This is a genomic window from Flavobacterium agri, from assembly GCF_013401995.1.
GTDB lineage: Bacteria > Bacteroidota > Bacteroidia > Flavobacteriales > Flavobacteriaceae > Flavobacterium > Flavobacterium agri.
Genome location: NZ_JACBJI010000007.1, coordinates 114,540 through 229,882 on the forward strand (window position 1 = coordinate 114,540; position 115,343 = coordinate 229,882).

The window sequence follows — 115,343 nt, forward strand, 5'->3', positions numbered from 1 at the left end:
GTGAGCCGCATCAGGATACGATCGACAAAGTGGCCGAGCCCGCGATGAAAACCGAATCGGTAGAAGGAACCGTATCCGAAATCAACTTCGGAAAAGACGGCTATACGGCCAAGATCGAAACCGCTTCAAAAGAAAACTATTTCGTAACGGTAAGTCATTCGAACCTAAAAGACCATTCCCAATACAAGGAAGTCAAGAAAGGCGACAAAATTCACGTCGTAGGTGATTATTGGAAAAACAATGAAGGCGAGAACCAGATAACGGTTCGCGAACTGCACTAAATCACAAACGGCATAAAATAAAGAAGCGCCCCGAAAGGCGCTTTTTTATATGTGGAATATTCCTCCGACGACAAACGTCCTTTCGAGGAAATTGAAATGCTGCGAAGCGCGGTCCGAGCCGTTGTACGTGGTGCGGATGTCCGGCATATCGATATAACCGGCCTTCACTTCAGACTGGATGAAGAAATACTTGAGGAAAGTCAGGTTCAATCCGGCCTTCACGTCGGCACCCCAACCCGAAATATGGAAATTGTCGTGGCGTTGCATGCCCATAAGCGTCGTGTTGGTCTTCGGATACAAAAATCCGCCGCCAAAGCCGACCAGCGTGTTCAACTGGATCCAATCGGTGTTTACGTGGAAATATTTGGTGATGTCGTCCACACGCGTCAATTCGGCACTGATGAAGTTCAAACCGTCGGTGTGCTCGAATTTGAGGAAGTCCTCGGTCATGTACATAGGATCGTTGTGATACGTACCGTTGAAAGGTTCGTGCCCGTCGATATGGCCGGTCATGTTCACGAGCTGGTTTTGCGTCATCACATATTTCATGTGGTCGACACCGATCGAAGCGTTCCATTTGTCATGGAAGTAATATCCGATCCTGAAATTCGTCTGCGGGATCGTCATACGCGTCGGGTTGATGTAATCGACATGTACGCCTTTCGGCTTATCGTGTGCTTTCACGTCGTAAATCGTGAAGTCGTAGTCTTTTCCGTGAAAACGGATGTCCGATTCCGAGAAACTGTCGCGGTTTCCGCCCCAAAAAATAAAGAACTTGCCTTTGTTGTGGGCCGTGTAGTATTCGGTGGCAGGTGCAGTTGCAGTAGCGGATGTGTTTGAAATCGAGCTATCTGTCGTTTGTGCAAAGTCATATTCTGGGCACAGCAATATCGCCAGCATCAGAAAAAAAAGTTTTCTCAAGGTTACTGTTTGTTTGGTAAATAAATCAGAAAGCGTTTATCGTTTTGCGGATGGCGACCAGTTTCCTCATCAGGTCTTCGAAATAATCCAAATGCAGCATGTTCGCGCCATCGCTTTTGGCATTAGCGGGATCGAAATGCGTTTCGATGAAAATCCCGTCGACTCCAACCGCAATTCCGGCTTTTGCGACCGTTTCGATCATGTCTGGACGTCCGCCTGTCACACCCGCCGTTTGGTTCGGTTGCTGCAACGAGTGCGTCACATCGAGAACCGTCGTCGCGAATTGTTTCATCGTAGGAATGCCGCGGTAATCGACGATCATGTCTTGATAGCCGAACATGGTTCCTCTGTCGGTGACCATCACGTTTTCGTTGTGGCAGTCAAGCACTTTTTGGACCGCGTGCTTCATGCTTTCCGGGCTCATGAACTGGCCTTTTTTGAGATTGACGGTCTTTCCGGTATTGGCGGCCGCAACGACAAGGTCGGTTTGGCGTACCAAAAACGCAGGGATTTGCAACACGTCTACATATTGGGCAGCCATGGCCGCATCTTCGTTCGTGTGGATGTCGGTTATCGTCGGGACGTTGAACGTTTCAGAGACTTTTCTAAGGATTTTTAAGGCTTTCTCGTCGCCGATTCCAGAGAAACTGTCGATTCTAGAGCGATTGGCTTTTTTGAACGAGCCTTTGAAAACGTAAGGGATTTGAAGCCTGTCGGTAATTCCTACAAGGGTTTCGGCAATTCGCATCGCCATTTCTTCTCCCTCGATCGCACATGGGCCAGCCAAAACGAAGAAGTTATCACTGTCCAAATGCTTGATATTGGGTATGTTCTGTAGATTCATCAGGATTTTTAAAAGTTGCACAAAGATACGTACAAAAAAGGCGCTGTGATTTTAGCGCCTTGTTATTTTTAACATTACTGTAACGAATGATAGTTATTTCTTCAATCCGAGGCCCATCGGCACTTTGATCTCGCCTTTAGCGTAGCTATTGATGTAAAGCCGCACGCGTTTTCCCTGTCCGACCCAAGTCAATTCGTAAATGTCGATGAAACCCGCGCCCATATCGGAATGCGTCGAAGTAAAAGGACAACAGCTGTCCACTTTCTTGAAGAACAGTTTTTCCCCGTTCGGACCCGATAAAGCGCGCAAATAACGCTCGGCGTTTATGGTCTCGTTTTTCGAGGTTTTGTAAAAGACGTTGATCGGATAATCGGGATCGTAACCGTATTTCGGATCGGTGCTGAATTCGGTCACTTCGAACGCATCGCCTTTCAATTTAGGAGCCGGCGCGCTGTCGTTGATGTTCATGATGGTGTCTTTGGTACTCACGCAATTGGTGAAAAGCAACAGCAACATCGGGATAAAGATCAGTTTTCTCATGTTATTTGGTTTTGGTCCTGAAAAGCATCGACAAAGCGGCCGATGCCACGACACCCGACGACAACACAAGTTGTATGCCGTTATAGATGCTCGACGACAAATTCATCAATTCTTCGGCTTCGGCTTTGGTGCGTTTGCCGTTTGCCGTCATTTGCGCGATCGTATTTTCGAAAAGTTCGGGAGCGATCACGCGATGGATTGCGTTCTTTTGGATCGGTACCAGAACCGCGATGATGGCCGTTAGCATCATGCCTGCGAAAAATCCCTGACGCCACGTCATTTGGCCGTTGAAATACGTTTTTTTCTTTTCGCGATAAAACAAAACGTAGCACAAAAGGCCAATAGGAGCGAAGCACAAAGTCGATAAGACGTAATAGCTGAAATCGGGTTTTTCGTACAGTCCCATCTCTTTTTCGACAATGGCCGAAGCGATGATCGCAAGCGTGATGAGTACTGCCCATTTGATTTCTATGGCGAATTTCTTCATTCCGAAAATTTTCGCCAAAGGTAGGATTTATTTTAAATGACCGATACCGCCCGAATGTTTACCTTTGCGCCAAATCGTTTTTATGGAAGCAATTTTTGAGACCTGGCCGTGGTATGTAAGCGGCTTTTTGATCGGAATGGTAATGTTGTGCCTGATTTGGTTCGGCAAGACGTTCGGAATGTCGTCCAACCTTCGATCGATCTGTTCGATTGTCGGAGCAGGGAAGTACGTTCCGTTTTTCGCATTCGACTGGAAATCGCAAAAGTGGAACCTGGTCGTGATTTTGGGTGCGATGATAGGCGGATTCGTAGCCGTGCATTATATGTCGTCACCGAATAATGTCGACATCAACCCGACGACGATCGAACAGCTTTCCACAATGGGAATCGACGCGCCTCAAGGCAAATTGATGCCCGACGCTATTTTCAGTGCCGAGGCCATGCAATCGCCTAAAATGGTTTTCACACTCGTGATCGGCGGCGTTCTTATCGGTTTCGGAAGCCGATATGCCGGCGGCTGTACATCGGGTCACGCGATCACCGGATTGAGCAACCTGCAATTGCCGTCGCTCAAAGCCGTCATCGGATTTTTCGTCGGCGGATTGATCATGGCGCATTTCATCCTTCCGCTGATTTTTTAGGGCTTTAACCAAAATCTTGAAAGCGACTAATCCAGATAATATGGGTTTTAAGCCTGTCGTTCCAAAAAAAACAAATATTTGATTTAACCACAGCAGCCAAGCCTATAGCTTACAGCCTAAAGCCAAAAAATGAAAGCACTAAAATATCTCCTTGTCGGATTCGTTTTCGGAATCGTCTTAACCAAATCCGAAGCGGTTTCCTGGTACCGCATTTACGAAATGTTCCAATTCCAGTCGTTCCACATGTACGGCATCATCGGGGTTGCGGTTGCCACGGGATTGGTCGGCATCCAAATCATCAAACGCAAAAAACTCAAAGACATAAAAGGCGAAATCATCAACGTTCCCGACAAAGAACCCGGTTCGGCGCGCTATTGGATCGGTGGATTGATTTTCGGTCTCGGATGGGCGCTCGCAGGTTCTTGCCCGGGTCCGATTTTCATTTTGATCGGAGCGGGTTTCTGGCCGTTGATTTTCGTATTGGCAGGCGCTTTGATCGGCACTTTCATTTATGGAGTGATCAAGGATAAATTACCCCACTGAAACATGCTTCGCTAAAGATTGCTAGGCAGTCATTTGATATAATAGAAAAACCGCTTCCCGTAAAAGAAGCGGTTTTTTTAGTCTTGCTATCTAGAGCCCGCAGGCGTATCTTTGGCGTAGCGTCTATTGATAAACCTTGACATAGTCGACCACATACTGCTGAGGGAAAATCTTGTCATCTACCTCAGGTCCGCCAAAATCTCCACCGACAGCGCAATTGATGATAAAGAAAAACGGTTGGTCGAACGGCCAATTGCCTTCGGTTTTGTTCTCTGGCGAATAGGTATAAACGGGTTTGTCGTCTACAAAAAAGATGATGCGGTCCTTGTTCCAGTCGCACGCGAACAAGTGATAGCCGTTCTCGATGTCGGGAAATTCGGTTTTTTTAGAGCTTGCATGCGCACCATGCGTATCTTGGGTATGGACGGTTGTGTACGCCATGTGCGGTTCGCGCCCGATGTATTCCATAATGTCGATTTCGCCACCTTTAGGCCAGCCCTTTTCGGAAATGTTCGACCCGAGCATCCAGAATGCCGGCCAAATCCCGTGTCCGACCGGAAGTTTGACGCGCGCTTCCATATATCCGTACTGGAATTCCTTTTTTCCTTTGGTCGTGATGCGCGTAGACGAATAATGGTCACCGTCCTTTTTCACGGTAATCGTAAGTTTTCCGTCGGCAATTGTATGGCTGGTCTTGTCGTACGTTTGGCGTTCGTGGTTGCCCCAACCGCCGGCTCCGGTTTCATAATTCCAGGCTTTTTCGTTTAGCGTTTTTCCGTCGAAATTCTCTTCCCAAACCAGTTTCTTGTTGGTTTTTTGGGCCATCAAGGCCGATGAAGCGAGCAATAATGCGATAATTTTTTTCATGTCCTGATGCCTTTATTGGTAAACTCTGATATAATCGATTTCTAAAGTGGATTGGGTGAAGTTAGGGTCGATCGCACCTCCAAAATTCCCGCCAATGGCTTGGTTCAGGATCAGGAAAAAATCGTGGTTGAAAGGTATGTCGGACGTATTGAACACCGAATGGAACTGTACGCCGTCTACAAAAAACTTGATGCTTTGCGACGTCCATTCGCAAGAGTAAATGTGAAATTCGGTAGAAGCCGTCGGTACCGTCGTGTGGTTCGTGTTTGCATTTCCTCCGGAATGCCCGGGATAATGCAAACTACCGTGAACCGTATTCTGTTGGTTGCCCACATGTTCCATGATGTCGATTTCGCCGCAACCCGGCCATCCCGCCGATGCATAATTCTCGCCCAACATCCAAATGGCAGGCCATGTTCCGGCTCCCGATGGCAATTTGGCACGCGCCTCGATTTTGCCGTATGTGAACTCGAACTTGTTTTCCGATTTCATTCTCGCCGAAGAATATTGGAATCCGTTCGTGTCTTCTTTTTTCGCGGTGATTTTGAGCACGCCGTTTTCTACCACGGCATTCTCAAGATCGGTCGTGTAATATTGGGCTTCGTTGTTTCCCCAGCCGTTGTTGTTGCCGGTTTCGAGCGTCCATTTTGAATTGTCGGGCGCGCCCGGAGTATCAAATTCTTCAAACCATACCAAAGTCGGCTGGTAATTTACGGTAACGCCAGTGCTCGTAGTAATCGAAGTGTTGCCCTGGCCGAAAGCTTTTACGGTAATTGCGTACGTATTCGTACCGAACAGCTTGAATTGGCGGCTTGTCGTCCCGTCTGTGGCCGTTTGGTTCTCGCCTCCCGGAAACGTAAAACTGTAACTGGTCGCGTTTTGGGCCGTCGCGGTTAAATTGACCATGCCCGAACCGTCTCCGTTCGGATGCGCGCTGTCCTGCCCCACGATTTCATACGTGACGGTCAGGTTTGTAGGAGCGACTGCGGCAGGTCCGTCGTCGCCGTTACCCGATCCGCTATCGCTGGAACAGGCCGACATTCCCAAAATCGCAGCTATCAGGAATGCCGAAGTGTTTAAAAATTGTCTCATTTTAAGGTTTGATTTTTAGATGTTGTCCAAAAATAAGAAAAGGTTTCCGACAATAACTGGCAAAATCCGCGTTAATAAATAGTGGCTAACTTTTCGTACGTTTAAGCAAAAGCCCGATATTTTTCTAATATTTTTGGATCAAACCTAAAATTGACACATATGAACAAGACGAAATTGACAGTTGTTTCATTGGCCATCGCGCTTGGATTTCTTGCCAATTCGTGTGGAAGCGATGACGGCCCGGGAGCTTCAATCGTAGGCAAATGGGATTATTTCAAGACGATAACCCAAGTGGAAGGGCAAAATCCGATTTCACAGAATTACCAAGGGAACGAGCCTGGATGTGACAAGGACTACCAAGAATTCCTTGCGGACGGCAGCTATCGCGACGTTGTGCTTTTCCAGAATCAGGACGACGTTTGTACCGAATCTGTCGATGACGGGAATTATGCGAAAGAAGGCGACGTATTGACCGTTCAGGAAAACGGCGAAAACCCACAAACCTACACGATCACCAAGTTGACTGACGGAGAATTGCGTTATTCCTCAACCACGCAAAACGGCGGACTTGACTTTACCGTGACGTTGGTGTTCCGCAAAAAATAAATACAAGCTCAAAAAAACAAAACCCTTAGTATTCGCTAAGGGTTTTTTCGTTTAGAATATTTCGGCGCTTAAGCCCGCTTCCAAAAGTTGGGTGCATTGCGGCTTGAGTTCATCGTATGGACCGGTTTTTACGGTACATTTCCCGTTGTAATGGACGATCAGCGAGCATTGTTCCGCTTGTTCGGCCGTATGGTTGCATACGCGTATCAAAGTGTCGATGACGTGGTCGAAGGTGTTCACGTCGTCGTTGTACATCACGATCTCATTCTGGTTGTAAATCGCCTCCTCAAGGACGACTTCTTCCAATATCTTTTCTTTCGTACTCATTTCAGTAGGTTTAGGACTTGGTCTAACGCGAAAACTAATTTACATATTTTAGTGAGACCCAATTATTTCGCGAGAATTTTTTAACGTAGGTAAGGCCTTTGGACGTACAGCTTTCATCGATTGCCGCAATGTCTTCTTCGTAAAATCCACTCAATAAAAGAATGCCGTCCTTGTTCAGGCATTCCACATATTGCTGCATGTCGTTGAGCAAAATATTACGGTTGATGTTGGCGATGATCAGATCGTATGATTTCCCTTCGATCAGCGCCGCGTCTCCTTCGTAAACAGAAATGTGTTTGCAGCCGTTCCTTTCGGCGTTTTCGATGGAATTCAGGTAACACCAATTGTCGATGTCGATCGCATCGATCGGTTGTGCGCCTTTCATTTCGGCAAGAATAGCCAAAATCGCCGTTCCGCAACCCATATCGAGCGTTTTGAGGTTTTTGACCTCGGTTTCGAGCAAATGTTGGATCATCATGTGCGTAGTTTCGTGGTGGCCCGTCCCGAAACTCATTTTGGGTTCGATGACGATGTCGAATTCGGCCGATGTCTTCGCGTGGAAAGGTGCGCGAACGTGGCATCTACCATCAACATCGATCGGCTCGAAATGCTTTTCCCATTCTTCGTTCCAGTTCACCTGGTCGATTTCCTCGATCGTATAATCGACTTTGAATTCTTCCGATTTGAGAATGAACAGATCGTCGAGAATATCTTCGGTCCAATGTTCTTTCTTGATGTAAGCGGTTACGCCGTTTTCGGTTTCTATGAACGATTCGAAGGGTTTTTCGCCAAGTTCGGCCACGAGGATTTCGGATCCCGGTTCTTTCGGCTCTACCGAAAAATGGTATCCGAGATAAATATTTGACATGCGGAAATTTTTTGCAAAGATAGCCATTAATACAACAAAATAAGGAAGAAGGCCTTCGGGTATTTGGAACCGCTACAGGTCTTAAATGTCTATTCGGCTAACATTAAATTTCGGCAATGGTAACATTAGCATAATATTAAGATTTGCAATTAACATTAGTTTTGCCTCGAATTTACCTTCAAATAACAATTGCGTAACATGAAGAAAATTACCTGCTTGTTCCTGATTTTCGTCGGATTGTCGGTTTCGGCCCAAATCAAGGTCGGACGTACCGACAACGACAACGACCTCAAACTTTCGACGCTTCCGTATTACAACTTCGGAAAAGGCGTCGGGCTTACGTCTCCCGACAGTATTTTCCAACTCAATATCCGTTTCAGGATCCAGAATCGCGTCACGTATTACGACAACGAAGACCAGGATCCGGCATACGATGGTCAAATCAGACGTTTGCGTTTGCGTTTTGACGGATACGTGGGGAATCCGAAATTCCTGTATGCGATCCAATTGTCGTTCGCGCCAGGTGATACGGGCGAAATCCGCGAAGGCGAAAACCTCAATATCATTCGCGATGCGGTAGTGTATTATCGTCCGAATGCGAGCTGGAACATCAGTTTCGGGCAAACCAAACTTCCGGGTAACCGCCAGCGCGTGAATTCTTCGGGAGGCTTGCAGCTCACCGACCGTTCGATCAACAACGCGAGGTTCACGATCGACCGCGATTTCGGGTTCCAGGTACATCACCTTAACGAATACAAAGAAAAATTCTCGTACAATTTCAAAGGCGCGATTTCTACAGGCGAAGGCCGAAACGTGACCGGAAATGCCGACGACGGCGTTGCGCTTACCGGAAAAGCCGAAATTTTCCCGCTTGGCGCTTTCACCAAAGACGGTAGTTACTTCGAAGGCGATCTGATGCGCGAGAAAAAACCGAAGCTTATGTTTTCGGGAGCTTACCAACAAAACAACCAGGCCAGACGTACAGGCGGACAATTGGGAGAAGATCTTTTCGAACAACGCACGATGAAAACGCTTTTGCTCGACGCCATGTTCAAATATAACGGATGGGCGGCTATGGCAGCGTATATGCAGCGCGTCACGCCAAAAGATCCGATCACGGTGAATCCCGAAGACGCGACCGATATCCAATATGTGTACACCGGACACGGTTTCGATTACCAGTTGAGTTATCTTTTCCCGTCGAATTACGAGCTTATCGGACGTTTCTCGACACTCAAGCCGAACGACGAGATTTTTTCGTTAACGCCTAAACAAAAGGAGTTTTCATTCGGTCTGACCAAGTACATTTGGGAGCATACGTTCAAGTTGCAAGGCGAACTTACGTACGATATTCTGGATTATATCGACGGGACGCAGCGCAACAACTGGTACGTTCGCTTTCAGGTCGAAATGGGAATCTGATTATTATTTATTGTCATTATTCATTTTTTATTCCCAACGGGACGAATAAATAATTAAGAATAAATTACTCGGGGAATTCGAGTTTAAACACAAAAATCTTCATATAACGCTCATCGTTCGCTTCATACGAATAGGTGAGCGTTTTCTTTTCCACGTTAAGCACGATGCGGCTTTTGAGGATTTTGGAGCGCAACGACCACGTACTTTCGCCGTTTTCAGACTTGGTGTATCCGGTGATGTTGCCGTGGAAAAGCCGCGTCTTTCCGTCATCGGTCATACAAATCACGGCATAGCCGCTGTTCTTGTTGACCTGTTCGCGGATGTCGATCAACGAATGTTCTTCTTCGTTGTCCTTGAGTTCATACGATTGGGTTTTCTCATTCCACATAAAGAATTGTCGGGAACTCGAGGTGTAGCGCAATTGGGTGTCGGTTTGCGCGAAGGCAAAATTGCACAAGAATGCCAAAGCAAGCGCAAGTAAATGTTTCATTTTCAGATTTTAGGGACGGCAACCTAAACGCCAATACCTTACCAAAAGTATAAAAGAAAAAGTTAAATTACTGATCCTTACAAGATGACAGTTCGTGTTCCAGCGCATGGATACGCGTCTTAAAGCTCGAAAACTGGTGGATTACGGGCTTGGCTTTCTTGAAACTTTTTTCGGCCGCATCGCAATTCCCTTGTTTGATTTGCGCTTTTGTCATGTTGTAGTAGGCCATGTAATATGTCTTTTCGTCTGTGGTTTGCGCCAAAGTATACTTGGAAATGATGATGCACTTGTCGTATTCCCCATTGAGGTAGTAACTGCGGCCCAAGTGTACGCCCGCGTTGAGATGGATGGAATCCGAAACGATATGCGAACGGTTGTAATATCCGACGGCATCGTTGAAATTCCCCGAAGCATACGCTAAATTCCCCAAACAAGTGAGGACCATCGCATTTTCGGGCTCAATTTTCAACGATTCGTGGAAAAGTTTTTTGGCACGGATGAAATCGCCTTTTTCACTAAGGCTTTTTGCTTTCTCGAACAGCTTTTTCGCCTTTTCACTGTTGAATTTGGTGCGTTGGTGGTAATGGTAAAGGCCGTGGCGTTTTTCCTCGCTCGAGAGCAAGTGTTGCGTGTCATCGGTTTCGGCCTTGTTGCCTATACAACAATAACTTGAAACACTTAAAACGATCAAACTAAAAAACGCGACGGCCTTTCTCATGTCATATTGCGGATGCTATGGCTGCGAAATCGTCGGCTTTCAGGGAAGCACCCCCGATAAGACCTCCGTCAACGTCTGGTTTTGAAAAGATTTCTTTTGCGTTTTCAGGCTTGACGCTGCCTCCGTAAAGGATAGAAACATCATCGGCCACGTTATTTCCGAATTGGTTTCGAACGACATCGCGTATGAACTGGTGCATTTCCTGCGCTTGTTCGGGAGTTGCCGTTTCGCCCGTTCCTATAGCCCAAACCGGTTCGTACGCCAATACGATACGCTCCCAGTCTTTGGCTTGCACATGGAACAATCCGTCGCGCAATTGGTTTTCGACGATGTTGAAGTGTTTGCCGTCTTTGCGGTCTTTCAATTCTTCTCCGAAACAAAAAATCACGGTCATGTCGTGTTTCAGTGCCGTCGTGGTCTTATCTGCAATGAGACTGTCGGTTTCCCCGAAATAGCTGCGTCGTTCCGAATGCCCGAGTATTACCGTTTCCACGCCTACGCTTTTGAGCATGTCTGCCGAGATTTCGCCTGTAAACGCACCGGCTTCGGCCTGATGCATGTTTTGCGCTGCGACAGAGATGTTCGTGAATTCCAGATGTTGTACGGCCGAGGCCAGGTTCACGAAAGTAGGGGCGACGATGAATTGGGCTTCTACGTCTGTCGGCAATTTATCGATCAATGCGTTGAGCAGGTCTTCGGTCTCTTCGGCATTCTTGTGCATTTTCCAGTTGCCGGCAACAATTTTTTGTCTCATTATGATTTCAGTTGATTAAGGGTTTCCTCCATTTTGTCGAAGTCGGTCTCGATGGCGCGATACGTGACGATTTTTCCTTTTTCATCTATGATGATGTATCTCGGGATCCAATCCAGGTCTATCGCTTGCCCGAACTTGCCTTTCATGCCGTCGGTAGCCCAGTAATGATCGCCTTGAAGTTGGTGTTTTTGGATACCCGCTTCCCATTTATCTTTAGCCTTGTCCATAGAGATGAACACGTAATCGGCTTCGGGATGGTTGGCTTGCAACGCCTTGAGTTTCGGCATAGCTTTGACACAATCACCACACCACGATGCCCAAACCTCGATGATCAGGGTTTTGCCTTTGTGTTTGGCCAATATATCGTTAAGCGTGCTTGTCTGGTCGTTCAAAGTGGCGAGCGGTTCAGACAGGCTTTGTTTGGAGAATTCAGATTTTTGGGCATTAGAGTAGATCACGATCCCTGCCAATGCCAAAACTAGAAACAGCTTTTTCATTTTTCTTGATTTTCGTGTAAAACACGCAAAGGTAACGTCGCTAAAATACAAAGTTTCCCAAAGAAACGGTAATATTTTTGGGTACGGAAACCGTTATTTTTCGTGAAAGTTACGCTTGGATTATTTTTTCGTTTCCGAATAGGAAGCGCGCCTCGATTTTTTTTCATCATCGAGGAAAACCACGCGTGATCCCGCTTTTTTGCGGCGTTCCTTCTTTTTGAGGCGGTACAGATAGCGCACGATCAGCCCGATTCCGATAATCGAACAGGCCATAAGCAGATTGCCTGCAATGATATAGAAGGTGTTGCCTAGAATCGGGTCTTCCATAGGGGAAATCCAATTGAGTAATATCTGGCCAAGGACAAAAATCCCGATGCAGATGGCGATTCCGCGATAAGATTTGGCTCGTTCTTCCTTAAACATATGAGGGCTGTATTTGTTTGGTATTTACGAAGTTAGTCAAGAATCAGCTTTCCGGCGTCTTTCCAGTGCAATTTTTGGGCAATCGTGCCCTTATGCAGTACGATAAGGCTCGGATTGGCGCGTTCTATCGTCTTCAAAGTCGTCGCATCGCAAAAATAATAATCGAATGTATGACCGTATTTTTTCTTCGCGTTGGCGATTTCATCCTCTAAACCAGCCGTCATCATGATCACTTTATAGCCTTTGGATTTGGCTTGCTGGGCGATTTTTTCGAGTTCGGCCATACCTTCATCGCTTGATTTTTTGAGGTCGTATGCCACGAACATCAATAGTTTCGGCTCCAAAAGCAATTCGTCCTTGTAGTCGGAACCGTCTTTTTCCATAGTGAAATCGTGGATCGGCGGCACATAACCTTGCGAAATCACATTGTCGATACGCTCCACGAATTTGGCGTTCGCCGGAAGGTTCATCAAATCTTTTTCGCCGAATTGCTTTTTCACGCCATTTACTTCGTACACGAAAATCATCTCGATTTTGGCCCTTTCGGCGCCTTCCGGAAATTCCATGCCTTTCTGGATGTTATTGCCCACTTTATAAGCGCGGAAGTCCTTGAGCGGCAAATGGTTCAAAACCCAATACGCCATGAATCCGCAAAGGACGACGCTCAGATAAACCAGCCCGTTGGTCAAGCCTTTCGGCAAAAAAGGACGGATGAGTTTTTGGTTGATGAAAAGGATCAGCACGAAAAACAACAGCACCACGTCTTTTGTGAACGATTGCCAAGGCGTGAGTTTCAAAGCATCGCCGAAACAGCCGCAGTCGGTCACTTTGTTGAAATAAGCCGAATAGAAGGTAAGAAACGTGAAGAACACGATCATCAGCAAAAGGCTCCAGACGGTAAATTTTGGTTTGTATCCAAGCAACAGCATGATACCCAGAACCACTTCGAAAATCACGAGGAAAACGGCAAGGGCCAACGCAAGCGGAGTGAGAAAAGGCAAATTGAGAACGGGTTCGCTGAAGTATTCTTCGAGTTTGTATCCGAAACCTACGGGATCGTTGAGTTTGATAAGTCCTGAAATGATGAACAGAAGTCCAACGAAAATTCTTGAAAATTGAGTGATGAAGTTTTTCATTTGTATGGTTTGCCGTGCATTACGGACTTAAAATTCGATAAATCCGCGAATCCGCGGCAAAAAAAAAATTAACTGTTCATGTGGATCAACGCGAAAACCGCATAATTGATCATATCTTGGTAATTCGCATCGATCCCTTCCGAAACCAGCGTCTTTCCTTTGTTGTCTTCGATCTGCTTCACACGAAGGATTTTCTGCAAAATCAAATCGGTGAGCGAACTGATGCGCATATCGCGCCAGGCTTCGCCGTAATCGTGGTTTTTCGCCTCCATAAGCGCTTTCGTCCCGGCGATTTTGGCATCGTAAAGCTCGGTCGCCTTTGCCGTATCGAGGTCGGGTTGGTCGGCCACGCCAAGGTCGAGCTGGATAAGCGCCATAACAGAATAGTTGATGATCCCGATGAATTCCGACGCTTCGCCTTCATCGACCTTACGGACCGAATTTTCCTGTAAGCTCCTTATTCTTTGGGCTTTGATGAAAATCTGGTCGGTCAGCGAAGGCAGTCTGAGAATGCGCCAGGCACTGCCGTAATCGGTCATCTTGTTGATGAAAAGCGAGCGGCAAGAAGCGATCACTTGGTCGTATTCCTGAGACGTATTGGGCATTAGCTGTATATTTGTGTGCATTGTTCCAAAAATAGAAAAATATTTGTATCGAGGACGGAAATAGGGCCAATCCCGTTCGTAAATTCCGCACAAAAACATAACTCAATGACAATCAACTGCAAAGGAGATCTTATCGATTTGTCGCATCCCAAAGTGATGGGAATCCTCAACGTCACACCCGATTCGTTTTTCGACGGCGGAAAGTACAAAAGCGATGCAGAGATTCTCGAAAAGGCAAACCGAATGCTTTCGGAAGGCGCGACCTTCATCGATTTAGGCGGATATTCCTCACGCCCCGGTGCCGAATTCGTTTCGGAAGAAGACGAAATAAAACGACTTGTGCCGACGATCGAAACCTTGCTCAAGGAATTTCCAGATGTGCTGCTGTCGATCGATACGTTCCGGAGCAATGTCGCCAAAGCCTGTGTCGAAAATGGTGCGGCGATCATTAACGACATTTCGGCAGGCCTTCTCGATCCGGAAATGCTCAAAACCGTGGCCGAATTGCAAGTGCCGTACATCATGATGCACATGCGCGGCGAGCCCAAAACCATGCAGCAGTTCACCGAATACGACGACCTTGTAAAAGACATTCTTTTTTATTTTTCGGTGCGTATTTCCGAGGCGCGCCGGTTGGGTATAAACGATATCGTGATCGATCCCGGTTTCGGGTTTTCCAAAACGCTTGCACAGAATTACGAACTGCTGCACGGACTCGAACATTTCCGTATCGCCGAATTGCCTATATTGGTCGGAATTTCAAGAAAGTCGATGATTTACAAACTGCTGGAATCCAAAGCCGAAGAAGCGCTCAACGGAACTACCGTCTTAAATACGATCGCGTTGTCTAAAGGAGCGAATATCTTGCGTGTGCACGACGTGAAAGAAGCTATGGAGTGCATACGTCTTGTGGGCCAACTATCATGAGGAAACTGTTTCTGCTCGCATTTGCGTTTTTTTCGACACTGGCTTTCGCTCAAGACAGGACGAAGCTTTTGGAACGACTTTCCAAACAAAAAGACGATACCGCCAAAGTAAATATGTACGGCAAATTGGCTAATGCATATGAAAGCATCGATTACGGGCGTGCCATGCAGAACGCCGACCGAATGTTGCGCCTGGGCCAAAAACTCAATTACGTTAAAGGCATCCAATCGGCTTACGGATCGAAAGCGCGCATTTTCCTGCTTATGGAAAAACCCGATTCCGCTTTGTATTTCTTCCGAAAACAATTAAATAATCCATTTTTCAAAGATAAGGACAAGGTTACGAAAGCCTACAGCAACATCGCGTTGGCGTGGCAGCAAAAGCAGCAATTCGATTCGGCTTTCGCGTATTTCGACAAAGCGATCGAGATGTCGAAATTATCAAGATCGAAAAATTACCTGTGCGTGATCCTCAACAATATGGGGCTTACGGTGCACGCGATGGGAAATCCCGAAAAAAGCCTCGATTATTTCCAACAGGCATACGATTGTATGATCGAAAACCGCGATACCGAACATTTGCCCAACGTGGTCAACAATCTCGCGAGCCTTTACGCGGCTTCCAAAAAAACGAATTCCGATGCGATGTTCCTCAGGCTGCTCAAGGATTCGCATTCGATTGCCGATGAAAATGTCAAGGCTACGGTTTTCCTGAATCTCGCACATTTCTATTCAAGCGAAGGAAACTTGGATAAATCCGAAGTTTTCTTTCATCGTGCCGATTCCGTCTTCAAACGCATGAAAGCACCCGAAAATCCCGAAATCCTTCACGGATTGGGTAAAGTGGCGTTGGCTCGTGGCAAATTTATCCAGGCCATTTCCGATTTCGAGCGCATCAAAAAGCGCTTTCCGGATTATATCCAAACCGAAATGCTGCTTCACGATCTTGCACAAGCTTATCACGAATCGCATCAGCCTGAGAAAGCTCGTGCGATTTACGAGGAATTGCTCGCCATGAAAGAGCAGAAGCGCAGTTTGGAAGTGCAGCAAGCGATCACCAAAGCGCAGGAAAACATCAATTTTATTTCGAAAGAATCCGAAATCCAGCAATTGAAACTAGAAAAAGACGTGTTGTCGGCCAATCAGTTGCGCAACCTTGCAATCGGTATCGCTTTGTTTGTCTTGATCAGTTTCGGTTCGTGGTTCTACATCCGGAAAGAACGTGCCAAACGCCAGATAAACGAATTGCTGCTCGACCAGAAAAACCGCAAGATTGCCGAATTTGCCGAGAAATTGGAGTATCGGAACAAGCTCATAGCCGATATCGAAGCCAAATTCGAGACGTTCAAAGAAGAGCAGAACGTACAGGATCTCAAATCGGACATCATCGACAACCTCGATCTGACCGGAGACGGTGAAACCTTCAGCCATTATTTCGAAGACCAGCACAAAGGGTTTTACGCCGCTCTCAAGAAAATAGCGCCCGATTTGACCAATAACGACCTTCGGCTTTGCTCGCTAACCAAATTGCGGCTTTCGCTCAAAGAGACGGCGAACGTGCTCAATTTGTCGGTCGATGCGGTGAAATCGGGCCGTTACCGCATCCGTAAAAAGCTCAGTCTTTCGCTCGAAGACAACTTATCGGATTTCCTGAATACGTTGTAATGCGCTGTTATTTAGTTCTTTTTTGTGTCGTGACACCTTTTCAACACCTGTAAAATTGGGTTTGGAAAAATCGGAGTCGCTTACTTTGTGTAAAACGGAACTATGAAAAACACTTTACTTTTTTTGGTCGGGCTTTTTGCCTTTCAAGGATTTTCCCAAAACCAATGGAACCGTCTCACGGGTTTCGACACCACGAATGCGGTCGTATGGATGGACGCTTCTAACGATGCGGCTTACGCCATAACGGCCGACCGCTGGATTTACAAACTCGACAACGGCTCAAACGAGTGGCTGCCGTTTACAGATGTGCCTGTGTTTTACGGCGTCGGCAGTATAAAAGCATCCAAGGTGAGCAACCGCGTTTTTTGCCTCACCCAATCGAGCGGTATCGCGTTTACCGACAATATGGGAGCGAGCTGGCAAAGCAACAACCTTACGAGCGGCGGCGGAAATTCGGGTTTCGGCGCGCTGATCCTGGCTTACGGATTGAACGGCACGACAGTCCTTGTTTCTACGATCGGACCGGTTTCGGGCGAAATACAGAACAATTTGTGGCTTTCTACGAACAACGGGAATACGTTCTCTACTTTGCCGACGCTTAATTTTTATCCGACGGGATTCCATTTTTTCGGAGCCAACCACGTGTTGTCCAACACGGCCAACGGTATTTTCAGGACCAGCAACCTGAATTCATGGACGCAGATCGCATTCGCGGGGCTTGAAGTCACCGATCTTGAGGTCGATGGCAGTGTCGTTTTCGCTTCGGTAAAAGAACTCAACGGTCAAGGCCAAGTGTACAAAAGCCTCGACGGCGGTCAAAACTGGACGCTGCTTTCGGGATTGCCCGCAAACAACGGCGTTTCAAAACTCGCTTACGACGCGCAAAACGGACGTCTTTTCGCGACGACGACTGCAGGCGTTTTCACGTATTCGAATTCGTGGACTCAGGTAAGCGCGAATACCAAATCGCACGAGATTATCGTGACGGGCGACCAATCGGCTTTGTTTTCTGGCATTCGCGTCAATGGCGTGCATAAGATTTCGGCCAGTACGCTTTCGGTGAACCAGGTAAACAACGGGCTTTCTTTGCTTCCCGATTTGATGTGCGTTTCTTCGGACGGTCAATTGTACAGCGCTTCGGTCACGACTTCTTTCCTGTCGAAACTGAAACTCGACGATTTGAGTTGGAGCTCGCAGACGCTTTTTGAGGAACTCGAAAGTACGCGCGTGATTTCGATGGCGCGCACCAACGACGGCCAATGTCTCGTCGGCGGCATGCATTTTATCGCAAAGACCGCTAATCAAGGCGATTTGGATGTGATCGCTTCGGATGCGACGGCGCCTCTTGCTCCGGTTTACGACATTTTGTTCCCGCAAAAGATGTTTGCCGGAAACGACGGCTCTATTTCGATGATCCAACACAGCATCCAGACCGATGTCGATCATTCGCCCGATTTCGGCCAAACCTGGAACGATTTGTACCAACCGACCGGAAATCCGGGATTGATGAGCATAGAAACCGTGCGTTCGGGCATGAACGTCGATTACATCCTCGGGAAATCGAACATGACGGCTCAAAATGTGGTGCTCGCCTCGAACAATTCGGGAGCTTCATGGACGACGTTGTCCAATCCGTCGGGTCTCGTAAGCGCCATTTTTATCGATAAGACCGATGTGCTGTATGCCGTTTCGGGCAATTCCATTTATAGGTTGAACGGCCAGAACTGGGTTTCGGTCGGCATCAATTTGGGCACGGAACCGAATCGGGTAGTGGAAGTGGCTTTCGATTCGGCCAACCGCATGTACGTTTTGGTGCGCGCCACGATGACGGGGTTTGCGCAGGAAGGTTTGTATGTGGCTAACGTCAGCCAATCGGGATTTCAGCATTTTCCGTTTAGTGTGGATGGAGGACAAACGGTCCGCCTCAAAAATATCGGATTCGACCACAACGACATCCCGATGGCCACTTCGGTTCTTGCAAATCGCGATTTCGATGTGGAAGGCATTTATTACTTTTCGGATGCGCCGTATTTGGGCACGCCATCGGTCGTTTCTTCGGAATTTGTGTTGTATCCGAACCCGGCTTCGGGCAACGTGAATCTTTCCGTCGGGGAAAAAACGATTGACGATGTCGAGCTTTTCACGTCAAACGGAAGCCGACTTTCGCCAAAATTAAACGGTACGACATTGGACGTTTCGGCGCTTTCGAACGGACTTTACCTGATAAGGATTGAATCCGAAGGGAAATTCCAAACCTCGAAACTACTTGTAAAACATTGATTATTGATGATGGTACGGTTCGCCTTTTAAGATCGTGAACCCGCGATACAACTGTTCGATAAAGAACAAACGCACCATTTGATGCGAGAACGTCATGGCCGACAGCGAGATCTTGCCGTTGGCCTTGGCGTAAACCGCATCCGAAAAGCCGTACGGGCCGCCGATTACGAACACCAAGGTCTTGACGCCCGAATTCATTTTCTTTTGCAGCTCCTGGGAAAAACCGACGCTTGAAAAGCTTTTGCCGTTTTCGTCGAGCAGTATCAATTGGTCTGAAGTGGTGATTTTAGACAGGATCAATTCGCCTTCCTTTTCCTTTTGCTGGCTTTCGGATAGATTCTTGGCATTCTTGATGTCCTGGATGATCTCGAGGTCGAACTTGATATAGAACGACAAGCGTTTAGTGTATTCGTCTATGAGTTTCTGGAGTTCCTTGTTGTCGGTCTTGCCGATGGCGAGCAGCTTGATGTTCATGCCGCGAAATTACGAAATCAGATTTTTGCACATACACACGCTCATTTCGCTGTTTTCGTATGGCGGATAGTTAGGCGTGATTTCGTAACCCTTTTTCGGATAAAGCCCTAAAGCTTCGGTTTGTTTCGTTCCGGTTTCAAGGATGGCTTCGTGAAATCCGAGTTCGCGCGCCCAGTTTTCCAATTCGTCGAGTACGCAAGAAGCGATACCGTTTCCCCTGAAATCCGGATGCACGAACATGCGTTTGATTTCGATTTTGACTTCGGAATACGGTTTGATCGCACCTGTCGCGACGGGAATCTCATCTAAATAAGCCACAATCGCATTCCTGACATTGTCGGTTTTGTTGTGGGAAGCGAAAAAATCGTTCTGGTTTCCGTTGTTGATCGCCAATGCGGAATCGAGTAGTGAAATCAGCTTCTGGAAATCTGGATTTTCGGGTGTGGTGCGTACGATTTTAAGGTTCATTTAGCTTTGTTTTTCTGCGAAGTTAGCCAAAACTTGTGTGTCTTTTCGTTACTTTAGCACCACAAAATGCAACCATGATTTCCGACTCCCAATTCCAACAAGAATTACAGATCATCATCAAGAACGCGCTTCGTGAAGACATTGGCGATGGCGACCATTCCTCGCTTGCGTGCATTCCGAAAGACGCCATGGGCAAAGCGAAACTGCTCGTAAAAGACAACGGCATCATCGCGGGAGTCGCGTTCGCCAAGATGATTTTTAACGAAGTCGATCCCGAAATGCAGATCGAAACGTTGATAGAAGACGGATCGCCGGTCAAACATGGCGATATCGTATTCCGCGTTTCGGGTCGGTCGCAATCGATCTTAAAAGCAGAAAGGTTCGTGCTCAATTCCATGCAGCGCATGTCGGCCATCGCCACAAAGACGAAGCAATACGTCGATCTGCTTGAAGGCACGAATACCAAAATCCTCGACACGAGAAAAACGACTCCGGGAATCCGCGCGATCGAAAAATGGGCAGTCAAGATAGGAGGAGGCGAAAACCATCGTTTCGCGTTGTACGACATGGTAATGCTAAAAGACAATCATATCGATTTTGCAGGCGGAATCGGGCTTGCCATCGAAAAAACGAAAAAATATCTTACAGAGAACAATCTCGACCTCAAGATCATCGTTGAAGCACGTGATTTGGATGAAGTCGCCCAAATTCTCGAAGCCGGTGGCGTGTACCGAATCCTGCTCGACAATTTCGATTACGACACCACGCGTGAGGCGGTGAAGATGATAGGCGACAAATCGCTTACCGAATCATCGGGCAACATCAATGAAAAAACGATACGCCATTATGCCGAATGTGGCGTCGATTATATTTCGTCGGGCGCTTTGACGCATTCGGTTTACAATATGGATTTGAGTTTGAAGGCGGAATAATTGAGATAATGGATGATAGATGGATAGATAATAGACGCTCAAGTCATCAAATGAAATAACTGCAAAAAATAAAGTTTAGAAAAAAAGATTTAGGATGGAATGATAGGATCAGAACGTATTGTAGGCATTCATTTTTTAGGAGCCGACTTTTACGCTACGGTCTATTATCTATCCGTCTATTATCTACCGTCTTAAAATATGTCCCAGGAAATAGAAGCCAAAATCGAGAAAATCCCCGTCCTGCGCAACATAGCAAGACTCACCAAACGCGTGGAACTGCGTTGGCTGCAAGGGCTTACGCTTTACGATCTGATCGAGATTTACTTTGTCGGGATTGCCGAAGGAGCGCTTACGTATCGCGCTGCGGCCATTTCGTTCAGCTTTTTCATGGCGCTGTTTCCGTTTTCGCTGTTTATCCTGAATTGCATCCCATATATCCCGATCGATAATTTCCAGCAGGATTTCATGCAGTTCGTGGCCCAAAACGTGCCGCCGAATACGTTCGATGCCGTTTCCAAAATCCTCAACGATATCCTGAACAATTCGCATTCGGGACTGCTTTCCACCGGGGTCATCCTTTCTATTTTTCTTGCCGCGAACGGTTTGAACTCCATTCTCGGCGGATTCGAGACGTCCAACCACGTAATCGTAAAACGCGGTTTCATCAGGCAATACGCCGTCGCTTTGGGCATGTCGATCATTATGGTCATTACGTTGCTTTTTACCGTGGCGACGATCGTGACGCTCGAGGTCTTCCTGCAAAAGATAAAGCTGTCCGATATTTTCAGCGATACGATTCCGATTCTCGTCGTGACGCGTTACATCTTCCTTTTGATGATGATCCTGTTCACGGTTTCGATCCTTTTCAAATTCGGGACCAAGCGCACGGGTAAACGCGCGTTCATTTCTATAGGCTCTATTTTCACGACGATTCTCGTGATCATCGCCTCGTATTTCTTTGGAATCTGGGTAGTTAAATTCTCGCGTTACAACGAATTGTACGGATCTATCGGAACATTATTGGTGCTAATGTTTTATATTTGGATTAACTGCATCGTGCTTCTTTTAGGTTTCGAGCTCAATGCGGCCGTGAATCGCGCCAAGCGGAAACACTTGTTCGATTCCTGAATTTTTGAAGCTATTCCGGCCAAAAACGTCCAATCATGAAGAAACTCGCCTCAATCCTCGTGTTATTTGCCGTCATGTCTTTTTCGGTGCCCAATCAGGGTGTCGTCGGGAAATGGAAGACCATAGACGATGAGACCGGAAAAGCCATCTCGGTTGTCGAAATCTACGAAAGCGGAGGCAAGATTTACGGAAAGGTCGTCGACATCCTCAATCCGAAAGACAAGAACAAGACTTGTGTCAATTGTTCGGGTTCCGATAAGAACAAGCCAATTATAGGGATGACGGTGATAAAAGGCCTTACCAAAGAAGGTGACGAATACACCAACGGCAAGATTCTCGACCCCAAGCACGGCAAACTCTACAAATGCTATATCACGCTCGAAAGCGCCGACAAACTTAAAGTGCGCGGTTATATCGGGGTTTCGTTGATTGGGCGCACGCAATACTGGTATCGCGTGAAATAGTAATGGCATCATTGTTGTTCGGTTTTTCGACCAATCTTTACAACATGAAACAACGTATTACACTCGCTTTTTTATTCGTTTGCGCTTCGGTATTTTCACAAGTCGAAATCAAAGTTGTCAACAGAACCGGATCTTTCTTGATGAAAGTAGAGGTCGAAGGACAAAAAATCGGATCGCTTGCCGAAAACGCGACCGCTTCGGTAACGGTAGACGTGATGAACATCGGGCCGCATTTCAAGGCCAATTACCGCAACAAAACCTTTGTTTTTCCGCAAGGGCCATATGAGATTTGTGGGAACGATATGCAGAACCATCGCAAAACCCAGGGTTCGTACACATACGCGATCATTCTGTTGAAAGACCAGTTCGGAGAAGATTACCTGTCGTTCACTTCCAATTTGTAAATCGGCAATCCTTATCTTTACGGTTCAAAATTACAAGCCGTAAATGCCGTTTTTCGTCGAAGTCATCCTTCCGCTAAATCTCGCCAAAACCTTTACGTATCGCATTTCTGAACAGGAATTCGCAACGATACGCGCGGGAATGCGCATTGCCGTACCTTTTGGGAAGAACAAGATTTACACGGCTTTGAGTGTTGAGACGCATGAAAATCCGCCGCAACTTTACGAAGCGCGCGAAATCCATCAAGTTCTCGACGAAAATCCGATTGTCACCGAAAACCAACTCAAACATTGGAATTGGATCGCCTCGTATTATATGTGTGCGATAGGCGATGTGTACCGAAGTGCGATGCCGTCTGCGTTGATTCTTGAAAGCGAGACGCTTATCAGGCAAAACACCGATTTTTCGATCGATCCGAATGATCTTACCGACGATGAATTCCTGATTTATCAAGCCTTGCAGCAACAGAGTTCGCTTGAGGTGCACGAAATCATGGCGATACTTGGCAAGAAGAACATTTTTCCGGTTTTGAGAAAAATGATGGTCAAAAATGTGATTTCGCTCCAGGAAGAGATTTCGGAAACATATAAACCGAAATTGGTGCGTTACATCCGTCTGCATCAGGAATTTGAGCGCGAAGAGAACCTTCAGGAGCTATTGGACATCTTGAAGAACGCCAGTAAACAGAAAGAATTGGTGTTACAGTATTTTCAAATCAAGGCGGTCGACAAAAAACCGATTTCGGTAAAAAGACTCGTCGAAAGTATCGATGTATTGCCTGCCGCGGTAAAGGCTTTGGTCGATAAAGGCATCTTTGAGGAATACCATTTGCAGCACGACCGCGTCGATTTTGAAGATAGATTGGAAGAGCGCGATTTACAACTCAGCTCCGCTCAACAAAAAGCTTTTGACGAAATCCTCAAGTCGTTCGAAAACAAAGAAGTGACGTTGTTGCATGGCATCACCGCGAGCGGAAAGACCGAAGTGTACATCAAACTCATAGAAGAATTCATCGCTTCGGGTAAACAAGTGCTTTATTTGTTGCCCGAAATCGCATTGACCACACAACTCGTGGCTCGTCTTGCGGCGCATTTCGGGAATACGGTCGCGGTATATCACTCTAAATATTCGAATAACGAACGCGTAGAGACTTGGAACCAGATACTTGGAAATTCCGAGAAAGCCCAAGTGGTCATCGGAGCGCGTTCGGCCATGTTCCTGCCGTTCCACGATTTGGGATTGGTGATCGTAGACGAAGAGCACGAACAAACGTTCAAACAGGTTGATCCCGCGCCTCGTTACCATGCACGGGATGCCGCGATAGTTTTGGCCAACCAGTTCGGTGCCAAAACGTTGTTGGGTTCGGCCACGCCTTCGATCGAAACGTATTTCAATGCGCAAAACCAAAAATACGGGCATGTTGAATTGAGCGAGCGCTACGGAAACGTATTGCTTCCCGAGATCGAGATCGTCGATTTGAAGGATAAATATTTCCGCAAGAAGATGTCGGGGCATTTCAGCGATACGCTTTGCGATCATATTGCCAAGGCGTTGTCCAATGGCGAACAGGTGATTCTTTTTCAAAATCGACGTGGTTATTCTCCTGTCGTGGAATGTCTTACGTGCGGTCATGTGCCTCAATGTTCCCAATGCGACGTGAGCATGACGTACCATAAAGCGAAAGATCAGTTGCGCTGCCATTATTGCGGTTCGTCCATGGCGTTTCCGAAGCAATGTCACGCTTGTCATTCTACCGATTTGACGACCAAGGGTTTCGGTACGGAACAAATCCAGCATGAACTCACGGATATTTTCCCGAACGCGAAAGTAGGCCGCATGGATCAGGACACTACACGAGGTAAATTCGGGTTCGAAAAGATAATCGACAGTTTCAAGGAAAGGGAAATTGATATTCTCGTAGGGACTCAGATGTTGGCCAAAGGGCTTGATTTCGACAATGTAAGCCTCGTCGGGATCATGAATGCCGACAATATGCTGTATCATCCCGATTTTCGTGCGTTCGAAAGAAGTTATCAGATGATGACGCAGGTTTCGGGTAGGGCAGGACGTTCGTCAAAAAGAGGTAAAGTCGTGATCCAGACTTATAATCCGTATCACAATATCATCCGCCAGGTCACGGATTCCGATTATCTGGGCATGTTTACCGAGCAACTTTATGAACGCAAGATTTACAAATATCCGCCGTATTTCAAATTGATCAGGCTCACGTTGAAACACCGGGATTTCGACAAACTCAAGCAAGGTGCGCAATGGCTGTATTCGGTGTTGTCGCAAAATTTGGAGATGCCGGTTTTGGGGCCGGAAGAACCGCCGGTTTCGCGCATCCGCAACGAATATATCCGAACAATCATGGTCAAGATCCCGCAGGATAAGCCGCTTCAGGGCACGAAAAAGACGGTGCGCAAGATTTTGGACAGTTTTGAATCCGTGGCGCAATTCCGTGCGATCAAGGTTGTGGTGAATGTTGATTTTTATTGAAAGACCGAATCTTTCAATCTTTCAATTCAAAAAAAAACCGCGAATAAAAATTCACGGCTTTCATACTATCTGAAATCTTTTACGCAATCGCCAAAGCACGGATCAAATCGTCTTTCTTGTTGCGGCTCAAAGGTATTTTGGTAACGCCGATCTCTGCAAATTTGCTGTTGAAGCGTTCTACCTTGTCAATATTGATGATGTACGACTTGTGTACCCGGATGAATTTGTCTTTCGAAAGATCTTTCTCGAACGATTTCATCGTGGAAAGTACCAAGTTGCTGTCTTCTTCGGTAACTACTTTTACATAATCGCCGAATGCTTCAATCCACTTGATTTTGTTCGTGTAAACCTTGAGTTTCTTCAAGTTGGACTTGATGAAGATGTGCTCTCCTTCTTCCTCTTGGTTTTCACGTTTAAGCATATGGAAATCCATAGCGCGTTTCACAGAGGCGTTGAAACGGTCGAGCGCGATAGGTTTTTGAAGGTAATCCGTTGCGTCATAATCGAATGCCTTCATCGCGTATTCGGCTTTGGAGGTGATGAAAATGATCTGCGGTTTTACTTTAAGCCCATCGAGAAAATCGAATCCGGAAATTACGGGCATCTCTATATCAAGAAAGATAAGATCGACCGTGTGGACCGACATACAGTTTTTAGCCTCAATTGCATTAGAAAAATCGCCCACTAAGTGTAGGTTTGGGTGATTATTCACTAACTTTGCGATGATCATCCGTTGGATCGAACTGTCATCTACAACGACACAATTTAACTTCATAACTTTATTTATTATAGATTTGGTAAGGCGAAAATATATAGTTTTTTCGTACTAACCTAGCATTTATCGGATTTTTTTGCATTTTACCGAATAAAGTTGTCTTTCGCTTGCATATTAAAAATTAATCATTACTTTTGCGCACATTTTTAATAAATCAAACTTTTTATTTATGAATCATTACGAAACTGTTTTCATTTTGAATCCCGTTTTATCTGACGTTCAGGTAAAGGAAACAGTGAGCAAGTTCAAAGATTTCCTTACTTCAAGAGGAGCTGAATTTGTTGCTGAAGAGGATTGGGGCCTTAAAAAATTGGCTTACGAAATCCAACACAAGAAAAGTGGTTTTTACCATTTGTTCGAATTCAAAGCACCGGGAGAGATCCTTTTGCCTTTCGAAACTGAGTTCCGTCGCGACGAGCGCGTTATGCGTTTCCTTACTATCACTCTAGACAAGCACGCGATCTCTTGGGCAGAAAGAAGAAGAGCAAAACAAAAAAATTCAGCAGCAACTACTAACGCTTAATCATTATGTCTAGCATAGAGCAATCAGCAAAAGGAAAAAAAGACGGGGATATCAGATATCTTACGCCTTTGAACATCGAGACGAACAAGCAGAAGAAATACTGCCGTTTCAAAAAATCAGGTATTAAATATGTAGACTACAAAGACCCGGATTTCTTGTTGAAATTCGTGAACGAGCAAGGAAAAATCCTTCCGCGTCGTCTTACAGGTACTTCATTGAAATACCAAAGAAAAGTGTCTGTCGCTATCAAGCGTTCACGTCACCTTGCCCTTATGCCATACGTGGCGGATTTGTTGAAATAAGCTATAAGCAGTAGGCTTTAAGCTTTAGGCTTGGAGTCCTAATTTATACAGATCAAACGGCTTAAAGCTTATTGCATAAAGCCTAAAGCATTAAATATTAATCATAGTTGTTGGTTTTCCGACTGGTATCGGAACCTAACTTCTCTAACAAGGACATCAACATGGAATTGATCTTAAAACAAGACGTTCAAAATTTGGGTTTCAAAGACGATATCGTAACAGTTAAGCCTGGATACGGACGTAACTTTTTGATCCCGCAAGGTTTCGCTTCATTGGCGACTCCGTCAGCTAAAAAAGTTTTGGCTGAGAACTTGAAGCAAAAAGCTCACAAAGAAGCGAAATTGGTTTCTGACGCGAAATCGTTGGCAGAAACTTTGAAAGCGCTCGACATCAAAATCTCTGCAAAAGCAGGAGGCGAGAAATTGTTCGGATCTGTTACGAACGCCGACATCGCCGAAGCTCTTGAGAAGGCTGGTCAGAACATCGACCGCAAATACATCACTTCAGGTATCGTAAAACGTACTGGTAAATATTCTGCCAGCATCCGTTTGCACCGCGATGTGATCGTAGACCTTCCTTACGAGATCGTTGCTGAAGCACAAGCTTAATCGATATTCGATTTATAATGAAACCTTCCTGGAAACGGGGAGGTTTTTTTTTTGAGACGAAAGATAATAGACAAATAGATGATAGACTTTTCCGTTAAAAATGAAAGCCTGTTTTATTAATTAATTTTTGCCTGTCAATCGATTTGTCTTGCTTTACCTTTCAATTGGATTTCAATAGATTGGTCCAAGAGTGAAGACTCGTATTTTACTCAACAGCGTCTATTATCTATCCGTCTATCATCTATTATCCAAGAAATGAAATACATCCGCCTTACCAAAGAACAACTCGAAGAACTTCACCCGGAATTCATCAATTTCCTCGCGACCCAATCGATCGACAAAAAGGAATGGGATAAGATAAAATCGGAACAGCCGCATGTAGCCGAGCAGGAACTCGACGTGTTTTCCGACCTGATCTGGGAAGGCGTGCTCAACCGAGCCGAATATCTCGAGCATTTTTCGAAATCACACGGATTCCTTTTCCATTGTGGCGAAACCCATATCCATTCGATTGTTTTGCAGGTTTTGGACGAATCTGTAGACTTGCTGTCCAACGATGGGATGCAATTCCTGTCCGAGAACATGTTTACCGACAAAATCGAAATCCGCACAGGGAAACGGGAGTATGCCGAAGAGCGCAATCCGTCCATTTTCGCATTGATCCAACAAGGCGCGTTCCTAAGCGACGGAAGATTCTACAACGAGCTCAAAAAGATTATCGAATCCTAGTCGAAATTGGTTATTTTAGTCGTTCAGATTGAAATTTCCTTTTTTATGACTACCGAAGAACAGATCAAGGCGTTGCGCGACGAGCTTGAGCAGCATAACTATAATTATTACGTACTCGACAATCCGACCATTTCCGATTACGAGTTCGACCAAAAGCTCAAGGAACTCCAGCAGCTCGAGGAAAAGCACCCCGAATTTTTCGACGAGAATTCCCCGACGCATCGCGTAGGCGGCGGACTCACGAAGAATTTCGAGACCGTGGTCCATGAGCGCCGCATGTATTCGCTAGACAATTCGTATTCGAAAGAGGATGTCATCGATTGGGAAGGACGAATCCGTCGAGCTTTGGGCGATGTTCCGGTAGAGTATACGTGCGAGCTCAAATTCGACGGCGCTTCGATCAGCATCACCTACGAAAACGGCAAACTAAAACAAGCCGTTACGCGAGGTGACGGATTCCAAGGCGACAACGTCACGACGAACATCAAAACGATCCGTTCGGTGCCTTTGCGTCTGAAAGGCGATTATCCCGAAAAGTTCGAGATCCGTGGAGAAATCATCTTACCGCTCGCCGGATTCGAGAAAATGAACCAGGAACTTATCGAAATCGGATTGCCGCCTTATGCGAATCCGAGGAATACGGCTTCGGGAAGTTTGAAATTGCAGGATAGTTCCGAAGTTTCAAAACGACCGCTCGATTGCCTTCTGTATTTCGTGCTTGCCGACCGATTGCCGTTCAAAACCCATTTCGAAGGACTGGAAGCCGCGCGCCGCTGGGGTTTCAAAGTGCCGAAGGAAGCGGCGATCGCCAAAAATATAGACGAGGTTTTCGAATTCCTCGATTATTGGGACACGCATCGCCATCATTTGCCGTATGAAACCGATGGTGTCGTGATCAAAGTCAACAACCTGCATTATCAGGAAGAGCTTGGTTATACGGCGAAAGCTCCGCGTTGGGCGATCGCATATAAATTCAAGGCCGAACAGGTTTCCACGCGGTTGAATTCGATCTCGTATCAAGTCGGCAGGACGGGAGCGATCACGCCTGTTGCCAACCTTGAACCGGTGCAGCTTGCGGGAACGGTCGTGAAACGCGCGTCTTTGCACAATGCCGACCAGATCGAAAAACTCGACATCAGGATCGGTGATGAAGTGTTTGTGGAAAAAGGAGGTGAAATCATCCCTAAAATCATAGCGGTCGATTTGAGTAAAAGGCCCCAAAATGCCCAACCCGTAAAATATCTGTCGAATTGTCCCGAATGCGACACCGAATTGATCCGGGTCGCCGGTGAAGCCCAGCATTATTGCCCGAATTTCTACGGATGTCCGCCTCAGATCATCGGACGCATCCAACACTATATTTCGCGTAAGGCCATGGATATTGAAGGTTTGGGTGGCGAGACCGTTGCTTTGCTTTACAACAATGGTCTTGTGCAGAATTACGCCGATCTATATGATTTGACCGTGGATCAAGTGATTCCGTTGGAACGCATGGCGCAAAAATCGGCCGAGAATCTCGTAAACGGTATCGAAAAATCGAAGGAAATCCCGTTTGAGCGCGTATTGTATGCATTGGGAATCCGATACGTCGGGGAAACCGTCGCCAAAAAGCTCGCCAAGCATTACAAATCGATAGAGGCATTGCGACAAGCGTCCTTGATGGATTTGATCCTTGTGGATGAAATCGGGGAGCGCATTGCCCAAAGTGTCGTGGCTTTCTTCGAAAATGGTGAAAACAGCCTTATCGTCGAGCGTTTGAAGAACTACGGCGTACAACTTGAAACCGTGGAGCGCGTGAATCCGAACGCAACGAATAAACTCGAAGGCAAGACATTCGTGGTTTCGGGAGTTTTCGAGCATTTCTCGCGCGATGGCATCAAAATCGCCATAGAAGACAACGGCGGAAAAATAGGAAGTTCCATTTCTGCCAAAACCGATTTCGTCGTCGCAGGCGAAAATATGGGACCGGCCAAATTAGAAAAAGCGACCAAGCTCGGCGTCAAGATACTTTCTGAAACCGAATTCCAAAAAATGCTTGAATGAAAACCGAGAAGCCGGCGATAATACTCTATTTTACCGCTTGCGTTCTCGCGGTCATCGCTACGGTCATTCATAGCGAAAACCTGCTGATTTTCTCGAAGCCCATCGTCATTCCGGCCATATTGTTCTATTATCTGTCGGTGAAAACGACGAAGTTCAATATGTGGTACGGGGTTTTCCTGTTGTTGACATTCATTGGCGACACCATTGTTTTGCTCGAACTCGAGAACGAGACGATTTATATCATGGTGCCCTATATTTTGTCGTACGGGATTTTGCTTCGGTTCATTATTTCGGATATCAAGGCGCTTCGTTTCAGCCGATCAGGGCTTGCCGTAGGTCTTTTCGTTTTCGGATTGATTGTGGGTGCGGCCTTTACGTTGATCAGTTTTTTCGACGAAAAGCACAGGATTTTGGAAATCCCCGTGATCATATACGGCTTCATTCTCGCGCTACAGGCTGGCTTGTCGGCTTATCACATCCATGTAAGCAATTCGAATATGTCGTTTTATATGGCCATGACAGCTCTTTTTAATTGCGTTTCCGATATTTTCTACGTCGTTTTCTTCCTTATCGCGCCTTCTCCGGAATTCCTTCCGATTGATATCGCGTTACAAATTTTTTCTTATTATTTTGTCATAAAATATTTTATTTATCGTAAGAATTAACATAATATTTAGATTATATTTGAGTAGGTATTTGTGCTGTTTGGCAATATGATAATGCTTGGATAATCGACGGTATTATGGAGAGAATTACGCGATCGGCTGTTGTGAAGTTTTTTATCGTGGCGTATTGTTGCCTTTCCGCAGTAGAAATAGCCGCCGAATATTTCTACGACCTGCCTTTAATCTGGGCCACCAAACCTTTTATGAATCCTTTGTTGGTGCTCATGTATTGGTTCTCGTCGCGAAAAGTGAATTTCGTATTCCTGCTCGCGCTGGCTTTCAGTTGGGTCGCGAATCTTTTTTTCATTACGCGCTCGCTCGATAGTGTCGCGATGGGCGCTTACCTGTTTCTGGGTTATCGCGTGCTGATCATTTACGTGGTTTTGCGCATCATAAGGTTTCCGGGATGGATTCCGGTTTTTCTGGGCAGTCTTCCGTTCGTGTTCATTTACCTGTATGTGATCAACGTGTCGCACGATGCGATCGGTGACGGGCTGTATATGTTCATCATGCAAGGATTGTTCATTTCGTTCCTGGGCGGATTGTCTGTAGGTAATTACATCCTGCAGTCGGAGGCCAAAAGTACGTTGCTGCTCATCAGCACCATGATGTTCGCCTTTACGCAATTCCTTTTCGTGATAAGGCTTTACTATCTGAATCTCAATATCTTTCAGCCGTTGTCGATGACGCTGTATGCATTGGGTCAGTTTATTCTTTGTAAATTCGTATTGATGGCCGAAAGAGGCGAGGAGAAGCCTGTTCGCGCTCCCGAGCTAACCGATTAATAAGCCGCTCATGGTTTTCAGGCATGAAAATATCCGCATTACGATCATCGCCGCGCTTTATTTTGCGGTGGCGATAGCCGAAGTCATGTGCGAATTGTATGCGTATAAACCGTTGATATACGTTTTCAAGCCGTTGATGCCGGCCATGCTCATGGTTTTGTATTTCAATACGTCCAGAAAGAGAAGCGCTTTGTTTTTTATTGTGATGACGTTGTCGCTGATCACGAATGTGCTTTTCATTCCCGATTCCCAAGATTTGCTGTTCTACGGATTGGTCGTCTTTCTCGCGCATCGCATCCTGTTGCTTTACTACATTATCCGATTGCTCAAAATAAACGATTACATCCCGGCCATCATCGCGACGATTCCGTTCCTGCTTGTGTATTTTTACCTGTTCATGATTACGAACGGCATTCCCGAGAACAGTTTTGTCGTGCTGATTTTCCAGAATATCCTGATTTCGTTCATTTGCGGCATCGCTTTTTCGCATTATGTGATGCAGGACAGTAGACGGAATTCCTGGCTTTTGCAGTGCGGGATCCTTTTCGGCGCGCTGCATTTCATCGTATTTGTAGAGAAATTTTACCTTACCGGATTCTCGCCGACCATTTTCCGTCCGATGGCGATGGGATTGAACGCGTTTGCGTTCTACACGTTCTACGAATTCGTGATGGCTACCGAAAAATCACACCGAGATGACGCGCGAAGTATTGCTTGATTTTCCGCTTTCGAAGTAAAAATCGATACGGCCCAGATTGATGCCGTAACAACCCGTCTGGTTTACCAAAACATCTTTTCCGTCGAGGTTTTTGACGATTGTCGGACGATCGAGAAACGTGTGCGTATGTCCGCCGATGATCAAGTCGATGTCTTTCGTCTTCGCGGCGAGCTTTATGTCCGAAATCTTGTTTGGCTCGTTTTTGTAGTCGTATCCGATATGCGACAGGCAAATCACCAGATCGCAATTCTCGTCGTTTTTCAACCTGCGTGAGATGTCCTGTGAAATTTCGACCGGATCTAGGTATTTCGTTTCCTTGTAATTCCGAGGGTCGACAAGTCCCGCCAATTCGACGCCAAGCCCGAAAACACCCACTTTTATGCCGTCCTTGATCAAGATTTTGTACGGCTTCACCAATCCGTCGAGAATGGTTTTAGAGAAATCGTAATTAGCCGATACGAATCCGAATTTCGCGTTGGGCAATTGCTTGTAGAACCCTTCGATGCCGTTGTCGAAATCGTGATTGCCGAGCGTCGCCAGATCGTAACCCATCATGCTCATGAGCTTGAATTCGAGTTCGCCTCCGTAATAATTGAAATAAGGCGTTCCCTGAAAAATATCGCCTGCGTCGAGCAAAAGTACGTTCGGATTTTCCTTTCGGATGCTTTCGATGATCGCCGCACGTCTTGCCACACCGCCTTTGTTCGGGTTTTTCGGATGGTCGGCCGGAAACGGGTCGATATAGCTGTGCACGTCGTTCGTGTGCAGAATCGTCAAATGCTTGGTTGCCGGCGCCGATGCAAAACTCTCGAGCGACAAGCCTCCGAAAGCCGCCAAAGCCGTTCCTGCGACACTTTTCTGTAAAAAATCCCTTCTGTCCATAGCTTATTTTTCGACGGTTATCCTTGGGTTGGTCGGTGCGGTAATGGTCGTGGCCTGTTTGAAATAATCGATAAGCACGTTGCGCAGTTTATAATCGAGCGGATACGATTTCGCCCCTTTAGCGAAAAACACCATGTTGTCGCCTCCCAAATACAGGTAATCGTTGGTCACGCAATAATACGTGCGGTTCTCGTCGAACGGCTGTCCGGCGATCACGATGTTTTTAGCCGTTCCGTCTTTGCCGATCGTGAACGAAATTCCCGAAAGCGGATGCGGTTTCTTCTCGGCGATGATGTAATTCAACATTTCGGCAATCTGTCCCGATTTCATTTCGGCCACAATGCACGCATTTTCGAACGGCATGATCTCGTAAGCGGTTTTCATCGTGACGTTTCCGGCAGCAATGATCGAACGCACGCCGCCAGCATTGAGCATACAGAAATCGATGTGCTTGTTTTCGCGTTTGAGGAATACCGAATCGCATTTCTGCAACGTCACATCGGCGAAAAGGTTGCCGATCGGCGTTTGCCATTGTCCCGATTTGTCAAGAGTTACGGGCGCCGTTGCCAAAACTACCGCCATGTCAGCCTCGATGTGGTCGTGGAAAGGTTTGATGAACGAGGCGATTTCGGCATCCTCGCCTTTATCGGCAGTCACACCGATTTCCTTGCCTTCGATAAGGGTCACGACCTGCTTTTTGGGAGCGCACGAAATGACACAACAAAATGTTAATAATACAACAAAGGCTTTCAAGGCATCGTTATAGTTTGTTAGCTTTACCGCTGGTAATCGCAACATTATTGACTAAATTTACAAGCAGGTAAAAGTAACATGTTTTTGAACTCACTGAAGAATCTTTTCACGAAAAAAATCGTTAAAAAAAGCCTCGCCAATGTTAAGCCTGGCGCTTCGGGAGAGAAGATAAACACGGTCGGGATCGTGTTCGACGAGAGTTATTTCCATGAAAAGGAAGCCATTGTCGAAGCGTTGTCGGAGCAAGGCATTTTACCGCAAAACACAGACGTTCTCGTGTTCAAGAACCGCATCAGGAAAAATGAGGTTTTCGATTATCCGGTTTTCAGCCATAAGGATTTGAGCTGGCAGGCGACTTTCCGGAATTCCGACGTGAAGGCGTTTATGGAAAAGCCGTTCGATTTGCTCATCAATTATTACGATGTCGAGAAATCGGCGTTGATGGTCGTTACGAATCTGTCCAAAGCAAAGTTCAAGGTCGGATTCGCGTCGGTAAGCAAAAAGCTCAACCATTTCATGATCGATACGACGGCAGAACGCCACGAAGTTTTTACATCCGAATTATTCAAATACCTGAAAATACTTAACAAACTATAACCATGCAATCACTGATCGGGACGGGCGTCGCGCTTGTCACACCATTCAAGAAAGACTTTTCGGTAGATGTCGAGGCGCTAGAGCGTATCGTGAACTTCCAGGTCGAAAACGGAATCGATTACCTCGTCGTGCTCGGAACTACGGGCGAAAGCGCTACGTTGACCAAAGACGAGAAAGAGCTCGTCATCAAAACGGTCATAAAGGCGAACGCGGGCAGATTGCCATTGGTTTTGGGCGTCGGCGGAAACAATACGGCCGAAGTCGTCGAAGAATTGAAAACACGCGACCTGTCCGATTTCGTGGCCGTGCTGTCGGTTTCCCCATATTACAACAAACCTACGCAAGAAGGGATTTACCAGCATTTCAAGGCTGTCGCCGAAGCGTCTCCGGTTCCCGTGATCCTATATAACGTTCCCGGACGGACTTCGAGCAATATGATACCTGCGACCGTAATCCGTTTGGCGAACGATTTCAAGAATGTCGTGGCGATTAAAGAAGCGGCTGGCGATATCGTACAAGCGATGCGTCTTATCCAAAACAAACCAGAAGGGTTTCTCGTGATTTCGGGAGACGATATCATCACTTTGCCGATGGTTTTGGCGGGTGGAAGCGGCGTCATCTCGGTAATTGCCGAAGGATTTCCACGACAGTTTTCCGATATGGTTCGCCTTGGATTGGATAGAAAAGTTGACGAAGCTTACGAAATCCATTATCAATTGTCCGATGCCATCGATATGATTTTCGAGCAAGGAAATCCTGCCGGAATCAAGGAGGTTTTCAAAACACTCGGATTGAGTGGAAATACGGTTCGTCTTCCGTTGGTCAGCGCTACCGAAGATCTGGCTTCGCGCCTCGATGCGTTTACGAAAAAAGTCGCGGGTCAGGCCAAAGTAAACGCCTGAAATCCATCTGAAAATTAAATTTTGAAGTACTGATATAATGACTACCTTTGCGGTTGGTTTTTTCGAGCAGCTAAACCGCATGTTTTAAGAGCAAAACCATTTTTTTAAATGAAGAAGATTTTCGTATTGTTGTTGTCCGCCGGTCTTTTGGTATCGTGCAGCGAGTATCAGAAAGCCCTGAAAAGCGAAGACAGCGGATTGAAATATGCCCAGGCCGAGAAAAAGTACGACCAAGGCAAATACAGCAAAGCCATCCGTCTTTTCGAACAGATGGCCCCGAATTACAAAGGGAAGCCGCAGGCAGAGAAGATGTTCTACATGTTCGCCATGTCGTATTACAAGACAGAACAATACTACCTTTCGGGTTATCAGTTCGAAACGTTCGCCGCGGGTTATCCGAAAAGCGAGAAAGCTGAAGAAGCCGCGTTCCTATCGGCCAAAAGCTACGCGAAACTGTCGCCGAGTTACAGCCTCGACCAAGTAGACACGAACAAGGCGATCGATAAATTGCAGGCGTTCATAGACAAGTATCCGGATTCGGAATTCCTTAAAGAAGCTAACGAAACCATGAAAGGGCTCCGTGAGAAACTCGAGAAAAAGGCGTACCTGATTGCTTACGGCTACAACAAGATTTCCGATTACAAGTCGGCAATCGTGGCCTTCGACAATTTCGTGGCCGACTATCCGGGAACGCCGTTCAAGGAAAAAGCATTGTATTACAGGCTCGATTCTTCGTATAAACTGGCTATCAACAGTATTCCAGCGAAAATGGAAGAGCGTTTGAACCAGGCCAAAGGCGCATACTCCAATTTATTGAAGTTTTATCCGAACACCGAATACAAAAAAGACGCCGACGAAATGTTGGCCAAAATCGAAAACGACTTAAAACAATTTTCTAAATAAGAACCATGGATTTAAAGAAGACGAATGCTCCGGTAAATACCGTAACGTATAACAAGACTCAAATCGAGGAGGCTACCGGAAACATCTATGAAGCGATCACCATCATGGCCAAGAGAGCGAACCAGATCAATTCTGAAATCAAGAAGGAATTGACCGATAAACTGGAAGAATTCGCCACGTACAACGACAGCCTTGAGGAAATCTTTGAAAACAAAGAACAGATCGAGGTTTCGAAATTCTATGAAAAACTTCCGAAGCCACACGCTTTGGCGGTTCAGGAATGGATGGACGAGAAAATCTACTATCGCGACACTACAAAATAAGACCGTATCATGTCGGTATTAAGCGGTAAAAAAATCGTTCTGGGCATATCCGGCGGGATTGCCGCTTACAAAACAGCCTTTTTGGTGCGATCGCTCGTAAAGGCTGGAGCAGAAGTAAGAGTCGTGATGACGGATTCCGCGAAGGATTTTGTGACACCGCTCACGCTTTCGACCTTGTCCAAAAATCCTGTTTTGTCTTCGTTCTATAATGACGATGAAAAGGAAGCGGAGTGGAACAACCACGTCGAGCTCGGGCTTTGGGCCGATTTGATGCTTGTCGCGCCGGCAACGGCAAATACCTTATCAAAAATGGCAACCGGGAATTCCGATAATTTCCTGGTTGCCGTTTATCTTTCTGCAAAATGCCCCGTGTATTTCGCGCCTGCGATGGATTTGGATATGTACAGGCATCCGTCTACGCTCGACAGTTTCGAAAAACTCAAACAATTCGGGAACATCATGATTCCGGCAGAATCGGGCGAGCTCGCCAGCGGATTGGTCGGACAGGGCAGGATGGCCGAACCCGAACACATCGTTTCTTTTATCGAAGCCGATATCGAAAGGAAACTTCCGCTTCGTGGAAAAAAAATACTTGTTACGGCAGGCCCGACATACGAAGCTATCGATCCCGTGCGTTTCATAGGAAACCATTCTTCGGGAAAAATGGGTTACGACATAGCGAAAGCCGCCGCGTCTTTGGGCGCCCAAGTGATTTTGGTTTCCGGGCCGACGCATCTTACATTGGAAAAAGCAGGGATTGAATTGATTCGCGTGACGTCAGCAAAAGATATGTACGACGTTTGCCATGAACATTTTTCGAATGTCGACGTTGCAATCGCTGCGGCCGCCGTAGCCGATTATCGTCCTAAATTTCCGGCCGACCAGAAAATCAAGAAAGACGCTTCGGAATTCGTGATCGAACTCGAAAAGACAAAAGATATCCTCGCTTCTCTAGGCGAAATCAAGCAACATCAATTCCTGATCGGGTTTGCGCTCGAGACCGAAAACGAAATCGAGAACGCCGAGAAGAAAATCCGCAAAAAAAACTTAGATTTGATTGTGCTCAATTCGCTGCGCGACCAAGGCGCCGGATTTGGCCACCAAACAAACAAAGTGACTTTCATCGACAAAAATTTCAACCGTGAAGACCACGATTTGAAGACTAAGGAAGCCGTCGCTTTAGACATCATCCAAAAAGTAATTGTTCATTATGCGTAAGATATTTTCATTCATCGCGTTGGTTTCGTTCGCGTTTGTACAAGCCCAGGAACTCAATTGTACGGTGACCGTCAATGCCGAAAAGGTAGGGGCGACGAACAATCAGGTGTTCAAGACCTTGCAGACGGCGCTCAACGACTTCGTGAACCGCACCGATTGGACGGGCCAGGGTTTTCAGTCGAACGAACGCATCAATTGCTCGATGTTCATCAACGTGACGGCTTACAATTCGGGAGCTTTCCAAGCGTCAATACAGGTGCAGTCGGGACGTCCGGTGTTCAATTCGAGCTATTCGTCACCGGTTTTCAACTTCAACGACAAGGATTTCAATTTCGATTACGTAGAATTCCAGAATCTTACGTTCAATCCGAACAGTTACGATTCGAACCTGATTTCGACGATCGCGTTTTACTGCTATATGATCATCGCCATTGATGGGGATACTTTTGCGCCTAACGGAGGTACGTCGAATTTCGAAATCGCCCAAAGCATCGCCAATATCGCCCAACAAGGTGGAGCGAAGGGTTGGAGTCAGGCCGATGGCACGCAAAACCGCTATTTCCTCATAAACGATATGTTGTCGACCACTTTCGAGCCGTTCCGCCAAGCTATGTACGAGTATCACTATTCGGGACTCGACCTGATGGCACAAGACCAAAAAGCGGGTAAAGAAGGAGTGAAGAAAGCGCTTGCGACATTGAATGAAGTGGCGAAAGTGCGTCCGAACGCGTTCCTTACAAGGATTTTCTTCGATGCCAAAGCCGATGAGCTCGTCGGGATTTTCTCGGGCGGACCGAACATTCCTATTGCCGACGTAGTCGAAAACCTCAATAAATTATCACCTCTCAACGCCAGCAAATGGGCGAACATCAAATTTTGAACCGCCTTTGATGAAACTTTATACACGCCAAAATGATCAGTCACCTCACCATCGAAAACTTCGCCCTTATTGAAAAACTCTCGATTGATTTTTCTCAAGGGTTTACCATCATAACCGGTGAAACGGGCGCCGGAAAATCAATTCTTTTAGGTGCTTTGGGCCTGGTTCTGGGCAAACGCGCCGATTTGACATCCCTCAAGAACAAAGAGGAGAAATGCATCGTCGAGGCGCATTTCAATCTCAAACCTTACGGACTCCAATCCTTTTTCGAACGCAACGATTTCGATTACGACGACGATACGATCATCAGACGTGAAATATTGCCGTCGGGAAAATCGCGCGCTTTCGTGAACGACAGTCCGGTCAACGTTCAGGATTTGCAGGAATTGGGCGCTTTTTTGATCGACATCCATTCGCAGCACCAAACCTTGTCGCTTTCCGAAGAGGAATTCCAGTTCAACATCATCGATGCCATCGGCGCGAACGACGAGCTGCTTTCGGATTACCGCCAAAAACTCAAGACGTACAAACATTCCAAATCGGAACTGTCGTCGTTGCAGGAAAATCTGCTGCAAACCCTTAAGGAGCACGATTACAACGTATTCCTTCTCGACGAATTGGTTTCGGCCAACTTAAAAGCCGGCGAGCAACAGGAACTCGAGGAGATTTACGAGCAACTCAATAATGTCGAATTCATACGCGAGCATTTGGATCGTTCGATCGCTTTGGCCAACGAAGAACAAATCGGAATTCTCGGGAATCTTCGCGAGATGCGCCATTCGCTTCAAAAACTTTCGGGTTTTTCTGAACATTTCGGCCAGCTTTCCGAACGATTGGACAGCGCCGCGATAGAATTGGACGACATCGCTTCCGAAATGGAACGCGCCGTTCGCAATTTGAACCAAGATCCGGAGCAACTCGAATCGGTGAACCAAAAACTTCAGGCGATTTACAACTTACAGAAAAAGCACGGAGTGCAGACGGTAGAGGAGTTGCTCGAGATCCAAAGCGAACTTCAAAGTAAAACGTTGTCGGCCGAGGAAATCGAGTCGCGAATCGAACAACTGCGTTCCGAAATTTCGGATCTCGAAACGCAATTGGATGCCGTAGCCGAACAAATCCACATCAAGAGAGAGAAAGCGATTCCGGTGCTCGACAAAAAACTCGCCGATATTTTGGCACAGCTCGGCATGCCCGATGCGCGTTTCCAGATACAAGTCGTGCTTTCTTCCGATTATCATACCAACGGAAAGGACGATCTCCAATTCCTGTTCGCGGCCAACAAAGGCTCTCAGTTCGGAAGTCTCAAAAAAGTCGCTTCGGGCGGAGAGATGTCGCGTATCATGCTTGCGGTGAAATCGGTCTTGGCCGAATACTCGAATCTTCCGACAATCATTTTTGACGAGATCGATACAGGCGTTTCGGGAGAAATCGCGCATAAAATGGCCGAAATCATGGCCGGAATGAGCAAAAAGATGCAGGTTTTCGCGATTACGCATCTTCCGCAGATCGCGGCAAAAGGCGATCGCCACTTCAAAGTCTACAAAAGTTCGAAAGGCGACAATACGACTTCCGAAATCAAACTGCTTGATAAAGAGCGGCGAATCGTCGAAATCGCGCAGATGTTGTCGGGTTCTGTCGTTTCAGACTCGGCTATTAATCACGCCAAGGCCTTGTTGAACTAAAAAACAAGTCTATATTTGTTAAGGTAAAATCTACTTTTTATGATCATACAACCCAGAATGCGGGGCTTTATTTGCCTTACCGCGCATCCGGAAGGAGCTGAAAAGAACGTCAAAGAACAAATAGAATACGTAAAGAGCAAAGGAACGGTCGAAGGCGGTCCTAAAAAAGCGCTTATCATCGGAGCTTCGACCGGTTTCGGTTTGGCTTCAAGGATTACGGCCGCTTACGGATCGGGCGCTTCCACAATCGGGGTTTTCTTCGAAAAAGAACCTTCGGAAGGCAAGACGGCATCGCCGGGCTGGTACAATTCGGCCGCTTTCGAGAAATTCGCAACAGCCGACGGTTTGTACGCGAAAAGCATCAACGGAGACGCGTTTTCGGACGAAATCAAACAACAGACGATAGACCTCATCAAAAAGGACTTAGGCCAAGTGGACGTAATCATTTACAGTCTCGCATCTCCTGTTCGCACCAATCCGAGGACTGGCGTGACGCATCGTTCGGTATTGAAGCCGATAGGGCAGACGTATACCAACAAAACGGTCGATTTTCACACAGGTAATGTGTCTGAAGTGTCGATCGCTCCGGCAAACGAAGAAGATATCGCCAACACCATCGCGGTTATGGGTGGTGAAGACTGGAAATGGTGGATCGAAGATTTGAAAAAAGCGGGCGTTTTGGCCGATAACGTGCTTACGATCGCGTATTCGTATATCGGACCAGGTCTTACCGAAGCGGTTTATCGCAAAGGAACGATCGGGCGCGCCAAAGACGATCTCGAGGCGACGGCTTTCCAAATCTCGGATACCTTGAAAGATATTGGCGGAAAAGCGTATGTTTCAGTGAATAAGGCATTGGTGACACAGGCGAGTTCAGCGATTCCGGTCATTCCGTTGTACATTTCGCTTCTGTTCAAGACGATGAAGGATGCGGGAACACATGAAGGAACGATCGAACAGATCGACCGTCTTTTCCGCGAAAGATTGTACACGAACGGCGAAGTGCCTACAGATGAAAAAGGCCGTATCCGCATTGATGATTGGGAAATGGATGATAAAATCCAGGATAAAATCGAAGAGCTTTGGAAATCAGCCAGTACCGAGACACTTCCCGAATTGGGCGATTTGAAAGGGTACAGTCACGAGTTCCACAAGCTATTCGGATTCGAAATGCCAGGGGTAAATTATGACGACGATGCCAACGAAATGGTTTGGGTAGATAGTTTGAAATAATTTTCGCACAAGACTTATTAACTATAACGTTATAAAAAAAGCGTCGGTTTGCTGCCGACGCTTTTTTTTATTTCATAAATTTAGGCCTAAATAATTATTAAAAACAGGTTTATTTATGAAAAAAATTACTCTACTATGTGCAATGCTATTGGTTTTTGCATGGCAAGGGCGAGCGCAGTTCCCAGCCCCGTACTGCGGTCCGATTACCTTTACCAACAATGAGGAACCGATAACTTTGGTCCAGTTCGCTGGAATCAACAACAGTTCGCCCGCTCCGGTCGGAGGTGTGGCCCACCAAGACTTTACCGCCATTTCGGGAACGGTTATGCAAGGTATCTCGTATCCGATTACCCTAAAAGGAAACACAGACGGTAACTACACAACCAATTTGAACGTCTGGATTGATTGGAACCAGAACAATGTGTTCACCGATGCAGGGGAAATGTACGAAATCGGTACCATCACCAATTCGACAGGTCTCGACGCCACTTCGCTTACCGGAAATATTGCGGTACCGGCTACCGCTACGTTAGGAAGCACGAGAATGCGCGTCATCAAGAAATTCAATGGATATTCGGATTCCTGCAACACCGTCGGATCGGGTTGGGGAGAAGCCGAGGATTATTCGTTGACTGTAGTGGCCGCCACTTGTACACCTCCGACGGTTGCGTTCGCGACGGCATCACTTTGTCCTTCGGCTACATTTAACGTGACGGTAAACGTATCGGCAATGGGCTCAGCCACTTCGTACACTGTAACTGATAACCAAGGAAGTGCGAGCCAAAACATTGCGGCTGCCGGAACTTTGACTTTCGGACCTTACGTGAGCAGTACAGATGTGGTCATAACCGTGACCGATCCTAACAGCGCGCTTTGTAATACGACGAGCGATTCCCTTACCGACGTTTGTTTGCCGGGTTGCGCTTCGAACCCTTCGCCTGCAAACGGCTCGACAAGTGCACCGGGTGGCCCGATTACCTTGACTTGGGATGCTCCGACAACTGGCGGTGCCGTCGAATCATACGATTTGTATGCCGGTAATACATCGGGCGCTTTGGAATTCGTCGGAAACTACACTACCAATACGACAGGTGATGATTTGGTCATCAATGCGTATGGCGTAACAGTTTACTGGCAGGTTATCGCCATCAACGCTGCAGGAGAAGCTACCGGATGTGCCGAGTGGAACTTTACCGTACAATCGCCTCCGGGATGGTGTCTTACCGCTCCGAACGGATTGTGGCCGGCCGCTACGTTTACGCCTGCAACTTGCGATGGAACGACCGAGAACGTGATCGCTAACAACGCTTATGCCGGAGAATATTCGAATGTAAATGTGACTTCGGGCCAAACTTATGTATTCAAGAGCGGAACTACAGATTTCATCACGATCAGTAACGCAGAAGGCAATACTGCGCTGGCTTATGGCGCGACGCCTCTAACTTGGGTGTCTACATTGACCGGAACCGTGCGTTTCTTGAGCCACGTTGATGACCAATGCGGCGCTGAGGCGACAAACCGTGTACGTTCGGTTATCTGTGGTGTGGTTTCTTCTGAGCAACCAGATTGGGCAAGCCTTCAATGGCCGCCAAACGCGACTATTTCACAAGGAGGTTCTTTCGATGTTTACGGACAAGTATACGAGCCGGGAGTTACCGATCCTGCGGGAGCTGCTGCCGGAATGGAGGCTTGGGTAGGTATCAACACGGCCGACACTGATCCAAGTACTTGGAGCGTAACCTGGATTCCGATGACATTCAATGCATTGGCAAATTCAGGGAACAACGACGAGTTCATGGCTTCTGTAGGCAGTACTTTGGCACCGGGCGCTTATTTTTACGCTACTCGTTTCAGATTGAACAACGGACCTTACGTTTACGGTGGTATCGATGCAACCAATGCAGGCGGTATTTGGAACGGAACACAATACGGAAGTGGAGAATTGACCGTCAATCCTCCGACAGTTCCGGATAACGACCTTTGCGGTGGAGCACTTGCATTGACTCCGGGCGGCGTATTTGCCGACAATGCACAAACAGGAACGCTTTTGGGGTCTACAACGACCGCTGGTTTGACTTTCAACTGCCAGACCAACCGTGCCGACGATGTTTGGTATTCGGTTGTAGTGCCGGCTTCGGGATCAATCACTATCGAAACATTGTCTGCTTCGGGATCTTTGTTGACCGACACTGTCCTTAGCGTATTCAGCGGATCTTGCGGCACGCTTACCGAAATCGGATGTAGCGATGACGAAGGAACGGATAACTTCTCTGTCGTTTCATTGACAGGTCAGACACCTGGAGCAACGCTTTACGTAGGTGTTTGGCGTTGGAACAATGCGGGCAACCCGGCTGGTGCTTTCCAGGTTTCGGCTTACGATGCCAGCCTTAGCACAGGCGAAATCCGCAACGACGGCTTCTCTTATTACCCGAACCCTGTATCGAGCGTATTCAACGTATCGGCACAAGATGGAATCAAATCTGTGAGCGTATTCAATATGCTAGGTCAGCAGGTGATGCAGAAAAATATCAATGCGCAGCAAGGAAGCATCGACATGTCGTCATTGGCAAAAGGTGCGTACCTCGTGAAACTTTATTCAGACAATGCTTCCAAAACAATCAAAGTACTGAAAGACTAAAGTGTTATCAATCAAATAATTGGAAAAAGCCATCTGTTAAAGATGGCTTTTTTGTGTTAAATAAATCGCCGAATCCTTAACGAAATGATAATTTTGGTAGCTATTAAATCTACTAATTTCCTTAAAATGAAGAAAAATTATCTTTTGGCTGCAGGATTGTTACTTTTCGGATTATCCGTTAAGTCGCAGATTCTCAACCAGTCGGCTGCTTGGCCGAATCCATCCTGGTCTTTGACGGGATCTTACAGTACCGATCCGTTGGCATTGGAATCAAGCCCATTGACAACGGCTAATTTTGCATTTGATGATGATGATGCCGCGAGCGGGCACGAAGACAACATCGCTGCAGAATCCCCAATCGTCGATTTGACGGCCGCTTTCAACGGTGGCGAGAAAAGCATTATGGTTACGGTCGATTACGGATATCGCTACCTTGATAGCGACCAATTGAGGTTGGAATATTGGGATGCGCTTGCTTCGGCATGGGTAGCTTGGGGCGCGAACATTCCGGGCAACAATACCACGGCTTCCGACAATTATTGTACGACCATTACCAAAACCACTTACAACAGTGCGCTTTTGGATCTTTCGAATTTTACGCCAGTCCAGCTTTCAGGCTTCCGTTACCGCATTTCTTACGACGACAATCCCGCGGGAACCGACTGGAACTACGGTTTCTGCTTTAACGCGCCGGTCATCAAGTCTGTTGCTTGTCCGACTCCTCAAAGTTTGACGGCTACCGCGATCACGTCTTCATCGGCTACGATCAACTGGGTAGCGCCAAGTGGAGCGACGGGTTTTGTGTATGTTTTGGATACGAATTCGGCTAACCCTGTATCGGGAACCAACATTTCCGGCACATCGTATCCGGCTTCAAGCCTTGCGGCACAAACACAGTACTATTTCCACATCCGTTCGGCTTGCTCGAGCACGAACAGCGATTGGACGACTTTGGCATTCACGACTGCGCCTGCAAACGACAATTGTTCGGGAAGCATCGCGTTGACGGTTAACCCGACTCTTACTTGTACGGCGACTACTGCCGGTACACTTGTGAGCGCTTCAGATTCTGGCGTAGCCGATACTGGTGCGGGAACTCCTGATGACGACGTTTGGTTCCGTTTTGTAGCTACGTCTACGTCTCAGGCGATTTCTTTGTCTGGTGTTGCCGGAACTCCGACCGATTTGGTTCACGAAGTATTCAGCGGCGATTGCGCGGTTCTCACAAGCTTGCTCATCAGCGATGCCGATAATAGCGTCGTATCTGGTTTGACGATCGGAAATACGTATTACGTTCGCGTATTCACTTACGCTACTGGCGGAACGCCGACGACTACATTCAATATTTGCGTTGCGACGCCACCTGCACCGCCTGCAAACGACAACTGTTCAGGAAGTATCGCGCTTACCGTAAACCCGAACTACTCTTGTGCTGTTACAACAGCCGGTACTCTTGTGAGCGCTACGAATTCCGGTGTTGCCGATACAGGAGCAGGAACTCCTGATGATGACGTTTGGTTCAGCTTTGTGGCTACTGCTACGACTCACGTCATTTCATTGACAGGTGTTGCAGGAAGCCCTTCAGATTTGGTCCACGAAGTATTCAGTGGAAACTGCGGATCCCTTACGAGCTTGCTCATCAGTGATCCTAACAACAGTACGGTTAACGGTTTAACTATCGGGAATACCTACTATGTTCGCGTATTTTCATACACAGCAGGAAGCACGAATACGACTACATTCAATATTTGTATTGGATCTGCTCCGGCGGCTCCGGCGAACGACAATTGCTCAGGAAGTGTCGCGTTGACGGTAAATAACGATTTGAGCTGTGCCGTGACTACAGCGGGTACTTTGGCGGGAGCTACAGATTCAGGTGTTGCCGATACTGGTGCCGGAACTCCTGACGACGACGTTTGGTTCAGGTTTGTCGCGACTTCGACCGCGCACATCATCACGCTATCGGGCATTACCGGTACACCTTCAGATTTGGTACATGAAGTTTTCAGCGGAGACTGTGCCGTATTGACGAGCCTTTCTATCAGTGATCCTAACTCAAGTACTGTTACAGGCCTGACAGTTGGAAATACGTATTACGTACGTGTATTTTCGTATGCCAGCGCTACGGCGTCCACGACCAATTTCAATATCTGCGTAGGTACGACGCCTGCGCCGCCTGCAAACGATCTTTGCTCATCTGCCATCGCACTTACGCCGGGCGGTGTTTTCGCCGACAATGCCCAAACGGGGACGGTAGCCGGCGCGACTTCAACTACCGGCTTGACGTTCAATTGCCAGACAAACCGTGCGGATGATGTATGGTATTCTGTTGTGGTCCCTGCTTCTGGATCTATCACGATTGCCACCGAGGCTGCTCCGGGATCGGCTTTGACCGACACTGTAATCAGCGTATTCGGCGGTTCTTGTGGAACTTTGACCGAAATCGGATGTAGCGATGACGAAGGGACTGATAATTTCTCAATGGTTTCACTAACAGGGCAAACACCAGGAGCGACGCTTTATGTAGGAGTTTGGCGTTGGAGCAGTGCAAGCGCCGGAACATTCCAGGTTTCGGCTTACGATGCGAGCTTGAGCACCGGAGAAATCCGCAACGACGGTTTCTCATATTATCCGAACCCGGTTTCTTCGGTATTCAACGTATCGGCACAAAACGGTATCAAATCGGTTAGCGTTTATAACATGCTAGGACAAGAAGTTCTTCGTAAATCTATCGAATCGGAACAAGGAAGCATCGACATGTCTTCTTTGGCGAAAGGTACATACGTAGTGAAAGTTATCGGGAACGATGCGCTTCGAACCATAAAAATCGTAAAGGAATAAACCTTTAGGAAATTTCTTCAAAAGCCACTCTTAACGGGTGGCTTTTTTTGTTGTTTTTCATTACTTTAGGACGCATTTAAAAACCAACTACCTATTAGCTTATGAAGAAAACTACACTATGGATGCTGTCTGGCCTCCTTTTTTCATGTATTGCCACCGCCCAAAACGTTTCGGGTTACGCGTTTGCCCAAGCGACGGAAACCTATACGGCGGTTTCGGGAACACCATCGGCCGCGACAGGCGACGACGGCACCGACAATGCCATCCCGTTCGGGTTTTCGTTTCCGTTCGGAGGCAGTTATTACACCACGTTCAGCATCAGTGTCAACGGCTTTATCCGATTGGGTAACGACATCGGCGGACAGAACTGGACAAACGCTTTGGGTGCCAATGCCCCACAACGACCTTTGATCGCTGCTTTTTGGGACGATCACAACGCGGGCACAGGTTCAATCAACTACAGTGTTACGGGAAGTTTTCCGAACCGAATTGTCGAAGTCGGATGGGACAACATCAACCCAAGCGGCGGCGGCGGAACGAGCGCCACTGCTTTCGGATCGTTCAAAATGCGCCTTTTCGAAACTTCGGGTATAATCGAATTCGTTTACGGTTCGAACATTACTGCGGTAAATGCTTTTTCAGCCTCTATCGGACTTAACGACGACACCACGTTTTTGAGCGTGACGCCGGGTAATCCGAATGCCACTACTTCTCCGGTAACGGCGAACAATGCAGTCGATGCCAGTGCGAATTTGATTGGCAAGAAGTATATTTTCACGCCGCCTTCCATGTGTTCGTCTATGCCGAGTCCGGGAATCACGATAGCACCCGCATCCGTTTGTTCCGATGTGATTTTCGAGTTATCGGTCCAGAACATTCCGGCAGAATCGGGTATTTCCTATCAGTGGCAATCGTCTGCGGACGGTGTTGCTTTTTCCGATATACAAAATGCGAACGGTCCCACATTACAAACGACCCAAACCTCGGCGACCTATTATCATTGCCTTGTAAGCTGCGGTGCTCAAACGGCTACCACGACCGCGACCACGGTAAACATGAACGCAGCTTCCCAATGTTACTGCTCGCCAGTTTATGGAACGGGAATGACCGATGGCGATTTGATTTCGCACGTGGAAATTCCCGGGACGACTTTGTCTAACGAAACAGGTACGGAACCCGTAAATCCATATTACACGTATTTCTCAGGACAACCGAATTACACAGCCGAACTGATGGCCGGAGGCAATTACGAGCTTCACGTTACCGTCGGTACTTACGGGCAGCAACATTCTACGGCCTGGATCGATTACAACGACGATGGGTTTTTTACCGAAGACGAGCGCATTGGTTTCAGCGATGGTGAAATAGGTTCTTTGGAAACGGCTATTTACACGATCCAACTCGCTTGCGACGCTCCTGCTGGCGTACACCGTTTGCGTATTCGCGATGTTTGGAACAACGATTCTTCCACAATCGATCCTTGTGCCGAATACGGATATGGGGAAGTCGAAGACTACGATATCACGATAGTTGCGGGCGAATCTTGTCCGATGCCGTTTGGTCTCAATGTGGCGAGCGTCAATTCTTCGAGCGGTATTTTCTCATGGAATTCAGGCTGCGGACAAACTTCATGGAACGTGTATGTGGTCGCTTCGGGAGGAACTACGCCAACTAACAATCCGACGTATACCAACGTTACGAGTCCGTTTGTGTTTTCAAACCTCGATGCCGAAACGGTTTACGATATTTACGTACAAGGCAATTGCGATGCGAACGGTTTGAGCGATTGGGCCGGTCCATTTACGTTTACGACTGCTCCGATGGCTGTTGCAAATGACGATTGCGGCAATGCGTTCTCGCTTCAGGTTGGAGGCGTTTTCGAAGATTATTCGATTACGGCAACGAATTCAGGCGCGACCAAAACCCTTGGCGAGCCTAATGTGACCTGTGCAGCTTTCGCTTTTGGTGGCGATGTGTGGTTCAGTGCGGTCGTTCCGGCAAGCGGGACGCTTACTTTCGAGACGCAGGCAGAAGCAGGTTCGTCGCTTTCTGATACCGGAATGTCAGCTTATTCCGGCACTTGCGGTGGCGGACTGACGTCTTTGGGATGCAGCGACGACAACGGATCGAACGGTTTCTCCATCGTACATCTGACCAACCTCACGCCGGGAACAACGGTTTACGCGCGCGTTTGGGAATACGCCAACGACGTGGTGGGAACTTTCAAAGTTTCGGCCTACGATGCCTCTTTGGGCGTACATTCTTTGGATTCGGCTGCTTTCCGTTATTATCCGAACCCGGTAAAGAATACGCTCAACGTCAGTTATGACGAAAACATTTCAGATGTGACGGTAATGAATCTGTTGGGACAGAACGTGTTGCATAAATCGGTGAACGAAACCAATTTGCAACTCGACCTTTCGAGCCTGCCTTCGGGCAATTATTTGGTAAAGATTACTTCTGGCAACGCTTCCAAAACCATAAAAGTCATCAAGGAATAAATTGTTAAAAAACGAGTAAAAGCCATCTGGAAACGGGTGGTTTTTTTCGTTTTGAAAGGCTATCTTTGTTAAGATGAAGCCATTTTATTTTTCGGTTATCGTTCCGGTGTACAATCGCCCCGACGAGATGCAGGAATTTTTGGAAAGCCTTGCCCAATCGACGTTCGCGAAGCCTTTTGAGGTTGTCATCGTCGAGGACGGATCTTCAATCCCTTGCAAGCATGTAGCCGAAAGCTATTCATCCAAATTACAGATTTCGTATTACTTCAAACCGAATTCGGGTCCGGGCGATTCGCGTAATTTCGGTATGGAAAAAGCAGTGGGCGATTACTTTTTGATTTTCGATTCCGATTGCCTGATTCCCAAAGAATACCTTTCGATTGTCGACACCGAACTCGAAAAGAACTACGTCGATTGTTTCGGCGGTCCCGATGCGGCGCATCCATCATTTTCAGATATTCAGAAAGCGATCAACTTCGCGATGACTTCGATTATGACGACCGGTGGCATACGCGGCGGATCGGAAACTGTCGACAAATTCCAGCCAAGAAGCTTTAATATGGGATTGTCGCGAAAGGCATTCGAATCTTCGGGAGGATTCGGGGACATTCATCCCGGTGAAGATCCCGATTTGTCGATACGTTTATGGGAAATGGGCTTCAAGACACGACTTTTTTCGAGAGCGTATGTTTTTCACAAGAGACGCATCGACTGGAACAAATTTTACAAGCAGGTCAACAAATTCGGGAAAGCGAGACCGATTCTGGACAGTTGGTATCCCAAATACGCCAAACTCACTTTTTTTGCACCGACGGTGTTTGTCCTTGGTGCAATCCTCGCGGTTTTGCTCGCTTTTTTCGGGATTTGGCATTTCGTGTTCGCTTATGTTTTTTACTTCGCTTTCGCGTTTATTTTATCGGCTTCCCAAAACAATCTCAAGATAGGGGCGTACTCGATAGTGGCCATTGCGATACAATTTTACGGATATGGCGTCGGTTTTCTTAAGTCTTTCGTTAACGTGAGGCTGCTCAAACGCAAACCCCAAACCGTATTCCCGGAATTATTCTTCAAGAAATGACAAAAGTGATCGGGTTGACGGGAGGAATCGGCAGCGGCAAATCGACCGTGGCACGTTATTTCGAGGAATTGGGTGTTCCGGTTTATTATGCAGACGATGCAGCCAAAGAAGTTATGAAAACGCCCGCAATGCTTGTCTCTCTTCAAAATATTTTCGGCAACGACGTAGTGATTGATGGAGTTTTGGACAGAAAGAAGCTTTCAACCTTGGTTTTTTCAGATAAAAACAAACTTGAAACGTTAAATTCATTGGTGCATCCGGCTGTGCGAAAGCATTTTAGGGCTTGGTTGGACAATTACAAAGATGTGCCTTTCGTTATTCGAGAAGCGGCCATACTTTTCGAAAGCGGAAGTTATAAGGATTGTGAGAAAGTTATTACGGTTACGGCTCCGTTCGAAACGAAAATCGAACGCGTAATGCAAAGGGATTCGGTTACGAGACAGGACGTGATCTATCGCATGGAAAATCAATGGAGCGACGAAAAAAAAGCGTCGTTAAGTGACTTTATCATAGTAAACATCGACCTTGAGGCCACACGTGAAGAAGTCGTTAAAATCTTTAAAACTCTGAAAAAACTGTAATTTTTAGGGTGGATGTTAATGTTTGGTTAATCTATCGAACGTCTAAATGTTAAAATGTTAATTTTGTGAATGATGAATAAATTGTTCTTCCGATTGCTCGTCGTTCTTATGAGTTTGTCCCTGATCGGTATCATACTTGTTCAGGTTTACTGGTTCAATACATCGTTCAAAAACAACGATGAACAGTTTCGTTTCCACGTCAAGCAAATCATGAGCAACGTGTCTGAACAGCTGTTGAAACAGGAAATGTACCGCTACATCAGCCGTTACAGACATCTCGAGGACAGCACCGGAAAGACACCTGTCAAAAGCGATTTTCTCGAATTCGGATATTACCAGCGCGACAAGCGTACCAATGAGACGATCGTGTATTCGAACAGCATTTTTGCCGAAGATTACAACCTGTCACCGTTCTTTGATAAAATTTCAGATAGCACCAGGATCAAGAGTTTCACGTCCAAACGCACGACCGAGATCTACAACAATAACAACATGGATGTTTCGGGCATGCCGTCTAAGACGACTCCCGATATCAAAATCGAGAAATCGGGTAGCGACGCCATTCTTGACGAAGCCCAATTCGAGATTTATTTTAAAGATGTTGCCGCCGTGCAGCCCATCCAGCAAAGGGTTACCAAAGAAAAACTGCAAGAATTGCTTTCTAAGGAACTCGATCAATTCGGGGTGAAAACACCTTACGAATATGCGGTTTACAGCAACGGGTTAGCTACGAAAGTGAAATCGGACCGATTCGCCTACGACAAATACGCGACGTATTCGATCCCGATTTTCACGAACGACGAAGGAAGCAACAATTACCAGCTTCTCGTAAGTTTTCCGCAAAAGAAGAAGTTCCTGTTTTCAGAATTGGTGGGTATTACCGTACTTTCCATAGTCTTTACGCTCATCATCATCATCGCGTATTCGAGTGCCTTGAACCAGCTGATCAAGCAGCGTCAGATTTCTGAAATCAAGACCGATTTCATCAACAACATGACGCACGAGTTCAAAACGCCCATCGCGACGATCAACCTGGCGCTCGACGCGATCAAGAATCCGAAGATCATCGAGGATCAGGACAAAGTGAAGCGCTATCTGCAAATGATCCGGGACGAAAACAAACGCATGCACGCCCAAGTCGAGAATGTACTCAGGATTTCAAAACTCGAGAAGAAGGAACTTGAAATCACGAAGGAATCAAACGATTTGCACGACATTCTTGAAGAAGCTATCGAGCATGTGAGTTTGATCGTAGAAGACCGCCAAGGCACGATCACCACGCATTTCAATGCCAAACGCTCGACGGTTTTGCTCAACGATGTGCATTTCACGAACGTGATCGTGAACATACTCGACAATGCGATCAAATACACGCCCGGTATTCCTGAAATTGACATTACGACGGAAAACGTGAAGGATTTCGTCATCATACGGGTCAAAGACAACGGACTCGGTATGAGTAAAGCGGCACAGAAACGCATTTTCGAAAAGTTCTACCGCGAACATACAGGCGATATACACAACGTGAAAGGCCACGGATTAGGGCTGGCTTACGTGAAGCGCATCGTCGACGACCACAACGGTCAAATTTTTGTAGAAAGTGAAAAAGGGAAGGGTAGCACCTTCATAATCAAAATACCACTAATTAACTAAGCGCACAGCTATGGAAACGGAAAATAAAAAAATCCTGCTAGTAGAAGACGACCAAAACTTCGGGGCTATCCTAAAGGACTACCTTACCTTGAACGATTTTGACGTTACCCTCGCCAAGAACGGAATGGAAGGCTTCGAAAAATTCAAAAAAGATACATACGACCTCTGTATACTCGATGTCATGATGCCGTACAAAGACGGTTATACGTTGGCCAAGGAAATCAGGGAAAAAAATAAAGACGTGCCAATCATTTTCCTCACAGCAAAGTCGATGAAGGAAGATGTGCTCAAAGGCTATAAAGTAGGAGCGGACGACTATTTGAACAAACCGTTCGATTCTGAAGTGCTTTTGATGAAAATCAAGGCAATCATGCAACGCAAAGCGGCCGATACGAAAAACGACAACGTGAAATTCGAGTTTCAGATCGGCAACTTCCACCTGAATTCAAAATTGCGTTTCCTTACGTACAAAGATGAAGAGCCGATTAAACTTTCGCCAAAAGAGAACGAACTTTTGAAAATGCTCGTGTTGCACGAAAATGACTTGATGCCGCGTGAATTGGCGCTTACCAAAATTTGGAGAGACGACAATTACTTCACTTCAAGAAGTATGGACGTGTACATCGCCAAACTAAGAAAATACCTCAAACGCGACGAAGACGTCGAGATCCTGAACATCCACGGCGAAGGTTTCAGGCTCGTGGTCAAAAACGGAGCAGAGAAATAAGAGAAGAAGTCCTCGGTTAGCGCCGGGGATTTTTTTTTAAAGACGAAAAGATAGACGGATAGATAATAGACTCTTCTGGCTAAAAAGAAATTCATGTCCGATTCAAATCTCGACCAATCTCTTGCTGGTCAAAAAAGAGAGATGTCTTTTCACATGACGTCTATTATCTATCAGTCTATCATCTATAATCTTTACAACGAAATCCTGAGTCCGAAACAGGCTTTCCCGTCTTTCAAAATCCCGAAAGTCTCCGAGTTCGCATCTGACGATATTTCAACTTCATCGCCCAAAACCAATTCCTTCATAAAGTTCATGTCGATGGCTTTGACCTGGTTTTTCAACAGCGTTTTCGCGTCGAAATAATCCAGGCACCATTCAAGATACTTGACATTGTTCGCGTGGTTTACGATATCCAGATCCGAAAGCAACACTTTGTGATCGGCGAGTTTGTTCGAAAGTTGCGTCAAATCGACTTTTGAAGTACGCTCTTGCGTTGAATGATTTTGTTCGAATTTCTCGAAATGATCCGTCGGTAACGCAAGTGCCTCGGGTCTTCTCGTCTTCGTGTTGAAAACCGCCCAAAACGTTTCACAGCTTACGATTTTCAAGTCGCCCAAATACATTTCCAAAGCACGCACAGAACGCGAATTCTCAAGATTCACGATCCAGGTCTTTATCGTCACGACGTCTTTCCATTTGGGCAACTGCAGAATTTCGACACGCATGCGGCTCAATACCCAAGCCTGGCCGTGTGCCTGCATGTCGCTGAATGCGATTCCGCCAAGTTCGGCATGTTCGCCAGCGGCAAGTTGCAACATATTGCACAAATCGGTGAGACGCAAAAAACCGTTCGGAAGGCATTGCGTAAAATCGATTCTCCTTTCGTGAGAGAAGACAGAGGTGAAGTTTTCGGCTATCGGCATTATCGTATCATTAACCCGAACCCGACCTGCACGGAATTCGCCTTCGAGTAAAAGTCGTGCAATTCTTGGGCTGTGTCCACATCGATATTCGAATGGACGTAGTTCGCAGTCAAAAATACGGATAAATGTTTGTAAACCGCCCAATCTGCGGTCAATCCGGCGCGAAGGTCGCTCGCGGGTTGGTTGCCGAAACGCTCGTTGCCTATTTTGAGGTAAAGCATCGAAACGCCTGCGCCCAAAGTCGGTTTGATGCAAAAAGAAGTTTCCGATCCGATGGAATACGATACGGCCGCAAACAACGATTGATAAGACGATTGGTCTACGGGTTGTGCGATCAGCGTATGGTTGTCCACTTTATAAGTCGAGCGTTCGAATCCGAGCAATAAGCGCAAATCCTTATAGCGGATCGGGCTGATATTGAACCCGAAACCCGGATTCGCATTATAAGCGTCGGCAAATTGTTGGTCGCCGAAATGGATAGGATAAAAACCGTAGAACCGGATTTGTGGCACGGCCGAAACGGTTTTCTCAACCGGTTTTTCCGCCGCGACGGCAGTCGTATCCTGAGATGAAGCGATGAATGAAAAAAGGCAAGCCGTACAACAGTATAGAAATTTCTTCATGCTTCAGTAGTTTTGGATGATTTGAAGGTTATCGTTTCCTACGACCACATCCGAAATATGTTCGGTCGTTTGCCCCGTATTGCCATCGAAAACGAAATAATGCAGTTGGACGGTTTGGTTTTTATACACCTTTTGGGAATAGACCGGATCTACCAAATCGTCCGAATAATCGACGCCTTCACCGCCGAGCATGCCCGTAAAATAGGAACCCTGAAGTTCATGGTTCGCATCGGATTGCTCATAAAGGACCTGGACGATGACCGTTTCATCAATACGGTCGAGTGTAGCATTTATGGAAAATGTGTAGTCGTTCTCAAAATGCTCATCCATGATGTTGAAATACGTCCGTGTTTGGAAAACATCGCTAACCCGCGCGTAAGTGATCGAATAACGGGCATAGCCTTCTTCAACTTGCGGAAACACCATTTTCAAGTTACCGTTCGCATCGGTATAACCAACCGAAAGCAAATCGCTGTCGTCTTCATCTTCTGCCGTAAGTTCGCACCTTACGTTCGCGGCGGGATTTCCATCAATATCGGTCACATGCGATTTGAGCACGTAACGCGTTTCGGGTTCGTAACTGACATCGCACGACAGCAAAGTCGTCAGCAATGCGAAAAGCAAAAGTTTTTTCATCGGTCGGTTTTATAGGTTCAAAATCACGGAAATATACGCCATGATTTTTCTTACAGATGGAATAATCCAGAAAGGTTGCTTCAAATCGCCTTTTTTTTAATGAAGTTTACGATTTCTTCATGCTTTCCGGCGTCGAACCACGTGGCCAATTCGTTTCTTCTGAACCACGTCAGTTGGCGTTTGGCGAAGCGTCGCGTATTTTTTTTGATTTCCTCGATGGCAAAATCCAGCGAAATCTTGCCTTCGAAATAATCGAAAAGTTCGCGATAGCCAACAGTTTGCAAAGCGTTCAGGTTTTTATGCGGATGCAAGTTGCGGGCTTCCTCGACCAAACCTTCGCTCACCATAACGTCGACACGTTTGTTGATGCGGTCGTAAATGATATCGCGAGGCGCGTCCAAACCGATCACGACAGGAGTGAAGCCGCGTTTGTTGGTTTTTTGCTTTCGAAACGACGAATAAGGTTTTCCCGTTCCGAGGCAAACTTCCAAAGCGCGCATCAGCCTTTGCGGGTTTTGGGTATCGACCTGCGAAAAATAGACCGGATCGAGCTTTTCGACTTGAGATTGAAGATAACCGATGCCTTTCGCTTCATATTCCGACGTGATTTTTTCGCGTACTGAAGCATCGATTTCGGGAAATTCGTCAAAACCCTTGAGTACGGCATCGACATATAATCCGGAACCGCCGACCATGATGACGAAATCGCGCCTTTGAAACAATTCGTCGAGCTTCGCCAAAGCTTCTTTTTCAAAATCTCCGACGGTATATTCCTCGAAAATAGATTTGTTGTGGATGAAGTGATGTTGTGCAGCGGCCAATTCCTCTGCGTCGGGTACGGCCGTTCCTATCGTCATTTCCTTAAAGAACTGTCGCGAATCGCACGAAATGATCTCGCAATCGAACGCGTGCGCCAATTGGATGCTCAACGCGGTTTTTCCGATAGCCGTCGGGCCGATGATGATGATCAGGTATTTCATTTGTTAAGGCTGTGGCCGCAATTATAACAGAATTTGGCGTCGTCTCTGTGGTGGTCGGCGTTGCAGTTCGGGCATTTTTGCGTGTTGAGCTGAACGTCTTGCTTCATCAGTTGTGCGCCGACCAATCCGGTAGGCACGGCGATGATGCCGTATCCCAAAATCATGATGATCACCGAAATGAACTGGCCTAAAGGCGTAGCAGGCGTGATGTCGCCAAAACCGACCGTGGTAAGGGTTACGATCGTCCAATACACACTCATCGGGATACTCGTAAAGCCGCTGTCTGGTCCTTCTACGATATACATGACCGTTCCCAGAATCACGCAGATCACGATTACCGAAAACAGGAAAACCGCAATTTTCGTACGGCTTCTCCTCAACGCATCCATTAGCTGGTTTCCGGCTCCGACAAAATGCACGAGTTTCAATATCCTGAAAATCCGAAGTAATCTCAAAGCCCGAAGTGCAACCAAGAAATGGAATCCCGGGAACAAAAGATCGACGTACGAAGGCAGCAAAGCCAGTAAATCGATGATGCCGTAAAGACTCAGGACGAACGTGAGCGGCTTCTTTACAGAGACCAGACGCCCGATGTATTCCATCGTAAAGAAAATGGTGATGACCCATTCGATTACCGCGAGTTCTTTACCGTAAATCACTTTGACCGAAGCGACGCTCTCGAGCATCACGGCCGCAATACTCAAAAGGATCAACCCCAAAAGGATCAGGTCAAAAAGTTTGCCGGCTGGCGTGTCGGCCTCGTAAATGACCGTGTGCAGTTTGTGCCTGAATTTGCTGTTGGCGCTTTCGTTCATACTTACAAGGTAAGCAATCGCCTAAAAATTGACGATCTTGAGTTTGGGATTTCTCCTCAGATGCATGCGGATAATCGCCGTGGTGTCGCGATTGTGCGGCATCGGAACCAGTATTTTATGGAGCACTTTGCTGTTGAGCACCTGGTAATTGAGGTCGAAAAACGCATACCCTTTGTAAATGCCGTTCTCGATAAGCACCGCGCTGCGTTCCCCGACGTTGCGGCCGCGATCGAGAATGATCATGTTTTCGGACGTAAACGTATAATCGTTCAGGAAAGCCTGTACGCGAAGGTTGTATACGTCTGCGGATATTTCGCCTATGCAAGCGCCGTCGCAGGTTTTGACCGTGTACGATTGGCAGTTGGTTTTGGCGTCGTCCAAACCGGTGAGTTTCGGACACAACTCATATCGTTGCGTAAGACGATGCATCGTCGTTTTGGCTTCGATGATAGAATTGAACGCGGTAATTTCCTGCCTGTTCCTGTCGTATTTGTCAAGGACAAGGTTTATGTAGCCGTTTTTGTCGGTTTGTTGGTACAAAGCCCATTGAAGATTCGTCTTCGATTGGGCCCGGTTGTATTTGGGTTTGTTGACTTTGACTTCCTGGCTTTCCTTGAGCAACGCTATGAGTTCGCTACCGGTTTCCTCATACGTCACGTCGAAAACCTCGAGCTGGATTTTCTTCGATTTGGTCTGATTTCCCGTAAAATGTTGGTTGACGCGCTTCTTGATATTGCGGCTTTTGCCGATGTAGATGATTTTGCCGTCTTCGCGATGTACGTAATAAATCCCGCATCTCGAAGGCAGTTTGTCTACGATGTCGAGCAGTTTGGGCGCAATCCCTTTTTCGACTTCGGTCTTGATGAATGTAGAAATTATCGTTTTCTCTACATCTTTGTCCAACAGCATCTTGAACAGCTTTACCGTAGCCATCGCATCACCTGAAGCGCGGTGCCTGTCGGCCACGGGAATTCCCAAAGCGCGCGACAATTTTCCGAGGCTGTACGAGGGCATGTCCGGGATCAGTTTTTGAGCCAATTCGACGGTGTCGAGCGTTTGTGCCTGAAAATCATATCCGAGCCTTTTGAACTCCAGGCGCAGCACGCGGTAATCGAAAACAGTGTTATGGGCCACGATGATACAGCCTTCGGTAATCTCGATGATACGCTTGGCTACCTCGAAAAATTTCGGAGCCGATTGCAACATCGCATTGCTGATTCCGGTGAGTTTCACCACAAACGGTTGGATCGGGATTTCGGGATTCACCAAGCTGATGAATTGGTCGACTATCTCGTGCCCGTCGTAGCGATAGATGGCGATTTCGGTAATGCCTTCTTCGTTGAACTGGCCTCCGGTGGTTTCTATGTCGAGGATTGCGTACATATTTGTTTTCAGTGCAGGCGCGGATTGCTGCTACTGCCGTCTGGATTATCGAGTGCCAAATATACTGCTTCCAATCCGAACCATGGTGCTTCCGCACGAAATCGCGAGCTGGTAATCGCCGCTCATGCCCATAGAGAGGATTTTTGGGTCGAGATTGGGTCGGGATTCGGCAGATTTCAATTTGTCGAATACTGTTTTTAGAAAAATGAATTCTTTTTCGATTTGACTCTGGTTTTCAGTAAACGTAGCCATTCCCATCAAACCTTTTACTTTAATATTTTGAAGATTCATGAAATAGTCGGATTCGAGTATTTCGAACAGTTCGTTTTCATCAAGCCCGAATTTGGTTTCTTCGTCGGCGATGTGCATCTGCAACAGGCAATCGATCGTCCTGTTGTTCTTTTTCGCCTGTTTGTCGATTTCGGCAAGAAGCTTGAAACTGTCCACGCCGTGCACCAAAGTCACGAAAGGCGCCATGTATTTGACCTTGTTGGTCTGCACGTGACCGATCATGTGCCATTGTATGTCTTTTGGCATCTGTTCCCATTTTTCGGTCATTTCCTGGATTTTGTTCTCTCCGAAAATACGCTGTCCGGCTTCGTACGCCTGCATGAGGTCGCTCACGGGTTTTGTTTTGGAGACCGCGACGAGCGTAACGTTTTCAGGAATTGATTTTTGTATTTCGAGAAGTTGTGATGCGATCGACATAATCGTTTTTGGCAAAGGTACGTTTACTTTGATGAGGGAAGAAGCGGAAAAAGGCGTGCTCCGCAACTTGAAATCACTTGTTCGAGGAAGCGGAAATTTTTGCGATTTCGGATAATACGTTGTTTATGAAAACTTCAATTTCAGGTATAGAACCGACTGTAGGAGAGGATTGTACGCCATCGGTAAAAACGAATTCTTTTTTTTTGCTCGTTACGGATGGCGTCGGGCTTTGCACGATCAAAGTCTCATTGTAGAGCGCATCCGAAATTTTCCCGCTCGCAAAATTGAATTCCGATTTTATCGATTTGATCCCTTCGTTGGGTTGGCGGATGTCATTTTTTGCCGAGGCACGTACGATTTGTTGTGTCGATTTGCCGCTTGCATCTTTTACCGGAAGTGTCCAGACCGATAATTGTGTGCCGTCGGCAAGTTTGGTTTCAAAAGTAGGTTTGGCATCGCGCAGGCGGCCTTCCATAAGTGAGGCCTTGTCCGAAGCGGCGTCCTTTTCATCCTGCGCAAAAACATTGCACGAAACCAATAATGCCAACCAAAGCAACTTTTTCATAATTCATAGATTACCAATCCGCTGCGGATTTTCGGTTCAATATACGTACTTTTCGGCGGAAGGATTTCATCGCGGTCGGCTAATTCCCTGATTTCCTGGAACGCGATCGGGAACAGCGTGAACCCGACTTCGAATTCATCGGAATCTACCCATTCCACAAGCTTTGTCAACGGTTGGTTTCCCGGAATGTACTCGATGCGGCCATCGTTCCTTAAATCGCCGATTCCCAAAATAGGAGCGAGCAATTCGTCGTAAAGCAATTGGGCGTCGACTGTCGAGGTTTGGTTCAGGGGTTTCAACGCATAAAAATTCCCGTTCAGGTACATCCCGAATTCGCCTTTGTGTGTCGGCTTCCATAATTCCTGTCCCAAATTCCTGATGTCGAACGAAGCGCTTACTTTTTTGAGGAATTCCGACTCGTTCAATCCGTTCAAATCCCGGATCACGCGGTTGTATTCGTTGATTTTTACCTGTTCTTCCGAAACCAGCAAAGCCATGAAATTCGAAAGATTGGCATTTCCGGTATCCTTGTCGCGTTCGTAAAGTAAAGCCGCCGAAGCCGAACGATGGTGTCCATCGGCAATGTAAAGCGACGGGATTTTCGCGAATTCAGACTGAAGCCATTCGATCTGCGCCGGTTCCTTGATGCGCCAAAGCGTATGGCGGTCGCGGTTCGGACTTGAGAACAGGTATAACGGACGACGCGATTTGGTTTGCGAAATCCAGTCCGAAAGCGTTTTGTTTTCAGGATAGGCGATAAGTACCGGTTCTGTGTTGAATCCTGTGATATGCAGGTATTCCTCGAACTGCTCGACGCGGTATTCGAGCGTGTCTTCGTGTTTCTTGATTTTGCCGTCGAGATAATCCTGGATGGAAACTCCAGCGATGATTCCGGTGTAACTGCGCGATTTCGACTGCATTTCGTACAGGTACAAAATCGGCTGGGTTTCTTTTTTGAGGATGCCTTCGGATTTGAAATCGGTGTATTTCGAACGGACTTGCCCAAAGCGCTTCGTGGGATCGTTTTTCTGCACATTCACATAACCCGGATGCAGCACGTGCAAAAACGAAAACGGGTTAAAATCGAGCTGGGCCGCAAGTTCGGCAGCCGAATAATCGTCGTAGGAACGCGATGTTACGAGTGCGGCTTTGTCTCTTGTAGGACGAACGGCGGCAAATGGGGTTATCTTGGGCATATTTTGTTTGCCACGAATTACACGAATATCACTAATGGATTGGTGACATCGTGTAATTCGTGGCTAAAAATTATTTGCTGAACTGTGCAGAGACTTTCTCGGCTTTTTTGCTTTCGCTGTAATCGTAAAAACCTTCACCCGATTTGACGCCCAATTTGCCGGCGCGAACCATATTTACAAGCAAAGGGCAAGGTGCATACTTCGGATTCTTGAAACCGTCGTACATCACGTTTAGGATCGCGAGGCAAACATCGAGTCCGATGAAGTCGGCCAATTGCAGTGGTCCCATCGGATGCGCCATTCCGAGTTTCATCACGGTGTCGATCTCGTAAACGCCAGCAACGCCGTTGTAAAGCGTCTCGATCGATTCGTTGATCATCGGCATCAGGATGCGGTTGGCGACGAATCCCGGATAATCGTTGACTTCCACAGGGACTTTGCCGAGCTTTTCAGACAAATCCATGATGATTTTGGTCACGTTGTCGGTCGTGTTGTAACCACGGATGATCTCGACGAGTTTCATGATCGGTACCGGGTTCATGAAGTGCATGCCGATCACGCGCTCCGGATGCGTCACCACCGATGCGATTTGCGTAATCGAAATAGAAGACGTATTGGTCGCAAGAATAGTTCCGTGCGAGCAGTATTCGTTCAATTGACGGAAGATATTCAATTTAAGTTCAACGTTTTCTGTCGCCGCTTCAACGACAAGATCCGCTCCGGTCACTCCGTCTTTGAGGTCGGTATACGTGATGATGTTTCCGATGGTTTTGGCGCGGTCTTCTTCGGTAATCGTTCCTTTGGCAACCATACGGTCAAGATTCGAAGCGATGGTCATCATGCCTTTTTCGATGCTCTTTTCCGAGAGATCGATAAGTTTTACGGTAAATCCGCTTTGGGCGAACGTATGGGCGATTCCGTTACCCATGGTTCCGGCTCCGATTACGGCAATGTTTTTCATTTGGTAGTTGTTTAGTTATAGGAAAGTTTGAAACTGAAGGTTTGACCATTTCCGACTCAAACCTTCCGCTTCAAACTATTTAAAACATGCGATGATGCGGTAAGCGACTTTCAAGGCTTCTGTACCGTCTTCTAAAGTCACGATCGGTCGTGTGTTGTTGTTGATCGCGTCCGCGAACGTTTCAAGTTCGTCGAGGATCGCGTTGTTGGCCGAAATTTCGGGATTCTTGAAGTAAATCTGCTTTTTGACGCCTTCCGCATTCTGCAAAATCATATCGAAATCGCCTGGATTTTCGGGTGCATCCTTCATTTTTACGACTTCGCATTTCTTTTCGAGGAAGTCGACCGAAATATAGGCGTCCTTTTGGAAAAAGCGCGATTTCCTCATGTTCTTGAGCGAAATACGGCTCGCGGTCAAATTCGCGACACATCCATTTTCGAACTCGAGGCGCGCGTTGACGATGTCTTCGGTATCGGAAATCACCGAAACGCCACTCGCATGCACGTTTTTGACGGGCGATTTGACCACCGAAAGTATCACGTCGATGTCGTGGATCATCAAATCCAAAACCACGGGAACGTCGGTGCCGCGCGGGTTGAATTCCGCCAAACGGTGTGTTTCTATGAACATTGGGTTCTCGATCATCTCTCGCGTCGCGATGAATGCCGGATTGAACCTTTCCACGTGTCCGACCTGGCCTTTCACGTTGAATTCGTTGGCCAATGCGATGATTTCCTCGGCTTCTTCGATCGTGTTCGAGATTGGTTTTTCGATAAAGACGTGCTTGCCCGATTTGATGGCAACGCGCGCACATTTGTAATGCGACAGCGTAGGCGTCACGATATCGATCACGTCGACGGCATGGATCAAAGTAGCGATGGTGGTGAAGCGTTTGTATCCGAATTCGGCGGCTATCTTCTCGGCATAATCGGCATTTTCGTCATAAAATCCGACCAGTTCGTATTTTTCTGATTGCTGTAAAAGGCGCAGGTGGATTTTTCCGAGATGCCCGGCACCTAAAACTCCAACTTTAAGCATTTGGTTCGTGTTTTGGGCAAATGTAGTGATTGGGTGGTGAAATTTGAAATGTGAGGTGTGAAATGTGAGATAGGTGGTGAGTGGTGAGTGGTGAATGGTGAAAAGTGAAAAGTGAAAAGTGAAATGTGAATGATGGGTAAGTGCTGGTTTCGATTTTTTCTGTGATTGGATTCCGACGAAGGAGGAATCTCATTCGATGGGCAAAGGTTGAGATTCCTCCTTCGTCGGAATCAACAAATCAAAAATCAACGAATGAACAATTGTACAAACCCTGTACAAATCCTAACTTTACACCTTCCAAACCGACCTTAAAATTGAAAGATACCAACAAACATCAAGGCTTGCGCAACCAACTCGTAAAACTGCTTCGGGAGAAAGGCATCACCGACGAGAACGTGCTTGCGGCCATTGCGAAAATCCCGCGTCATCTTTTCCTCGATTCCTCGTTCGAAGATTTCGCTTATCAGGACAAAGCGTTCCCGATCGCGGCCGGGCAAACCATTTCCCAGCCGTATACGGTAGCTTTCCAGTCGCAATTGCTTCAGGTGAATAAAGAAGATAAAGTGCTTGAAATCGGTACGGGATCGGGTTATCAGACGGCCGTTTTGTATCATCTGGGTGCAAAAGTGTACAGCGTCGAAAGACAGAACGAGCTGTTCAAGCAAACGTCCGTATTGCTTCCAAAACTCGGCATTCGCCCAAAACATCTTTCATTCGGTGACGGTTACAAAGGTTTGCCCAACCATGCGCCTTTCGACAGTATCATCGTAACGGCCGGCGCTCCGATCATTCCGCCCGCGTTGATGGCGCAACTCAAGATAGGAGGCAGACTCGTGATTCCGTTCGGCGACAAAAATCAGATCATGACGATGCTTATCCGCAAAGACGAGACGAAATTCGAAAAGCACGAGTTCGGCGAATTCCGTTTCGTGCCGTTGCTCGAAAACAAAAATTAGTCTTTATTGCCAAGCATTCCTTTCAAGGCTTCCATTTCGCGCAGCAATTTCTGGAACTGGTCGTCTACTTGACGATTCGGGATTTGCCCGAGTTGGGTTTCTGCAGCCTTAAGCGCGTCCAATCCTAAAGGTTCGCCCTCGATTTCCGACAGGATTTTTTCGGTAAGCCAACACAATACGGCTTCATTTTCATCCAATCCGAAAAGCGCGCACAAATCGACGACCTGTTTTCTCGTAGGTCGCCTGAATCCGTTTTCAAATTTGCTGATGAGCGCCTGGTCGATTTTGAGCCGTTCCGAAACCTGGCGTGTGGTCATGGCTTTTGCGATGCGTCCGTTTTTGAGTAAATCCTTGAGTGCGTGCATCGTCTTGAAGTTTATCGGTACGCTTTCTTGATGCGGTCGATGTCGCGTTTGGTGTCTTGCTCTTTCAAAGATTCGCGTTTGTCGTACGTCTTTTTACCGCGGCAAAGTGCGATGTCGAGTTTCGCAAACCCTTTCTCGTTGGTGAACAGACGCAACGGGACGATTGTCAATCCTTTTTGCTGTACGCTTTTTTCCAAACTTTTGAGCTCGCGCCTGTTGAGCAACAGCTTGCGTTCCGATTTGGCTTTGTGGTTGAACGTGTTCCCGAAAGCGTATTCCTCGATCGACGCATTGATCACGAAAAGTTCATGACGCTCGTTGAATTCGCAGAAACTGTCGGCGATTTGGGCCTTTCCCAATCGGATGGATTTGATTTCGGTGCCCGTCAAAACGATTCCGGCCGAGTAATTCTCGAGGATCTCGTAATCGAAACGCGCGCGTTTGTTGAGTATGTTGACGGTTTTTTGCATCAGGCGGCAAATTTAAGGCAAAACACGCGTCTGGCAAAATGTGTGGCTGTTCATAAGTTTGTCTATTTTGCTAAAATTTTGTTAATGAATTGATTATCTTAGATGTAGCCAATAAAATCATGTGATTATGTATAGAAATTACCTTAAAATTCTAGCGATTTTTTCTTTGTTGGTTCTGGCTTCCTGTTCTAACGATGAAACAGATAATCGGTCAACCGACTCACGCGAAAGCCGACAGGCGCTCACGACTTCACAGATAAACGCCCAAATTGAGAAATCCTTGAAATCGAATGGGGATTTTCTTTGGAAATCGGCTAACGACCATTTCGTTTGGAGCGCGCTTTATCACAGCGATTTCATTGTTTCCGTGGGATTCGGGGATTCCCACAACGATTTGGAGCGTTCGAAATCGCCAAAAAATGCCACGATCCAAAGCGATTTACTCGATTTAATTTCCCATTTGGAACAAGCCGACCGCAAAGATTTCCTGATCGTTTCCGATCCGATCCTGAATACGATGGACGTAATCATCAAAAAGGAAACAACCATTGCCGCTTTGAGAAAGGCCAAGTACATCCGATACGTCGAGCCTGCCAATTATCGGTTTTCCCAATATCAATCGGTTGCGAACAGGCCGAAAGATTTGAGTACGACAAGTTCGGGCGTAGATTCGGGTTCGGGTTGCGGTTATGATGCCGTCGCTTTGGCCACCGCCGATTATACGTCGATAACGCCCAATGCGAAAGTCGCCTGGACGCTAACGCAACACAACGTTCCCCAAGCCTGGACGTTAAGCACGGGAAGCGGCATTACCATCGGAATCGTCGATACCGGAACTTCGCCGTCGCAAACCCTTTTGGGAAGCAATTTCAACGACGGGCTTTCATCGGGAAGAAGTATCCAGAAAAATGGCGTCTATGTCGATTCGGTGTGGCCTTGGGTGACGACTACAGATGGCGTGAACGACCTGTGCGGACACGGAACGAGCATGGCTTCTGCGGCAGCGGCTCCAAGAAACGACAACGGATTGCCGGTCGGAGTCGCCTATAATTCCAATCTGGTGACTTACCGGGCGGCTGCCAATGTCGTTTTGGAAGGTTATCAGGAACAGGAAGGCGTCAAAAAAGCGTTTACGGCTTTGGGAAATAATGCCAACGTGAAAATCATTTCGATGTCGATGGGGCATTTGTTCTCGGTCGGCAAGATTTCGGACGCGATCAAATTCGCCTACGGCAAAGGCAAACTGATTTTTTGTGCTGCGGGAACTTCGACGAGCGCCACGACTTTCGTAGGTGTGATCTTTCCGGCGACAATGGCCGAAACGGTGGCCGTCACGGGAGTAAAAGAAGGTAGTTATGTCAAATGCGATGACTGTCACAGCGGAAGCAAAGTGGAGTTTACCATCGCCATGCAACGCAGCGTTTCGGGCAACAAAGTTCCCGTGGTGAGTTATTACGACAACCAGACCGATTATGTTGGCGGATCTTCGGTCGCCACGGCCACGACTGCGGGAATGGCGGCTCTGGTTTGGTCGCGCTATCCGTCGTGGACGCGCGATCAGGTGCTTTCCCGCATGCGTCAGTCGTCTTATTTTTTTCCGAACAAAAACAGCCAATTCGGCTATGGAAACATAAACGCGCTGCTCGCAGTGCAATGATAGTGGCAGTTGAATTTTGGAAGAGCCGTCTCCTCATGGGCGGCTTTTTTTTCGCATCTGCGTTAATAATTTAGTAACAACGCGTTTACGGATGCGACCAATTCTTTAAATTCGGCAACTTTAAAACCAGACAAATGAAATTACGCTTGATTTTGGGCGCTTTCGCCATAGCGGCAGGACTTCATGCCCAACAGACACCGCCTCAGTCTTCATACGATTCGCGTGCTGCTTTCGGACCGGGATTCTACAACGTGAACGGAAACGAATTCCGCAGCGCAAGCGGTCAACCGGGACCAAAGTATTGGCAGAACCGGGCCGATTACAAACTTTCGGCTACATTGAACGATCAATCCGGCGAAATCACGGGCTCCGAAACCTTGACCTATACGAACAACAGTCCCGATGCGTTGGCTTTCTTGTGGATGCACGTCGACCAGAACCTGTTTGCGAAAGATTCGCGCGGAAACGCCGTAATTCCGCCAACGGGAAGCCGCAACGGTGCGAGAGGACAGGTTTTTGAAGGCGGACACAAGATCAAGTCGGTGAAATTGGTAACCGAAGACAAATCGGGCAAATCTGAAAAAGACGTGAAATTCACTATTACCGATACGCGTATGCAGGTCGTGCTTCCGTCGAATCTCAAACCCGGAAGTAAAATTACGCTCAAGATCGACTTTTCGTTCGTGTCTCCGGTTTACGGATCGGACCGCATGGGAATCCAGGAAACCAAAAACGGCAAGATTTTCGAAGTCGCCCAATGGTTCCCGAGAATGTGCGTTTACGATGACGTACGCGGCTGGAACACCACGCCTTATCTCGGAGCTGGAGAATTTTATCTGGAATACGGCGATTTCGACGTGAACATTACCGCTCCGGCGAAACACATCGTCGTTTGTTCGGGCGAATTGCTCAATGCGAACGAAGTCTACACGGCCGATCAGGTCAAGCGCTGGAACCAAGCCAAAACAAGCGACAAGACGGTTTCGATCCGTTCGGCTGCCGAGGTGACTTCGGCTAATTCGCGTCCTTCGGGCAAAACCAACCTGACCTGGCATTATGCTATCAAGAACGCTCGCGATGTGGCTTGGGCTTCATCGGCTTCTTTTATAATCGATGCGGCACGGATCAATTTGCCTAGCGGAAAGAAATCACTGGCCATTTCGGCTTATCCCGAAGAGAGCGACGGACAGAAAGCGTGGGCGCGTTCTACCGAATACGTGAAAGCTTGTATCGAACATTATTCGCAAAAGTGGTTTGAGTTCCCATATCCGGCGGCAACAAACGTAGCTGGAGTAGTAGGCGGGATGGAGTATCCGGGTATCGTTTTTTGCGAATATACGGCAAAGGAAGACGGGCTTTGGGGCGTGACCGATCATGAATTCGGGCATACGTGGTTCCCGATGATCGTCGGTTCGAACGAACGCTGGTTCGGTTGGATGGACGAAGGCTTCAACACGTTCATCAACGGATTGAGTACGGCCGCGTTCAACAACGGCGAATACAAGCGTCCCGACACTCCGGTTTCCCAATTGGCGCTTACGACCCAAACCATGGAGCCGATCATGACCGCTCCCGACAACATGAAGGAATCGAGCATAGGTTTTATCCTGTACTTCAAACCTGCCGCCGGACTCAAGATGTTGCGCGACGAGATTTTGGGGCCGGAACGTTTCGATTACGCATTCCGCACTTATGTGGAAAGATGGGCGTTCAAACATCCGCAGCCCGAAGATTTCTTCCACACGATGGAAAACGTCGCTGGCGAGGATTTGAGCTGGTTCTGGAGAGGTTGGTACCTCAACAAATGGCAGATGGATCAATCGGTTTCTAAAGTGATGTACGTGAAAAACGACCCGGCCAAGGGTGCTTTCATCACGATCGATAATTTGGGTCAGATGCCGGCTCCGGTCGTTATGGACATCAAATATAAATCGGGAAGCACCGAGCGATTGAAATTGCCCGTTGAGGTTTGGGAGCGCAATACCTCTTGGACCTTCAAACAAAAATCGACTTCCGAAATCGAGACCATCACGTTGAATCCTGCGGGAACTTTGCCCGACATCAATGCCGAAAACAACGTTTGGACGGCCGGAAAAAGCCTGCTCGAGAAAGATTTGGACGTGTCGGGTTATGTAGGTGCGTTCGCCAACAAGCAAGTACCGATCAAACTGGTTTTCATCGAAAAAGAAGACGGATTGTACTTAAGCGTACAAGGTCAGGAATACCGACTGCAATACAAAGGCAACAATACATTCGCCGGCGCGGACGGGCCAGGTCCCGATCTTACGTTCGATGAAGCCAAAAAAACCGTCATCCTTACCGAGGGCGGACAAAAAATACCGTTTACAAGAGAATAATTGAATAGTGCAAAAAAGCCGTTCGATTCGGGCGGCTTTTTTTATTTCAATCGGATTTATTTGACAGAATCCGAAGTGTTCAATATCGAATAATAAACCGCATCGAGAAACTTGCCTTCGTAAAACTCGCTTTCGCGGAAATGCGCTTCCTTGACGAAACCGTTCTTTTGTAATACGCGCTCCGAACCGATGTTGTCCGGGTCGATCACGGCCTCAATGGAATGCAATCCCATATCTGAAAAGCCATAAGCGACGAGTCGTCTTAGCGCTTCACTGACAAAGCCTTTTCCATTATGTGTCGGATGGATCATATAGCCGATTTCTGAACGATAATGCTCGAATTTTGTACGATAGAAGCCCATGATGCCAATCAACGTGTCGTCTCCTTTCATCGTCACGGCCCAATTGATGCCTTCGTTTTTATCAATCGCTTTGTTGATTATGGCGATGTGATTGAGCGCGTCCTCGTGGTTTTTGGCCAACGGTCGCGGGATGTATTTCATCGTTTCGGGATCCGAACGCAATTCGAATACTTCTTTTACGTCTGAATCGCGCAAGCGGCGCAGGATAAGCCTTTCGGTCTCTAAAATCGGGAAATCGGAAAAATCGTATGTCAGCATGCCGCTAATTTAGGAATTTCATGACTTCCTTGTTCACGAGTTCGCTTTGGTCGGTATTCATGAAATGACCCGAGTCGGGAATTTTTACGATAGTGATGTTCGGTACGTGTTCCTTGGCTTTTTCGCACGCACTGTCTCCGTTCATACAGTCGTTGTCGCCCGAAAGGAATAGAGTAGGAACCGTTATTTTTTCGAGTTCATCCTTCGAAAAAGGCATCATCTTGGTCACTTGCGGACGGCTGTCCCCGAATTTGCTTGCGATATAGAATTGGTTTTGGAAATACGGATGCACTTTTTCAGGATGGGTCGCGAATGCCTTCATCGTTTTTGCCAAACTTTTGCGAGACGGGAACATCTTGAACCACATGGCCGGGAAAATCTTATAGTCGACCATGCCGAAAACCTGGGCCGGACTCATCAACACGAGCTTTCTGATGCGGTTTTCGGGTTGTATGGCAAGCCAGGCCGCAATCCATCCGCCTCGCGAAGTGCCAAGCAAGTCGACCGATTTGAGTTTGAGCTGATCAAAAACATCGCTATAGAACAACACCACTTCCTGATTGTTGAGTGGATCGGTCTTAAGTACCGATTTTCCCGCATCCATAATATAATCTACGGCATACACGCGATGGGTTTTGCTGAATGCTTTGATGTTCGGATACCACATCGTAGAACTCGCATCCATACCGTGAAGCAATACGAGCGGTTGCCCGTTTTTGGGTCCGCTTACGATGATGTGTGCGGGTCCGAAACGCGTCTGCACGTCGATTTCCTCATATTTTACAGGGAAAAGCGACAACGTTTTGTTGTATGCCTTGAAATACCGGGCTTTTTGTTTCTTGGATTTGAAAAGATATTCGGGAAGGAAATCGGGTCGTTTTTTCTGATGCGGAAGCACGATCGACGAGCATCCCGAAAGCACGATCGTCAGCGAAAGCAAAAAAACAAATTTTCGAAAAATAGGGAAGGGCTTGCCCATTGAGTGTGGTGTTTACTCAAATATACGCAATGCCAAAAGGCGTTAAAATACCTCGATGGTGAAATTCGTGTTAAAAACGGCCTCTGAATCCAGTATCATGATGCTTTCCTTTTCGAAGATATTGCCCGATGCATCGGTTTTGTCCGAATAACCGAACCATGGCTCGATGCACAGGAAAGGCGCGTCGGGTTTGGTCCACAACCCCAAATGCGGGAAATCGTCATAGCCAACGGTCACGATTTTTTTGTTGTCCTTTACGATCGAAAGGCTTTTGGAAGATACATTTTTGATGATAAGCGCATCGTTTTCGAACAAATCATAATCGAGCCGAAGTTTGCCGTTTTCGAGCGGTATGGTTTCGATTTTGTCCGAAAGCAAGTCGTTTTCAAGCAGGAATGCGCGCAACGGATTGGATTTCTCGAATTCAAGCGCGTAATCCCCGAATTTCCCCGGAAGCGCGAATGCCGGATGTGCACCCAACGAGAACGGCATTTTCTCGTGTCCTTCATTGATGACGCTGTAACCGATAAGCAAGGTGTTGTTCAACAAACGGTAATTGATCTGCAGCCAGAACCGGAACGGGTATTTGGCCAGTGTCTCTTCTGAAAACTGAAGCGAGAAAACAGCTTGGTTGTCTGAATGATGCGTCAACGAGAATTCCATATCGCGTGCAAAACCGTGTCTTGGCAAATGGTATTCGGTGCCTTTATAGGTAAAACTGTTCTTTTTGAGCGTGCCCACGACCGGAAAAAGCACGGGCGAATGCTTGCCCCAATATTCGGGATCGCCGTTCCAAATATATTCTTTTCCGCTAGGTGAACGGAAGGAAACCAGCTCGGCTCCGTGATAATTTATCGTGGCTGAGAATCCGTTATGTGATAATGTCTTTTTCAAAACAAAAATAACTTTTTTAACAATTTCTTTGGATACTAAATATATTTTTCTATTTTTACCCTTACCCTTGAAAATCTACTAACCAAACTTAACAGATATGATTCCATTATTTGAGACCATCGAGAAGGAGTCGATTTCAGAGCTACGGTTCCCATTGACAGACGTGTTGACCGATAAGGACGCCAAAAAACTTCGCGATTCAGAATTGCAAAGGGCGCTGCTTTTGGGCAATATCGAACACTCTAAAATCAGAATCTATTTTGAGGACATCGATTCCAAAAAAATGGTCGAGACCACGGTTTGGGGCCTGACCGACAATCGCGTCATCCTCAAGAAAGGCATCGGTATCCCGATTAACCGCATTTATAAATCATTTTAAAAAATCCGCCTCTAGAGGCGGATTTTTATTTACTATTCCATTGTGAAATTGATCGGATAATTGAACAGGCATCTTACAGGTTTGCCGTCTTTGATGGCCGGTTTCCAGGTTTCCTTGAATTGGGAAAGCACCTTTACCGATTCGGTCTTCATCGCTTCAAGTTGCGCCATTTCGTATTTCTTTTCCTCTTCGGTCAATTTCTTGCTTTTGGCCTCGTCTATGTCTTTGGCACTCATGTAAATGAACTTGACGTCGGAAACCGTTCCGTCCGTCTCTATGGTCAATCCTACGAAAATCTTTACTTTTTTATTGTGGACATCGGGCATTTTGAGGTTTTGGCTCGTAAACAAGGCCAGCGTGTACATGCCGTTCTTGATTTCGGGTTTGACATCGACTTCCGGAGTCCGATAAATTCGCGAAACATCTCGCGCGAACGCCATTCCCGTACTGGCATTGGTCTGGGATCGAACCGTGCCACACAAGAGCATTAGGATTAAAACAATTCTCATTTAGGTTAAGGTTTTTGGTATTTGTAACTGCAATATAAGTGAAATCACCCACATGTAGGAAAACCTTACATTAAATAGTTTTTAAGATTTCGGAATCCCGAAAAAACCGATTCCATAAATCGAAAATTGTTAAAATCGCATACATTTTTTGCCGAATCCGAATCAAAAAATCCATGAACTGCCACAATATTTATTCATTTTTGAATCAAGCGCCAACGTGAGCGCCTTCTTTGATTTCTTCAATCATTTTTCGATTGAAAGCAGGTAAATCCTCGGGCGTACGGCTTGTCACCAACCCGTTGTCGACCACGACTTCCTGATCGCTCCAGATCGCTCCGGCATTGATGAGGTCTTTCGAAATGGCTTTTACCGATGTCATTTCGCGTCCTTTCACCAAATCGGCATTGATTAACGTTTGCGGACCGTGGCATATCGCGGCTACCGGTTTTTTCTCGTTGAAAAAGCCCTGTACGAAATTGAGTACGCCTTCTTTTGTGCGCAATTTGTCCGGATTCAATACGCCTCCGGGCAATACCAACGCATCGTAATCGCCAGAGTTGATTTCCTCGAGCGTGTAATCGACTTTGTATTCGCTTCCCCAATCGCCATCGGCCCAAGCCTTGATCGTGCCTTTTTCGAGACTGACGATATCGGCTTGCCATCCTTCGTTTTCCAATGCTTGCTTGGGCGATTTCAATTCGCTTTCCTCGAATCCGTGTGTGGCCAAAATGGCGATGCGCTTTTTCATGGTCGTGTCGTTTTATGTTGTCGCTTAAAGGTAGTCACGGGAATTCGGAAGAGTTGCTAACGGATTGGTAAAGTTGTGTTAAGTATGAAGCCGTCGGATGCAACCATTTCTACCGTCGGGTCGTCTATCACAAAAAGAGATTTTCTACTTTTACGCCAACAAACGAACACCATGAAAAAAATTACGCTTTTGCTCGCTTTCCTTGCGCTGTATTCCTGTGCCGTGAAGCAAACCAAGGAAATGCTTTCCTCTGGCGATTACGACAGTGCGATCGACAATGCCGTCTACGGATTACGCAACAACAAAGACAAAAAAGGCAATCAGGATTACATTTACATCCTAGAGGAAGCGTTCGCCAAAGCCAAAGAGCGTGATCTTCGCGATATCGACCTGATGATGAAGGACGCGAGCCCGCGCAATCTCGAAGCGATTTTTAATACGTATGTGCAGCTTAACAACAGGCAGGAGAAAATCCGTCCGCTGTTGCCGCTCAAAAAACTGGCGCAGAATGAAGAAGCCAAATTCGAATTCGGCGACTACAAAGACCAGATCGTGAGCAGCAAGAACGCGTTGTCGAAATACCTGTACGACAATACCAAAGCGTTGCTCGCGACCAAAGACAAGATGAGTTACCGCCGCGCATACGACGATCTCAACTACCTGAACCAGATTTCCCCGAATTTCAAAGACGTTCCCGATTTGATTAAAGTAGCCAAGGAAAAAGGGTCGGATTACGTAAACGTTTATACGAAAAACGAAACCAACGTCGTCATTCCGAAAAGGCTTGAAAGCGATTTGCTCGATTTCAGCACCTACGGACTCAATGATCAATGGACCGTTTATCACAGCAATAAGCAACCGAATTTCAAATACGACTTCGGCGTCATCGTGAATTTCCGTCAGATAAATGTTTCTCCGGAACAAATCCGTGAGCGTGAATTCGTCAAGGAAAAGGAAATCAAAGTAGGACGCCGCAAGAAAATGCGAGGACGTTATCCTGTTCTCGACAGCCTCGGAAAGCCCGTTTATGAAGATGTATATAAGATAGTGCGCTGCAAGGTTAGGGAATTCACCCAGTTCAAGTCGGCACAGGTGGCGGCAAAAGTAGATTACATCGATTTTGGCAACAACCAGCTTTTACAGACATTCCCGCTTGCGAGCGAATTCGTTTTCCAGAATGTCTACGCTACATATAAAGGCGACAAACGCGCCGTAGGAAACGATTATTTGCCGTTGTTCAACCAGCGTCCGTTGCCGTTTCCGAGCAATGAGCAGATGGTTTTCGATACGGGCGAAGATTTGAAGGCGAAGTTGAAGAATGTGATCACACGCAACAAAATACGGTCTTAATCGTCAGAATCCTTTCCAATAATCGACGAATCCTTTTTTGTAAATGGCGTATTCAGCCTGGAATTCCTTGTTGATTTTCATGACCGTTTCGACCAGATTTACATTTTCTTTTTTAAAGAGCACCCAACATTTCGCTTTCGGTACATAGACGGAAGAGACGTATCCCCATTGCTGTATAAGCATCTCCATGCTGGCATTGGTATGGAACGCACAATGTACCGGAGGTTCAAGATAGAACCAATCGGGATTGGCCGGGATGTTTTCGCAAATCACGGTGTGGATGATCATGCAACCGTCATCGGCTACCAAATCGTTGATGGAATCGAACATATCGCGCGTAGTCAAATGCTCAAACAAAGCGCTGTTCAACACGGTTTTGTAAGTCTTCAGATTTTCTCGCGGCACATAAAAATCCTGCTGTCCATCATGTACATAAGCGTCGTAAACGGGTAATCTGATGCCGAAATATTTTTTGAGCACTTTGCTTAAAGAGCCGTAACCGCCCGCAAAATCCAATATTGAATCCGTATCAATAATGCCGTTTTCGGCAAAGACCTTGAGCATCACAGCCTGTTCCAGATAAGGAGGCTGGTTGATTTCCGTTTCGGAATTTTCTAGATAATGATGGAAGTCGTTGTTGAGCTTTTCCCAAACCGAAGTGTCCATATCGGCATGGGTTTGCGAAATCGTGAACCCGCATTTAGGGCATTTGCGATAGTCTATTTTGCCGATGTCACGCATCATGCGATCGAAAGGCGGTTTGTCATACACTTTAGAGAAATGATGTTCGGTGTCGGAAGAGCAGATCAGGCATTTCATATACGAAGCGGTTCAGTGGGTTGGCACCCGTTTGCGTTCCAAGTATACGAAATACTTTGATACTTTATGTTTTAGGAGGCTTAAAGTCTTTGCGCTACCTCGTCGGCTGAAATCCCACCATGCGATTCATAATAAACCGCCTTTCCGTTCTTTATAAGTAACAATTGAGGCGATTCGTGGTACACCCCGAACTTTTCGGCTATCGCATTCGAGATTTCACGGTAGTTGAGAAGATCCAAAAAGTAAGGTTTGGCCCTGTCCTGATCGATTGCGTATTCGCTTTCGAATCCTTTGAGCGACATTCTCGAGATACCGCAACGCGTACTGTGCTTGAAAATGATTACAGGAATTTGGGAGGATTCCGAAGCGATGGCATCCAACTGTTTCAAATCTGTTAATTCATTCCAGTTCAAGGAATTTTGGTTCGTATCTTTATTGGAGGAATCTCCGAAAATGTTGTTGAAAAAGCCCATTTTGTCTTGTTTTAGGTCAGAATGTCATCAAAATATCGACCGCATCTGAATTTTTGTCAGAAAAATTGTATCGGAACATAATTTGAGAATCGATGTCCGAAAATCAAAAATAACCAAATAAGAACAACACAACTCCTAAGGAAAACAAAATATGAACATCAATAAATTTACCATCAAATCGCAGGAAGCCTTGCAGCAATCGCAACAGATCGCGCAATCGCTTGGCCAGCAGCAAATAGAGAACGAGCACATCCTCAAAGGGATTTTTGAGGTTGATGAAAATGTGGCTCCATTTCTTTTGAGCAAACTCGGCGTCAACGTGAATTTGTTCCGACAGATTCTCGATTCCACAATAAGCAATTTCCCGAAAGTTTCAGGCGGAGATCTTCAATTCTCACGTGAAGCCGCTAAAACGCTCAACGAAGCCGAGATTATCGCCAAGAACATGAACGACGAATTCGTGTCGATCGAGCATTTGGTACTGGCAATCTTCAAATCTTCGAGTAAAGTTTCGCAGATTTTGAAAGACCAAGGTGTCACCGAAAAAGGCCTCAAGGCTGCAATCGACGAATTGCGCAAAGGCGAGCGCGTGACTTCCGCTTCGGCCGAAGAAACCTATAATTCGCTTTCCAAATACGCCAAAAACTTAAACGAATTGGCGCGTACGGGCAAGCTCGATCCTGTAATCGGGCGCGATGAGGAAATCCGTCGTGTGTTGCAGATATTGACACGTCGTACAAAGAACAACCCGATGCTCGTCGGTGAACCCGGCGTCGGTAAAACCGCGATTGCAGAAGGTTTGGCGCATCGCATCGTAGACGGTGACGTGCCCGAAAACCTCAAAGACAAAATCATCTACTCGCTCGATATGGGCGCGCTGATTGCAGGAGCGAAATACAAAGGCGAATTCGAGGAACGGTTGAAATCGGTTGTAAAAGAGGTTACGACTTCTGAAGGCGACATCGTTCTGTTTATCGACGAGATCCACACACTTGTAGGAGCGGGCGGAGGAGAAGGCGCGATGGATGCGGCCAACATCCTCAAACCGGCTTTGGCACGAGGTGAATTGCGCGCCATCGGAGCGACGACTTTGGACGAATACCAGAAATATTTCGAAAAAGACAAAGCACTTGAGAGACGTTTCCAGAAAGTCATGGTTGATGAACCGGATACCGAAAGCGCGATTTCGATCCTTCGCGGTATCAAGGAGAAATACGAAACCCATCATAAAGTACGCATCAAGGACGAGGCGATCATCGCGGCCGTAGAATTGTCGCAACGCTATATTACGAACCGTTTCCTTCCGGACAAAGCCATCGATCTGATGGACGAAGCCGCGTCGAAACTTCGCATGGAAATCAATTCCAAACCCGAAGAACTTGATGTGCTCGATCGTAAAATCATGCAATTGGAGATTGAAATCGAGGCCATCAAACGCGAAAACGACGAGAACAAACTCAAGATTCTCGGAATGGATCTCGCGAATCTCAAAGAAGAGCGCAACGAGATTTTCGCCAAGTGGAAATCGGAAAAAGACGTCGTCGACAGTATCCAGAACGTCAAGACCGACATCGAGAACTTCAAAACCGAAGCCGAACGTGCCGAACGCGACGGAGATTACGGTAAAGTGGCCGAATTGCGCTACGGAAAAATCAAGGACGCACAAGTTCAGTTGGAACAGTTGCAATCGCAGTTAGCCGAAAACCAACGCGGAACTTCACTCATAAAAGAAGAAGTGACGCGCGAAGATATTGCCGAAGTCGTCGCCAAATGGACGGGCGTTCCCGTGATGAAAATGATGCAAGGTGAACGCGAGAAACTGTTGCATCTCGAAGAGGAATTGCACCGACGTGTGGTCGGTCAGGAGGAAGCGATAGAAGCGATTTCCGACGCCGTGCGCAGAAGCCGCGCAGGATTGCAAGACGTCAAAAAACCGATAGGCTCGTTCCTGTTTTTAGGTACGACAGGTGTCGGAAAGACCGAATTGGCAAAGGCTTTAGCCGAATATCTGTTCGACGACGAGAACGCAATGACCAGAATCGACATGAGCGAGTATCAGGAACGCCACAGCGTAAGTCGTTTGGTAGGCGCGCCTCCGGGTTACGTCGGATACGATGAAGGCGGACAACTGACCGAAGCCGTCCGTCGCAAACCCTATTCCGTAGTATTGCTGGATGAAATCGAAAAAGCGCATCCCGACACGTTCAACATTTTATTGCAAGTCTTGGATGAAGGACGTTTGACCGACAACAAAGGCCGCCTCGCCGATTTCAAGAATACGATCATCATCATGACTTCGAATATGGGAAGCGCGATCATACAGGAGAAATTCGAATCCCGAAACTTCGGGATTAAAGGTTCTGTAGAAGCGGCGACCGAAGCGGCCAAAGAAGAAGTACTTGGTTTGTTGAAGCAAACCGTGCGTCCCGAATTCATCAACCGCATCGACGAAATCGTGATGTTCACGCCTTTGACTTCAGACAACATCAAGCATATCGTAGGGCTTCAACTGAAAAGTATCACCAAAATGCTCGCGCAGCAACAGATTACGCTCGATGCGACGCCCGAAGCCATCGATTACCTTTCGCAAAAAGGCTACGATCCGACTTTCGGCGCTCGTCCGGTGAAACGGGTGATCCAGCGCGAGGTGTTGAACAAATTGTCGAAGGAAATCCTTTCGGGGCAAATCAAGACCGACAGCATCATTTTGCTCGACAGCTTCGATGGCGAATTGGTTTTTAGGAATCAGACGGAACTCGCCAATAAGAAGTAATAGTGATTGGTGAATAGTAGTAAATAATGAATAGTAAAAACGCCGTCGGAAATGTCGGCGTTTTTTTTGTGATGAGACGATTTTGCGAAATCGTTTTCAACACGCGCAATTTTTATACAAATGCTTGCGTTTCAACAAAAAACGTCCCTATGCAATCAAACAACATTTTCAGGATCGGAACCGCATACGACCTTACCAAAGTCGTGGGTTCTTCTTATTTCATCGCGCTTGCTTTGGCCAATGGCATCGGAATGCTCATTAACTCCAAATTCGGCATTTTCGATTTTCTATTGCTGATCGCCGTGGCCATGCCGCTCGTGATCAACCGCAATTGGTTCTACCAGTTTTTCGGGTTCACGAACGTATTGCTCTGGCTTGTGCTCGCCGTTGCCGTAGTTTCTAAAATACGCGTGATGGAAACGACAGATTTCCTGATCGGATTGGGATTGTCGCTTTCATCGATCGCTTTCGGCCTTGTGCTGATTTATTCGGGCATGTACGGCCAGTCGCGAAATTGATCGCTTTCGAATAATTTTTTCATATATAAAAAAACGTCCCGATTTTGTGTCGGGACGTTTTGCTTTTTATCGGGTTCGGAAATCAATTTTTCATGTTCTTCATTTCCTTCTCGATCATATCGTAGAACTGGTCGATCTTAGGCATGATCACGATTCTCGTACGACGGTTGATCGCGCGGTTGTCGGCCGTGTTGTTGTCTACAAGCGGAATGTATTCGCTGCGTCCGGCGGCGATAAGCTGTTTGGCAGGAACGCCAAGGTCTTTCGTCAATACGCGGATGATGGAAGTGGAGCGCTTCACGCTCAAATCCCAGTTGTCGAGCAATACGCCGTTTGAGATGTAAGGCACGTTGTCTGTATGTCCTTCTACCATACATTCGAAGTCTGGCTTGCTGTTGATGACTTTAGCTACTTTTGAAAGCACTTCTTTGGCGCGGTCGCTTACATTGTAACTTCCTGATTTGAACAGAAGTTTATCGGAAATCGAAATGAAAACGACTCCTTTTTCAACATTCACCTGGATGTCCGGATCGTTGATACCGACCTCGCGTTTCAAACTTGTCACCAACGCCAACGTCACGCTGTCTTTTCTCGTCAACGCATCTTGGAGACGTGTGATCTTCAAGTCTTTTTCCTTCATGCTCTCGAGTGATTTCTCAAGGTTTTCGGCACCTTTAGACGATAAGGTCGTGATGTTGCCCATGTTGTTGATCAAATCGGCGTTGTTCTTTTTGAGGTAGTCGATCTGACTGCCCAAAGATTCTTTTTCGGCAAGACAAGTGTTGAGTTTTACGGTCGCCGTATTGAGCAAATCCTGGATTTCCTTATTTTTAGCTTCGCATTCGGCTAACTTTTTCTTCGTTCCGCACGACGTCATCAAAACGCCGACAACAGATAATGCGAGGAGGACTTTTTTCATAAGATTTCTATTTTTTGTCGTTTTTACAAATTTAGCCCATTACCCATTTTAGGCTCGAACACTTAAGCATAAACTATTGTTAAAATAACTGTTTAAATGTCTTCTTGCGCTCAAGGAAATACGCAAATACGATGTTATTTAACTTAAAATAATTGGATTTTTGTAAATATTGGCGCTTTAAATAATTTATCCTCAACATTTTATAAAAAGCGAAATGAGCCGATGCGACGGCCCAACATTGTGCAGGTTTGCCTTGCGTCAAAAATCGGATTCCCGCTATGCCATCAAGGCACAATCGGATGAAAATTGTCGAGAATAATGTATTTGATGGAAGGTTCTTGACCAACATCAATAGCGAATTGCGGAAATTAAGGTGGATTTTCCTTGGGCTCCCTTCGCTCAACGTCGCACCACCTACATGAAAAACAGTGGAAGAAGCGACATATTTGGTTGTATGTCCGGCGTTGAAAGCACGCCAGCACAGATCGATCTCTTCCTGGTGCGCGAAAAAATCGGCATCGAAACCGCCAAGTTCGTCGAATAGTTTTTTACGGATGAAGAAACACGCACCCGACGCCCATAAAATCTCACAATCATCGTCGTATTGACCTTCGTCTTTCTCTAAAGTGTCGAACAGTCTGCCACGACAGAACGGATAGCCGTAACTGTCGATAAAACCTCCGGCGGCCCCGGCATATTCAAAATATTCCTTTCTCTTAAAATCTCGGATTTTGGGCTGGATGATCGCCGTTTCGGGTTCTTTTTCAAAAACCGAAAGAATAGGGGAAAGCCAGTTTTCTGTCACTTCTATATCCGAATTCACGAGCACGTAAATATCGGCGTCGATGCTTTTGAGCGCTTGGTTGTATCCGCCTGCGAAACCCATGTTGGTCGGATTCTGGACGATTTTTATATCGGGATAAGCCGATTGCACGAAAGCCACCGAATCATCGGTAGAAGCGTTGTCGGCCACCCAAATCTCGGCTCCTTGCGAATATTCGGCCACCGAAGGCAGGAATTGCTCGAGCAGCTTCTTTCCGTTCCAGTTGAGTATGACGATGGCTGTTTTCATGGTTGTTGAACCGGGATTTCCTTGAGAAAGATATAGCGTTTTTTTTCGTAATCCATAGAGCAGAAATAATGCGAGAGTCCGTTGGTCACCATAAGATAACGCGCATTCATCTCGATATTGTAACGCGCGATCTGGTCGAAGGTCTGCTGGTTGATGGTCACTTCGGGCGCTTTACATTCCACGAGCAGGAAAATCGACCCGTCCGGATTGAAAACCACGGCGTCGTAACGCTTGGAAAGCCCGTTAACCTTGAGCAGTTTTTCAACATTAATCAGCGATTTTGGGTATTTCTTGTCCTGAAGCAGGAATTGCACCACGTGTTGGCGTACCCATTCCTCGGGAGTCAATACCACGAATTTGCGTCGCGTCTCGCAAAAAATGGAAACGCGTCCGTCTGTATTGCGAAAACGGAACGAATACGGATTGAAATTCAACGCAAGCATGGACGCAAAGTAACGAAATTGCACACGAAAAGCCTAAGCGTGGGATTGCAGGAAAAATACCTATTTCTAGGGATTGTGAAATACCGGGTATGGGATTACTTTGCCGCCGCGACCGCGATTGTGTGGTATCTTTTGCCGTCGCATTTGGCTCCCTGGCTTCGGTTGGGGAGTTTTTTGTGTAAACCTTCAAAATTGATCATGTGAATATTGGGGTTCGATGAGATTCCTCCTTCGTCGGAATCCGCAAATATCAAACCATCACGCTTTCCAATACCGTCGGGAATCGCTACTTTTGGAAACCTCAAACCAAACTGTGCGTTCTATGGATGAAGCGGTAAAAATCGTCAACGACATCAAAGCCGGAAAGATTGCCCCTGTCTATTTCCTGATGGGAGAGGAGCCGTATTACATCGACAGGATTTCGAACTATATAGAGGAAAATCTGCTTACCGAAGAAGAGAAAGGCTTCAACCAAACCGTCGTTTACGGACGCGACGTTTCTATGGAAGACGTGATTTCGTCTGCCAAACGTTATCCGATGATGGCCGAAAGACAAGTCGTCATCGTAAAGGAAGCGCAGGAATTGGCCAAAAACATAGAAAAACTCGAGCATTACGCCGAGAATCCGACGCCGTCTACGGTTTTGGTTTTCTGCTACAAATACAAAACCCTCGACAAGCGCAAAAAAGTCACCAAAAACCTCGAGAAGCACGGACTGGTTTTCGAAAGCGCCAAACTCAAGGATTACCAGATCGCATCGTGGATCGAACGCGTGCTGAAAGGTAAGAATTACGGTATAGAGCCCAAAGCCGCGGCCATGCTTGCCGAATTCCTGGGCACCGATTTGAGCAAGATATCGAATGAGCTCGACAAGCTGCAGATCATCCTTCCGAAAGGCACGACAATCAATACCAAACACATCGAGGACAACATCGGTTTCAGCAAAGATTTCAACGTATTCGAATTGCGCAAGGCCATAGGCGAAGGCAACAAATTCAAGGCGTTCCAGATCGCGAAATATTTTGCCGACAATCCGAAAGACAACCCGATGGTCGTCACAACGAGCCTCGTGTTCCAGTTCTTTTCCCAATTGTTGCAATATCACGGGCTTAAAGACAAGAAGCAGGCGGCATCGGCACTAAAAATCAATCCGTATTTCGTAAAGGATTATGAGGCGGCGGCCAAGAATTTCCCGATGAAGAAAGTCAGCGGTATCGTCAATACTTTGCGCGGTATAGATGTGAAAAGCAAAGGCGTGGGCGCAAACCTCGATCAGGAAGATTTGCTCAAGGAAATGCTCGTAAAGATTTTCGACTGATTATTTACGCAACGTCATCGCGCCTCCTGCAATCGCAACGATCGCTCCCAAAATGGCCGAAAACATTCCCGTCGTATCTTTCTTTCCGAAGAAATCCTTGATCTCGGATTCGGTCGTATTCATGTGGTTGATGCCGTATGCGATCAGGCCGATGCCGACGATCAGCAACACAATCCCTATAACTTTAGCGGTTTTCATGATTTCGTTTTTTCCAAAGATGATCAAATCGGGAGCGTATTATCTTATAAACAATTAAAAGATGTTTGTAAGATTAACCGATGCCACGAGTGTAACTTGTACCTATGAAACGCTATGGCAACAAAAACGGTAATGCCGGTGTGGTGGCTTACGAAACCGGAAAGGATTTCATAAAGCTGCTGTTTCGCGACCGTGCCGAAGTGTATACGTATAGCGAGCTTTCGGCCGGTAAGTCGAATATCGAGCGAATGAAACGACTGGCTCAAAGCGGCGAAGGACTTACCACTTTCGTGACGCGCAATGTGCACGACAAATACGAAAAATAGAACCGAAAACCATCATTTATATTCAAATACGCCTTCCGCTTTTGTATCGTACACCAACAGACTACAGGACCATTTTCAGTGCCATGCCCGGCGCGAGCGGTCTTATTCTGCCAAACGCTCCGGAATTTACGATTGTGGCTTCTACGCAGGAATTCGCCGATTTTGCGGGTGCCGAAATGGACGATTTCATCGGAAGCAGTCTTTTCAAATATTTTCCCGACAATCCCGATGCGCCTTTGGTTTCGGGCGACATACGCGCTTCGTTGGCCAAATGCCTCGCGACAAAGCAAAAGAACGAATTGCCGGTACAGCGTTACGATTTGGTGCTTGCAGACGGGAATTTCCACGAAATGTACTGGACCGTGATCCATACGCCGATCCTCGACGAAAAAGGCGAAATCGCGTTTATCATCCATACGGCGATAAACAAGACCGACACGATTACGGCCGAACTTCGCGCCAAAACCATAAAATCCATAGAACCCGCGTACAATCTGTTCAAACAATCGAATACGGCCATCCATATTTTTATGGGAGATGATATGACGGTGAGTTTCGCCAACGACCAGACGCTCAAATTCTGGCGCAAGGACAAAACCGTTATCGGAAAACCGTTGCTTGAGATTTTTCCGGAACTCAAGAATCAGGATTATCCGCGCATTATCCGCGAAGTAAGGGAAACCGAGACTGCTTATGTGGTCAATGATAAAAAAGCGGTGCTCGAATTCGACGGCGAGCTCGAAACCATCTATATCAACCTGATCCTGCAGCCTTTTTACGACCATCTGCAAACTAAAGCGGTAGGCGTCGTGGCCATGGTAACCGACGTGACCGACACGCACAACAGTCGCCTGGCGCTCGCCGAAAAGGAAAAATCGCTGGAACTTGCCGTAGAGATTGGTGATTTGGGCGTTTTCAGCATCGATCCACAAACCAATATAGTAAACTGTTCGCCCCAAATCATGGAATGGTTCGGGATGCAGCGGCCGACATCGGCTTTGGCCGAACTCCTCAAGAAAATCCACCATGACGATGTACATGAGGTCAATGAGACGTTGCGCAATGTAGGAAAAGATAACCTTAGACACGACATCACTTTTCGGGTAGCAAACCCGGTGAACGGAGAAATGCGGTTTTTGCGTTCCATCGGTCAATTGCAGATGGAAGACGGTAAGCCGATAACGCTTTCTGGAATTATCCAGGACATCACGAACATCGTGCGTTCCAAATTCGATGTAGAGCAGAGTGAGCAACGTTTAAGAAGTTTTATACAAGCCGCTCCGTTTCCGATCGGGATTTACGTAGGACGCGAAATGCGTGTCGAAATGGCCAACAAAGCACTTACCGATGTGTGGGGAAAAGGTCCGGACGTTATCGGAAAAACCTATTACGAGTGCCTTCCTGAACTTGCAGGAACCGGAGTTTATGAAAATCTTGATTCCGTTTACGTTACGGGTAAACCGTATAATGCGCACAATCAATTGGTGAAGCTTGTCGTCGATGGGAAACTGCACTCGTTTTACTTCAATTATAGTTTTACGCCTTTATTCGATGCAAGCGGAAACGTTTACGGCGTCATGAATACAGCCGCCGATGTGACCGATTTGAACCTCGCCAAGAAAAAACTCGAGGAAAGCGAATACCGTTACCGTCTTCTTATTGAAGAATCATCTGTAGCCACGGCACTTTATTTGGGCCGGAACCTTGAAATCAAGTATGCCAACGACATCATGCTGGCCTATTGGGGCAAGGACAAATCGGTCATCGGGAAAAATCTCGACGAAGCCGTTCCCGAACTTCAGGGCCAGCCTTTCATCGGATTCCTGCAACAGGTTTTCGATTCGGGTAAAACCTATGTCGGCGTCCGTGAAAAAGCCGTACTCGATCTGGGTGATGGGCTTGAGGAATTTTATTTCAATTTCACGTATAAGCCTTTACGCGATGCGGCCGGAGACGTTTACGGCATCCATCACATGGCGATAAACGTGACTTCGGAAGTATTGGCGCAAAAACAAGTCGAAGAAAGCGAGCGAAATTTCCGCAACATGATACTGCAGGCGCCGGTCGCGATGTGCCTGCTTCATGGCGAAAAACATGTGTTCGGGACGGTCAACCACATGATGGAAGAACTCATCGGACGCCCCGCATCTGAACTCGAAGGCAAGCCTCAATTCGAGGTAATGCCTGAACTTCAAGGCAGCGGTGTGGAGACGATTTTGCGCGAGGTATTCGAAAAAGCCGTTTCGTATGTGAGTGAGGAACAGGAATTCCATTTTCTTCGCGGATCAGATTTCGAGCAGGTTTTCGTGCGCTACATCTACGAGCCGATGTTCGACGCTTCGGGAAAGGTAGAAGGCGTGATGGCAGTAGCTTCAGATGTAACGCAACAGGTTCTCGCGCGCAAAAAGATCGAAGAAGTCGTCGCAAACCGCACCCGTGAACTTGCCGAAGCGAATCTGTTGCTCCAAAAATCGAACGCCGAACTCGAGCAATTCGCGTACATCGCTTCCCATGATTTGCAGGAACCGTTGCGCAAGATCAGCTTGTTCGTGCAAATGCTCGAAACCAGTCTGGGCGAAATCAACGATAGGGCAAAACATCAAATGGAACGCATCAACAATTCGGTCGGGCGCATGACGAGCCTTATCCGAGATATTTTGGGATTCTCGCAACTTTCGCGCAGTCATGATCCGCTCGCGAAAATAGATCTCGATGCGATCTTTAACGAGGCGATGGCCGATTTCGACCTGATCCTACAGGAAAAAAACGGCACGGTCACGGCTCAAGATCTTCCTGAAATAGAAGCCATACCGTTGCAGATGTTGCAGCTTTTCCATAACCTGATCTCGAATTCACTCAAATATTCACGATCAGATGCGCCGCCTGAAATCAGGATTGTGGCGTCTAAAGCCAATCGGGAAGAAATCGAAAGAAACAGGTTGCCCGAAATCCCGTCGGGTTATTGCAAATTGTCGTTCCGCGATAACGGGATCGGTTTTCGTCAGGAATATGCCGATAAGATTTTCCAGATTTTCCAGCGCCTTCACGGAAAGACCCAATTCGAAGGAACCGGAATAGGCCTTGCCATGTGCCGAAAGATCGCCGAAAACCACAAAGGCGTGATTTATGCCGAAGGGCATGAAGGTTCGGGTGCTGAATTTATAGTGATTTTGCCTTTTGCGCAATAAGGTAATCGTTACAAATCGTTTTGGGTAATGCGCACGTCCGCAACTAGTTTGCCTTTTTTGTTCACATATTCGTAATGTACGACTTCGATCCCCATGCGTAAGATGCTCGGAAACATGCGTCTCAGGTTCGGATCCTGGATGATTTCTTCGCGCACGAGATCGAGTGTGCCTTCGGTTGTTAACGCATCGGCCAACTCATCGGTCACTTCTACGGTATACACCAATTCGTTTTTCTCGTTTACGTCTATGCGGGTCACGCTGGTTCCGGCTTCTTTATCGACGATGGGAAGGTTTTGGTTCATCATGCGAAGCGATTCTTTCATGTCGGGCGCGAGTCTCGACTTGCTTCCGGGTATGGGTTTGCCCGAGTTGGCGTTGAAAAACCGCGATTTATCTTCGGTAAGCGCCACGATCTGGCTTTTTCCGAGCACTTTATTGAGGATTTCCGTACCGTCATTTGCCATATAAATGACTTGGAATTTGACGCCTTCGTCGAGCAAGGATTCCGAATCGGGAAGCTGTTTGACCATTCCGGCGAGCATCGCAGGACCGACTTTGTTGTAGGTAGGTTTGTCTACCTCGTCGGGATAGGCATTGAGTACGAACGATATTTTGATGGTGTCGTTACTCGCTTCGGCTTCGGCATTGCGAAACACCTCGTTGCGTATCTGGGGCGATAATTTGTTAAATTCGATTACGGTAGCGCGTATGCGGTCATCCTTGCTTTTCATGCAACCTACCATCGTCAGGCACGTCGCTCCCCATGACCAAACGGCAAATATCTTTTTTCTCATCTAGATTCGACTTGTTGCGCAATATATCCAAAAAACCGTAACTTCAATCGTGATTCAAAAAGGTTTCGGCACTTGCTTTCCAGATTATTTGCCGATATTTGCGCTTCCAAAAAAGATGTATGAAAACGAATAAAAATACCATACTCGGCTGGGCGTCGTTCATTATGGTGCTTATGGGCTTGCTGCTCATCGGGCTCGGGATTTTCCGTTACGACGACGTGGCCGGATGGGGCTTCGGAGCCGTCGGTCTCGGCTTCCTTGCCAACGCCTGGGTATTCAGCTCGCTTAAAGGCCGCGTGTAACATTCCTAATTCGATAATTATTTAACCATGTCAGACGATAAGAAAGTAATATTTTCAATGTCGAAAGTCTCCAAGACGTATTCGGCAAGTAACAAAACCGTCCTCAAGGACATTTACCTGAGCTTCTTTTACGGGGCGAAAATCGGGATTCTCGGTCTTAACGGATCGGGTAAGTCCTCACTTTTGAAAATCATCGCGGGTGTCGACAAGAATTATCAGGGAGACGTAGTTTTTTCTCCGGGTTATACCGTCGGATATCTCGAACAAGAGCCACAACTCGACGAGAACAAGACCGTAATCGAGATCGTGCGCGAAGGCGTGGCAGAAACTATGGCGGTTCTTGAGGAATTCAACAAGATCAACGACCAATTCGGTTTGCCAGAAGTATATGAGGATGCAGACAAGATGCAGAAACTCATGGACCGTCAAGCGGAATTACAGGACAAGATCGACGCTTTGGGTGCATGGGAAATCGACAACAAGCTCGAAGTCGCGATGGATGCGTTGCGTACGCCGGATCCGGACACGCCGATCAAAGTACTTTCTGGCGGTGAAAAACGTCGTGTGGCTTTGTGCCGACTTTTGCTTCAGCAGCCCGATGTTTTGCTTTTGGATGAACCGACGAACCACTTGGACGCCGAATCTGTTTTGTGGCTCGAACAACACTTGCAGCAATATCCGGGAACGATCATCGCCGTGACCCACGACCGTTATTTCCTTGACAACGTGGCCGGATGGATTCTCGAACTCGACAGAGGTGAAGGCATTCCATGGAAAGGCAACTATTCGTCATGGCTCGACCAAAAAGCCAAGCGTTTGGAACAGGAAGAGAAAACCGCATCCAAACGCCGCAAGACTTTGGAACGCGAGCTCGAATGGGTAAGACAAGGTGCGAAAGGCCGTCAGAGCAAACAAAAGGCGCGTTTACAGAACTACGACAAACTCTTGAACGAAGACCAAAAAGAACTCGACGAGAAACTCGAGATCTACATCCCGAACGGACCGCGACTCGGAACGAATGTCATCGAAGCCGATAAAGTCGCAAAAGCGTTCGGCGAAAAACTATTGTACGACAACCTGAATTTCACGTTGCCTCAAGCCGGAATCGTAGGCGTCATCGGGCCGAACGGAGCCGGTAAGACCACGATTTTCAAAATGATCATGGACGAACTCCAACCCGACGCAGGTGAATTCAAAGTAGGCGAGACGGTAAAAATCGCATACGTCGACCAGTCGCATTCGAACATCGATCCCGAGAAATCGATTTGGGAAAACTTCGCCGACGGGCAGGAACTCATCATGATGGGCGGAAAACAAGTCAATTCACGCGCTTACCTGAGCCGTTTCAATTTTGGAGGATCGGATCAGAACAAAAAAGTGTCGATGCTTTCGGGCGGTGAAAGAAACCGTCTGCATTTGGCGATGACCTTGAAAGAGGAAGGGAACGTATTGCTTCTCGATGAGCCGACGAACGACCTCGACATCAACACGCTTCGTGCGCTCGAGGAAGGTCTTGAGAATTTTGCGGGTTGTGCGGTGGTCATTTCCCACGACCGTTGGTTCCTGGATCGTATCTGCACGCACATTCTTGCATTTGAAGGAAATTCCGAAGTTTACTTTTTTGAAGGAAGTTTCTCAGATTATGAAGAGAACAAGAAGAAGCGCCTCGGGGTGGACGTCACGCCTAAGCGTATTAAGTACAGGAAGTTGATTCGAAATTAAATCTATAGCAAAACCCCGATTTTCACGATCGGGGTTTTTATTTATGGACAATCCGTGTATATTTACCAGACCAAATCTAGTGCATTGCCCATAAACCGTAATATCTTCTTGCTGCCGCTATTGATGTGTGTAGCTACATTTGCTTTTTCGCAACAATCAGGGTATTCGGCCAAGGGCATAGACGAACTCACCGTCAAGGCCGATAAATATCTCACTGATCTTAATTTTCGGGAATCTCTGCGCTATTCACGCGAAGCACTCAAACAATCTATCGCGCTCAAGGACAATTACCGCATCGCGTACGCTTACAATACGATTGCAGGAAATTACGACGAATTGTCCGAAAACGACAAAGCGATCTACTACTACAACAAAGGCTTGTTCTATGCCAACAAGACCGATAACGATACGCTCAAGAACTGGCTCAACAACAACTTGGGTAATATGTATTTCTTCGAGAAGAAACATTACGAGAAAGGCATCGCGTATTATCAGTCTTCAATCCGCTACAGCGAAAAAATTGCCGATACTTCGCAAATCCTGTTTACCAAACTAAACATTGCCTGGGCGTATTTCGATATCGGGCTTTACAAGGAAGGCCAACCGTATCTTGAATACGTGAACCGATATTTCGGCAAGTTCGGGCGCAAGAACCTCAAGGCTGCGCGACTGATGCTCAACGGCATGCTCGAAAGTCATCTGGATCACGACAAATCGGCCGATATATTTTTCCGTCAGGCGATGGATACGGCCGTGGCGACGCATGAAAAGCTTGATCTTTCCTATACATATCAGGAATATTCGAAGTTTCTCAACAAAATCGGCGACTACAAAAACGCGTATCGTTATCTGGCCAAATTCGATAAGATAAAGGATGAGGTTTACGATGAGGAAAAACTAAAACGCGCGGCGACCGAAGGCCTCAATCTCGAGCTCGACGAGTACAAAAGAGCCGTTGACCGCATCGCTGCCGAAAACGAAGTACAGGCGTTGAGTTTGCGCAAATCGCAAATCATCGTGATTCTTTTCGTAATCAGCTTGTTGGCGCTTACTTTATTGGTTTACATACTATATAAAAACGTCAACTTCAAGAAAAAGGTGAATGCTGAATTGCTCGAGGCCAACCAAAAATTGATTTTGGCCAAAGAGAAAGCAGAAGAAGCCTCGCGTCTCAAAACCCAGTTCGTTTCCACGATCAGCCATGAATTGCGTACGCCTTTGTACGGCGTCGTCGGGATTACCGATATGATTGCAGACGAGCACAAGGAACTCGTTCGGAGTCCGCACTTGAACTCGCTGCGTTTTTCGGCCAAATACCTGTTGTCGCTCGTGAACGACATTTTGCAGATCAACAAGATAGAGGAAAAGCGCGTCGTTTTGGAAAGTCATGTATTCAACGTATCGGACGAAATCCATACGATAAAAGATTCGTTGAAATTCATCGCCAACCGCAACCGCAACGAGATCGAAATCGACATCGATCCCGAAATACCCGAATCGCTTATAGGCGACAAACTGAGGCTTTCGCAGATTTTCATGAACTTGGTCAGCAATGCGCTCAAGTTCACGAGCGACGGCCGCATCATCATCCACGCGAAACTGCTCAAATCGATAGGCGAAAGACGTTATATCAAGTTTTGTGTGATCGATAATGGCATCGGCATCGCCCAAGAAGACCAGGAAAAGATTTTCGAGAAATTCGTGCAGATCGAGCGCAAGGAGAACGATTATCAGGGAACCGGGCTCGGTTTGTCTATCGTGAAAAGGCTGATCGAGCTTTTCGACAGCGAAATCCACCTGCACAGCATACCCGGAAAAGGAACCGAATTCGATTTTACGATCGCTTTCGAATACAACCTAGAGAAGACGCGCGAGATCATCAATAATATGGAAGTCGACCTTTCTACGGCGGCTTCCCACGAGGTATTGGTGGTCGAGGACAACAAAATCAATCAAATGGTCACGCGAAAAATCCTTGAAAGCAACAGCTATAAATGCAGGGTTGTCGACGACGGGCTCACGGCCATAGAAATCCTACGCAAACAGAAGTTCGATTTGGTGCTCATGGACATCAACATGCCCATCATAAACGGTTTCGAGACTACGAGACGCATCCGTCAATTCGATATGGAAACCCCGATCGTCGCGCTCACGGCTTTCGACAAGGAAGAAATTACCGAAGAAGCGCTTTCCGCAGGCATGAACGACATCATCATAAAACCGTTCGAGCCTATAAAGTTGTTTCAGGTGATTTCGGGGCAAATCAACAAGCGTTTATCGAAATGACATGCTGATGTTTTTATAAATTCATTGGATTCAAATAAAAATCCCGTCCAATCAAGAACGGGATTTTTATTTTTTTGGTTCAGTGAACAATCAATACCAACGTCTCTTATTTTTTTTCGAGCCTTCTGATTTTCTTCCCGGGTTATTGTTCCTTGTCTTGCCGCTGCGGTTGTTGTTTTTAGGCTGTTGCTGCGGTTGATTCGGTGGCGGGATTGTACCTGGCGCTTCACCTTCTTTCCACGGATACGGATGCTCGTCTACGATTTTCACGTCGACTTTTATGAGTTTTTGGATGTCTTTCCAATACGGCGCTTCGTCTTTGGAACAGAACGAAATGGCGACGCCTCCGTTTCCGGCACGTCCGGTTCGACCGATGCGGTGCACGTAAGTTTCGGGAATGTTCGGCAGATCGAAGTTGATCACGAAAGGCAGTTGCTCGATGTCGATTCCCCTTGCGGCGATATCCGTAGCGACCAAAACCCCGACTTCATTGTTCTTGAACGCTTCGAGTACGCGTTGGCGCGCCGATTGCGATTTGTCGCCATGGATGGCTTCGGCGGCGACACCTTTTTTGCGAAGCGAACGCACCACGTTGTCGGCACCGTGCTTGGTCCTCGCGAAAACCAATACGTGATTGAGTTTTTCGTTGCGGATCAAATGATACAGCATATTGCGTTTGTCGGTCTTGTCGACGAAGTAGATGCGCTGTTCGACTCTTTCGGCTGTAGAGGAAACCGGTGCGACCTGGACGTTCGCCGGATCGTTGAGGAACATTTCGGCAAGCTCGCGTATCTGCATCGGCATCGTGGCTGAGAAAAGCAATGTCTGGCGATTGTCTGGCGTGAGCTTCACGATTTTCTTGACATCGTTGATAAAGCCCATATCGAGCATCTGGTCGGCTTCGTCGAGAACCAACGTATGCAAATGGTCAAGGTCGATGAAACCTTGCTTGTGCAAATCGAGCAAACGTCCCGGCGTGGCGATAAGTACGTCGACACCTTTCTTGAGCTGATCGACTTGCGGTATTTGGGAAACACCTCCGAAAACCGTCAATTGGCGCAGATTCGTATATTTTCCGTACGTCTCGAAACTCTCACCGATTTGGAGTGCAAGTTCACGAGTAGGCGTCACGACCAACGCGCGGATCACTTTATGACGTTTCGATGTGCCGATATTGCGGTGCAGGTTATGGATGATCGGAATCGCGAATGCGGCCGTTTTCCCGGTTCCGGTCTGCGCACAACCGACGAGGTCGCGCCCTTCAAGAATAACGGGAATGGATTGTTGCTGGATCGGCGTCGGGTTGGTGTAGCCTTCCTCGGAAACCGCCGTCAATATGGATTTGGATAATTGTAAATCTTCGAATTTCATGTATGTAGCCGTTTTTGGCAAGCGGCAAAGATAGGGTATTATTTATTCTTCTATTTTTTATTCCTAATTGTTTATTGTATAAGGACGAATCGTTCGGGGCAAACGAATAAAAAATAAGTAATGAAAAATGATAATGATTACTCCGAAAGCTGCGCCTTCACGAAATCCGTAAGTAAATATCCGATGAGTTTTCCGATAAGGTGCTTGTTCTTCTCATCGCCCAAATCGGGTGCGCCTTCGCATATATGCAGATAGGAAGCGTTGCGGTGTTTGGCGAAAAAGTGCACGAACTTACGCGCTTTGGCCACCGAAAAACCACTGTAGGTCATCGTGCTGCTGGCCACGTCGGGAATAGCGTCAAGATCGATCTCGATGCCGAACGTATCGGTACTCACGAAATCGAGAGCGAGTTTCATTTGTTGGTCGAAGTCTTTTTCGCCACGGATGGAAATCTCGTCATACGTCGTAAACTGTACGCGATTCTCGAGTTTCTTGATATTCTGGAGCACGTTTTTCGAAACGTAATTCTCGTGAAGTCCGAATATGAAATACTTTTTGAGGAAACCTTCCTCGAAAGCATAATGGAAAGCGTTGCCGTTGTGCCTGCCTTCCAAAATGCGAAAATCGGATTGGGAATCGAAATTCACCGCGTTGATCGGTCTTCCTTTTGCCAAAGCCGTCCCTTTGATGTTTCCGTAAGCGTTGTTCTGTCCGCCGCCGATGATGATAGGCGTTTTTCCTGCTTTGACGATAGAGAATATCAAGTGCGAAACTTCTTTGTCGATGCTTTGTACCAATTTGCTGATCGCGAGTCGGTCGTGGGTTTCGTTGAAATTAAAGCTTTCGGCCTGCTGCATTTCTTTTGCGACGTCGAGATGGCCGAGCGCGAGGATGTCACTTCCTTTACAAAATCGGTTGTGTTGAAGATTCGCGATGCTTTCGAGTGCGTTTTGCCAGGCCGATGCCGCTCCGGGACGTCCCGAATTGGCGCGGATGCCGATGTCTTCGGGAATTCCGAACAATACGAAACGCGCCTCGCAATTGGCCATGAATGACAATGGATCGGCGGTTTTGGGAACGGTAAGCATCTTCTCGCCGAAACGTATTTCACCGCTTCTGTGGCGCGTCAATCGGGCCAGTTCGGTTTGTCGCAACGGAATCAATTTTTCCATGAAATCGCAATTTGCGCCAAAAATACGGATTTACAATTCATGCGAACTTTTCCGATCGAGATAAAAATCCCAATTTTTTTGCCGATTGGAAAAAGTTGGATAAGTTCTTCCCTAAACTTTCGTTAATATGGTTGTGAGACCCTTTTAATAATTTAAATTTGTTAAAATTTAACATTTCAACCAACTTAAAACCAACGTTATGGAAAATCAGAATAGCAATTCCAAATTAAAGGCGATAGTGGTAATCCTCGCGCTTCTTCTTGCCGGAAGTTTGGCTTACATGTATAAGATGAGCAGCGACGCGAAATCGACCCAAACAGTTCTTGTGAAGGAAAAAGACGACGTCATGAAAGACCTGCAAGCCTTAAAAGCTACATACGACACGGCTATCGCTGAAAATACGTCTATGTCTGACGAACTTATCGCAGAGCGCGAAAAAGTCGTGAAACTCATGCAGGAACTCGATAAATCGAAAAACGACGTGGCGGCGCTTTCTAAATTCCGCGACCAGTATCGTTCGCTCGAAGGCCGCATGAAAACGATGATGGTCGAAGTGGAAACGCTCAAAAAAGAAAATGCAGGGCTTGTCGTGCAGCGTGACAGTGTGCAGAAAGCGTACGGCGAACAAAAACGTTTCAACGATACGTTGGTCGTTCAAAATGAAAACCTTGCCAAAACGGTCGAAAAAGGATCTCAGCTCGTCGTGATGAACTTGCGTACCCAAGCCATCAAGCAAAGAAGTTCGGGCAAACAGATCGAAACCGACAAAGCAAGTCGTGCAGACAAATTGAAAGTATGCTTCAGCATAGCCGAAAACAAAATCGCGAAATCTGGAGATAAGACATATTACGTTCAGATCATCGATTCCAAAAACAACGTTCTCGGCGATAAATTGACCGAAACGTTCGGACCGAATACGCTTACATACAGTTTTACGACGACCGTGGCTTACCAAAACGCTTCGGTAGACGTTTGTGAATTCCTTGACGGAAAAGGCAAAGACTTCGAAAAAGGAACGTATTTCGTGAATATCTTCGACAAAGGCGAACTCGTTTCCAAAACAAGTTTCAACTTGAGATAATCGAAATCAATATAAATAAGAAAGCCCGTTTTAGCGGGCTTTTTTTATGCTATCGATTTTCCGTTGAGGATGACCGATTCGATCAGGTCGCTGCCGAAACGGTACGGTATTTCGTAAAAAGAGGTAATCGGTTTGGTGATGATCAGATTCGCTTTTTTCCCGACGGTGATGCTGCCGTGCGAAGCCGACAACCCCATGGCATAAGCGCCGTTGATAGTGGCTGCGTTGATCGCTTCTTCTGGCGTCATCTTCATTTTGATGCAGGCCGTAGCAACCACAAAATTCATGTTGCCCGAAGGTGTCGTGCCAGGATTGAAGTCCGAAGCCAGCGCCAACGGCAAACCCGCATTGAGCATTTGACGCGCGGGCGTATACGGAATGCTGATGAAGTAGGAGCACGAAGGCAACGCAACGGGCATTGTCTGCGAGTTCTTCAAGGCTTCGATATCAGCTTCGGTCACGATTTCGAGATGGTCGACCGATAAGGCTTTGTGTTTGACGCAGGCCGCGATCCCGTCGATGGCCGTGAATTGGTTTACGTGGATTTTCGCTTGCAATCCGTATTGGAGTCCGGCTTCCATGATGCGCTCGGTTTCTTCTACCGAAAAATAACCGGTTTCGCAAAACGCGTCTATGTAATCGGCCAATTCTTCTTGTGCGATTTTCGGAAGCATTTCATTGACGGTCAAATCGATATAAGCCGAATGGTCGGTTTTGTATTCGGTCGGAAACGCATGCGCGCCCAAAAACGTCGACTTGATCGCCGTCGGGTAATTTTGCTTGAGTCGTTTGATCACGCGCAACATTTTGAGTTCACCTTCAACGGTCAATCCGTAACCCGATTTGATTTCGACGGCTCCCGAACCTTGGCTCATGACTTCTTCGAGTCGTTTTTTCGATTGTTCGTATAAATCGTCTTCCGAGGTCTCGTTGAGTTTTTTGGCCGAATTCAGGATGCCGCCTCCGCGATTCGCGATTTCTTCATACGTCAGGCCATTGATACGGTCGACGAATTCCTGTGTGCGGTCGCCAGCATAAACGATATGCGTATGGCTATCGCACCAAGCGGGCAACACGACTTTTCCGGAACAATCGATGATTTGGGCGTTTTCATGATCCGGAAGTTCGGACATATTCCCGAAAGCGGCGATTTCCTCACCGTCGATCAAAAGCCAGGCGTCGGGAATCATCGGCAATTCGGCCATTTCGCTTCCCGAAACTTTTGTAATCGACATGTCGCGTATTTGAAGCAGTTGCTTGATATTGGTAAGAAGGATCATTTCAGTAGTTGTCGGTGGATTCAAATTCACGTCAAAAATAACAATCCTAAAATTTCCTTACGGCCAATCTGCCGAAAAATCGAAATCGTCTATCTTTAATCAAAATTTTCCGCAGTGAGACGCATCAAATACAAGAAGGTTAGAAAAGTCCAGCCCAATTACTACGAATATACCGGCAGCTACAAATCCGATCCCGTAGAAATGCAGCTATTCGTCTATAATGAAGAAGGTTATGAAGAATACAAGCCGTGTACGGTAGAACGCGTCGAGAAGGAATTGCGCGATCCGTTGCAGACACACGACGTGAAATGGCTCAACATCCACGGGCTTCACAACATCGAACTGATTCGGAAAATAGGGGAGTTTCTCGATATCGAACCCGCGATAATAGGCGATATTTTGAACGTGACCCGTCGTGCGCGCATGGAAGAAGCCGACAACGTATTGTTTTTCAGCATCAAATCGATATTGGCCGAAGAAAGTACGCACGAACTTCGCGTCGAACAGATCAGTTTCCTGATGACCGACAATTTATTGGTTTCTTTTCAGGAAAAACGCAGCGATTTCTTCAGCCATTTGCGCGAAAGGATCCGCACCGGAAGCGGAATCGTGAGGAAAAGAGGCAACGATTACCTGTTGTATTTGCTGCTCGATGCGATCATGGAGAACTTTTTCATTACGCTCGAACGGTTCGAGGAAGAAATCGAGAAAGTACTCAACGATTCGAAAACCGCAGAAAGTTCGTCGGTGTTGGTACGCATCGAAAAAAGCCGCGAAAGCCTGAATTTTCTCAAACGCGCGGTCGTTCCGCTGCGCGATGCGTTGTACAACCTCAAAAGCATCAAGGACGACGAAGATTACGACGGCATCGACAAATCGAATTACACGTTTTTCGCGCGCCTGCACCAAAAATGTCTTGAAATCCTCGATCAGATCGAATACGACAACAACACGCTCGAAAGTGCGTCGAACATGTTCTTTTCGTCTCAAAGCCAACGCATGAACCAAATCATGAAGACACTTACCGTATTCTCGGTGATTTTCATGCCGTTGACGTTCATCGTAGGTGTTTACGGAATGAACTTCGACAACATGCCCGAACTCAAAACCCAAGACGGATATTACGCGGTTTGGGGCGTGATGATTGCCATCGCGATCGGCATGGCGATTTATTTCAAGCGTAAAAAGTGGTTCTGATTATTTGATGGGCGTGTATTTGTCGGTCCAATCGGTCGTCTTGATCGCGACGAGTTTGTTTTCTTCGTTCATGATCACGCGCAGTTCCTTGTTCGCGATTTTCTTGGAATAATCGGCTTTGTAACGATACACGTTCGTTTCGTCTTTCTTGTTTCGTACGACTTCGACCAATGTCAAATCTTTGAAATCCCCATATTTAAGACGGAATTTGAGGCAGGTTTTCGTGATTTTCGATTCGGTTACGTTCGCTATAACCGATGGCGTGGCCTCGCTCGAATTGAATGGTTTGAATCTCGAGGTGTTGCAGGCGTTCAGGATGCGTTTCCCGAATTCGTAAGCGCGTTTTTTCTGCTCCGGATCGAGTTCTTCTATCGGAATCCTTGCATCGGTGGCGACTTCTACGGGTTTCGGTTTTGTGGCCGACGACGCTTTCTGCTTTGATTTGCAGGACGCCATCAACGCTATAAGGCTGAATAAGATGATTACTTTCTTCATGTCGTGTGTTTTATTTTTAGCAATAAGTCCGGATCGGGACAGTTCTTCAGGTAGAAATCAAGATCGTTCTCGTTGCAAACGCCCGGATAATCCCCGAAATTGTCTTCTAAATCTTCAATGATCTGGAAATGCAGGTGTGGCGGATAATCGCCATTTACCGAAGCGTCTCCCAAAAACGCTATCTCTTGTCCTTTCTTGAAAACATCCCCGATTTCGATGTCTTCGATGCTTTCTACCGATAAATGTCCGTACAACGTGTAAAAGACCTTGCCGTCGATGTCGTGTTCCAGAATGATTGTCGGCCCGTAATTCCCTTGGCCTACATTGTACTCGAAGCTGTGGACTTTGCCGTCGAGAGCCGCCAATACTGGTGTTTCGGTTTCTGTCCAAATATCGATTCCTATGTGGATGTCGCGTTCTTCTTCGTCATCATCCTTGAAAAGTTCGCTGCGTTTGTACAGTTGACGTTTTTCGTTATAGCCTCCGAAAGCGGCAAGCGCGTTGTTTTTCGCCAGGTGATTTCCGATGTAAGCGTCGAAATCGGAAGAATCCGAAACCAGTTCCGCATTGATTTCGGTGTTCGAAGGCGACAGGTCAAGCGCCGTATATTTCGAGTACGGAATGCTTTTGTCGATGACGTATACGCCGTTTTGTTTTTTAAGAATTTCGGTCAATTCCATCAAAAATCTTCTTTTATAAGTTCATGGTTGATACAGATGCCGGCCGTATTTCCCGATGCGATAGAACGCGCGAGCGAACGCATGGCCATCGTATTGTCGCCGGCCGCGAAAAGACCGGGGATGTTGGTGCGTTGAGAATCGTCCACGACGATGAAACCGTGGTCGTCGAGTTCGCATCCGATGTCGATTGGGATCATTGTGCTTTGACGAACTCCGGCGCGTGCATAAATCGCGTCGAAATCCTCCGAAGAACCGTCCCTGAAAACGACTTGTGTGACCTGTCCGTCTTCGCCATTGATGCGGTCGATCGCTTTTGGGAAAACCGGAATATCCTTTTCGCGCAACGTTTTGAGTTCTTCGAAAGAAAAAGGCTCGTTGTCGTTGACCAAAAGCGAAATGTCCTTGCTCCACTGGCGCATAAGCTTCGACATTTCGAATCCGGCCTCACCGTGCGCCAGAATCCCTATTTTCTTGCCGGCGATCTCATACGCGTGACAATACGGGCAATGGATCACGGTTTTTCCCCAGCATTCTGCAAATCCGGGAATATCTGGGATGATATCCGTGACTCCCGTGGCGAGCAGCACTTTTTGGGCGAGGAACGAAGCGCCGTTATCGGTCGTCACTTCAAATTCGTTGTCACGGCCCGAAATGGCTTTGGCCTTCGCGCTCAAAAACGTCACGCTGTGGTATTTGAGCACTTGTTCCTTGGCTTTTGCCGAAATGATTTCGGGAGCTTCGTTGTCAAATCCGATAAGGTTATGAGCGTGAGGAGAATTGCGGTTGCAAGGCGTTCCCGTGTCGATGACCAAAACCGTGCGAAGCGAGCGTCCGAGCGTCATTGCAGCCGACAATCCGGCGTAACTGCCTCCGATGATGATCACTTCATAATTTGGGATTTCTTCCATTGCGATTGCTTTCCCCTAAGTTATTTGTTAAAAAAAATGCATCCGTTAGTTTTAATATGCTTTTAACAGAACAAAATCCGACACTTGGCCGGATTCGTTTACTTGACTTTTATCCGCGGTGGAGGCGGTGGAGGTGGAGGCAAATGTCCGGGTTTCGGAGGCGGTGGAGGAGCGGGAACTTTCACCTCGACCTTTCCGTCCGGAGTCTTGACCTCGACTTCTTTTTCGGGAACTGGAGGTGCGGGCGGCGGATCGACAGATATAGTGTCAACCAAAGGTTCGCCTGGAGCCACCGGTTCATTGTTGTTTTTGCATGAAGCCAGACTTATCAAAGCGACTCCAAACATCAGGAGTTTGCGGTTCATGGCTTATTTTTTTACTTCTACAGCCGCTTTACCGTCTTTTACCTCGACATCGGTGTTTTTGGTATCGACGTTTACGCCTTCTTTACCGACTTCTACAGATGTCTTGGTCGTGTCTTCGGCAGGTGCTTCAACTTCTTCGGTTGGTGGCGTCACGACCACTGTCGTGTCTTTGTTCTCGATTGTGGTTTCGGTCTTTTTTTCGCACGAAGCCAAAACCAATATGGCTGCTCCGAATACTAGGATTGATTTTTTCATGATTTCTCGAATTAGGTTATTTATTGACCTGAATTTCGGGAGATAAATTGACGCCGCAATGAAAGTCTTAAAACCTTGTAACATTTAATTATAAAATAAAAAATCCGACGGTTTAAAGTCGGATTTCGTTTGTATGAATCGTATTCGGATCAATACAATGCCGGATATTTTGCCGGATTTATTTCATGGAACATCGCATAGACTTTTTCGTAAATGTCTTCGGCCGATGGTTTCGAGAAATAATCGCCGTCCGTTCCGTAAGCCGGACGATGCGCTTTGGCCGCAAGCGTTTGGGGTTTGCTGTCGAGGAAGTCATACCCGTTTTGCTCGTCTACGATTTGCTGTAAAATGTAAGCCGATGCGCCCCCGGGAACGTCTTCATCCACTACCAAAAGTCGGCTCGTATTGGCGATGCTTTTTGCGATGTCATGGTTTAAATCGAATGGTAAAAGTGACTGGCAATCAATTATTTCGCATTCGATGCCTACTTCTTGTAATTCTTTGGCAGCCTGTTCCACCAAACGCAAAGTCGAGCCATAAGAGACGATGGTAATGTCGCTGCCTTTTCTAATGGTTTCGACAACGCCAATCGGTGTTTTGAATGCCCCAAGATTGTTAGGCATTTTTTCTTTGAGGCGATATCCGTTGAGACATTCGACCAACAAAGCAGGTTCGTCGCATTCCATCAACGTATTGTAGAAACCGGCGGCTTTGGTCATGTTTCTTGGGACGAGTACGTGTATGCCACGAATCGCGTTGATGATCATGCCCATCGGGGAACCCGAATGCCAGATACCTTCGAGCCTGTGGCCGCGCGTACGGATAATCAGTGGCGCTTTTTGACGCCCTTTCGTGCGGTATTGCAACGTCGCGAGATCGTCGCTCATGATTTGGATCGCATACAACAAGTAATCGAGGTACTGGATTTCGGCAATCGGGCGCAAACCGCGCATCGCCATCCCGATTCCTTGGCCTAAAATGGTAGCCTCGCGTATTCCGGCATCCGAAACACGGAATTCACCGTATTTTTCCTGCATACCTTCAAGACCTTGGTTCACGTCACCGATATTGCCCGAATCTTCCCCAAAAACAAGTGCGTTCGGATATTTGGCAAACAAAGCGTCGAAGTTGTCGCGCAAAATGAGACGTGCGTCGGTTTCTTCGGCAGATTCGTCGTATGTCGGGGCGACTTCGGCAATCGAAACCACATTTTGGGCCGATTCAGAGAAAAGGTGAGAGCTGAAATTCGGTTGGGTTTTAATTATGTACGACTTGATCCAGTCGGCCAGTTGCAGGCGCAACGCGTTTTCCGGCAAAAGCATTCGGAGCACTTTACGCGCCGTAACGAGCAAATCTTTACGGATCGGTTCTTTTATCGAAGCCAGATCCGACGCGTATTTTTGTATGAAAACCTTGTTCGAGCTTTGGTCGGCCAACGCATTGAGCAAATCAACCAATTCCGACTGTTCGCTTTTTATAGGGTTCAGATACGCGTTCCAAGCGGCTTTTTTGCCTTCAAGGACTTCTTTTTTGGCTGCGTTTTCGATCTCGTCAAGGTTTTCGGCCGTGGAAAGATTGTTGCGCAACATCCATTCGCGCATCTTTTTGATACAATCGAAGTCGGCTTCCCATTGCAGGCGATCCGGATTTTTATAGCGTTCGTGCGATCCGGAAGTGGAATGCCCTTGAGGTTGGGTGACCTCGGTAACGTGGATCAGGATAGGCACGTGTTCTTCTCTGGCGATTTTGGAGGCTTTGTCGTAGGTCGCGACCAATTCTGCATAATCCCAAGCTTTGGCGTGCATGATTTCGTAACCTTTGGCGTTTTCGTCGCGTTGAAGGCCTTTAAGTATTTCCGAGATGTTCTCTTTGGTGGTTTGATGTCTTGCATGTACCGAAATTCCGTACTCGTCATCCCAAACCGAAATGACCATCGGAACCTGCAAAACACCAGCCGCATTAATGGTTTCGAAGAACAGACCTTCAGATGTACTCGCATTTCCGATTGTTCCCCAAGCAACTTCATTTCCGAGGATCGAAAAATTGGTAGCACCCGAAATATCGCGAACGTTTCTGTAAATTTTCGAAGCTTGCGCCAAACCTAACAAGCGTGGCATTTGACCTGCGGTAGGAGAGATGTCCGATGAGGAATTCTTTTGTACGGTAAGGTTTTTCCATGACCCGTCGGCATTGAGGCTGTGCGTGGCGAAATGTCCGCCCATTTGGCGACCTGCACTCATCGGTTCTTGTTCCAGGTCGGCGTGTCCGTAGAGACCTGCAAAAAATTGCTGGACCGTCAATTGACCGATTGCCATCATGAACGTCTGGTCGCGATAATAACCGGATCTGAAATCACCATTTTTGAAGGCTTTGGCCATGGCGAGTTGAGGTACTTCTTTACCGTCGCCGAAAATTCCGAATTTGGCTTTGCCGGTAAGGACTTCGCGTCTTCCGAGCAAACTGCATTCACGGCTTAAGACAGCGATTTGGTAATCGTTGAGCACTTCTTTCTTAAAATCCTCGAAAGTGAGGGTTTGGGCGGTTTCAGATTGAGTCATGACTGAAAAATCGGTTAGGAAACAAATGTAAGCAAATTGGCGTTACATTTTTTTGGAGCTTTTCATTTTTCGCAGCAAAAACTTCGAAAAGCCGAACTATTTTATTGATAATGTATTTTTTGGGGAAATGTGGTGAGAAAGGTTTTTGTTTTTGTGGGAAAATCGGTTGGGTTTGGATTTAGGTGTTTGATGGATGTTAGACCTAACAGGTTTCCAAAACCTGTTAGGTCTAAAGGTAATCTTCAAAAGCGAAAGATCGGTATTGATTTTCTGCCGTTTTTGTTAAAGTTGTTTTTAAAAAATCAAGCTGGAAATACGATTTTTCTGAAGAACTGGTCTTTTCGGTTAGACCTAACAGGTTTCCAAAACCTGTTAGGTCTAAAGGTAAGCGCTTTAATAATAAACCAGATACAGTTTTTACGTACTTTTTCCTAAAATCAACCTCCAATCAAAACCACTTCCTCGTAAACAGATTGACCAATGTTTTTGGATCCAAAGTCACGATAAACCGAATCTTCTCGTTGTAATTCTGTTGTGCGATTTCCCATCCGTTATTCGAATAAACCGGAAAATACAACTCAAAATAGTCGGTGACCAAGTTCAGCCTTACGCCGCTGTCGTATACGAAATGAGGGTTCAGGTCGTGATTTTTCACAAATCCGGCGTCTCCGTAAAGTTCTACCCAATTCCACACGTTAAAACTGGCATTCACGGTCGATATCCATTGGTTGGCGAAAGGTTGGTCGAGCTTCGACTTGAATCCGCCTTCAGACAAAACAAGCTGCTGGCTAAAAATACCGCTGCTTTCCGAACGGCCGTAGTAGTTGTAATCGAAAAGGTAGTCTGTCGGTCGGTCGAGCGCAAAACTGAAAAAGTCGTTCGAGGTTTTGTTGTACATGAAAACACCGGCATAAAAGCGCAAATTCACTTGTCTGTTGTTTTCGAAAAGACGTCTGTATTCAAGCTCAACGGCCGTTTTTCCGAATTTGTTGGCCACTTGTACATCGGTAGAAAAGCTCAACGTATTGGTGACTTCCGAACGCGAATTCACATAACGCATGTTGAAAACCGAATAGTTCTCGTTCTCGTCGGGATTGTCGACCACGAAATCGGTCTTTTCGCGATACACGACCACATTGCGCACCATGAGCAATTCTTTTCGGTTATCTCGAAAATTATCCTTGTTCCTGAAATTAAGTCGCACCATCGGATTCAACTTCAGATACGAAGCGTCGGGTGCATAATGGAAATGGTTGCCACTGATCGAATATTTGACGTTGTACAATTCGCTGTCGCGGAAATTCTGGTTCACCATGAGCGCGTAACTTCCGGTCAGCGCCTTGGTTTTCGGGGAATAAATAGGGTTGATGTCGAACGTGAACGGCTTGTCGAGAATGGTTTTGTTGTGGAAACGCAAACCGGGAGAAAGCCCGTCATACAAATTATACGTTATCGAAGGCACGTACAAAATCTGGTTGTAGAAAGGGTCTTCCAGATCTTTCATGAAATTGAATTTGATCGGACGGTTGCCGACCGAAAATCCCTTAAGCGACTTCCAGTTGTTGCGCAAATTGTATTCGGGCACCTCGTTTTTGTAGTTGAGCACGATTTTGTCGGCATCCTTGCGTTCGAAAACGAAAGTGCTGTCCGATTTGACGTTCTCGAGCCATTCCTTCCAAACGACCTGGCCTTTTTTCATGCCGTAAACCGGAATCGGAACCGTCGTGCCCGTTTTGTTGTGTACGTTGACCTTTATCGAATCCTTGGCTTTTTCGAGATCGGTAAACTTGTAATCGATGATGTCGCGCGAATTGATGACCGTTTCCAAAAACCAATCGATATTCTTGTACGCCTTGGTTTTGAGAAGGAACTCGAAATCCTTGCCGTCTGTTTGGTATTTGGCCGCGAACGAGTAGAATTCCTTGATGGTTTCGGGCACGACGTCGCGTTCAAGGAAGTTGTCGAGATAGCGGAAACTCAATCCCGATCTATATTTACCCGCAATCTGTTCGTTGAATTTGATGAGCTTGTTTTTCGAGAATCCGATGGGTTGATCGAGGTTCTTACGCGCCATCAGCATATAGAAATAACTGTACTGTTCGTTGAAATCGAGGTTGATCAGATGATAGCCTTTCAATATTTTCAAAGACGAAATCCCGCCCATCATTTTCGCGTTCGGATATTGTTCGTCTATGTATTTCATCATCACGTAAATCTGGATGCCGTCGTAAATCCAGTTGTCGCGTCTTGGGTCAAGCCGAAGGCTCGCCTGCAGATAATTGTGCAGATAGGTCTTGAGGAATTTGATCTCGTACAGGTACGAATCGGGGAAAGGACTGATGAAACTCGGCAATTGGTTGAGTCCGTAAAAAGGATTACGCGCATAATCGGCTTCGGAAACCGTGATTTTTTGAAAAGGCAGATTGCCTACATTGTCATGGACGAAATGTACGATGCGATCAACGATTACGGCCTTTTGATAGTCGTTGACTTTATTGCCTTCGACGCCATTCAAAACTTCGACCATTTCATTTTTGTAGCTTCTCAATTCCGACCTCGGCGCGAGAAAAAGATTGAAGCTGTTTCGGTCTTTGCCCGAAAAGGTAAGTTTGGTCGAATTTTGATCGACAAAAGAATTCTTGACATCAAGATCGCTGTCGATATCCATTTTTTTAGGCACTGAAATCTCGACATCATAATCGGAAATCCCATTGGCGATATCGTCTATCCCGACGTTGCTGTAGCGCACGAATTGATGATCGTCGTAACGCGCGGGCGTCAAAAACCAATCCTTGAGATAATAACTGCCATCGCTCGAATAGCCGAATCTCGTGAATTTAGCAGAAGGAATTTTGCTCACATAAGCAAGGCGGATGACCATTTTCTCGCCGGGCGCCAACTTGTCGCGCAAATACACTTCGACCAAATCGGGATGCTTTTCGGGGCGGAAGAACTCAAGCGTTTGACCTCTTTCGTTGGTCATCGCCAAATCTTTGGTGCTGCCACGTTCAAAATTGCGGGCCAAGTGGAATGAGCGCACGAACTCGTCCGAAAACCGCTTGGCCAAAGGCGTCGATTTGGCCGAGTACGCGTGATTCCAGTCGTTGAGCAAAACGGTCGTCAACGTATCGGTCGTCTGGTTGAAAAGCGTAAGTTCTTGATTTACGGTAATTTCTTTCTTTTCGTCGTCGAGCGTCGCCCGGATATGCGAATGGTGTTGGGCCAAAACCGAAACCGGCAGCCAAATCGAAATGAGTACGATATATCGAAGGGAAACCAAACGCGGCAATTCTTTTCTTAGCAATGTTAGTATAACGTTTCCCGAAAGATACATATTGCCGAATTAAGTTGCGCGCTTCGGCCGTAAATTAAGCAGAAATTAAAAAACCGACCCTTCACAGGCCGGTCTATCATCTATTCGTCTATTTTCTTTTATCTGAACAAATCAGAAATTCGGGCTCAACGTATACTTCTTATAGAAATTGTCAAGAGCTTCCACAACCTCGTCTTCGGTATCGACTATTTTCACGAGGTCAAGATCGCCAGGGCTTACGTTGGCGTATTTCTCGACGAGTACTTCCTTGACCCAAACCCACAATCCGTTCCAGAATTCGCGCCCTACCAAAATGATCGGGAATTTGGCGATTTTCTTGGTTTGGATGAGCGTGATGGCTTCGAACATTTCGTCCAAAGTCCCGAATCCGCCAGGCATGACCACAAACCCTTGTGAATATTTGACGAACATGACCTTGCGCACGAAAAAGTAATCGAAATTCAAGTTCTTGTCGCGGTCGATGTACGGGTTGAAATGTTGTTCAAAAGGCAACTCGATGTTCAATCCGACCGAAGTCCCGCCGCCAAGATGCGCGCCTTTGTTACCGGCTTCCATGATTCCGGGGCCACCGCCAGTGATGACACCATAACCGGCCTTGCTGATCTTGAACGCGATTTTTTCGGCCAACGTGTAAAAATGGTTATCGGGTTTGGTACGCGCCGATCCGAAAATCGAGACGCACGGCCCGATCCTTCCCATGGTTTCATATCCGTTGACGAATTCGCTCATGATCTTGAATATCGCCCACGAATCGTTGGTGCGGATTTCGCTCCAGGTTTTTTGTTTCAATCGGTCGCTGATGATGCGGTCTTCTTCGTTGTCAAAATCTTCCAAACGCATTTGAGTGTATTTTTAATTTTTTGATTATTTATTTGTCTGGCCTCCAAAAAGAAAAGCCGGCTAAAGTAATAGGAAAATCCCGAATTGCAAATCGATTTCGCAAAATCCTGTAACCGAAACGACGAACAGATGCGTATTTTTGAACAAAAGCGTCAAAATGAAAACCAAATTGAACAAACCGCAGCGATGGGCAAAGAACCTTCTTGGTTTTATGATGGTCATGGCCGGAACGGGTCACCTTACGTTTGCACGCCTCGAATTTCAGGCGCAAGTACCGAATTGGGTGCCCATGGATAAAGATTTGGTCGTCATTCTTTCGGGAATCGTCGAAGTAGCGTTCGGGTTGTCGCTGATATTTTGGAACCGATACCGCACGCAAATAGGGTGGACTCTCGCTCTTTTTTTCGTTTTGGTCTTCCCCGGAAATGTCGCGCAATACCTTAACCGACACGACGCTTTCGGATTGAATTCCGATGGATTGCGACTCGCGAGGTTGTTCTTCCAACCGGTACTCATCGGTTTGGCACTTTGGAGTACAGGCGCTTGGCAATCGTGGCGCAATAGGAATTGAGTTACTTTCCGATGCAGAAATTCGCGAAAATATTCCCCAACAATTCATCGTTTGTCACCTGTCCGGTAATCATCCCGAAATGATACAAGGCTTCGCGAATGTCGATCGACATAAGGTCTGAAGACAGGTTGTGCTGCAAACCGAAACGCACTTTCTGGATTTCCTCAAGCGCTTTGAGCAACGAATCGTAATGCCTCGTATTGGTCACGATCGTCTCATTATTCCGCAACGCACCTGTATTGACGAAAGAAATCAATCGATCTTTTAGCTCTTCTACATTTTTGCCGCTTTTGGCCGAAATAAGAAGGATTTCGGGAATTTCGCTCGTTATTTCGACAACTTGGACTTCAGGTAATTTGTCCGATTTATTGCCGATGATCACCAAAGGTTTCATCGGATATTGGTTGCGGATTTTCTCTATTTCGTTTTTAATGGCTTCGAGAGTCGTTTTATCGGAAAGTTGCAAGCCGTCGAACAAATACACGACAACCTGTGCTGCGGCCATTTTTTCGAATGTTTTCTGGATGCCGATGCTTTCCACGACGTCTTTCGTCTCGCGGATTCCGGCTGTGTCGATGAACCGGAAACCGATACCTTTAATCACGAGTTCGTCTTCGATCGTATCGCGAGTGGTTCCTGCAATGTCTGAAACGATAGCGCGTTCCTCATTAAGTAAAGCATTCAACAATGTCGATTTGCCAACGTTCGGTTCGCCCACGATCGCAACCGGAATCCCGTTTTTGATCACGTTTCCTACGGCAAACGAATCGATCAGGCGTTTGAGTACCAATTCTATGCGTTCGAGCAATTCGCGAAATTGGGTACGGTCGGCGAATTCGACGTCTTCTTCAGAAAAATCGAGTTCCAATTCGATCAACGATGCGAAATTGAGCAGTTCCTGACGCAGGTTGGCGATTTCATTCGAGAATCCGCCGCGCATTTGCTGCATCGCGACCTGGTGAGCCGCCTCGTTATCGGAATTGATGAGGTCGGCGACGGCTTCGGCTTGAGACAGATCGAGTTTTCCGTTCAAGAAAGCGCGCAACGTAAATTCGCCGGGATCGGCCATACGACAGCCTTTCCGAAGCAATAACTGGATAATTTGCTGTTGGATATAAGTCGATCCGTGACACGAAATCTCGACGGTATTTTCACCTGTATACGAATTCGGGCCTTTGAACAAAGAGACGAGCGCCTCGTCTAGCACTTTTTCATCATCGACGATATGCCCTAAATGCAAAGTGTGCGATTTCTGTTTCGTCAGATCCTTGTTGCGGACCGATTTGAAAACCGAAGCGCCTATCGAAATCGCATCGGCGCCCGAAACGCGGATTACCGCAATCGCACCGGCTCCCGAAGGCGTTGCGAGCGCGACTATGTTGTCTTGGTTGATCATGGCGCAAAAATACGCAATTCGCAAATGGATTGAGTTAATAATTCCTCAACGCCCGGCGTCTGCCGCCATTCTTTCACTAACTTTAGTCAAACAACCAAACGATGAAAAAGATACTGTTTCCGACCGATTTTTCTGAAGCGGCCAACAACGCTTTCGTATACGCTTTGCATCTGGCCAAACATCTCGATGCCAGGATCGTCACGCTGCATGTGTACGAAATGCCTGTCGTCGATTATATAGACGTTCCGGCTTACCTTATGGAAGTGTACGATACGGTCGAACTTGCCAATTTCGAGAACTACAAAAGCCAGATCCCGATTTTGCGCAACATCGCATCTCAAAACCAATGCGACGAAGTGCAGATCGACAGCGTGTTACTCGACGGCGATCTCGTAAATAGTATCCTTCAGCTGGTAAAGACCGACAACATCGACTTCGTGGTCATGGGCACAAAAGGCGCTACGGGTGCGACCGAAACCTTTCTCGGTACTTCGACTGCCGACGTGATGACGCGTACGGACGCTTTGGTTTTGGCCGTACCCGAAAAATCCCGATTTATGCAGATAAAGAAAATCGCGTTCACGACCAGATTCCGCGAAAAAGATTTGCCGGCGCTCAAAAAACTCCTACCGTTGGCAAAGGCTTTCGGCGCGCAGATCGACTGTCTTTATATCAAAACGCCGTCGACCGATGTGAAAGACGTGGTCGTAGCCGATTGGGAATTATTGATGAAAAACGAAAACGTGCGTTTCCATATCGTCGAAAACCAAGACGTCGAACACAGTATTCTGGATTTTATCGACAATCAAGACATCGACTTGCTCGCGCTTTTGAACCACAAACGCGGCTTTTTCGAAGGTTTGTTCCATAAAAGCATGACCAAAAAACTCGCGTTTCATTGCTCGGTTCCGATTTTGGCGATCCACGATTGATTCAAATTGCACAGATTACAAATAAGCACACGATAACAATGCCCATACAAACCGTAAATCCTTACAACAGCAAACTTCTCAAAACTTTCGACGAACTTACCGATGAACAATTGGAACAAAAAATAGCCAATGCGCATCAGGCTTACCAAAGTTGGAAAAATTCCGCTTTAAGCGAACGAAAAGCCTTGCTGCTAAAAGTCGCGTCGATTTTCCGAAGCAAGAAATCGGAACTCGCCAAGCTCATCACACTCGAAATGGGCAAACTCATCGCCCAAAGTGAAAGTGAGGTCGAAATGGTCGCTTCGGTTTATGAATATTATGCCGAAAACGCCGAAGAATTCCTCAAAGACCGTCCGATGAAAGTCAAGGACGGAAAAGCGTTCGTGCGACTGTCGCCAATGGGAGTCATTTTGGGAGTCGAACCTTGGAATTACCCGTTCAACCAAGTCGCGAGATTGGTCGCGCCTAATATCATGGCTGGAAACGTGATGATGATAAAACATGCTTCGAACGTTCCGCAATGCGCCGAAATGATCGAAAAAATCTTTAAGGAAGCAGGTGCGCCCGAAGGCGTTTACACCAATCTTTTTCTTGCCGGAAAACGCATCGCCAAACTCGCAGAAGACGAAAGGATAGTCGGAATGTCGCTCACCGGAAGCGAAACGGCGGGTTCAAGCTTGGGTGAAGCAGCGGGAAAGAACCTCAAGAAATCGGTGCTCGAACTTGGCGGAAGCGACGCGTTCATCGTGCTCGAAGATGCTGATCTTGATTTGGCTGTCGAAAAAGCCTACCTCGGACGCTTCTCGAACATGGGGCAAGCCTGTACGTCGGCCAAACGGTTTATCGTCATGGATAAGGTGGCCGATGACTTCATCTCTAAACTTCAACTCAAAATTACCGGATTGAACGTTGGCGACCCGATGGATCCGAAGACGCAAGTCGGGCCTTTATCTACCGAAGATGCCGTGAAAAAACTCGACGAACAGGTACAGGCGACGTTGAAAGCTGGCGCGAAAGCCTTGGTCGGCGGAAAGCGCATGGATAGGGAAGGCGCGTTTTACGAATTCACCATTTTGACCGATATCAAACCCGGAATGGTCGCCTACGAAGAAGAACTCTTCGGTCCCGTAGCTTCGTTCTATCGCGTGAAAGACGAAAGGGAAGCCATCGAACTGGCGAACGCAACCAATTTCGGACTAGGCGGCGCAGTTTTCAGCAAAGACACCGATCGTGCCGTAAACGTGGCAGCTCAGATGGAAACGGGAATGATTTTTATCAACGAGAATCTGGCTTCTCGCCCTGATTTGCCTTTCGGAGGTGTGAAGCGTTCGGGTTACGGCCGTGAATTGTCGCCTTTAGGAATCGAGGAATTCGTGAACAAGAAGTTGATTCGAATCGCTGAATAGTTAGCCACGAATGGCACGAATTACACAAATTGGATTAGTGATATTCGTGCCATTCGTGGCTAAAATAAAAAACCGCGGGAACGGAAAACCAAACCCGCGGCAAGGTGCATAAAGCAGATTGTTATTTTTTAGCCGACTTGGCTACGTCTTCTGGTTTTGAAGCGACGGCAACTCCCGGTAATTTGACCGGAGCCCCGATCTGTGCAAGGAAACTGCCCTGGACTTCGCCTCTTTTGTACGTCGTGAACCCGATACGGTACAAGCCCATTACCAACGATTTGGTTGGGTTCGACGTTTCGCTCGTGATGCGCATCAACGAGTTGTATTTGCTTCCCGACGGCTGTGCAGGCAATTCAGAAGAGTCGTCGTTGGAATCGATCGTGATCCATTTCGCTCCTTTGGCTTTTGCGGCCACATCTTCTATTTTAAGGATGCCTTCGGCTCTTTCCAAAGTCACCCAGGTGTCGAAATAATTCTTCGTGTCCGACGCGTTCGCCGTAAAATCAGCCATTACATAATCTTTGTCCGACGGTTTGCTGCCATCGGGAGCTGGTGACACCATTCTCACTCCAATTTCGGGAGCGGCAACCGGAATCCATACGTACACATAGTACATTTTCTTTCCGTTTTTGGTTTCATCGGGTGCGGCTCCGGGTTTGATGTAGCCGTAATAGTTGATTACATCGGTATACGGCACACGGATTTCTTTGCCCATGACGCTTTTCTTTCCAAGATCAGCACCGAATTTGTCCAGTTTTTGTGCGTTTGCGAACAATCCGGCGAGGCACAAGACACCGGCGAGTACTTTTTTATTCATTTTTTGGTTGGTTTTTGTTTCCTACTCTTAAGGCTTTTCGGTATTCGCCACGAATGTTAGGCATCCGTTCCATAGAATCGTAATATTACTGATTTTTAGATTAAAATATTTCGGATAAATTAAAATTTTAATTAACAAATTGTATTATCTCCTGTTAAGTCCGCAAATCATCTACTCGTAGAGAACAAAAAAAACCGCCATCCCAAATGACAGCGGTTCAATAGAAAAAATTGGTTGGTAGCTTAGTTGTTGAGCATGACCGGCATCACGAGCATGGTCACACTCTCGCCTTCGTCAAGCCCGTCGATCGGGGTAAGGATACCCGCGCGGTTCGGCAAGGACATTTCCAAAAGGATCAAATCCGATTGGAGGTTCGTGAGCATTTCGGTAAGGAAACGCGAGTTGAACCCGATTTGGATATCGTCTCCCTGATAATCGCAAGTCAATCTTTCCTCGGCTTTGTTCGAGTAATCGATATCTTCGGCCGAAATGTTCAATTCGGTACCGGCGATCTTGAGACGGATCTGATGCGTCGTCTTGTTCGAGAAAATCGCCACACGACGCACGGAACTCAAGAATTGTCCGCGGTCGATCTGCAATTTGTTCGGATTCTCTTTCGGGATAACCGCTTCGTAGTTCGGATATTTCCCGTCGATCAAACGACACGTCAACACATAATTATCGAACGAGAACGTCGCGTTCGAATCGTTGTATTCTATTTTCACTTCGGCATCCGACGAGCTCAAAATGCTCTTGAGGATGTTCAAAGGCTTTTTAGGCATGATGAAATTTGCTTCCTGTGACGCTTTCACGTCGGCACGCGCATATTTTACGAGCTTGTGCGCATCGGTAGCGACGAACGTAAGGCCTTCGGTAGAAAACTGGAAGAAAACCCCAGACATCACCGGACGCAAATCGTCGTTTCCGGCAGCAAATATCGTCTTGCTTATCGCCGTGGCCAAAACTTCGGCAGGAACGATCGTTGAAGACGGATCGTCAAGACTTACCGAACGCGGGAATTCCTCGCCCGGAGCATAAGCCAGCGCATATTTACCCGAATTCGAGCTGATTTCGATCGTGCTGTTTTCCTCTACGGTGAACGTCAAAGGCTGTTCAGGGAACGTCTTCAGTATCTCGAGCAACAATTTTGCGGGAACGGCTACGCTGCCTTTGGAAGTCGAATCGATTTCAAGCGTCGCGCTCATCGTCGTTTCAAGGTCGCTGGCCGAAACCGTAAGCGCGTTGTTGTCAAGTTCAAAAAGGAAATTGTCGAGGATAGGCAAGGTGTTGCTGCTATTGATAACACTTCCCAACACTTGCAGTTGTTTGAGTAGATACGAACTCGATACGATGAATTTCATCTGCAGATTTTATTTTTTTAACACGGATTTTATCCGATTCACAAATATATTTTAATCCACCAAAAAGCCGGCAAAACCGAAAATAAAATTATTAACACTATTTGGCGTAGCGGCGCTTGCGAAGATAGGTGAAAAGCGCACCGAAAACCAATAGCAGCACGATTGGAAATCCGACGGTTACGGCCTGGATGGTCGTGTAACTGGCGTGTACTTTCTCCTGATCGAGTATCGGCAGGTTCACTTCCTTGTTGCGGATGTTGATAAGTCCGGTGTCGTCGAGCAGGTAATTCACACAATTCGAGAGGAATTCCTTGTTGCCGTAGAGTTTGTTGGTCCATTTGTCGTAACCGAGCTCGAGCGGACGGTATTCCTTGTCGAGTTGGTTGCGGATCACGTCGCCGTCCGAAACCACGATCATTTTCGTATCCTTGCCTTCGTTCTTGAACGTGTCGTCCTTGAACGGAAGCACGCGGTTCTCGTATACCGAATGGAATTTCCCTTCGAGTAAAACAGCCATCGGGATGTTTACTGTCTTGTTGAATTCTGCAGGTTCGGGACGCTCCTGGACCATGTCCAGACGTACTTCGACAGGCGCTCCTACAACTTTCGAATATTGTGAAGAATGAAGCAAAACGGTCTTCTTGATGCCGTTTTTCAAGGTGTCGATGCTATTCGCGAAATCGAATTTCACAGCATCGATGTTGCTTACGATCGGATTTTTCGATTGCGGATACACCAATGGCGAATAAAACCACGGATATTGCGAATATTGGGCCGCGCTGCCTTGTTCGCCCGTAGCAAGCGCTATAGGTGCGGCCATGATGTCTTTCACGAGGTTCGGATTGATGCGGACGCCGTATTTGAAAAACATGTCGTTGAGGTTCAGATCCATCGGGAATGCGAGCGTAGAACCTTGGCTGTTGTAAAGGCTGTCCATTTCGATCTTTACCTGATCGACGAGCCACAGCGTTTTGCCGCCGTTCAGGATGAATTGGTCGAGCACTTGTTTTTCTGCATCCGTAAAGGTTTCCGAAGGTTTGGCGATTACGGCCAAATCGTATTTCTTGAGGAATTTGAGCGTCTCGTTCGGCTGTTTGGCCACCGAATCGAGTGTAAACGTCCCGATGAAATAATTCTGGCGCGTGTTCTTGATGAAATCGGCCATCAAAAGATCGTGCAGCTCGCCGTTTCCTTTGATCACAGCGACTTTTTTGTCCTT

At 46.9% G+C, this 115,343-nt stretch carries 113 protein-coding genes and 1 pseudogene (2 of these 114 cut by a window edge); 55 read left to right on the forward strand and 59 right to left on the reverse strand.

Annotation, left to right across the window (positions count from 1 at the left end; translation table 11 throughout):
- Positions 1 to 281, forward strand: the 3' portion of a protein-coding gene (locus HZF10_RS15040; RefSeq protein ID WP_176007048.1) for a hypothetical protein. It extends 124 nt beyond the left edge of the window; the window shows 281 of its 405 coding nt (coding positions 125-405); the start codon falls outside the window, past its left edge; it ends in the stop codon at positions 279 to 281.
- A gap of 45 nt (positions 282 to 326) precedes the next feature.
- Here HZF10_RS15040 and HZF10_RS15045 read toward each other — a convergent pair whose 3' ends face one another.
- The 4 genes from HZF10_RS15045 to HZF10_RS15060 all read right to left on the reverse strand — a co-directional run bounded on the left by HZF10_RS15045 (position 327) and on the right by HZF10_RS15060 (position 3,073).
- Positions 327 to 1,202 (reverse strand): hypothetical protein, encoded by an 876-nt coding sequence (locus tag HZF10_RS15045; protein ID WP_176007049.1) that lies wholly within the window; start codon positions 1,200 to 1,202, stop codon positions 327 to 329.
- 25 nt (positions 1,203 to 1,227) lie between these two features.
- A complete protein-coding gene (gene kdsA, locus HZF10_RS15050) occupies positions 1,228 to 2,046 on the reverse strand; it encodes a 3-deoxy-8-phosphooctulonate synthase (protein ID WP_176007050.1) in 819 nt (272 codons plus the stop codon).
- 93 nt (positions 2,047 to 2,139) lie between these two features.
- The gene (locus HZF10_RS15055) at positions 2,140 to 2,586 is read right to left on the reverse strand and encodes a 2-dehydro-3-deoxyphosphooctonate aldolase (protein ID WP_176007051.1); all 447 of its coding nucleotides are present in this window, start codon (positions 2,584 to 2,586) and stop codon (positions 2,140 to 2,142) included.
- Position 2,587: 1 nt separating this feature from the next.
- Positions 2,588 to 3,073 carry a DUF4199 domain-containing protein gene (locus tag HZF10_RS15060; protein WP_176007052.1) on the reverse strand — a complete coding sequence of 162 codons (486 nt, stop codon included), beginning with the start codon at positions 3,071 to 3,073 and terminating at the stop codon, positions 2,588 to 2,590.
- An 82-nt stretch (positions 3,074 to 3,155) separates the two neighbouring features.
- Here HZF10_RS15060 and HZF10_RS15065 point away from each other — a divergent pair, with 82 nt between their 5' ends.
- Positions 3,156 to 3,713 (forward strand): YeeE/YedE family protein, encoded by a 558-nt coding sequence (locus HZF10_RS15065; RefSeq protein ID WP_176007053.1) that lies wholly within the window; start codon positions 3,156 to 3,158, stop codon positions 3,711 to 3,713.
- A gap of 129 nt (positions 3,714 to 3,842) precedes the next feature.
- Positions 3,843 to 4,256 (forward strand): DUF6691 family protein, encoded by a 414-nt coding sequence (locus HZF10_RS15070; RefSeq protein ID WP_176007054.1) that lies wholly within the window; start codon positions 3,843 to 3,845, stop codon positions 4,254 to 4,256.
- A gap of 123 nt (positions 4,257 to 4,379) precedes the next feature.
- Here HZF10_RS15070 and HZF10_RS15075 read toward each other — a convergent pair whose 3' ends face one another.
- On the reverse strand, positions 4,380 to 5,123 hold the full coding sequence (locus HZF10_RS15075) for a glycoside hydrolase family 16 protein (RefSeq protein ID WP_176007055.1): 744 nt from the start codon (positions 5,121 to 5,123) through the stop codon (positions 4,380 to 4,382).
- A 12-nt stretch (positions 5,124 to 5,135) separates the two neighbouring features.
- The gene (locus tag HZF10_RS15080; RefSeq protein WP_176007056.1) at positions 5,136 to 6,215 is read right to left on the reverse strand and encodes a family 16 glycosylhydrolase; all 1,080 of its coding nucleotides are present in this window, start codon (positions 6,213 to 6,215) and stop codon (positions 5,136 to 5,138) included.
- A 159-nt stretch (positions 6,216 to 6,374) separates the two neighbouring features.
- Between HZF10_RS15080 and HZF10_RS15085 the strand changes: the two genes are divergently transcribed.
- Positions 6,375 to 6,821 (forward strand): lipocalin-like domain-containing protein, encoded by a 447-nt coding sequence (locus HZF10_RS15085; RefSeq protein ID WP_176007057.1) that lies wholly within the window; start codon positions 6,375 to 6,377, stop codon positions 6,819 to 6,821.
- Positions 6,822 to 6,872: 51 nt separating this feature from the next.
- Here the strand turns inward: HZF10_RS15085 and HZF10_RS15090 are convergent, their stop codons facing one another.
- On the reverse strand, positions 6,873 to 7,148 hold the full coding sequence (locus HZF10_RS15090; RefSeq protein ID WP_176007058.1) for an ATP-dependent Clp protease adaptor ClpS: 276 nt from the start codon (positions 7,146 to 7,148) through the stop codon (positions 6,873 to 6,875).
- A gap of 34 nt (positions 7,149 to 7,182) precedes the next feature.
- Complete coding sequence (gene prmA, locus HZF10_RS15095) at positions 7,183 to 8,016, reverse strand: 50S ribosomal protein L11 methyltransferase (protein ID WP_176007059.1); 834 nt, start codon at positions 8,014 to 8,016, stop codon at positions 7,183 to 7,185.
- A 198-nt stretch (positions 8,017 to 8,214) separates the two neighbouring features.
- On the opposite strand from prmA, the gene HZF10_RS15100 reads away from it, so the two are divergent.
- Positions 8,215 to 9,438: a porin gene (locus HZF10_RS15100; RefSeq protein ID WP_176007060.1), complete on the forward strand. Its 1,224-nt coding sequence runs from the start codon at positions 8,215 to 8,217 to the stop codon at positions 9,436 to 9,438.
- 64 nt (positions 9,439 to 9,502) lie between these two features.
- Here HZF10_RS15100 and HZF10_RS15105 read toward each other — a convergent pair whose 3' ends face one another.
- The 7 genes from HZF10_RS15105 to HZF10_RS15135 form a co-directional block, all read right to left on the reverse strand.
- A complete protein-coding gene (locus tag HZF10_RS15105) occupies positions 9,503 to 9,928 on the reverse strand; it encodes a hypothetical protein (RefSeq protein ID WP_176007061.1) in 426 nt (141 codons plus the stop codon).
- A gap of 67 nt (positions 9,929 to 9,995) precedes the next feature.
- Positions 9,996 to 10,646, reverse strand: a complete 651-nt coding sequence (locus HZF10_RS15110) for a tetratricopeptide repeat protein (RefSeq protein WP_176007062.1) — start codon at positions 10,644 to 10,646, stop codon at positions 9,996 to 9,998.
- Between the two features lies 1 nt (position 10,647).
- On the reverse strand, positions 10,648 to 11,400 hold the full coding sequence (gene tpiA / locus HZF10_RS15115) for a triose-phosphate isomerase (protein WP_176007063.1): 753 nt from the start codon (positions 11,398 to 11,400) through the stop codon (positions 10,648 to 10,650).
- Complete coding sequence (locus HZF10_RS15120; protein WP_176007064.1) at positions 11,400 to 11,897, reverse strand: TlpA family protein disulfide reductase; 498 nt, start codon at positions 11,895 to 11,897, stop codon at positions 11,400 to 11,402. Before HZF10_RS15120 ends, tpiA begins: the two co-directional genes overlap by 1 nt.
- Before the next feature lie 120 nt (positions 11,898 to 12,017).
- Positions 12,018 to 12,320, reverse strand: a complete 303-nt coding sequence (locus HZF10_RS15125) for a hypothetical protein (protein WP_176007065.1) — start codon at positions 12,318 to 12,320, stop codon at positions 12,018 to 12,020.
- A 32-nt stretch (positions 12,321 to 12,352) separates the two neighbouring features.
- Positions 12,353 to 13,456, reverse strand: coding sequence for a BT_3928 family protein (locus HZF10_RS15130; RefSeq protein ID WP_176007066.1), 1,104 nt, complete (start codon positions 13,454 to 13,456; stop codon positions 12,353 to 12,355).
- 68 nt (positions 13,457 to 13,524) lie between these two features.
- Positions 13,525 to 14,061: a DUF1599 domain-containing protein gene (locus HZF10_RS15135; RefSeq protein WP_176007067.1), complete on the reverse strand. Its 537-nt coding sequence runs from the start codon at positions 14,059 to 14,061 to the stop codon at positions 13,525 to 13,527.
- Positions 14,062 to 14,166: 105 nt separating this feature from the next.
- Between HZF10_RS15135 and folP the strand changes: the two genes are divergently transcribed.
- From folP to HZF10_RS15150, 3 genes are all read left to right on the forward strand, one after another.
- Positions 14,167 to 14,988, forward strand: coding sequence for a dihydropteroate synthase (gene folP / locus HZF10_RS15140; RefSeq protein ID WP_176007068.1), 822 nt, complete (start codon positions 14,167 to 14,169; stop codon positions 14,986 to 14,988).
- Positions 14,985 to 16,652 carry a tetratricopeptide repeat protein gene (locus HZF10_RS15145; protein WP_176007069.1) on the forward strand — a complete coding sequence of 556 codons (1,668 nt, stop codon included), beginning with the start codon at positions 14,985 to 14,987 and terminating at the stop codon, positions 16,650 to 16,652. Before folP ends, HZF10_RS15145 begins: the two co-directional genes overlap by 4 nt.
- A gap of 102 nt (positions 16,653 to 16,754) precedes the next feature.
- Complete coding sequence (locus HZF10_RS15150; protein WP_176007070.1) at positions 16,755 to 18,932, forward strand: T9SS type A sorting domain-containing protein; 2,178 nt, start codon at positions 16,755 to 16,757, stop codon at positions 18,930 to 18,932.
- Here the strand turns inward: HZF10_RS15150 and rlmH are convergent, their stop codons facing one another.
- Together rlmH and HZF10_RS15160 are read right to left on the reverse strand one after the other, a co-directional pair.
- Positions 18,933 to 19,406, reverse strand: coding sequence for a 23S rRNA (pseudouridine(1915)-N(3))-methyltransferase RlmH (gene rlmH / locus HZF10_RS15155; RefSeq protein ID WP_176007071.1), 474 nt, complete (start codon positions 19,404 to 19,406; stop codon positions 18,933 to 18,935).
- Between the two features lie 9 nt (positions 19,407 to 19,415).
- On the reverse strand, positions 19,416 to 19,874 hold the full coding sequence (locus HZF10_RS15160) for a GNAT family N-acetyltransferase (protein WP_176007072.1): 459 nt from the start codon (positions 19,872 to 19,874) through the stop codon (positions 19,416 to 19,418).
- A 74-nt stretch (positions 19,875 to 19,948) separates the two neighbouring features.
- Here HZF10_RS15160 and nadC point away from each other — a divergent pair, with 74 nt between their 5' ends.
- From nadC to priA, 5 genes are all read left to right on the forward strand, one after another.
- Complete coding sequence (nadC, locus tag HZF10_RS15165; RefSeq protein WP_176007073.1) at positions 19,949 to 20,806, forward strand: carboxylating nicotinate-nucleotide diphosphorylase; 858 nt, start codon at positions 19,949 to 19,951, stop codon at positions 20,804 to 20,806.
- A gap of 198 nt (positions 20,807 to 21,004) precedes the next feature.
- Positions 21,005 to 21,934: a YihY/virulence factor BrkB family protein gene (locus HZF10_RS15170; RefSeq protein ID WP_176007074.1), complete on the forward strand. Its 930-nt coding sequence runs from the start codon at positions 21,005 to 21,007 to the stop codon at positions 21,932 to 21,934.
- 35 nt (positions 21,935 to 21,969) lie between these two features.
- Positions 21,970 to 22,398, forward strand: coding sequence for a DUF2147 domain-containing protein (locus HZF10_RS15175; RefSeq protein WP_176007075.1), 429 nt, complete (start codon positions 21,970 to 21,972; stop codon positions 22,396 to 22,398).
- Positions 22,399 to 22,442: 44 nt separating this feature from the next.
- Complete coding sequence (locus HZF10_RS15180) at positions 22,443 to 22,802, forward strand: hypothetical protein (protein WP_176007076.1); 360 nt, start codon at positions 22,443 to 22,445, stop codon at positions 22,800 to 22,802.
- Between the two features lie 43 nt (positions 22,803 to 22,845).
- Positions 22,846 to 25,299 carry a replication restart helicase PriA gene (priA, locus tag HZF10_RS15185; protein WP_176007077.1) on the forward strand — a complete coding sequence of 818 codons (2,454 nt, stop codon included), beginning with the start codon at positions 22,846 to 22,848 and terminating at the stop codon, positions 25,297 to 25,299.
- 79 nt (positions 25,300 to 25,378) lie between these two features.
- Here priA and HZF10_RS15190 read toward each other — a convergent pair whose 3' ends face one another.
- Positions 25,379 to 26,074 (reverse strand): LytR/AlgR family response regulator transcription factor, encoded by a 696-nt coding sequence (locus tag HZF10_RS15190; protein ID WP_176007078.1) that lies wholly within the window; start codon positions 26,072 to 26,074, stop codon positions 25,379 to 25,381.
- Positions 26,075 to 26,243: 169 nt separating this feature from the next.
- Here HZF10_RS15190 and rpsF point away from each other — a divergent pair, with 169 nt between their 5' ends.
- The 8 genes from rpsF (at position 26,244) to HZF10_RS15230 (ending at position 32,447) form a co-directional block, all read left to right on the forward strand.
- On the forward strand, positions 26,244 to 26,597 hold the full coding sequence (gene rpsF / locus HZF10_RS15195; protein ID WP_176007079.1) for a 30S ribosomal protein S6: 354 nt from the start codon (positions 26,244 to 26,246) through the stop codon (positions 26,595 to 26,597).
- A gap of 5 nt (positions 26,598 to 26,602) precedes the next feature.
- Entirely contained in the window at positions 26,603 to 26,899 is a 297-nt protein-coding gene (gene rpsR, locus HZF10_RS15200; protein WP_176007080.1) for a 30S ribosomal protein S18, read from the forward strand.
- Between the two features lie 161 nt (positions 26,900 to 27,060).
- Positions 27,061 to 27,507: a 50S ribosomal protein L9 gene (gene rplI / locus HZF10_RS15205; RefSeq protein ID WP_176007081.1), complete on the forward strand. Its 447-nt coding sequence runs from the start codon at positions 27,061 to 27,063 to the stop codon at positions 27,505 to 27,507.
- 255 nt (positions 27,508 to 27,762) lie between these two features.
- Complete coding sequence (locus tag HZF10_RS15210; RefSeq protein WP_176007082.1) at positions 27,763 to 28,236, forward strand: DUF6495 family protein; 474 nt, start codon at positions 27,763 to 27,765, stop codon at positions 28,234 to 28,236.
- Positions 28,237 to 28,281: 45 nt separating this feature from the next.
- Positions 28,282 to 30,279, forward strand: coding sequence for an NAD-dependent DNA ligase LigA (gene ligA, locus HZF10_RS15215; RefSeq protein ID WP_176007083.1), 1,998 nt, complete (start codon positions 28,282 to 28,284; stop codon positions 30,277 to 30,279).
- Complete coding sequence (locus HZF10_RS15220; protein WP_176007084.1) at positions 30,276 to 30,944, forward strand: lysoplasmalogenase family protein; 669 nt, start codon at positions 30,276 to 30,278, stop codon at positions 30,942 to 30,944. The genes ligA and HZF10_RS15220 overlap by 4 nt, the downstream gene beginning before the upstream one ends.
- 77 nt (positions 30,945 to 31,021) lie before the next feature.
- Positions 31,022 to 31,729 carry a lysoplasmalogenase family protein gene (locus tag HZF10_RS15225; protein ID WP_176007085.1) on the forward strand — a complete coding sequence of 236 codons (708 nt, stop codon included), beginning with the start codon at positions 31,022 to 31,024 and terminating at the stop codon, positions 31,727 to 31,729.
- 10 nt (positions 31,730 to 31,739) lie between these two features.
- Positions 31,740 to 32,447, forward strand: a complete 708-nt coding sequence (locus HZF10_RS15230) for a lysoplasmalogenase family protein (protein ID WP_176007086.1) — start codon at positions 31,740 to 31,742, stop codon at positions 32,445 to 32,447.
- Here HZF10_RS15230 and HZF10_RS15235 read toward each other — a convergent pair.
- The gene (locus HZF10_RS15235; RefSeq protein ID WP_176007087.1) at positions 32,415 to 33,329 is read right to left on the reverse strand and encodes a metallophosphoesterase; all 915 of its coding nucleotides are present in this window, start codon (positions 33,327 to 33,329) and stop codon (positions 32,415 to 32,417) included. The genes HZF10_RS15230 and HZF10_RS15235 overlap by 33 nt on opposite strands.
- A 3-nt stretch (positions 33,330 to 33,332) precedes the next feature.
- Positions 33,333 to 34,016 (reverse strand): 5'-nucleotidase C-terminal domain-containing protein, encoded by a 684-nt coding sequence (locus HZF10_RS15240; protein ID WP_317171639.1) that lies wholly within the window; start codon positions 34,014 to 34,016, stop codon positions 33,333 to 33,335.
- 144 nt (positions 34,017 to 34,160) lie between these two features.
- On the opposite strand from HZF10_RS15240, the gene HZF10_RS15245 reads away from it, so the two are divergent.
- The 15 genes from HZF10_RS15245 (at position 34,161) to HZF10_RS15315 (ending at position 53,842) form a co-directional block, all read left to right on the forward strand.
- Positions 34,161 to 34,679 carry a DUF6913 domain-containing protein gene (locus tag HZF10_RS15245; protein ID WP_176007089.1) on the forward strand — a complete coding sequence of 173 codons (519 nt, stop codon included), beginning with the start codon at positions 34,161 to 34,163 and terminating at the stop codon, positions 34,677 to 34,679.
- A gap of 2 nt (positions 34,680 to 34,681) precedes the next feature.
- Positions 34,682 to 35,581 (forward strand): 4-hydroxy-tetrahydrodipicolinate synthase, encoded by a 900-nt coding sequence (gene dapA, locus HZF10_RS15250; protein WP_176007090.1) that lies wholly within the window; start codon positions 34,682 to 34,684, stop codon positions 35,579 to 35,581.
- Between the two features lie 108 nt (positions 35,582 to 35,689).
- The gene (locus tag HZF10_RS15255) at positions 35,690 to 36,484 is read left to right on the forward strand and encodes an outer membrane protein assembly factor BamD (protein ID WP_176007091.1); all 795 of its coding nucleotides are present in this window, start codon (positions 35,690 to 35,692) and stop codon (positions 36,482 to 36,484) included.
- 5 nt (positions 36,485 to 36,489) lie between these two features.
- Positions 36,490 to 36,807, forward strand: coding sequence for a DNA-directed RNA polymerase subunit omega (locus tag HZF10_RS15260; protein ID WP_176007092.1), 318 nt, complete (start codon positions 36,490 to 36,492; stop codon positions 36,805 to 36,807).
- A 9-nt stretch (positions 36,808 to 36,816) separates the two neighbouring features.
- Positions 36,817 to 38,025, forward strand: a complete 1,209-nt coding sequence (gene coaBC, locus HZF10_RS15265) for a bifunctional phosphopantothenoylcysteine decarboxylase/phosphopantothenate--cysteine ligase CoaBC (RefSeq protein ID WP_176007093.1) — start codon at positions 36,817 to 36,819, stop codon at positions 38,023 to 38,025.
- The gene (porD, locus tag HZF10_RS15270) at positions 38,018 to 38,905 is read left to right on the forward strand and encodes a type IX secretion system protein PorD (RefSeq protein WP_176007094.1); all 888 of its coding nucleotides are present in this window, start codon (positions 38,018 to 38,020) and stop codon (positions 38,903 to 38,905) included. The genes coaBC and porD overlap by 8 nt, the downstream gene beginning before the upstream one ends.
- Positions 38,906 to 38,937: 32 nt before the next feature.
- The gene (gene recN, locus HZF10_RS15275) at positions 38,938 to 40,590 is read left to right on the forward strand and encodes a DNA repair protein RecN (protein ID WP_176007095.1); all 1,653 of its coding nucleotides are present in this window, start codon (positions 38,938 to 38,940) and stop codon (positions 40,588 to 40,590) included.
- A gap of 39 nt (positions 40,591 to 40,629) precedes the next feature.
- Complete coding sequence (gene fabV, locus HZF10_RS15280; protein WP_176007096.1) at positions 40,630 to 41,823, forward strand: enoyl-ACP reductase FabV; 1,194 nt, start codon at positions 40,630 to 40,632, stop codon at positions 41,821 to 41,823.
- Positions 41,824 to 41,938: 115 nt separating this feature from the next.
- Positions 41,939 to 44,461 carry a GEVED domain-containing protein gene (locus HZF10_RS15285; protein ID WP_176007097.1) on the forward strand — a complete coding sequence of 841 codons (2,523 nt, stop codon included), beginning with the start codon at positions 41,939 to 41,941 and terminating at the stop codon, positions 44,459 to 44,461.
- 126 nt (positions 44,462 to 44,587) lie between these two features.
- The gene (locus HZF10_RS15290) at positions 44,588 to 47,302 is read left to right on the forward strand and encodes a T9SS type A sorting domain-containing protein (protein WP_176007098.1); all 2,715 of its coding nucleotides are present in this window, start codon (positions 44,588 to 44,590) and stop codon (positions 47,300 to 47,302) included.
- A gap of 101 nt (positions 47,303 to 47,403) precedes the next feature.
- Positions 47,404 to 49,803 (forward strand): T9SS type A sorting domain-containing protein, encoded by a 2,400-nt coding sequence (locus HZF10_RS15295; protein WP_176007099.1) that lies wholly within the window; start codon positions 47,404 to 47,406, stop codon positions 49,801 to 49,803.
- A gap of 73 nt (positions 49,804 to 49,876) precedes the next feature.
- Positions 49,877 to 50,881: a glycosyltransferase family 2 protein gene (locus HZF10_RS15300; protein ID WP_176007100.1), complete on the forward strand. Its 1,005-nt coding sequence runs from the start codon at positions 49,877 to 49,879 to the stop codon at positions 50,879 to 50,881.
- Entirely contained in the window at positions 50,878 to 51,462 is a 585-nt protein-coding gene (gene coaE / locus HZF10_RS15305; protein WP_176007101.1) for a dephospho-CoA kinase, read from the forward strand. Before HZF10_RS15300 ends, coaE begins: the two co-directional genes overlap by 4 nt.
- A 72-nt stretch (positions 51,463 to 51,534) precedes the next feature.
- Positions 51,535 to 53,115 (forward strand): sensor histidine kinase, encoded by a 1,581-nt coding sequence (locus HZF10_RS15310; RefSeq protein ID WP_176007172.1) that lies wholly within the window; start codon positions 51,535 to 51,537, stop codon positions 53,113 to 53,115.
- A gap of 10 nt (positions 53,116 to 53,125) precedes the next feature.
- The gene (locus tag HZF10_RS15315; RefSeq protein WP_176007102.1) at positions 53,126 to 53,842 is read left to right on the forward strand and encodes a response regulator transcription factor; all 717 of its coding nucleotides are present in this window, start codon (positions 53,126 to 53,128) and stop codon (positions 53,840 to 53,842) included.
- A 191-nt stretch (positions 53,843 to 54,033) separates the two neighbouring features.
- Here HZF10_RS15315 and HZF10_RS15320 read toward each other — a convergent pair whose 3' ends face one another.
- From HZF10_RS15320 to HZF10_RS15370, 11 genes are all read right to left on the reverse strand, one after another.
- Entirely contained in the window at positions 54,034 to 54,765 is a 732-nt protein-coding gene (locus HZF10_RS15320) for an acyl-[acyl-carrier-protein] thioesterase (protein ID WP_176007103.1), read from the reverse strand.
- The gene (locus HZF10_RS15325) at positions 54,765 to 55,388 is read right to left on the reverse strand and encodes a hypothetical protein (protein WP_176007104.1); all 624 of its coding nucleotides are present in this window, start codon (positions 55,386 to 55,388) and stop codon (positions 54,765 to 54,767) included. The genes HZF10_RS15320 and HZF10_RS15325 overlap by 1 nt, the downstream gene beginning before the upstream one ends.
- A gap of 3 nt (positions 55,389 to 55,391) precedes the next feature.
- Positions 55,392 to 56,024: a peptidase associated/transthyretin-like domain-containing protein gene (locus HZF10_RS15330; RefSeq protein WP_176007105.1), complete on the reverse strand. Its 633-nt coding sequence runs from the start codon at positions 56,022 to 56,024 to the stop codon at positions 55,392 to 55,394.
- A gap of 80 nt (positions 56,025 to 56,104) precedes the next feature.
- The gene (gene miaA / locus HZF10_RS15335; protein ID WP_176007106.1) at positions 56,105 to 57,004 is read right to left on the reverse strand and encodes a tRNA (adenosine(37)-N6)-dimethylallyltransferase MiaA; all 900 of its coding nucleotides are present in this window, start codon (positions 57,002 to 57,004) and stop codon (positions 56,105 to 56,107) included.
- On the reverse strand, positions 57,001 to 57,819 hold the full coding sequence (locus tag HZF10_RS15340) for an ion transporter (RefSeq protein WP_176007107.1): 819 nt from the start codon (positions 57,817 to 57,819) through the stop codon (positions 57,001 to 57,003). Before HZF10_RS15340 ends, miaA begins: the two co-directional genes overlap by 4 nt.
- 21 nt (positions 57,820 to 57,840) lie before the next feature.
- Positions 57,841 to 59,202 (reverse strand): exonuclease domain-containing protein, encoded by a 1,362-nt coding sequence (locus HZF10_RS15345; protein WP_176007108.1) that lies wholly within the window; start codon positions 59,200 to 59,202, stop codon positions 57,841 to 57,843.
- A gap of 45 nt (positions 59,203 to 59,247) precedes the next feature.
- Positions 59,248 to 59,910, reverse strand: a complete 663-nt coding sequence (locus tag HZF10_RS15350) for a YggS family pyridoxal phosphate-dependent enzyme (protein ID WP_176007109.1) — start codon at positions 59,908 to 59,910, stop codon at positions 59,248 to 59,250.
- Positions 59,911 to 59,983: 73 nt separating this feature from the next.
- Entirely contained in the window at positions 59,984 to 60,475 is a 492-nt protein-coding gene (locus HZF10_RS15355; protein WP_176007110.1) for a hypothetical protein, read from the reverse strand.
- On the reverse strand, positions 60,472 to 61,671 hold the full coding sequence (locus HZF10_RS15360) for a DUF1015 domain-containing protein (RefSeq protein ID WP_176007111.1): 1,200 nt from the start codon (positions 61,669 to 61,671) through the stop codon (positions 60,472 to 60,474). The genes HZF10_RS15355 and HZF10_RS15360 overlap by 4 nt, the downstream gene beginning before the upstream one ends.
- A 70-nt stretch (positions 61,672 to 61,741) precedes the next feature.
- Positions 61,742 to 62,632 (reverse strand): 3-hydroxyacyl-CoA dehydrogenase family protein, encoded by an 891-nt coding sequence (locus tag HZF10_RS15365; protein WP_176007112.1) that lies wholly within the window; start codon positions 62,630 to 62,632, stop codon positions 61,742 to 61,744.
- Between the two features lie 75 nt (positions 62,633 to 62,707).
- Positions 62,708 to 63,670 (reverse strand): Gfo/Idh/MocA family protein, encoded by a 963-nt coding sequence (locus tag HZF10_RS15370; RefSeq protein WP_176007113.1) that lies wholly within the window; start codon positions 63,668 to 63,670, stop codon positions 62,708 to 62,710.
- A 314-nt stretch (positions 63,671 to 63,984) separates the two neighbouring features.
- Here HZF10_RS15370 and HZF10_RS15375 point away from each other — a divergent pair, with 314 nt between their 5' ends.
- Positions 63,985 to 64,626 carry a protein-L-isoaspartate(D-aspartate) O-methyltransferase gene (locus tag HZF10_RS15375; RefSeq protein ID WP_176007114.1) on the forward strand — a complete coding sequence of 214 codons (642 nt, stop codon included), beginning with the start codon at positions 63,985 to 63,987 and terminating at the stop codon, positions 64,624 to 64,626.
- Here the strand turns inward: HZF10_RS15375 and HZF10_RS15380 are convergent.
- Entirely contained in the window at positions 64,623 to 64,991 is a 369-nt protein-coding gene (locus HZF10_RS15380) for a helix-turn-helix domain-containing protein (protein ID WP_176007115.1), read from the reverse strand. The two genes, HZF10_RS15375 and HZF10_RS15380, sit on opposite strands and share 4 nt — an antisense overlap.
- An 11-nt stretch (positions 64,992 to 65,002) precedes the next feature.
- Positions 65,003 to 65,461, reverse strand: a complete 459-nt coding sequence (gene smpB, locus HZF10_RS15385; protein WP_176007116.1) for an SsrA-binding protein SmpB — start codon at positions 65,459 to 65,461, stop codon at positions 65,003 to 65,005.
- 127 nt (positions 65,462 to 65,588) lie between these two features.
- On the opposite strand from smpB, the gene HZF10_RS15390 reads away from it, so the two are divergent.
- Positions 65,589 to 67,118 (forward strand): S8 family peptidase, encoded by a 1,530-nt coding sequence (locus HZF10_RS15390; protein ID WP_176007117.1) that lies wholly within the window; start codon positions 65,589 to 65,591, stop codon positions 67,116 to 67,118.
- 134 nt (positions 67,119 to 67,252) lie between these two features.
- Positions 67,253 to 69,475 (forward strand): M1 family metallopeptidase, encoded by a 2,223-nt coding sequence (locus tag HZF10_RS15395; RefSeq protein WP_176007118.1) that lies wholly within the window; start codon positions 67,253 to 67,255, stop codon positions 69,473 to 69,475.
- 56 nt (positions 69,476 to 69,531) lie between these two features.
- Here HZF10_RS15395 and HZF10_RS15400 read toward each other — a convergent pair whose 3' ends face one another.
- The 3 genes from HZF10_RS15400 to HZF10_RS15410 all read right to left on the reverse strand — a co-directional run bounded on the left by HZF10_RS15400 (position 69,532) and on the right by HZF10_RS15410 (position 71,968).
- On the reverse strand, positions 69,532 to 70,095 hold the full coding sequence (locus HZF10_RS15400) for a GNAT family N-acetyltransferase (protein WP_176007119.1): 564 nt from the start codon (positions 70,093 to 70,095) through the stop codon (positions 69,532 to 69,534).
- 4 nt (positions 70,096 to 70,099) lie between these two features.
- A complete protein-coding gene (locus tag HZF10_RS15405; protein WP_246282627.1) occupies positions 70,100 to 71,035 on the reverse strand; it encodes an alpha/beta fold hydrolase in 936 nt (311 codons plus the stop codon).
- Between the two features lie 81 nt (positions 71,036 to 71,116).
- Positions 71,117 to 71,968, reverse strand: coding sequence for an aldose 1-epimerase family protein (locus tag HZF10_RS15410; protein WP_176007121.1), 852 nt, complete (start codon positions 71,966 to 71,968; stop codon positions 71,117 to 71,119).
- Between the two features lie 97 nt (positions 71,969 to 72,065).
- Here HZF10_RS15410 and HZF10_RS15415 point away from each other — a divergent pair, with 97 nt between their 5' ends.
- The gene (locus tag HZF10_RS15415; protein WP_176007122.1) at positions 72,066 to 72,347 is read left to right on the forward strand and encodes a hypothetical protein; all 282 of its coding nucleotides are present in this window, start codon (positions 72,066 to 72,068) and stop codon (positions 72,345 to 72,347) included.
- Between the two features lie 32 nt (positions 72,348 to 72,379).
- Here the strand turns inward: HZF10_RS15415 and HZF10_RS15420 are convergent, their stop codons facing one another.
- Entirely contained in the window at positions 72,380 to 72,856 is a 477-nt protein-coding gene (locus HZF10_RS15420) for an energy transducer TonB (protein WP_176007123.1), read from the reverse strand.
- Between the two features lie 205 nt (positions 72,857 to 73,061).
- The gene (locus HZF10_RS15425; RefSeq protein WP_176007124.1) at positions 73,062 to 73,604 is read right to left on the reverse strand and encodes a type 1 glutamine amidotransferase domain-containing protein; all 543 of its coding nucleotides are present in this window, start codon (positions 73,602 to 73,604) and stop codon (positions 73,062 to 73,064) included.
- A gap of 171 nt (positions 73,605 to 73,775) precedes the next feature.
- Here HZF10_RS15425 and HZF10_RS15430 point away from each other — a divergent pair, with 171 nt between their 5' ends.
- Positions 73,776 to 74,954 carry a hypothetical protein gene (locus tag HZF10_RS15430; protein ID WP_176007125.1) on the forward strand — a complete coding sequence of 393 codons (1,179 nt, stop codon included), beginning with the start codon at positions 73,776 to 73,778 and terminating at the stop codon, positions 74,952 to 74,954.
- Positions 74,955 to 74,957: 3 nt separating this feature from the next.
- Here HZF10_RS15430 and HZF10_RS15435 read toward each other — a convergent pair whose 3' ends face one another.
- Together HZF10_RS15435 and ytxJ are read right to left on the reverse strand one after the other, a co-directional pair.
- Positions 74,958 to 75,773 (reverse strand): methyltransferase domain-containing protein, encoded by an 816-nt coding sequence (locus tag HZF10_RS15435; protein ID WP_176007126.1) that lies wholly within the window; start codon positions 75,771 to 75,773, stop codon positions 74,958 to 74,960.
- 80 nt (positions 75,774 to 75,853) lie between these two features.
- Positions 75,854 to 76,246, reverse strand: a complete 393-nt coding sequence (ytxJ, locus tag HZF10_RS15440; RefSeq protein ID WP_176007127.1) for a bacillithiol system redox-active protein YtxJ — start codon at positions 76,244 to 76,246, stop codon at positions 75,854 to 75,856.
- Between the two features lie 151 nt (positions 76,247 to 76,397).
- Here ytxJ and clpB point away from each other — a divergent pair, with 151 nt between their 5' ends.
- Both clpB and HZF10_RS15450 read left to right on the forward strand, forming a co-directional pair.
- Positions 76,398 to 79,019, forward strand: coding sequence for an ATP-dependent chaperone ClpB (clpB, locus tag HZF10_RS15445; protein ID WP_176007128.1), 2,622 nt, complete (start codon positions 76,398 to 76,400; stop codon positions 79,017 to 79,019).
- A gap of 149 nt (positions 79,020 to 79,168) precedes the next feature.
- Positions 79,169 to 79,537 (forward strand): hypothetical protein, encoded by a 369-nt coding sequence (locus HZF10_RS15450; RefSeq protein WP_176007129.1) that lies wholly within the window; start codon positions 79,169 to 79,171, stop codon positions 79,535 to 79,537.
- 82 nt (positions 79,538 to 79,619) lie between these two features.
- On the opposite strand, the gene HZF10_RS15455 is transcribed toward HZF10_RS15450, so the two are convergent.
- The 3 genes from HZF10_RS15455 to HZF10_RS15465 all read right to left on the reverse strand — a co-directional run bounded on the left by HZF10_RS15455 (position 79,620) and on the right by HZF10_RS15465 (position 81,971).
- A complete protein-coding gene (locus HZF10_RS15455) occupies positions 79,620 to 80,456 on the reverse strand; it encodes an OmpA/MotB family protein (RefSeq protein WP_176007130.1) in 837 nt (278 codons plus the stop codon).
- A 79-nt stretch (positions 80,457 to 80,535) separates the two neighbouring features.
- On the reverse strand, positions 80,536 to 81,528 hold the full coding sequence (locus HZF10_RS15460) for a glycosyltransferase family 2 protein (RefSeq protein WP_176007131.1): 993 nt from the start codon (positions 81,526 to 81,528) through the stop codon (positions 80,536 to 80,538).
- Positions 81,525 to 81,971, reverse strand: coding sequence for a type I restriction enzyme HsdR N-terminal domain-containing protein (locus HZF10_RS15465; RefSeq protein WP_176007132.1), 447 nt, complete (start codon positions 81,969 to 81,971; stop codon positions 81,525 to 81,527). The genes HZF10_RS15460 and HZF10_RS15465 overlap by 4 nt, the downstream gene beginning before the upstream one ends.
- Positions 81,972 to 82,293: 322 nt before the next feature.
- Here HZF10_RS15465 and holA point away from each other — a divergent pair, with 322 nt between their 5' ends.
- On the forward strand, positions 82,294 to 83,289 hold the full coding sequence (gene holA / locus HZF10_RS15470) for a DNA polymerase III subunit delta (RefSeq protein ID WP_176007133.1): 996 nt from the start codon (positions 82,294 to 82,296) through the stop codon (positions 83,287 to 83,289).
- On the opposite strand, the gene HZF10_RS15475 is transcribed toward holA, so the two are convergent.
- Positions 83,290 to 83,487: a DUF3185 family protein gene (locus HZF10_RS15475; protein WP_176007134.1), complete on the reverse strand. Its 198-nt coding sequence runs from the start codon at positions 83,485 to 83,487 to the stop codon at positions 83,290 to 83,292.
- Between the two features lie 104 nt (positions 83,488 to 83,591).
- Between HZF10_RS15475 and HZF10_RS15480 the strand changes: the two genes are divergently transcribed.
- Positions 83,592 to 83,813 (forward strand): hypothetical protein, encoded by a 222-nt coding sequence (locus HZF10_RS15480; RefSeq protein WP_176007135.1) that lies wholly within the window; start codon positions 83,592 to 83,594, stop codon positions 83,811 to 83,813.
- Positions 83,814 to 83,896: 83 nt separating this feature from the next.
- Positions 83,897 to 87,001, forward strand: coding sequence for a PAS domain-containing sensor histidine kinase (locus HZF10_RS15485; protein WP_176007136.1), 3,105 nt, complete (start codon positions 83,897 to 83,899; stop codon positions 86,999 to 87,001).
- Between the two features lie 8 nt (positions 87,002 to 87,009).
- On the opposite strand, the gene HZF10_RS15490 is transcribed toward HZF10_RS15485, so the two are convergent.
- Positions 87,010 to 87,795, reverse strand: a complete 786-nt coding sequence (locus tag HZF10_RS15490) for a hypothetical protein (RefSeq protein WP_176007137.1) — start codon at positions 87,793 to 87,795, stop codon at positions 87,010 to 87,012.
- 119 nt (positions 87,796 to 87,914) lie between these two features.
- Between HZF10_RS15490 and HZF10_RS15495 the strand changes: the two genes are divergently transcribed.
- From HZF10_RS15495 to HZF10_RS15505, 3 genes are all read left to right on the forward strand, one after another.
- Positions 87,915 to 88,097 (forward strand): CAL67264 family membrane protein, encoded by a 183-nt coding sequence (locus HZF10_RS15495; RefSeq protein ID WP_176007138.1) that lies wholly within the window; start codon positions 87,915 to 87,917, stop codon positions 88,095 to 88,097.
- 27 nt (positions 88,098 to 88,124) lie between these two features.
- Positions 88,125 to 89,819: an energy-dependent translational throttle protein EttA gene (ettA, locus tag HZF10_RS15500; protein WP_176007139.1), complete on the forward strand. Its 1,695-nt coding sequence runs from the start codon at positions 88,125 to 88,127 to the stop codon at positions 89,817 to 89,819.
- An 84-nt stretch (positions 89,820 to 89,903) separates the two neighbouring features.
- Positions 89,904 to 92,105: an ATP-binding response regulator gene (locus HZF10_RS15505; protein ID WP_246282629.1), complete on the forward strand. Its 2,202-nt coding sequence runs from the start codon at positions 89,904 to 89,906 to the stop codon at positions 92,103 to 92,105.
- 90 nt (positions 92,106 to 92,195) lie between these two features.
- Here HZF10_RS15505 and HZF10_RS15510 read toward each other — a convergent pair whose 3' ends face one another.
- Together HZF10_RS15510 and HZF10_RS15515 are read right to left on the reverse strand one after the other, a co-directional pair.
- Positions 92,196 to 93,476 carry a DEAD/DEAH box helicase gene (locus tag HZF10_RS15510; RefSeq protein ID WP_176007140.1) on the reverse strand — a complete coding sequence of 427 codons (1,281 nt, stop codon included), beginning with the start codon at positions 93,474 to 93,476 and terminating at the stop codon, positions 92,196 to 92,198.
- Positions 93,477 to 93,613: 137 nt separating this feature from the next.
- Positions 93,614 to 94,648 carry a formimidoylglutamase gene (locus HZF10_RS15515; protein WP_176007141.1) on the reverse strand — a complete coding sequence of 345 codons (1,035 nt, stop codon included), beginning with the start codon at positions 94,646 to 94,648 and terminating at the stop codon, positions 93,614 to 93,616.
- Between the two features lie 199 nt (positions 94,649 to 94,847).
- On the opposite strand from HZF10_RS15515, the gene HZF10_RS15520 reads away from it, so the two are divergent.
- A complete protein-coding gene (locus HZF10_RS15520) occupies positions 94,848 to 95,729 on the forward strand; it encodes a DUF8428 domain-containing protein (RefSeq protein WP_176007142.1) in 882 nt (293 codons plus the stop codon).
- Positions 95,730 to 95,773: 44 nt separating this feature from the next.
- On the opposite strand, the gene hutI is transcribed toward HZF10_RS15520, so the two are convergent.
- On the reverse strand, positions 95,774 to 97,009 hold the full coding sequence (gene hutI, locus HZF10_RS15525) for an imidazolonepropionase (RefSeq protein WP_176007143.1): 1,236 nt from the start codon (positions 97,007 to 97,009) through the stop codon (positions 95,774 to 95,776).
- A 114-nt stretch (positions 97,010 to 97,123) separates the two neighbouring features.
- Between hutI and corA the strand changes: the two genes are divergently transcribed.
- Complete coding sequence (corA, locus tag HZF10_RS15530; RefSeq protein WP_176007144.1) at positions 97,124 to 98,206, forward strand: magnesium/cobalt transporter CorA; 1,083 nt, start codon at positions 97,124 to 97,126, stop codon at positions 98,204 to 98,206.
- Here corA and HZF10_RS15535 read toward each other — a convergent pair whose 3' ends face one another.
- The 3 genes from HZF10_RS15535 to HZF10_RS15545 are packed head-to-tail and all read right to left on the reverse strand — an operon-like array spanning position 98,207 to position 100,289.
- The gene (locus tag HZF10_RS15535; protein ID WP_176007145.1) at positions 98,207 to 98,701 is read right to left on the reverse strand and encodes a hypothetical protein; all 495 of its coding nucleotides are present in this window, start codon (positions 98,699 to 98,701) and stop codon (positions 98,207 to 98,209) included.
- A complete protein-coding gene (locus HZF10_RS15540; RefSeq protein WP_176007146.1) occupies positions 98,698 to 99,381 on the reverse strand; it encodes a peptidoglycan DD-metalloendopeptidase family protein in 684 nt (227 codons plus the stop codon). Before HZF10_RS15540 ends, HZF10_RS15535 begins: the two co-directional genes overlap by 4 nt.
- Positions 99,381 to 100,289, reverse strand: a complete 909-nt coding sequence (locus HZF10_RS15545; RefSeq protein WP_176007147.1) for an NAD(P)/FAD-dependent oxidoreductase — start codon at positions 100,287 to 100,289, stop codon at positions 99,381 to 99,383. Before HZF10_RS15545 ends, HZF10_RS15540 begins: the two co-directional genes overlap by 1 nt.
- 102 nt (positions 100,290 to 100,391) lie before the next feature.
- Between HZF10_RS15545 and HZF10_RS18225 the strand changes: the two are divergent.
- Positions 100,392 to 100,529, forward strand: a pseudogene (locus HZF10_RS18225) (hypothetical protein); the annotation flags it as partial.
- Between the two features lie 128 nt (positions 100,530 to 100,657).
- Here HZF10_RS18225 and HZF10_RS15555 read toward each other — a convergent pair.
- The 4 genes from HZF10_RS15555 to HZF10_RS15570 all read right to left on the reverse strand — a co-directional run bounded on the left by HZF10_RS15555 (position 100,658) and on the right by HZF10_RS15570 (position 107,641).
- Positions 100,658 to 100,909, reverse strand: coding sequence for a hypothetical protein (locus HZF10_RS15555; RefSeq protein ID WP_176007148.1), 252 nt, complete (start codon positions 100,907 to 100,909; stop codon positions 100,658 to 100,660).
- Between the two features lie 149 nt (positions 100,910 to 101,058).
- Entirely contained in the window at positions 101,059 to 103,467 is a 2,409-nt protein-coding gene (locus HZF10_RS15560) for an alpha-ketoacid dehydrogenase subunit alpha/beta (protein ID WP_176007149.1), read from the reverse strand.
- Between the two features lie 448 nt (positions 103,468 to 103,915).
- Positions 103,916 to 106,771, reverse strand: coding sequence for a gluzincin family metallopeptidase (locus HZF10_RS15565; RefSeq protein WP_246282631.1), 2,856 nt, complete (start codon positions 106,769 to 106,771; stop codon positions 103,916 to 103,918).
- Positions 106,772 to 106,912: 141 nt separating this feature from the next.
- Positions 106,913 to 107,641, reverse strand: coding sequence for an LOG family protein (locus tag HZF10_RS15570; RefSeq protein ID WP_176007150.1), 729 nt, complete (start codon positions 107,639 to 107,641; stop codon positions 106,913 to 106,915).
- 157 nt (positions 107,642 to 107,798) lie between these two features.
- Between HZF10_RS15570 and HZF10_RS15575 the strand changes: the two genes are divergently transcribed.
- Positions 107,799 to 108,212 carry a DoxX family protein gene (locus HZF10_RS15575; RefSeq protein ID WP_176007151.1) on the forward strand — a complete coding sequence of 138 codons (414 nt, stop codon included), beginning with the start codon at positions 107,799 to 107,801 and terminating at the stop codon, positions 108,210 to 108,212.
- 1 nt (position 108,213) lies between these two features.
- On the opposite strand, the gene mnmE is transcribed toward HZF10_RS15575, so the two are convergent.
- A complete protein-coding gene (mnmE, locus tag HZF10_RS15580; RefSeq protein ID WP_176007152.1) occupies positions 108,214 to 109,608 on the reverse strand; it encodes a tRNA uridine-5-carboxymethylaminomethyl(34) synthesis GTPase MnmE in 1,395 nt (464 codons plus the stop codon).
- A gap of 101 nt (positions 109,609 to 109,709) precedes the next feature.
- Between mnmE and HZF10_RS15585 the strand changes: the two genes are divergently transcribed.
- Both HZF10_RS15585 and HZF10_RS15590 read left to right on the forward strand, forming a co-directional pair.
- Positions 109,710 to 110,540 carry a universal stress protein gene (locus HZF10_RS15585; RefSeq protein ID WP_176007153.1) on the forward strand — a complete coding sequence of 277 codons (831 nt, stop codon included), beginning with the start codon at positions 109,710 to 109,712 and terminating at the stop codon, positions 110,538 to 110,540.
- A 38-nt stretch (positions 110,541 to 110,578) separates the two neighbouring features.
- Positions 110,579 to 111,946 carry an NAD-dependent succinate-semialdehyde dehydrogenase gene (locus tag HZF10_RS15590; protein WP_176007154.1) on the forward strand — a complete coding sequence of 456 codons (1,368 nt, stop codon included), beginning with the start codon at positions 110,579 to 110,581 and terminating at the stop codon, positions 111,944 to 111,946.
- Between the two features lie 121 nt (positions 111,947 to 112,067).
- Here the strand turns inward: HZF10_RS15590 and HZF10_RS15595 are convergent, their stop codons facing one another.
- From HZF10_RS15595 to gldG, 3 genes are all read right to left on the reverse strand, one after another.
- Positions 112,068 to 112,763 (reverse strand): Lipl32 family lipoprotein, encoded by a 696-nt coding sequence (locus tag HZF10_RS15595; protein ID WP_176007155.1) that lies wholly within the window; start codon positions 112,761 to 112,763, stop codon positions 112,068 to 112,070.
- Between the two features lie 242 nt (positions 112,764 to 113,005).
- Entirely contained in the window at positions 113,006 to 114,124 is a 1,119-nt protein-coding gene (gene dnaN / locus HZF10_RS15600) for a DNA polymerase III subunit beta (RefSeq protein WP_176007156.1), read from the reverse strand.
- A gap of 97 nt (positions 114,125 to 114,221) precedes the next feature.
- A protein-coding gene (gene gldG / locus HZF10_RS15605) for a gliding motility-associated ABC transporter substrate-binding protein GldG (protein ID WP_176007157.1) crosses the window boundary here: on the reverse strand, positions 114,222 to 115,343 show its 3' portion. Its footprint extends 678 nt past the window's final position; only the last 1,122 of its 1,800 coding nucleotides appear in the window; its start codon lies off the right edge, out of view; its stop codon occupies positions 114,222 to 114,224.

Coding starts and splice junctions, on each gene's coding strand:
- kdsA (WP_176007050.1), bottom strand. CDS start 2,046: ATGAATCTACAGAACATACCCAATATCAAGCATTTGGACAGTGATAAC.
- HZF10_RS15055 (WP_176007051.1), bottom strand. CDS start 2,586: ATGAGAAAACTGATCTTTATCCCGATGTTGCTGTTGCTTTTCACCAAT.
- HZF10_RS15060 (WP_176007052.1), bottom strand. CDS start 3,073: ATGAAGAAATTCGCCATAGAAATCAAATGGGCAGTACTCATCACGCTT.
- HZF10_RS15065 (WP_176007053.1), top strand. CDS start 3,156: ATGGAAGCAATTTTTGAGACCTGGCCGTGGTATGTAAGCGGCTTTTTG.
- HZF10_RS15070 (WP_176007054.1), top strand. CDS start 3,843: ATGAAAGCACTAAAATATCTCCTTGTCGGATTCGTTTTCGGAATCGTC.
- HZF10_RS15075 (WP_176007055.1), bottom strand. CDS start 5,123: ATGAAAAAAATTATCGCATTATTGCTCGCTTCATCGGCCTTGATGGCC.
- HZF10_RS15080 (WP_176007056.1), bottom strand. CDS start 6,215: ATGAGACAATTTTTAAACACTTCGGCATTCCTGATAGCTGCGATTTTG.
- HZF10_RS15085 (WP_176007057.1), top strand. CDS start 6,375: ATGAACAAGACGAAATTGACAGTTGTTTCATTGGCCATCGCGCTTGGA.
- HZF10_RS15090 (WP_176007058.1), bottom strand. CDS start 7,148: ATGAGTACGAAAGAAAAGATATTGGAAGAAGTCGTCCTTGAGGAGGCG.
- prmA (WP_176007059.1), bottom strand. CDS start 8,016: ATGTCAAATATTTATCTCGGATACCATTTTTCGGTAGAGCCGAAAGAA.
- HZF10_RS15100 (WP_176007060.1), top strand. CDS start 8,215: ATGAAGAAAATTACCTGCTTGTTCCTGATTTTCGTCGGATTGTCGGTT.
- HZF10_RS15105 (WP_176007061.1), bottom strand. CDS start 9,928: ATGAAACATTTACTTGCGCTTGCTTTGGCATTCTTGTGCAATTTTGCC.
- HZF10_RS15110 (WP_176007062.1), bottom strand. CDS start 10,646: ATGAGAAAGGCCGTCGCGTTTTTTAGTTTGATCGTTTTAAGTGTTTCA.
- tpiA (WP_176007063.1), bottom strand. CDS start 11,400: ATGAGACAAAAAATTGTTGCCGGCAACTGGAAAATGCACAAGAATGCC.
- HZF10_RS15120 (WP_176007064.1), bottom strand. CDS start 11,897: ATGAAAAAGCTGTTTCTAGTTTTGGCATTGGCAGGGATCGTGATCTAC.
- HZF10_RS15125 (WP_176007065.1), bottom strand. CDS start 12,320: ATGTTTAAGGAAGAACGAGCCAAATCTTATCGCGGAATCGCCATCTGC.
- HZF10_RS15130 (WP_176007066.1), bottom strand. CDS start 13,456: ATGAAAAACTTCATCACTCAATTTTCAAGAATTTTCGTTGGACTTCTG.
- HZF10_RS15135 (WP_176007067.1), bottom strand. CDS start 14,061: ATGCCCAATACGTCTCAGGAATACGACCAAGTGATCGCTTCTTGCCGC.
- folP (WP_176007068.1), top strand. CDS start 14,167: ATGACAATCAACTGCAAAGGAGATCTTATCGATTTGTCGCATCCCAAA.
- HZF10_RS15145 (WP_176007069.1), top strand. CDS start 14,985: ATGAGGAAACTGTTTCTGCTCGCATTTGCGTTTTTTTCGACACTGGCT.
- HZF10_RS15150 (WP_176007070.1), top strand. CDS start 16,755: ATGAAAAACACTTTACTTTTTTTGGTCGGGCTTTTTGCCTTTCAAGGA.
- rlmH (WP_176007071.1), bottom strand. CDS start 19,406: ATGAACATCAAGCTGCTCGCCATCGGCAAGACCGACAACAAGGAACTC.
- HZF10_RS15160 (WP_176007072.1), bottom strand. CDS start 19,874: ATGAACCTTAAAATCGTACGCACCACACCCGAAAATCCAGATTTCCAG.
- nadC (WP_176007073.1), top strand. CDS start 19,949: ATGATTTCCGACTCCCAATTCCAACAAGAATTACAGATCATCATCAAG.
- HZF10_RS15170 (WP_176007074.1), top strand. CDS start 21,005: ATGTCCCAGGAAATAGAAGCCAAAATCGAGAAAATCCCCGTCCTGCGC.
- HZF10_RS15175 (WP_176007075.1), top strand. CDS start 21,970: ATGAAGAAACTCGCCTCAATCCTCGTGTTATTTGCCGTCATGTCTTTT.
- HZF10_RS15180 (WP_176007076.1), top strand. CDS start 22,443: ATGAAACAACGTATTACACTCGCTTTTTTATTCGTTTGCGCTTCGGTA.
- priA (WP_176007077.1), top strand. CDS start 22,846: ATGCCGTTTTTCGTCGAAGTCATCCTTCCGCTAAATCTCGCCAAAACC.
- HZF10_RS15190 (WP_176007078.1), bottom strand. CDS start 26,074: ATGAAGTTAAATTGTGTCGTTGTAGATGACAGTTCGATCCAACGGATG.
- rpsF (WP_176007079.1), top strand. CDS start 26,244: ATGAATCATTACGAAACTGTTTTCATTTTGAATCCCGTTTTATCTGAC.
- rpsR (WP_176007080.1), top strand. CDS start 26,603: ATGTCTAGCATAGAGCAATCAGCAAAAGGAAAAAAAGACGGGGATATC.
- rplI (WP_176007081.1), top strand. CDS start 27,061: ATGGAATTGATCTTAAAACAAGACGTTCAAAATTTGGGTTTCAAAGAC.
- HZF10_RS15210 (WP_176007082.1), top strand. CDS start 27,763: ATGAAATACATCCGCCTTACCAAAGAACAACTCGAAGAACTTCACCCG.
- ligA (WP_176007083.1), top strand. CDS start 28,282: ATGACTACCGAAGAACAGATCAAGGCGTTGCGCGACGAGCTTGAGCAG.
- HZF10_RS15220 (WP_176007084.1), top strand. CDS start 30,276: ATGAAAACCGAGAAGCCGGCGATAATACTCTATTTTACCGCTTGCGTT.
- HZF10_RS15225 (WP_176007085.1), top strand. CDS start 31,022: ATGGAGAGAATTACGCGATCGGCTGTTGTGAAGTTTTTTATCGTGGCG.
- HZF10_RS15230 (WP_176007086.1), top strand. CDS start 31,740: ATGGTTTTCAGGCATGAAAATATCCGCATTACGATCATCGCCGCGCTT.
- HZF10_RS15235 (WP_176007087.1), bottom strand. CDS start 33,329: ATGGACAGAAGGGATTTTTTACAGAAAAGTGTCGCAGGAACGGCTTTG.
- HZF10_RS15245 (WP_176007089.1), top strand. CDS start 34,161: ATGTTTTTGAACTCACTGAAGAATCTTTTCACGAAAAAAATCGTTAAA.
- dapA (WP_176007090.1), top strand. CDS start 34,682: ATGCAATCACTGATCGGGACGGGCGTCGCGCTTGTCACACCATTCAAG.
- HZF10_RS15255 (WP_176007091.1), top strand. CDS start 35,690: ATGAAGAAGATTTTCGTATTGTTGTTGTCCGCCGGTCTTTTGGTATCG.
- HZF10_RS15260 (WP_176007092.1), top strand. CDS start 36,490: ATGGATTTAAAGAAGACGAATGCTCCGGTAAATACCGTAACGTATAAC.
- coaBC (WP_176007093.1), top strand. CDS start 36,817: ATGTCGGTATTAAGCGGTAAAAAAATCGTTCTGGGCATATCCGGCGGG.
- porD (WP_176007094.1), top strand. CDS start 38,018: ATGCGTAAGATATTTTCATTCATCGCGTTGGTTTCGTTCGCGTTTGTA.
- recN (WP_176007095.1), top strand. CDS start 38,938: ATGATCAGTCACCTCACCATCGAAAACTTCGCCCTTATTGAAAAACTC.
- fabV (WP_176007096.1), top strand. CDS start 40,630: ATGATCATACAACCCAGAATGCGGGGCTTTATTTGCCTTACCGCGCAT.
- HZF10_RS15285 (WP_176007097.1), top strand. CDS start 41,939: ATGAAAAAAATTACTCTACTATGTGCAATGCTATTGGTTTTTGCATGG.
- HZF10_RS15290 (WP_176007098.1), top strand. CDS start 44,588: ATGAAGAAAAATTATCTTTTGGCTGCAGGATTGTTACTTTTCGGATTA.
- HZF10_RS15295 (WP_176007099.1), top strand. CDS start 47,404: ATGAAGAAAACTACACTATGGATGCTGTCTGGCCTCCTTTTTTCATGT.
- HZF10_RS15300 (WP_176007100.1), top strand. CDS start 49,877: ATGAAGCCATTTTATTTTTCGGTTATCGTTCCGGTGTACAATCGCCCC.
- coaE (WP_176007101.1), top strand. CDS start 50,878: ATGACAAAAGTGATCGGGTTGACGGGAGGAATCGGCAGCGGCAAATCG.
- HZF10_RS15310 (WP_176007172.1), top strand. CDS start 51,535: ATGAATAAATTGTTCTTCCGATTGCTCGTCGTTCTTATGAGTTTGTCC.
- HZF10_RS15315 (WP_176007102.1), top strand. CDS start 53,126: ATGGAAACGGAAAATAAAAAAATCCTGCTAGTAGAAGACGACCAAAAC.
- HZF10_RS15320 (WP_176007103.1), bottom strand. CDS start 54,765: ATGCCGATAGCCGAAAACTTCACCTCTGTCTTCTCTCACGAAAGGAGA.
- HZF10_RS15325 (WP_176007104.1), bottom strand. CDS start 55,388: ATGAAGAAATTTCTATACTGTTGTACGGCTTGCCTTTTTTCATTCATC.
- HZF10_RS15330 (WP_176007105.1), bottom strand. CDS start 56,024: ATGAAAAAACTTTTGCTTTTCGCATTGCTGACGACTTTGCTGTCGTGC.
- miaA (WP_176007106.1), bottom strand. CDS start 57,004: ATGAAATACCTGATCATCATCATCGGCCCGACGGCTATCGGAAAAACC.
- HZF10_RS15340 (WP_176007107.1), bottom strand. CDS start 57,819: ATGAACGAAAGCGCCAACAGCAAATTCAGGCACAAACTGCACACGGTC.
- HZF10_RS15345 (WP_176007108.1), bottom strand. CDS start 59,202: ATGTACGCAATCCTCGACATAGAAACCACCGGAGGCCAGTTCAACGAA.
- HZF10_RS15350 (WP_176007109.1), bottom strand. CDS start 59,910: ATGTCGATCGCATCACAACTTCTCGAAATACAAAAATCAATTCCTGAA.
- HZF10_RS15355 (WP_176007110.1), bottom strand. CDS start 60,475: ATGAAAAAGTTGCTTTGGTTGGCATTATTGGTTTCGTGCAATGTTTTT.
- HZF10_RS15360 (WP_176007111.1), bottom strand. CDS start 61,671: ATGCCCAAGATAACCCCATTTGCCGCCGTTCGTCCTACAAGAGACAAA.
- HZF10_RS15365 (WP_176007112.1), bottom strand. CDS start 62,632: ATGAAAAACATTGCCGTAATCGGAGCCGGAACCATGGGTAACGGAATC.
- HZF10_RS15370 (WP_176007113.1), bottom strand. CDS start 63,670: ATGCTTAAAGTTGGAGTTTTAGGTGCCGGGCATCTCGGAAAAATCCAC.
- HZF10_RS15380 (WP_176007115.1), bottom strand. CDS start 64,991: ATGCACGCACTCAAGGATTTACTCAAAAACGGACGCATCGCAAAAGCC.
- smpB (WP_176007116.1), bottom strand. CDS start 65,461: ATGCAAAAAACCGTCAACATACTCAACAAACGCGCGCGTTTCGATTAC.
- HZF10_RS15390 (WP_176007117.1), top strand. CDS start 65,589: ATGTATAGAAATTACCTTAAAATTCTAGCGATTTTTTCTTTGTTGGTT.
- HZF10_RS15395 (WP_176007118.1), top strand. CDS start 67,253: ATGAAATTACGCTTGATTTTGGGCGCTTTCGCCATAGCGGCAGGACTT.
- HZF10_RS15400 (WP_176007119.1), bottom strand. CDS start 70,095: ATGCTGACATACGATTTTTCCGATTTCCCGATTTTAGAGACCGAAAGG.
- HZF10_RS15415 (WP_176007122.1), top strand. CDS start 72,066: ATGATTCCATTATTTGAGACCATCGAGAAGGAGTCGATTTCAGAGCTA.
- HZF10_RS15420 (WP_176007123.1), bottom strand. CDS start 72,856: ATGAGAATTGTTTTAATCCTAATGCTCTTGTGTGGCACGGTTCGATCC.
- HZF10_RS15425 (WP_176007124.1), bottom strand. CDS start 73,604: ATGAAAAAGCGCATCGCCATTTTGGCCACACACGGATTCGAGGAAAGC.
- HZF10_RS15430 (WP_176007125.1), top strand. CDS start 73,776: ATGAAAAAAATTACGCTTTTGCTCGCTTTCCTTGCGCTGTATTCCTGT.
- HZF10_RS15435 (WP_176007126.1), bottom strand. CDS start 75,773: ATGAAATGCCTGATCTGCTCTTCCGACACCGAACATCATTTCTCTAAA.
- ytxJ (WP_176007127.1), bottom strand. CDS start 76,246: ATGGGCTTTTTCAACAACATTTTCGGAGATTCCTCCAATAAAGATACG.
- clpB (WP_176007128.1), top strand. CDS start 76,398: ATGAACATCAATAAATTTACCATCAAATCGCAGGAAGCCTTGCAGCAA.
- HZF10_RS15450 (WP_176007129.1), top strand. CDS start 79,169: ATGCAATCAAACAACATTTTCAGGATCGGAACCGCATACGACCTTACC.
- HZF10_RS15455 (WP_176007130.1), bottom strand. CDS start 80,456: ATGAAAAAAGTCCTCCTCGCATTATCTGTTGTCGGCGTTTTGATGACG.
- HZF10_RS15460 (WP_176007131.1), bottom strand. CDS start 81,528: ATGAAAACAGCCATCGTCATACTCAACTGGAACGGAAAGAAGCTGCTC.
- HZF10_RS15465 (WP_176007132.1), bottom strand. CDS start 81,971: ATGCTTGCGTTGAATTTCAATCCGTATTCGTTCCGTTTTCGCAATACA.
- holA (WP_176007133.1), top strand. CDS start 82,294: ATGGATGAAGCGGTAAAAATCGTCAACGACATCAAAGCCGGAAAGATT.
- HZF10_RS15475 (WP_176007134.1), bottom strand. CDS start 83,487: ATGAAAACCGCTAAAGTTATAGGGATTGTGTTGCTGATCGTCGGCATC.
- HZF10_RS15480 (WP_176007135.1), top strand. CDS start 83,592: ATGAAACGCTATGGCAACAAAAACGGTAATGCCGGTGTGGTGGCTTAC.
- HZF10_RS15485 (WP_176007136.1), top strand. CDS start 83,897: ATGCCCGGCGCGAGCGGTCTTATTCTGCCAAACGCTCCGGAATTTACG.
- HZF10_RS15490 (WP_176007137.1), bottom strand. CDS start 87,795: ATGAGAAAAAAGATATTTGCCGTTTGGTCATGGGGAGCGACGTGCCTG.
- HZF10_RS15495 (WP_176007138.1), top strand. CDS start 87,915: ATGAAAACGAATAAAAATACCATACTCGGCTGGGCGTCGTTCATTATG.
- ettA (WP_176007139.1), top strand. CDS start 88,125: ATGTCAGACGATAAGAAAGTAATATTTTCAATGTCGAAAGTCTCCAAG.
- HZF10_RS15510 (WP_176007140.1), bottom strand. CDS start 93,476: ATGAAATTCGAAGATTTACAATTATCCAAATCCATATTGACGGCGGTT.
- HZF10_RS15515 (WP_176007141.1), bottom strand. CDS start 94,648: ATGGAAAAATTGATTCCGTTGCGACAAACCGAACTGGCCCGATTGACG.
- HZF10_RS15520 (WP_176007142.1), top strand. CDS start 94,848: ATGGAAAATCAGAATAGCAATTCCAAATTAAAGGCGATAGTGGTAATC.
- hutI (WP_176007143.1), bottom strand. CDS start 97,009: ATGATCCTTCTTACCAATATCAAGCAACTGCTTCAAATACGCGACATG.
- HZF10_RS15535 (WP_176007145.1), bottom strand. CDS start 98,701: ATGAAGAAAGTAATCATCTTATTCAGCCTTATAGCGTTGATGGCGTCC.
- HZF10_RS15540 (WP_176007146.1), bottom strand. CDS start 99,381: ATGGAATTGACCGAAATTCTTAAAAAACAAAACGGCGTATACGTCATC.
- HZF10_RS15545 (WP_176007147.1), bottom strand. CDS start 100,289: ATGGAAGAAATCCCAAATTATGAAGTGATCATCATCGGAGGCAGTTAC.
- HZF10_RS15555 (WP_176007148.1), bottom strand. CDS start 100,909: ATGAAAAAATCAATCCTAGTATTCGGAGCAGCCATATTGGTTTTGGCT.
- HZF10_RS15560 (WP_176007149.1), bottom strand. CDS start 103,467: ATGACTCAATCTGAAACCGCCCAAACCCTCACTTTCGAGGATTTTAAG.
- HZF10_RS15570 (WP_176007150.1), bottom strand. CDS start 107,641: ATGCGTTTGGAAGATTTTGACAACGAAGAAGACCGCATCATCAGCGAC.
- HZF10_RS15575 (WP_176007151.1), top strand. CDS start 107,799: ATGAAAACCAAATTGAACAAACCGCAGCGATGGGCAAAGAACCTTCTT.
- mnmE (WP_176007152.1), bottom strand. CDS start 109,608: ATGATCAACCAAGACAACATAGTCGCGCTCGCAACGCCTTCGGGAGCC.
- HZF10_RS15585 (WP_176007153.1), top strand. CDS start 109,710: ATGAAAAAGATACTGTTTCCGACCGATTTTTCTGAAGCGGCCAACAAC.
- HZF10_RS15590 (WP_176007154.1), top strand. CDS start 110,579: ATGCCCATACAAACCGTAAATCCTTACAACAGCAAACTTCTCAAAACT.
- HZF10_RS15595 (WP_176007155.1), bottom strand. CDS start 112,763: ATGAATAAAAAAGTACTCGCCGGTGTCTTGTGCCTCGCCGGATTGTTC.
- dnaN (WP_176007156.1), bottom strand. CDS start 114,124: ATGAAATTCATCGTATCGAGTTCGTATCTACTCAAACAACTGCAAGTG.